110 protein-coding genes, 4 pseudogenes and 2 riboswitches (2 of these 116 running past the window's edge) are annotated in these 110,814 nt (G+C 73.7%); of the genes and pseudogenes, 53 read left to right on the forward strand and 61 right to left on the reverse strand.

The window, feature by feature from the left end:
* Positions 1-409, reverse strand: the 5' portion of a protein-coding gene (locus tag GCE86_RS22850; RefSeq protein ID WP_091263147.1) for a proline dehydrogenase family protein. 512 nt of this gene lie to the left of the window's left edge; 409 of the gene's 921 nt are visible here — the first part of the coding sequence; the start codon lies at positions 407-409; its stop codon lies off the left edge, out of view.
* A 119-nt stretch (positions 410-528) separates the two neighbouring features.
* On the opposite strand from GCE86_RS22850, the gene GCE86_RS22855 reads away from it, so the two are divergent.
* Genes GCE86_RS22855 through GCE86_RS22865 form a run of 3 tightly spaced genes read left to right on the forward strand, consistent with a single transcriptional unit; the run spans position 529 to position 2,564 of the window.
* The gene (locus GCE86_RS22855; RefSeq protein WP_244317042.1) at positions 529-801 is read left to right on the forward strand and encodes a hypothetical protein; all 273 of its coding nucleotides are present in this window, start codon (positions 529-531) and stop codon (positions 799-801) included.
* Between the two features lies 1 nt (position 802).
* Complete coding sequence (locus GCE86_RS22860; protein WP_154228827.1) at positions 803-1,969, forward strand: glutathionylspermidine synthase family protein; 1,167 nt, start codon at positions 803-805, stop codon at positions 1,967-1,969.
* A 19-nt stretch (positions 1,970-1,988) separates the two neighbouring features.
* A complete protein-coding gene (locus GCE86_RS22865) occupies positions 1,989-2,564 on the forward strand; it encodes a CGNR zinc finger domain-containing protein (protein ID WP_154228828.1) in 576 nt (191 codons plus the stop codon).
* Between the two features lie 21 nt (positions 2,565-2,585).
* Here the strand turns inward: GCE86_RS22865 and GCE86_RS22870 are convergent, their stop codons facing one another.
* On the reverse strand, positions 2,586-3,392 hold the full coding sequence (locus GCE86_RS22870; protein WP_208818037.1) for a sugar phosphate isomerase/epimerase family protein: 807 nt from the start codon (positions 3,390-3,392) through the stop codon (positions 2,586-2,588).
* Positions 3,393-3,467: 75 nt separating this feature from the next.
* Complete coding sequence (locus GCE86_RS22875) at positions 3,468-4,412, reverse strand: Ppx/GppA phosphatase family protein (RefSeq protein WP_154228829.1); 945 nt, start codon at positions 4,410-4,412, stop codon at positions 3,468-3,470.
* Between the two features lie 74 nt (positions 4,413-4,486).
* Here GCE86_RS22875 and GCE86_RS22880 point away from each other — a divergent pair, with 74 nt between their 5' ends.
* Positions 4,487-5,296 carry a DUF3109 family protein gene (locus GCE86_RS22880; RefSeq protein WP_154228830.1) on the forward strand — a complete coding sequence of 270 codons (810 nt, stop codon included), beginning with the start codon at positions 4,487-4,489 and terminating at the stop codon, positions 5,294-5,296.
* Here GCE86_RS22880 and rraA read toward each other — a convergent pair.
* The 6 genes from rraA to GCE86_RS22910 are packed head-to-tail and all read right to left on the reverse strand — an operon-like array spanning position 5,293 to position 10,556.
* On the reverse strand, positions 5,293-5,778 hold the full coding sequence (gene rraA / locus GCE86_RS22885; protein WP_154228831.1) for a ribonuclease E activity regulator RraA: 486 nt from the start codon (positions 5,776-5,778) through the stop codon (positions 5,293-5,295). The two genes, GCE86_RS22880 and rraA, sit on opposite strands and share 4 nt — an antisense overlap.
* A 19-nt stretch (positions 5,779-5,797) precedes the next feature.
* Complete coding sequence (locus tag GCE86_RS22890; protein ID WP_204342946.1) at positions 5,798-6,991, reverse strand: MFS transporter; 1,194 nt, start codon at positions 6,989-6,991, stop codon at positions 5,798-5,800.
* Positions 6,992-7,384, reverse strand: a complete 393-nt coding sequence (locus tag GCE86_RS22895) for a universal stress protein (protein ID WP_154228832.1) — start codon at positions 7,382-7,384, stop codon at positions 6,992-6,994.
* Positions 7,381-8,883 (reverse strand): tripartite tricarboxylate transporter permease, encoded by a 1,503-nt coding sequence (locus GCE86_RS22900; RefSeq protein WP_154228833.1) that lies wholly within the window; start codon positions 8,881-8,883, stop codon positions 7,381-7,383. The genes GCE86_RS22895 and GCE86_RS22900 overlap by 4 nt, the downstream gene beginning before the upstream one ends.
* Positions 8,884-9,543, reverse strand: coding sequence for a tripartite tricarboxylate transporter TctB family protein (locus GCE86_RS22905; protein WP_239543157.1), 660 nt, complete (start codon positions 9,541-9,543; stop codon positions 8,884-8,886).
* A gap of 5 nt (positions 9,544-9,548) precedes the next feature.
* Positions 9,549-10,556, reverse strand: coding sequence for a Bug family tripartite tricarboxylate transporter substrate binding protein (locus tag GCE86_RS22910; RefSeq protein ID WP_154228835.1), 1,008 nt, complete (start codon positions 10,554-10,556; stop codon positions 9,549-9,551).
* A 99-nt stretch (positions 10,557-10,655) separates the two neighbouring features.
* Between GCE86_RS22910 and GCE86_RS22915 the strand changes: the two genes are divergently transcribed.
* Together GCE86_RS22915 and GCE86_RS22920 are read left to right on the forward strand one after the other, a co-directional pair.
* Positions 10,656-12,302 (forward strand): sensor histidine kinase, encoded by a 1,647-nt coding sequence (locus GCE86_RS22915; RefSeq protein ID WP_208818038.1) that lies wholly within the window; start codon positions 10,656-10,658, stop codon positions 12,300-12,302.
* Entirely contained in the window at positions 12,299-12,973 is a 675-nt protein-coding gene (locus GCE86_RS22920; protein ID WP_154228837.1) for a response regulator, read from the forward strand. The genes GCE86_RS22915 and GCE86_RS22920 overlap by 4 nt, the downstream gene beginning before the upstream one ends.
* A gap of 74 nt (positions 12,974-13,047) precedes the next feature.
* Here GCE86_RS22920 and GCE86_RS22925 read toward each other — a convergent pair whose 3' ends face one another.
* Complete coding sequence (locus GCE86_RS22925) at positions 13,048-13,620, reverse strand: TetR/AcrR family transcriptional regulator (protein WP_167537064.1); 573 nt, start codon at positions 13,618-13,620, stop codon at positions 13,048-13,050.
* Between the two features lie 146 nt (positions 13,621-13,766).
* Here GCE86_RS22925 and GCE86_RS22930 point away from each other — a divergent pair, with 146 nt between their 5' ends.
* Positions 13,767-14,420 (forward strand): NADPH-dependent F420 reductase, encoded by a 654-nt coding sequence (locus GCE86_RS22930; RefSeq protein ID WP_154228839.1) that lies wholly within the window; start codon positions 13,767-13,769, stop codon positions 14,418-14,420.
* Between the two features lie 131 nt (positions 14,421-14,551).
* Here GCE86_RS22930 and GCE86_RS22935 read toward each other — a convergent pair whose 3' ends face one another.
* The 3 genes from GCE86_RS22935 to GCE86_RS22945 form a co-directional block, all read right to left on the reverse strand.
* Positions 14,552-15,130: a hypothetical protein gene (locus GCE86_RS22935; protein WP_154228840.1), complete on the reverse strand. Its 579-nt coding sequence runs from the start codon at positions 15,128-15,130 to the stop codon at positions 14,552-14,554.
* A gap of 907 nt (positions 15,131-16,037) precedes the next feature.
* Entirely contained in the window at positions 16,038-16,721 is a 684-nt protein-coding gene (locus tag GCE86_RS22940; RefSeq protein WP_091267588.1) for a response regulator transcription factor, read from the reverse strand.
* 23 nt (positions 16,722-16,744) lie between these two features.
* A complete protein-coding gene (locus GCE86_RS22945; RefSeq protein WP_208818039.1) occupies positions 16,745-18,037 on the reverse strand; it encodes a sensor histidine kinase in 1,293 nt (430 codons plus the stop codon).
* A 211-nt stretch (positions 18,038-18,248) separates the two neighbouring features.
* On the opposite strand from GCE86_RS22945, the gene phoU reads away from it, so the two are divergent.
* Positions 18,249-18,893, forward strand: a complete 645-nt coding sequence (phoU, locus tag GCE86_RS22950) for a phosphate signaling complex protein PhoU (protein ID WP_154228841.1) — start codon at positions 18,249-18,251, stop codon at positions 18,891-18,893.
* A 46-nt stretch (positions 18,894-18,939) separates the two neighbouring features.
* Here the strand turns inward: phoU and GCE86_RS22955 are convergent, their stop codons facing one another.
* On the reverse strand, positions 18,940-19,707 hold the full coding sequence (locus GCE86_RS22955; protein ID WP_154228842.1) for a phosphoglyceromutase: 768 nt from the start codon (positions 19,705-19,707) through the stop codon (positions 18,940-18,942).
* A 150-nt stretch (positions 19,708-19,857) separates the two neighbouring features.
* On the opposite strand from GCE86_RS22955, the gene GCE86_RS22960 reads away from it, so the two are divergent.
* Positions 19,858-21,183: an MDR family MFS transporter gene (locus tag GCE86_RS22960; protein ID WP_154228843.1), complete on the forward strand. Its 1,326-nt coding sequence runs from the start codon at positions 19,858-19,860 to the stop codon at positions 21,181-21,183.
* A gap of 105 nt (positions 21,184-21,288) precedes the next feature.
* A complete protein-coding gene (locus GCE86_RS22965) occupies positions 21,289-22,542 on the forward strand; it encodes an MFS transporter (RefSeq protein ID WP_154228844.1) in 1,254 nt (417 codons plus the stop codon).
* Between the two features lie 409 nt (positions 22,543-22,951).
* Here the strand turns inward: GCE86_RS22965 and GCE86_RS22970 are convergent, their stop codons facing one another.
* The 3 genes from GCE86_RS22970 to mshA all read right to left on the reverse strand — a co-directional run bounded on the left by GCE86_RS22970 (position 22,952) and on the right by mshA (position 26,025).
* The gene (locus tag GCE86_RS22970; protein WP_167537065.1) at positions 22,952-23,893 is read right to left on the reverse strand and encodes a hypothetical protein; all 942 of its coding nucleotides are present in this window, start codon (positions 23,891-23,893) and stop codon (positions 22,952-22,954) included.
* Positions 23,894-24,081: 188 nt separating this feature from the next.
* Positions 24,082-24,615: a type III secretion system chaperone family protein gene (locus GCE86_RS22975; RefSeq protein WP_154228846.1), complete on the reverse strand. Its 534-nt coding sequence runs from the start codon at positions 24,613-24,615 to the stop codon at positions 24,082-24,084.
* 48 nt (positions 24,616-24,663) lie between these two features.
* Positions 24,664-26,025, reverse strand: a complete 1,362-nt coding sequence (gene mshA, locus GCE86_RS22980; RefSeq protein WP_154228847.1) for a D-inositol-3-phosphate glycosyltransferase — start codon at positions 26,023-26,025, stop codon at positions 24,664-24,666.
* A 171-nt stretch (positions 26,026-26,196) separates the two neighbouring features.
* On the opposite strand from mshA, the gene GCE86_RS22985 reads away from it, so the two are divergent.
* Positions 26,197-26,958: an SDR family NAD(P)-dependent oxidoreductase gene (locus GCE86_RS22985; protein ID WP_154228848.1), complete on the forward strand. Its 762-nt coding sequence runs from the start codon at positions 26,197-26,199 to the stop codon at positions 26,956-26,958.
* A gap of 61 nt (positions 26,959-27,019) precedes the next feature.
* Positions 27,020-27,802, forward strand: coding sequence for a class I SAM-dependent methyltransferase (locus tag GCE86_RS22990; RefSeq protein ID WP_154228849.1), 783 nt, complete (start codon positions 27,020-27,022; stop codon positions 27,800-27,802).
* A gap of 31 nt (positions 27,803-27,833) precedes the next feature.
* Here GCE86_RS22990 and GCE86_RS22995 read toward each other — a convergent pair whose 3' ends face one another.
* Positions 27,834-28,868 (reverse strand): UDP-N-acetylmuramate dehydrogenase, encoded by a 1,035-nt coding sequence (locus GCE86_RS22995; protein WP_239543399.1) that lies wholly within the window; start codon positions 28,866-28,868, stop codon positions 27,834-27,836.
* A 127-nt stretch (positions 28,869-28,995) separates the two neighbouring features.
* On the opposite strand from GCE86_RS22995, the gene GCE86_RS23000 reads away from it, so the two are divergent.
* From GCE86_RS23000 to GCE86_RS23030, 7 genes are all read left to right on the forward strand, one after another.
* The gene (locus GCE86_RS23000) at positions 28,996-29,751 is read left to right on the forward strand and encodes a maleylpyruvate isomerase family mycothiol-dependent enzyme (RefSeq protein ID WP_154228851.1); all 756 of its coding nucleotides are present in this window, start codon (positions 28,996-28,998) and stop codon (positions 29,749-29,751) included.
* A gap of 206 nt (positions 29,752-29,957) precedes the next feature.
* The gene (locus tag GCE86_RS23005) at positions 29,958-31,268 is read left to right on the forward strand and encodes an ABC transporter substrate-binding protein (protein WP_154228852.1); all 1,311 of its coding nucleotides are present in this window, start codon (positions 29,958-29,960) and stop codon (positions 31,266-31,268) included.
* A gap of 71 nt (positions 31,269-31,339) precedes the next feature.
* Positions 31,340-32,329, forward strand: a complete 990-nt coding sequence (locus tag GCE86_RS23010) for a carbohydrate ABC transporter permease (protein ID WP_154228853.1) — start codon at positions 31,340-31,342, stop codon at positions 32,327-32,329.
* Positions 32,326-33,159, forward strand: coding sequence for a carbohydrate ABC transporter permease (locus tag GCE86_RS23015; RefSeq protein WP_154228854.1), 834 nt, complete (start codon positions 32,326-32,328; stop codon positions 33,157-33,159). Before GCE86_RS23010 ends, GCE86_RS23015 begins: the two co-directional genes overlap by 4 nt.
* Positions 33,160-33,232: 73 nt before the next feature.
* Positions 33,233-34,240 (forward strand): LacI family DNA-binding transcriptional regulator, encoded by a 1,008-nt coding sequence (locus GCE86_RS23020; RefSeq protein ID WP_091267676.1) that lies wholly within the window; start codon positions 33,233-33,235, stop codon positions 34,238-34,240.
* Between the two features lie 89 nt (positions 34,241-34,329).
* Positions 34,330-34,725, forward strand: coding sequence for a RidA family protein (locus GCE86_RS23025; RefSeq protein ID WP_154230635.1), 396 nt, complete (start codon positions 34,330-34,332; stop codon positions 34,723-34,725).
* 41 nt (positions 34,726-34,766) lie between these two features.
* The gene (locus tag GCE86_RS23030; protein WP_154228855.1) at positions 34,767-35,672 is read left to right on the forward strand and encodes a GNAT family N-acetyltransferase; all 906 of its coding nucleotides are present in this window, start codon (positions 34,767-34,769) and stop codon (positions 35,670-35,672) included.
* Between the two features lie 10 nt (positions 35,673-35,682).
* Here the strand turns inward: GCE86_RS23030 and GCE86_RS23035 are convergent, their stop codons facing one another.
* Both GCE86_RS23035 and GCE86_RS23040 read right to left on the reverse strand, forming a co-directional pair.
* A complete protein-coding gene (locus GCE86_RS23035) occupies positions 35,683-36,195 on the reverse strand; it encodes an O-acetyl-ADP-ribose deacetylase (RefSeq protein WP_154228856.1) in 513 nt (170 codons plus the stop codon).
* 1 nt (position 36,196) lies between these two features.
* Entirely contained in the window at positions 36,197-37,048 is an 852-nt protein-coding gene (locus tag GCE86_RS23040) for an EI24 domain-containing protein (RefSeq protein WP_204343219.1), read from the reverse strand.
* Here GCE86_RS23040 and GCE86_RS23045 point away from each other — a divergent pair.
* Positions 37,029-38,042 (forward strand): helix-turn-helix transcriptional regulator, encoded by a 1,014-nt coding sequence (locus tag GCE86_RS23045; RefSeq protein ID WP_154228858.1) that lies wholly within the window; start codon positions 37,029-37,031, stop codon positions 38,040-38,042. The two genes, GCE86_RS23040 and GCE86_RS23045, sit on opposite strands and share 20 nt — an antisense overlap.
* Here GCE86_RS23045 and GCE86_RS23050 read toward each other — a convergent pair.
* Positions 38,033-38,947, reverse strand: coding sequence for an SDR family oxidoreductase (locus GCE86_RS23050; RefSeq protein ID WP_154228859.1), 915 nt, complete (start codon positions 38,945-38,947; stop codon positions 38,033-38,035). The genes GCE86_RS23045 and GCE86_RS23050 overlap by 10 nt on opposite strands.
* 76 nt (positions 38,948-39,023) lie before the next feature.
* On the opposite strand from GCE86_RS23050, the gene GCE86_RS23055 reads away from it, so the two are divergent.
* Positions 39,024-39,695: a nucleotidyltransferase domain-containing protein gene (locus tag GCE86_RS23055; RefSeq protein ID WP_154230636.1), complete on the forward strand. Its 672-nt coding sequence runs from the start codon at positions 39,024-39,026 to the stop codon at positions 39,693-39,695.
* A gap of 34 nt (positions 39,696-39,729) precedes the next feature.
* Here GCE86_RS23055 and GCE86_RS23060 read toward each other — a convergent pair whose 3' ends face one another.
* From GCE86_RS23060 to GCE86_RS23080, 5 genes are all read right to left on the reverse strand, one after another.
* Positions 39,730-40,467, reverse strand: a complete 738-nt coding sequence (locus GCE86_RS23060; protein WP_154228860.1) for an alanyl-tRNA editing protein — start codon at positions 40,465-40,467, stop codon at positions 39,730-39,732.
* An 11-nt stretch (positions 40,468-40,478) separates the two neighbouring features.
* Positions 40,479-41,366 (reverse strand): alpha/beta fold hydrolase, encoded by an 888-nt coding sequence (locus tag GCE86_RS23065; RefSeq protein WP_154228861.1) that lies wholly within the window; start codon positions 41,364-41,366, stop codon positions 40,479-40,481.
* Complete coding sequence (locus GCE86_RS23070) at positions 41,363-41,683, reverse strand: DUF2516 family protein (RefSeq protein ID WP_154228862.1); 321 nt, start codon at positions 41,681-41,683, stop codon at positions 41,363-41,365. Before GCE86_RS23070 ends, GCE86_RS23065 begins: the two co-directional genes overlap by 4 nt.
* Positions 41,684-41,755: 72 nt before the next feature.
* Positions 41,756-42,418: a hypothetical protein gene (locus tag GCE86_RS23075; protein WP_154228863.1), complete on the reverse strand. Its 663-nt coding sequence runs from the start codon at positions 42,416-42,418 to the stop codon at positions 41,756-41,758.
* Positions 42,415-43,080, reverse strand: a complete 666-nt coding sequence (locus tag GCE86_RS23080) for a helix-turn-helix domain-containing protein (RefSeq protein ID WP_154228864.1) — start codon at positions 43,078-43,080, stop codon at positions 42,415-42,417. Before GCE86_RS23080 ends, GCE86_RS23075 begins: the two co-directional genes overlap by 4 nt.
* A gap of 111 nt (positions 43,081-43,191) precedes the next feature.
* Between GCE86_RS23080 and GCE86_RS23085 the strand changes: the two genes are divergently transcribed.
* Positions 43,192-43,989, forward strand: coding sequence for an alpha/beta fold hydrolase (locus GCE86_RS23085; protein WP_154228865.1), 798 nt, complete (start codon positions 43,192-43,194; stop codon positions 43,987-43,989).
* A 100-nt stretch (positions 43,990-44,089) separates the two neighbouring features.
* Here GCE86_RS23085 and GCE86_RS23090 read toward each other — a convergent pair whose 3' ends face one another.
* The 4 genes from GCE86_RS23090 to GCE86_RS23105 form a co-directional block, all read right to left on the reverse strand.
* On the reverse strand, positions 44,090-45,049 hold the full coding sequence (locus GCE86_RS23090; protein WP_154228866.1) for an asparaginase: 960 nt from the start codon (positions 45,047-45,049) through the stop codon (positions 44,090-44,092).
* 94 nt (positions 45,050-45,143) lie between these two features.
* Positions 45,144-45,971 carry a beta-keto acid cleavage family enzyme gene (locus GCE86_RS23095; protein ID WP_154228867.1) on the reverse strand — a complete coding sequence of 276 codons (828 nt, stop codon included), beginning with the start codon at positions 45,969-45,971 and terminating at the stop codon, positions 45,144-45,146.
* Positions 45,972-46,078: 107 nt separating this feature from the next.
* Positions 46,079-47,191, reverse strand: coding sequence for a CAF17-like 4Fe-4S cluster assembly/insertion protein YgfZ (gene ygfZ / locus GCE86_RS23100; RefSeq protein ID WP_154228868.1), 1,113 nt, complete (start codon positions 47,189-47,191; stop codon positions 46,079-46,081).
* On the reverse strand, positions 47,188-47,616 hold the full coding sequence (locus GCE86_RS23105; RefSeq protein WP_154228869.1) for a Fur family transcriptional regulator: 429 nt from the start codon (positions 47,614-47,616) through the stop codon (positions 47,188-47,190). Before GCE86_RS23105 ends, ygfZ begins: the two co-directional genes overlap by 4 nt.
* A gap of 67 nt (positions 47,617-47,683) precedes the next feature.
* On the opposite strand from GCE86_RS23105, the gene GCE86_RS23110 reads away from it, so the two are divergent.
* On the forward strand, positions 47,684-48,532 hold the full coding sequence (locus tag GCE86_RS23110; RefSeq protein ID WP_154228870.1) for an aminotransferase class IV: 849 nt from the start codon (positions 47,684-47,686) through the stop codon (positions 48,530-48,532).
* Positions 48,533-48,606: 74 nt separating this feature from the next.
* Here GCE86_RS23110 and GCE86_RS23115 read toward each other — a convergent pair whose 3' ends face one another.
* Both GCE86_RS23115 and mtfM read right to left on the reverse strand, forming a co-directional pair.
* On the reverse strand, positions 48,607-49,194 hold the full coding sequence (locus GCE86_RS23115) for a heme-binding beta-barrel domain-containing protein (protein WP_154228871.1): 588 nt from the start codon (positions 49,192-49,194) through the stop codon (positions 48,607-48,609).
* Between the two features lie 55 nt (positions 49,195-49,249).
* A complete protein-coding gene (gene mtfM, locus GCE86_RS32410) occupies positions 49,250-49,354 on the reverse strand; it encodes a small membrane protein MtfM (protein ID WP_275587258.1) in 105 nt (34 codons plus the stop codon).
* Positions 49,355-49,366: 12 nt separating this feature from the next.
* Between mtfM and GCE86_RS23120 the strand changes: the two genes are divergently transcribed.
* The 3 genes from GCE86_RS23120 to GCE86_RS23130 all read left to right on the forward strand — a co-directional run bounded on the left by GCE86_RS23120 (position 49,367) and on the right by GCE86_RS23130 (position 52,258).
* A complete protein-coding gene (locus tag GCE86_RS23120) occupies positions 49,367-49,741 on the forward strand; it encodes a DsrE family protein (RefSeq protein WP_154228872.1) in 375 nt (124 codons plus the stop codon).
* A gap of 85 nt (positions 49,742-49,826) precedes the next feature.
* Positions 49,827-50,207, forward strand: coding sequence for an SCP2 sterol-binding domain-containing protein (locus tag GCE86_RS23125; RefSeq protein WP_154228873.1), 381 nt, complete (start codon positions 49,827-49,829; stop codon positions 50,205-50,207).
* On the forward strand, positions 50,204-52,258 hold the full coding sequence (locus tag GCE86_RS23130) for an amylo-alpha-1,6-glucosidase (protein WP_154228874.1): 2,055 nt from the start codon (positions 50,204-50,206) through the stop codon (positions 52,256-52,258). The genes GCE86_RS23125 and GCE86_RS23130 overlap by 4 nt, the downstream gene beginning before the upstream one ends.
* A 9-nt stretch (positions 52,259-52,267) precedes the next feature.
* Here the strand turns inward: GCE86_RS23130 and GCE86_RS23135 are convergent, their stop codons facing one another.
* The 6 genes from GCE86_RS23135 to GCE86_RS23155 all read right to left on the reverse strand — a co-directional run bounded on the left by GCE86_RS23135 (position 52,268) and on the right by GCE86_RS23155 (position 56,670).
* On the reverse strand, positions 52,268-53,119 hold the full coding sequence (locus tag GCE86_RS23135) for a hypothetical protein (protein ID WP_154228875.1): 852 nt from the start codon (positions 53,117-53,119) through the stop codon (positions 52,268-52,270).
* 121 nt (positions 53,120-53,240) lie between these two features.
* Positions 53,241-53,564, reverse strand: a complete 324-nt coding sequence (locus GCE86_RS23140; protein WP_154228876.1) for a DUF1416 domain-containing protein — start codon at positions 53,562-53,564, stop codon at positions 53,241-53,243.
* 5 nt (positions 53,565-53,569) lie between these two features.
* Entirely contained in the window at positions 53,570-54,418 is an 849-nt protein-coding gene (locus GCE86_RS23145; protein WP_154228877.1) for a sulfurtransferase, read from the reverse strand.
* 203 nt (positions 54,419-54,621) lie between these two features.
* Positions 54,622-54,699 (reverse strand): Ms5788A family Cys-rich leader peptide, encoded by a 78-nt coding sequence (locus tag GCE86_RS32510; protein ID WP_311202345.1) that lies wholly within the window; start codon positions 54,697-54,699, stop codon positions 54,622-54,624.
* A gap of 71 nt (positions 54,700-54,770) precedes the next feature.
* Positions 54,771-55,556, reverse strand: coding sequence for an LmeA family phospholipid-binding protein (locus tag GCE86_RS23150; protein WP_154228878.1), 786 nt, complete (start codon positions 55,554-55,556; stop codon positions 54,771-54,773).
* A gap of 70 nt (positions 55,557-55,626) precedes the next feature.
* Positions 55,627-56,670 (reverse strand): hypothetical protein, encoded by a 1,044-nt coding sequence (locus tag GCE86_RS23155; protein WP_154228879.1) that lies wholly within the window; start codon positions 56,668-56,670, stop codon positions 55,627-55,629.
* Positions 56,671-56,918: 248 nt separating this feature from the next.
* Between GCE86_RS23155 and GCE86_RS23160 the strand changes: the two genes are divergently transcribed.
* From GCE86_RS23160 to pstB, 7 genes are all read left to right on the forward strand, one after another.
* Positions 56,919-57,632: a winged helix-turn-helix transcriptional regulator gene (locus GCE86_RS23160; protein WP_091267462.1), complete on the forward strand. Its 714-nt coding sequence runs from the start codon at positions 56,919-56,921 to the stop codon at positions 57,630-57,632.
* Positions 57,633-57,789: 157 nt separating this feature from the next.
* Positions 57,790-58,653: a polysaccharide deacetylase family protein gene (locus tag GCE86_RS23165; protein ID WP_154228880.1), complete on the forward strand. Its 864-nt coding sequence runs from the start codon at positions 57,790-57,792 to the stop codon at positions 58,651-58,653.
* Between the two features lie 66 nt (positions 58,654-58,719).
* Positions 58,720-59,646 carry a mycothiol synthase gene (mshD, locus tag GCE86_RS23170; RefSeq protein ID WP_154228881.1) on the forward strand — a complete coding sequence of 309 codons (927 nt, stop codon included), beginning with the start codon at positions 58,720-58,722 and terminating at the stop codon, positions 59,644-59,646.
* Between the two features lie 301 nt (positions 59,647-59,947).
* Positions 59,948-61,051: a phosphate ABC transporter substrate-binding protein PstS gene (gene pstS, locus GCE86_RS23175; RefSeq protein ID WP_154228882.1), complete on the forward strand. Its 1,104-nt coding sequence runs from the start codon at positions 59,948-59,950 to the stop codon at positions 61,049-61,051.
* A 41-nt stretch (positions 61,052-61,092) separates the two neighbouring features.
* Positions 61,093-62,178, forward strand: coding sequence for a phosphate ABC transporter permease subunit PstC (gene pstC / locus GCE86_RS23180; RefSeq protein WP_154228883.1), 1,086 nt, complete (start codon positions 61,093-61,095; stop codon positions 62,176-62,178).
* Positions 62,175-63,263: a phosphate ABC transporter permease PstA gene (pstA, locus tag GCE86_RS23185; RefSeq protein WP_154228884.1), complete on the forward strand. Its 1,089-nt coding sequence runs from the start codon at positions 62,175-62,177 to the stop codon at positions 63,261-63,263. The genes pstC and pstA overlap by 4 nt, the downstream gene beginning before the upstream one ends.
* Before the next feature lie 20 nt (positions 63,264-63,283).
* On the forward strand, positions 63,284-64,060 hold the full coding sequence (pstB, locus tag GCE86_RS23190; protein ID WP_091267442.1) for a phosphate ABC transporter ATP-binding protein PstB: 777 nt from the start codon (positions 63,284-63,286) through the stop codon (positions 64,058-64,060).
* Positions 64,061-64,131: 71 nt separating this feature from the next.
* On the opposite strand, the gene GCE86_RS23195 is transcribed toward pstB, so the two are convergent.
* Positions 64,132-65,322: an epoxide hydrolase family protein gene (locus tag GCE86_RS23195; protein WP_154228885.1), complete on the reverse strand. Its 1,191-nt coding sequence runs from the start codon at positions 65,320-65,322 to the stop codon at positions 64,132-64,134.
* Between the two features lie 62 nt (positions 65,323-65,384).
* On the opposite strand from GCE86_RS23195, the gene GCE86_RS23200 reads away from it, so the two are divergent.
* Positions 65,385-66,341 carry a helix-turn-helix transcriptional regulator gene (locus GCE86_RS23200; protein WP_154228886.1) on the forward strand — a complete coding sequence of 319 codons (957 nt, stop codon included), beginning with the start codon at positions 65,385-65,387 and terminating at the stop codon, positions 66,339-66,341.
* A 2-nt stretch (positions 66,342-66,343) separates the two neighbouring features.
* Here GCE86_RS23200 and GCE86_RS23205 read toward each other — a convergent pair whose 3' ends face one another.
* Positions 66,344-67,171 carry an NUDIX hydrolase gene (locus GCE86_RS23205; RefSeq protein ID WP_154228887.1) on the reverse strand — a complete coding sequence of 276 codons (828 nt, stop codon included), beginning with the start codon at positions 67,169-67,171 and terminating at the stop codon, positions 66,344-66,346.
* Positions 67,172-67,274: 103 nt separating this feature from the next.
* On the opposite strand from GCE86_RS23205, the gene GCE86_RS23210 reads away from it, so the two are divergent.
* Positions 67,275-67,862: a DinB family protein gene (locus tag GCE86_RS23210; protein ID WP_154228888.1), complete on the forward strand. Its 588-nt coding sequence runs from the start codon at positions 67,275-67,277 to the stop codon at positions 67,860-67,862.
* A gap of 61 nt (positions 67,863-67,923) precedes the next feature.
* Positions 67,924-68,892 (forward strand): Gfo/Idh/MocA family protein, encoded by a 969-nt coding sequence (locus GCE86_RS23215; RefSeq protein ID WP_154228889.1) that lies wholly within the window; start codon positions 67,924-67,926, stop codon positions 68,890-68,892.
* Positions 68,893-68,933: 41 nt separating this feature from the next.
* On the opposite strand, the gene GCE86_RS23220 is transcribed toward GCE86_RS23215, so the two are convergent.
* The 3 genes from GCE86_RS23220 to GCE86_RS23230 form a co-directional block, all read right to left on the reverse strand.
* The gene (locus GCE86_RS23220; RefSeq protein WP_154228890.1) at positions 68,934-69,938 is read right to left on the reverse strand and encodes an inorganic phosphate transporter; all 1,005 of its coding nucleotides are present in this window, start codon (positions 69,936-69,938) and stop codon (positions 68,934-68,936) included.
* 4 nt (positions 69,939-69,942) lie between these two features.
* Complete coding sequence (locus tag GCE86_RS23225; RefSeq protein WP_091267422.1) at positions 69,943-70,569, reverse strand: DUF47 domain-containing protein; 627 nt, start codon at positions 70,567-70,569, stop codon at positions 69,943-69,945.
* A gap of 120 nt (positions 70,570-70,689) precedes the next feature.
* Entirely contained in the window at positions 70,690-71,679 is a 990-nt protein-coding gene (locus GCE86_RS23230; RefSeq protein ID WP_154228891.1) for a PPK2 family polyphosphate kinase, read from the reverse strand.
* Between the two features lie 116 nt (positions 71,680-71,795).
* Here GCE86_RS23230 and sigJ point away from each other — a divergent pair, with 116 nt between their 5' ends.
* On the forward strand, positions 71,796-72,749 hold the full coding sequence (gene sigJ / locus GCE86_RS23235) for an RNA polymerase sigma factor SigJ (protein ID WP_154228892.1): 954 nt from the start codon (positions 71,796-71,798) through the stop codon (positions 72,747-72,749).
* Between the two features lie 7 nt (positions 72,750-72,756).
* On the opposite strand, the gene GCE86_RS23240 is transcribed toward sigJ, so the two are convergent.
* Positions 72,757-73,263, reverse strand: a complete 507-nt coding sequence (locus GCE86_RS23240; protein WP_154228893.1) for a DUF402 domain-containing protein — start codon at positions 73,261-73,263, stop codon at positions 72,757-72,759.
* Positions 73,264-73,387: 124 nt separating this feature from the next.
* Between GCE86_RS23240 and GCE86_RS32640 the strand changes: the two are divergent.
* Together GCE86_RS32640 and GCE86_RS32645 are read left to right on the forward strand one after the other, a co-directional pair.
* Positions 73,388-74,731, forward strand: a pseudogene (locus tag GCE86_RS32640) (ATP-dependent DNA helicase); the annotation flags it as partial.
* A gap of 111 nt (positions 74,732-74,842) precedes the next feature.
* Positions 74,843-75,529 (forward strand): annotated as a pseudogene (locus GCE86_RS32645) (ATP-dependent DNA helicase); the annotation flags it as partial.
* A 52-nt stretch (positions 75,530-75,581) separates the two neighbouring features.
* Here the strand turns inward: GCE86_RS32645 and GCE86_RS23250 are convergent.
* Complete coding sequence (locus tag GCE86_RS23250) at positions 75,582-76,898, reverse strand: AI-2E family transporter (protein ID WP_154228895.1); 1,317 nt, start codon at positions 76,896-76,898, stop codon at positions 75,582-75,584.
* A 124-nt stretch (positions 76,899-77,022) separates the two neighbouring features.
* On the opposite strand from GCE86_RS23250, the gene GCE86_RS23255 reads away from it, so the two are divergent.
* Entirely contained in the window at positions 77,023-77,370 is a 348-nt protein-coding gene (locus GCE86_RS23255) for a GroES family chaperonin (protein ID WP_154228896.1), read from the forward strand.
* Positions 77,371-77,440: 70 nt separating this feature from the next.
* Positions 77,441-77,608 carry a hypothetical protein gene (locus GCE86_RS31705; RefSeq protein ID WP_167364318.1) on the forward strand — a complete coding sequence of 56 codons (168 nt, stop codon included), beginning with the start codon at positions 77,441-77,443 and terminating at the stop codon, positions 77,606-77,608.
* Positions 77,609-77,638: 30 nt separating this feature from the next.
* On the opposite strand, the pseudogene GCE86_RS23260 reads toward GCE86_RS31705, so the two are convergent.
* Positions 77,639-79,112, reverse strand: a pseudogene (locus GCE86_RS23260) (PrsW family intramembrane metalloprotease); the annotation flags it as partial.
* 23 nt (positions 79,113-79,135) lie between these two features.
* Positions 79,136-79,256: riboswitch (SAM riboswitch) on the forward strand.
* 52 nt (positions 79,257-79,308) lie between these two features.
* Here GCE86_RS23260 and GCE86_RS23265 point away from each other — a divergent pair.
* On the forward strand, positions 79,309-80,571 hold the full coding sequence (locus GCE86_RS23265) for an aminotransferase class V-fold PLP-dependent enzyme (protein WP_154228898.1): 1,263 nt from the start codon (positions 79,309-79,311) through the stop codon (positions 80,569-80,571).
* 27 nt (positions 80,572-80,598) lie between these two features.
* Here GCE86_RS23265 and GCE86_RS23270 read toward each other — a convergent pair whose 3' ends face one another.
* Complete coding sequence (locus tag GCE86_RS23270; RefSeq protein WP_244317321.1) at positions 80,599-81,858, reverse strand: FUSC family protein; 1,260 nt, start codon at positions 81,856-81,858, stop codon at positions 80,599-80,601.
* 74 nt (positions 81,859-81,932) lie between these two features.
* Here GCE86_RS23270 and GCE86_RS31710 point away from each other — a divergent pair, with 74 nt between their 5' ends.
* Positions 81,933-82,568 carry an HD domain-containing protein gene (locus GCE86_RS31710; protein ID WP_163636954.1) on the forward strand — a complete coding sequence of 212 codons (636 nt, stop codon included), beginning with the start codon at positions 81,933-81,935 and terminating at the stop codon, positions 82,566-82,568.
* On the opposite strand, the gene GCE86_RS31715 is transcribed toward GCE86_RS31710, so the two are convergent.
* The gene (locus GCE86_RS31715) at positions 82,540-82,920 is read right to left on the reverse strand and encodes a DUF4031 domain-containing protein (protein ID WP_163636952.1); all 381 of its coding nucleotides are present in this window, start codon (positions 82,918-82,920) and stop codon (positions 82,540-82,542) included. The genes GCE86_RS31710 and GCE86_RS31715 overlap by 29 nt on opposite strands.
* Positions 82,921-82,977: 57 nt before the next feature.
* Between GCE86_RS31715 and GCE86_RS23280 the strand changes: the two genes are divergently transcribed.
* Entirely contained in the window at positions 82,978-84,378 is a 1,401-nt protein-coding gene (locus GCE86_RS23280; protein WP_154228900.1) for an FAD-binding oxidoreductase, read from the forward strand.
* A 4-nt stretch (positions 84,379-84,382) separates the two neighbouring features.
* Here the strand turns inward: GCE86_RS23280 and GCE86_RS23285 are convergent, their stop codons facing one another.
* Both GCE86_RS23285 and GCE86_RS23290 read right to left on the reverse strand, forming a co-directional pair.
* Complete coding sequence (locus GCE86_RS23285) at positions 84,383-84,895, reverse strand: hypothetical protein (protein ID WP_154228901.1); 513 nt, start codon at positions 84,893-84,895, stop codon at positions 84,383-84,385.
* A 62-nt stretch (positions 84,896-84,957) separates the two neighbouring features.
* Entirely contained in the window at positions 84,958-86,769 is a 1,812-nt protein-coding gene (locus GCE86_RS23290) for a glycerol-3-phosphate dehydrogenase/oxidase (RefSeq protein ID WP_154230637.1), read from the reverse strand.
* 79 nt (positions 86,770-86,848) lie between these two features.
* Between GCE86_RS23290 and GCE86_RS23295 the strand changes: the two genes are divergently transcribed.
* From GCE86_RS23295 to GCE86_RS23305, 3 genes are all read left to right on the forward strand, one after another.
* Positions 86,849-89,272: a S8 family serine peptidase gene (locus tag GCE86_RS23295; RefSeq protein WP_154228902.1), complete on the forward strand. Its 2,424-nt coding sequence runs from the start codon at positions 86,849-86,851 to the stop codon at positions 89,270-89,272.
* A 43-nt stretch (positions 89,273-89,315) separates the two neighbouring features.
* Positions 89,316-90,245, forward strand: a complete 930-nt coding sequence (locus GCE86_RS23300; protein WP_154228903.1) for a GNAT family N-acetyltransferase — start codon at positions 89,316-89,318, stop codon at positions 90,243-90,245.
* An 84-nt stretch (positions 90,246-90,329) separates the two neighbouring features.
* The gene (locus tag GCE86_RS23305) at positions 90,330-90,572 is read left to right on the forward strand and encodes a hypothetical protein (RefSeq protein WP_154228904.1); all 243 of its coding nucleotides are present in this window, start codon (positions 90,330-90,332) and stop codon (positions 90,570-90,572) included.
* Between the two features lie 82 nt (positions 90,573-90,654).
* Here GCE86_RS23305 and groL read toward each other — a convergent pair whose 3' ends face one another.
* The 3 genes from groL to GCE86_RS23320 form a co-directional block, all read right to left on the reverse strand.
* On the reverse strand, positions 90,655-92,277 hold the full coding sequence (gene groL / locus GCE86_RS23310) for a chaperonin GroEL (protein ID WP_091267381.1): 1,623 nt from the start codon (positions 92,275-92,277) through the stop codon (positions 90,655-90,657).
* Positions 92,278-92,551: 274 nt separating this feature from the next.
* Positions 92,552-93,847: a hypothetical protein gene (locus tag GCE86_RS23315; RefSeq protein ID WP_154228905.1), complete on the reverse strand. Its 1,296-nt coding sequence runs from the start codon at positions 93,845-93,847 to the stop codon at positions 92,552-92,554.
* 118 nt (positions 93,848-93,965) lie between these two features.
* Positions 93,966-94,169 (reverse strand): cold-shock protein, encoded by a 204-nt coding sequence (locus GCE86_RS23320; protein ID WP_067305333.1) that lies wholly within the window; start codon positions 94,167-94,169, stop codon positions 93,966-93,968.
* Between the two features lie 220 nt (positions 94,170-94,389).
* Here GCE86_RS23320 and GCE86_RS23325 point away from each other — a divergent pair, with 220 nt between their 5' ends.
* Positions 94,390-94,908 carry a GNAT family N-acetyltransferase gene (locus GCE86_RS23325; protein WP_154228906.1) on the forward strand — a complete coding sequence of 173 codons (519 nt, stop codon included), beginning with the start codon at positions 94,390-94,392 and terminating at the stop codon, positions 94,906-94,908.
* A 190-nt stretch (positions 94,909-95,098) separates the two neighbouring features.
* Here GCE86_RS23325 and paaN read toward each other — a convergent pair whose 3' ends face one another.
* From paaN to GCE86_RS23345, 4 genes are all read right to left on the reverse strand, one after another.
* Complete coding sequence (paaN, locus tag GCE86_RS23330; protein ID WP_204343217.1) at positions 95,099-96,772, reverse strand: phenylacetic acid degradation protein PaaN; 1,674 nt, start codon at positions 96,770-96,772, stop codon at positions 95,099-95,101.
* Positions 96,773-96,824: 52 nt separating this feature from the next.
* Entirely contained in the window at positions 96,825-97,844 is a 1,020-nt protein-coding gene (locus GCE86_RS23335) for a GNAT family N-acetyltransferase (RefSeq protein ID WP_154228908.1), read from the reverse strand.
* A 296-nt stretch (positions 97,845-98,140) separates the two neighbouring features.
* Positions 98,141-99,430: a threonine synthase gene (gene thrC, locus GCE86_RS23340; RefSeq protein ID WP_154228909.1), complete on the reverse strand. Its 1,290-nt coding sequence runs from the start codon at positions 99,428-99,430 to the stop codon at positions 98,141-98,143.
* Between the two features lie 11 nt (positions 99,431-99,441).
* A riboswitch (SAM riboswitch) is annotated at positions 99,442-99,574 on the reverse strand.
* 81 nt (positions 99,575-99,655) lie between these two features.
* On the reverse strand, positions 99,656-100,621 hold the full coding sequence (locus tag GCE86_RS23345) for a DMT family transporter (RefSeq protein ID WP_154228910.1): 966 nt from the start codon (positions 100,619-100,621) through the stop codon (positions 99,656-99,658).
* A gap of 90 nt (positions 100,622-100,711) precedes the next feature.
* On the opposite strand from GCE86_RS23345, the gene GCE86_RS23350 reads away from it, so the two are divergent.
* A complete protein-coding gene (locus GCE86_RS23350) occupies positions 100,712-101,017 on the forward strand; it encodes an ArsR/SmtB family transcription factor (protein ID WP_154228911.1) in 306 nt (101 codons plus the stop codon).
* Between the two features lie 37 nt (positions 101,018-101,054).
* Positions 101,055-101,693 (forward strand): DUF4232 domain-containing protein, encoded by a 639-nt coding sequence (locus GCE86_RS23355; protein WP_154228912.1) that lies wholly within the window; start codon positions 101,055-101,057, stop codon positions 101,691-101,693.
* 75 nt (positions 101,694-101,768) lie between these two features.
* Here the strand turns inward: GCE86_RS23355 and GCE86_RS23360 are convergent, their stop codons facing one another.
* Positions 101,769-102,110 (reverse strand): winged helix-turn-helix domain-containing protein, encoded by a 342-nt coding sequence (locus tag GCE86_RS23360; RefSeq protein ID WP_425280841.1) that lies wholly within the window; start codon positions 102,108-102,110, stop codon positions 101,769-101,771.
* Here GCE86_RS23360 and GCE86_RS23365 point away from each other — a divergent pair.
* A complete protein-coding gene (locus GCE86_RS23365; RefSeq protein WP_154228914.1) occupies positions 101,992-102,249 on the forward strand; it encodes a hypothetical protein in 258 nt (85 codons plus the stop codon). The two genes, GCE86_RS23360 and GCE86_RS23365, sit on opposite strands and share 119 nt — an antisense overlap.
* A 71-nt stretch (positions 102,250-102,320) precedes the next feature.
* Here GCE86_RS23365 and GCE86_RS23370 read toward each other — a convergent pair.
* The 3 genes and pseudogenes from GCE86_RS23370 to GCE86_RS23380 all read right to left on the reverse strand — a co-directional run bounded on the left by GCE86_RS23370 (position 102,321) and on the right by GCE86_RS23380 (position 106,631).
* Positions 102,321-102,765: pseudogene (locus GCE86_RS23370) on the reverse strand (DoxX family protein).
* A gap of 117 nt (positions 102,766-102,882) precedes the next feature.
* Positions 102,883-103,761, reverse strand: a complete 879-nt coding sequence (locus GCE86_RS23375; protein ID WP_154228916.1) for an ABC transporter permease — start codon at positions 103,759-103,761, stop codon at positions 102,883-102,885.
* On the reverse strand, positions 103,761-106,631 hold the full coding sequence (locus tag GCE86_RS23380; protein WP_154228917.1) for an alpha/beta fold hydrolase: 2,871 nt from the start codon (positions 106,629-106,631) through the stop codon (positions 103,761-103,763). The genes GCE86_RS23375 and GCE86_RS23380 overlap by 1 nt, the downstream gene beginning before the upstream one ends.
* A 377-nt stretch (positions 106,632-107,008) precedes the next feature.
* Between GCE86_RS23380 and GCE86_RS23385 the strand changes: the two genes are divergently transcribed.
* Positions 107,009-108,178: a hypothetical protein gene (locus tag GCE86_RS23385; RefSeq protein ID WP_154228918.1), complete on the forward strand. Its 1,170-nt coding sequence runs from the start codon at positions 107,009-107,011 to the stop codon at positions 108,176-108,178.
* A protein-coding gene (locus tag GCE86_RS23390) for a nitrate- and nitrite sensing domain-containing protein (protein WP_154228919.1) crosses the window boundary here: on the forward strand, positions 108,165-110,814 show its 5' portion. It continues 32 nt past the right edge of the window; 2,650 of the gene's 2,682 nt are visible here — the first part of the coding sequence; the start codon lies at positions 108,165-108,167; its stop codon lies off the right edge, out of view. The genes GCE86_RS23385 and GCE86_RS23390 overlap by 14 nt, the downstream gene beginning before the upstream one ends.

A 110,814-nucleotide genomic window follows, 5' to 3' on the forward strand; every position in this document is an offset into this window, starting at 1 on the left:
TGTGGTCCTCCATGTCCAGGGTGACCGTGGTGCCCGCCGCGTCGGCCGCCGCGCAGATCGCCCGCGCGTTGTCGTAGGCGAGCTGCTCGTCGAACATCTGGCCGAGCGCGGAGAGCTTGACGCTGACCTCGGCGGCCGGGGTGAGCCCGGCGGCGCCCAGCAGCCGCAGCAGCTTGAGGTATTCGTCCCGGGTGGCGTTCGCCTGCTCCGGGGTGACGGTGTCCTCACCGAGGTTGTCGAGGGTGACCGCTTGGCCGTCGGCGACGAGTGCGCGGGTCGCGCGCAGCGCGTCGTCGGTGCCGGCGCCGGCGACGAACCGGCGGACGACGTCCCGGGTGAAGGGGGCCGTCGCGACGAGCCGCTCGACCTGGGATGACCGGGAGGCGGCGAGGATGACGGAACGGAGCATGAGCCGAGCGTAACGCCCGGCGGTGGACCCGCGCCGGGGGGCGGCGGGCAACGTCACGCAGCGTTCCGACGGGCACCGCGGGTCGGCCCCGGCTGGCGGGGATCCGCTACAACGATCATGTGGATCGACACCCCCGACGCCGGCTCCGGTCGGCCACCGTGCAGCTCGGCGCCCTGACCGCCCTGGCCCTCGCCCTGTCCGGCTGCAACAACGGCTACGACGACGATGACGACTGCGCGCTGGGTCCGGCCGGCGGGGGCGGCGACGCGGTCGCCGTGGCCCTGCGCGTCCCCGCGCCGGCCGCCGTCGCCCGGGACACCCCCGCGCCGGTCGCCGCGGCGCTGCCCGAACGCGGCGGCTTCGGCACCCACCTCGCCTCCTGCGGGGGCTGAGGTGCGGCGCGAAACCAGCACGCCGCGTCCCGGCTGGGACGCGACCATCCGGGCCCAGGGCCTGGTGTACGTCGACACCGAGCTGCCCGACGGTGGGGTCATGTCGTACTGGGACGAGACCGCCGCCTACGCCTTCGAGCTGGACGAGGTGCTCCGGCTGGAGGAGGCGACGGAGGAGCTGCACCGGATGTCGGTGGCCGCCGCCGAGCACGTGGTGGCCCGCCGCCGGTACGCCGAGTTCGGCATCCCGCAGTGGGCCGCCGAGGCGGTCGCCCGCTCCCTGCGGGAGTCGCCGCCGACCCTCTACGGCCGCTTCGACCTCTGGTACGACGGCACCTGGCCGCCGAAGCTGCTGGAGTACAACGCCGACACCCCGACGGCGCTGGTCGAGGCGAGCATCGTGCAGTGGTACTGGCTGGAGCACACCCGGCCCGACGCGGACCAGTGGAACAGCCTGCACGAGCGGCTCGTGGGCGCCTGGGCCAAGATCGGCGCCGGGCTGCACGACCCGCGGGTGCACGTGGTCTGGTCCGCGGAGGAGGAGTCGGGCGAGGACCAGATCACTGCCGGCTACCTGGCGGAGACCGCCCGCCAGGCGGGGCTGGACGTCACGCTGCTGCCGATCCAGCGGATCGGCTGGGACGGGCGGCGCTTCGTCGACGCCGACGACCGGCCGGTCACCACCTGCTTCAAGCTCTACCCGTGGGAGTGGATGCTGGCCGAGCCGTACGGGCCGCCGGCGCTGGAGCCGGGCACCCCGACCAGCTGGATCGAGCCGGCCTGGAAGCTGCTGCTGTCGAACAAGGCGCTGCTGGCGGTGCTCTGGGAGCTCTACCCGGACCACGAGTACCTGCTCCCCGCGTACTTGGACTCGCCGCGCGGGATGACCGGGTACGTGGCCAAGCCGCTGCTCGGCCGTGAGGGCGCCTCGGTACGGATCGTCACCGGCGGGACCGAGATCACCAGTCCGGGAAGCTACGGCGACGAGGGATTCTGCTACCAGGAGTTCCGGGCGTTGCCCGAGTTCGCGGGCAACCGGATGGTGCTGGGCAGCTGGATCGTGGACGGGGAGTCGGCGGGCGCGGGCCTCCGGGAGAGCGAGAGCCTCATCACGGACGGTTACGCGCGGTTCCTGCCCCACTACATCGACGCGCCGCGTACCCCGTGAGTCGTCTACCGTTGGGGTCGTGAACTTCGACGCGTACGCCCGGACCGGTGTTGATCTCGTCAACGCCCGCCTGGACGACCTCGACGACCTGCGGGCCCTCTTTCCGGACGACAACGCGTGGATGCGCGACGAGGTCGCCGATCGGGACCTGGCGATCTTCCGGCGGGCGCAGAAGCGCCTGCGCGACGTCTTCGAGTACGGCACCTCGGGCCGGGACGCGGAGGCGGTGACGGAGCTGAACACGCTGCTGGAGGCGTTCCCGGTGCAGCCGCGCATCTCCGGGCACGACTCCTCCGACTGGCACATGCACGTGACCAGCCGGGGCGCCTCGGTCAGCTCGGAATACCTGGCCGGCGCGGTGTGGGGGCTGTCGGTCTGGCTCTGCGAGTACGGCAGCGCCCGGTTCGGGGTCTGCGCCGACGAGCGCTGCGGCAACGTCTACCTGGACACCTCGTCGAACTGCTGCCGGCGGTTCTGCTCGGAGCGCTGCGCCACCCGCTCGCACGTGGCCGCGCACCGGGCCCGCAAGCGGGCCGCCGTGGGCGACCAGGTCACCGTGCCGGCCCAGCCGGAACCCCTCACCCCGGTCAGCTGACCTCCGGCGCCTGTCCCCGCGTCAGGCGTCGACCGGGGAGGGTGCGGTCAGGTTGGCCCGGGCGAACTCGAGGGACTCGCGCAGGTCCGCCTCGCGGACCGCGCGGCTCTTCGCGCCCCGGGTGGTCACCTCGACCGCGACCGAACCGGTGAAGCCCCGGCCGGCCAGCGAGCGCAGCAGCTCCGCGCACGGCTGGCCGCCGCGCCCGGGCACCAGGTGCTCGTCGCGCCCCTCGCCGGTGCCGTCGCCCAGGTGCACGTGGGCCAGCTCGGACCCCATCCGGTCGGCCATGGCCAGGGCGTCGGTGTGCGAGGCCGCGCAATGCGACAGATCCAGCGTGTACGCGGCGTAGCCGGTGTCGGTCGGGTCCCAGCCCGGCACGTACGGCACGAACTGCCGGCCCGCCATCCGCACCGGGTACATGTTCTCCACGGCGAACCGCAGCCCGCCGAAGCGACCGGCGATCTTGTCCAGACCGTCGGCGAAGTTGCGGGCGTAGTCGCGCTGCCAGGTGAACGGCGGGTGCACCACGACGGTGGGCGCCTCCAGCGTCTCGGCCAGCTCGGCGGCCCGGCGCAGCCGCTCCCACGGGTCGGGGCTCCAGACCCGCTGGGTGACCAGCAGGCAGGGCGCGTGCACCGAGAGGACCGGGACGCCGTAGTGGTCGGCGAGACCTCGCAGCGCGCCCGCGTCCTGGCTGACCGGGTCGGTCCAGACCATCACCTCGATGCCGTCGTAGCCGAGCGTCGAGGCCAGCTGGAACGCCGCCGCGGTCCGCTCAGGGAAGACCGAGGACGTGGACAGGAGCACCGGAACGCGGGAAGTCACACCCCTCAGGGTAGCCGTACCCGCCATCGAGCATCGGGACGAGCAGCCGCAAAAGACGTAGAACGGCCGCCGGGATCACATCGGCGCGAGCTGATCCAGGCGGCGCAGGATGACGCCCTCGCGCAGCGCCCAGGGGCAGATGTCGAGGCTGTCCACGTCGAGCCGGCGCAGCACCGCCTCGGCCACCACGGCCCCGGCGAGGAGCTGGTGGGCCCGCTGCGCGCTGACCCCCTCCAGCTCGGGCAGCTGGGCCGGCGGGATGTGCCGGATGAAGCCGAGCACCTGCCGCAGTCCGGTGCGGGTCAGGCTGCGCCGCGCCCACAGCCCCGCGCCGGAGGGTGCCGCGCCGGCCAGCCGGGCCAGCGTCCGGAACGTCTTCGAGGTGGCCACCGGCCGCTCCCAGCCGACCTCGGTGAGCTGCTCGGCCACCGGATCGAGCTGGGCGTCGACGTACTCCCGCAGCTCCTCGACGGCCTCGGCCGAGGGCGGCACGGCGCCGGACGGGTCGACCTTCAGCCGCTCCCGGCTCAGCCGCCCCGCGCCCAGCGGCAGCGAGACCGCCACGTCCGGGCCCTCGTCGATGCCGGCGGCCAGCTCCAGGGAGCCGCCCCCGATGTCCATAACGAGCAGGCGGCCGGCGGACCACCCGAACCAGCGCCGCACCGCCAGGAACGTCATCCGCGCCTCGTCCGCGCCGGAGAGCACCTCCAGGCGTACGCCGGTCTCGTCGCGGACCCGGGCCAGCACCTCGCCGGCGTTGGTGGCGTCGCGGACCGCGCTGGTGGCGAAGGCCAGCAGGTCGTCCGCCTCCAGCCCGTCCGCCGCCGCGCGGGCCATGCTGACGGCCTTGACCAGCCCGTCCGCGCCCACCTCGGTCAGCGCGCCGTCCGGGCCGATCTGCTCGGCCAGCCGGAGCACCACCTTCTCCGAGTGCGCCGGCCACGGGTGGGCGCCGTGATGGGCGTCGACCACCAGCAGGTGCACCGTGTTGGAACCGACGTCGAGGACACCCAGTCGCATGCAGACGACCCTAGGGCCAACACGTTTCGCCGGCTCACCGGCCGGGCGGGGTCACCCCGCGTACGCTGGTCCGGGTGACAGGGCAGATCGAACTTCACGTGCTGGTGGACGACCCCGACGACCCGCGGAGCCGCGAGGTCGGGCTGGACTTCCCGCGGGAGTGGATCGAGTTCGTCGACCCCGCCGACGCCAAGCACGTGGTACGCGCCGACCTGACGTGGCTGCTCTCCCGCTGGACGTGCATCTTCGGCCGGGGCTGCCACGGCATCGTCGCCGGCCGCGCGGCGGACGGGTGCTGCTCGCACGGCGCGTTCTTCACCGACGGCGACGACGAGAAGCGGGTCCGGGCGGCGGTCAAGCGGCTCACCCCGGAGACCTGGCAGCACTTCCGCCGGGGCTTCAAGAACTGGACCGAGAACGACACGATCGACGGGAAGAACCCGGCCCGGCGTACGGCCACCCGCGCCGCCGACGCGCCCTGCGTCTTCCTCAACGACGCCGACTTCCCCGGCGGGGGCGGCTGCGCGCTGCACGCCCAGGCGCTGCGCGACGGGGTGCACCCGCTGGAATACAAGCCGGACGTCTGCTGGCAACTGCCGATCCGCCGCGACCAGGACTGGCACAAGCGGCCGGACAACACCAAGGTGCTGATCTCCACGCTGGCCGAGTTCGACCGGCGGGGCTGGGGCGCGGGCGGTCACGACCTGGACTGGTGGTGCACCTCCTCCACCGACGCGCACGTCGGCGCCGAGCCGATGTACATCTCCTACGGCCCGGAGCTGACCGCCCTCATCGGCGCCCCCGCGTACGCGAAGCTGGCCGAGCTCTGCTCGGCGCGGCTCCGCCAGGGTCAGGTCGCCCCGCACCCGGCCACCGAGGGCTAGTCCCGCCCGGCGACCGGCAGCACGACGACCCCGTCGTCGTCGCTGTGCACCTCCGCCCCGGGCGGGAAGTCGCAGTTGCCGAACGACACCGGCACGTCCCGCTCGCCGGCGCCGGTCTTGGCGCTCTTGCGGGGATTCGTGCCGAGCGCCTTGATGCCGATCGGCAGCGCACCGAGGGCGACGACGTCGCGGACCGCGCCGTTGATCACCACGCCGGCCCAGCCGTTCTCCGCCGCCGTGCCGGCGATGAGGTCACCCATCAGGGCGGTGTGCAGAGAGCCGCCGCCGTCCACCACCAGCACGCGGCCCTCCCCGGGCTCGGTCACGATCGACTTGAGCAGGGCGTTGTCCTGGAAGCAGCGCACCGTGACGGCCGGGCCGGCGAAGGCCCGGACCCCGCCGAACTGGCGCAGCTGGGCGTCGCACGAGCCGAGGGCGTCGCCGTGCCGGTCGTAGAGGTCGGCGGTCGTGGGGGTCTCCATGGTCGTCCTTCTCTCTCACTCAGGGGTTGGGATCCGCGGGCCGGTGCAGGCGGGTGGCGGCGACCGCCGCGCCGGCCAGGCCGGCGGCGGTGCAGCCGAGGACGCCGGCCGCACCGGTGCCGGCGGCGAGCGCGCCGGCCGCGCTGGGGATGAGCACCTGACCGAGCCGGTTGCCGGTGAGCCGCAGCGACATCGCCCGGCCACGCAGCCCCGGCGGAGCCACCTCGGCCAGGAACGACATGGTCAGCGGCTGGCCCGCGCCCAACCCGAGCCCGGCCACCGCGACCACGACCAGCAGGACCGCGAACGGCAGCGGTGGCAGCAGCAGGGCCAGCCCGACGGCGGAGAGCACCACGGTGCCGACCAGCACGAACCGCCGGCCGAGGGCCGCCACCAGCCGGCCGAGCAGCAGCCGGGACGCCATCGAGGCGACCGCCCGGACCCCGAGCAGGGCGCCGATCGAACCCGCGGCGATGCCGCGTTCCGCACCGAGCGCGGGCAGGTAGACCAGGGTGATGTCGACCGCTGCCAGGACGACGCAGCTCACCGTGAGGGCGCGGACCAGGCCGGGCCGGCGGACCAGATCGCCCAGCCCACCGGCGCCGGAACCGCCGGCGGCCCGCCGGTGCTGCCCGGACGGGCGCAGGAACAGCGCGACGACCAGCAGCGGCAGCGCCACCACCGTGGCGCCGAGGAAGATGGCCCGGGTGTCGGGAATCGTGCGGTCCCCGCCGAAGAGCACGATCAGGCCGGGGCCGAGTGCTTGCCCCAGCGAGGCGGCGAAGGTGTAGTAGCCGAACGCGGCGTCGTACCGGTCGGCCGGCGTGCGATTGGCGACCAGCGCCTGCTGGGCGACCACCGCGCAGAGGTGTGCGGTGCCGAGCAGCATGCTGGCCAGGACCAGGCCGACCACCGAGCCGGCGAGCAGCACGAAGCCGAGGCCCGCGGCGACCAGCAGGGCCGACCCGGCGAGCGCGACGCGGCGCTCGCCGAGCCGGTCCACGGCGTGCCCGGAGGGCACGGCCAGCACCAGGGGTACGACGGCGAAGCTGGCTCCGAGCACGCCCAGCCACGCCCCCGGCACGTCCAGCTCCAACGCCCGGTACGCGGACGCCGGCCGGAGCATGAAGGTGACCGCCTGCACCGCGACGGTGTGCGTGAGCAGCAGGCCGGTCTGGGCGCGCCCGGGGACGCCGGAGCCCCCGGGCGCCACTCAGGCGGCCTTCACGGCGAGCACCGGGCAGGGCACCCGGAGCAGGATCTCCTGCGCGGTCGAACCCATGATCAGTTTGCCGACCGGAGTGCGGTGCCGGATGCCGATCACGACCAGCGACACGTCCTCCGTCTCGGCGATCTCGGCGATCTCCTCCGCCGCGTCCCGTCCCCGCATCAGCTGCCGGACGTTGTGCGGCACCCCGGCGGCGACCAGCTCCCGGACCACCCGGTTCAGATCCGGCTCCGGAGCGAGCCGCGGGTCGGCGTACGCGTCGCCGCGCGAGGTGTTCACCACCAGCACCGGCTCGTCGCGGAACCGGGCCTGCTCGATCGCGGCCCGCAGGGCTGCCTCGCCCAGCGGCGAGGGAACGTATCCCACCAGCACCGTCATGCCGTCACCACCCTTCCGCGCAGCGGACGCACCACGAACCGGCCGATCAGCGGCCAGAGGAGCACCACGGCGATCGTGGCGTAGATCAGCCAGGACACCCAGCCGCCGACCAGCCCGTGCAGCTCACCGCCGGAGAGCTGCAACGCGCGCCGGCCCTGCAGCTCGGCACGCGGCCCGAGGATGACGCCGACGATCAGCGGCAGGATCGGCAGCCCGAAGCGGCGCATGCCGAAGCCGAGCAGGCCGAGGGCGAGCAGCAGGTACAGGTCGAACGGCTGCGCGTTGACCGCGTACGCGCCCATGGAGGCGAAGAAGAGGATCCCGGCGTAGAGGTAGGGGCGCGGGATCCGCAGCAGCCGTGCCCAGGCGGGGGCGAGCGGCAGGTTGAGCACCAGCAGCAGCAGGTTGCCCACGAAGAGGCTGGCGATGAGCGTCCAGACCAGGCTGGACTCCCGGGTGAAGAGCAGCGGGCCGGGCTGGATGCCGTACCCCTCGAAGGCCGCCAGCATCACCGCGGCGGTGGCGTTCGTCGGCAGGCCGATCGCCAGCATCGGCACCAGCGTGCCGGCGGCCGAGGCGTTGTTCGCGGCCTCCGGCCCGGCGACGCCCTCGATCGCGCCCCGGCCGAACTCCTCCGGGTGCTTCGTGAGCTTCTTCTCGGTGACGTACGACAGGAAGGTGGGAATCTCCGCCCCGCCGGCCGGCACCGCGCCGAACGGGAACCCGAACGCCGTGCCGCGCAGCCACGGCTTCCAGGACCGCTTCCAGTCCTGCTTCCCCATCCACGGCTGGCCCACCGGGATCACCTCACCGGACTTGCGGCGCAGGTGCGCGGCGATCCAGAGCGCCTCGCCCACGGCGAAGATGCCGACCGCCACCACGACCACGTCGATGCCGTCGGCGAGCTGCGGCAGCCCGAACGTGAGCCGCTGCTGGCCGGACTGGTCGATGCCGATCACGCCGATCACCAGGCCGAGCAGCAGCGAGGCGAAGCCGCGTACCCGGGAGGCGCCGAGCACCGCCGTGACGGACACGAACGCCAGCAGCATCAGCGCGAAGTAGTCGGGTGCGCCGAGGCTGATCGCGAACTGCACCACCGGCGGGGTGACCACCACCAGCAGCACGGTGGCGATGGTCCCGGCGACGAACGAGCCGATCGCGGCGGTGGCCAGGGCCTGGGCGGCCCGGCCCGCCTTCGCCATCTTGTTGCCCTCGATGGCGGTCACCACCGACGACGACTCACCGGGGGTGTTCAGCAGGATCGACGTGGTCGAACCGCCGTACATGCCGCCGTAGAAGATGCCGGCGAACATGATGAACGCCTGGGCCGGCTCCATCCCGTAGGTGACCGGCAGGAGCAGCGCCACGGTCATGGCCGGGCCGATGCCGGGCAGCACGCCCACGGCGGTGCCGATGGTCACCCCGATCAGCGCGAACAGCAGGTTCATCGGGGTCAGCACGTGGGCGAACCCGTCGAGCAGGTTGGCGAAGTTGTCCATCTACAGGATCCCTTGCAGCACGCCGGCGGGCAGGTCGACACCCAGCCCGATGGCGAAGGTGTAGAACGTGATCAACGACAGCGCGACGGCGATCAGCAGGTTGCGTACGTAGTGGCGGTTGCCCAGGGCGTAGGCCGAACCCCAGAAGAGGATCGTCCCGCTGATCACCCAGCCGAGCCGTTCGATGAGCACGGCGTTGACCAGGAACGCGCCGACCAGCAGCAGCACGGTGCGCCAGTCGATCGGAAGGCTCAGGTCGACGTCCTCGCCGGCCTCCGGCTCGCCGCGGCCGCCGCGGGCCACGTCCACCGCGTAGATCACCGCGATGACGAGCAGCAGCACGCCGAGCAGGATCGGCACCGGCTTGGGGCCGATCGGGTCCGCCGTGTTGATCGCGCGCCCGATCCGGGTCGTCGCGTCGAAGATGACGAACCCGCCGACCAGGGCGAGAAACGCCACCACGCCGTACTGCGCCCGGTCGGGCCGCGGGGCCGGCTCCGGTGCGGCGTCCACCGCCGGGCCGGCGGCTGCCGGCTCCTCCGCCGCCGGGACGGGCGGCGGTCCGGCCGTGGCGGCCTCCGGGCCCGGCTGCGCCGGGATCTCCGGTACGACCGGGGGCCGGGGCGGCAGGTCGCCGCCCCGGTCCGGTCGCGTCGTCATGCCGCTCATGCCAACCCGAGCTGCTTGAGCACGTCGGCCACGGCCTTGTCCTGCTCGGTGAGGAAGGTGCCGAACTCGTCGCCGGTGACGAACGCGTCGGTCCAGCCGCGCTTCTTCAGCTCGGCCTTCCACTCCTCCGAGTCGTGCATCTTGGTCAGCACGTCGATCCAGACCTTCTTGTCGGCGTCGCTGATGCCGGGCGGCGCGACGATGCCCCGCCAGTTGGTGAAGACCAGGTCGATGCCGGCGGACTTCAGGGTCGGCACGTCCTTGAGCGCGTCGATGGGCGCCTCGCTGGTCACCGCGAGGACGCGGATCTGGCCGGCCTCGACCTGGTCGAGGAATTCGCCGAACCCGCTGGCGCCGAAGGCCACCTTGCCGCCGAGCACGGCCGGCAGCAGCTCGCCGCCGCCGTCGTACGAGACGAAGTTGACCTGCTTGGGGTCGATGCCGACGGTCTTGGCGAGCTGCATGGGCAGCAGGTGGTCCGGGCCGCCGGGCGACGAGCCGCCGCCGACCGCGATGCCCTTCGGGTTGGCCTTCCACGCCGCGACCAGGTCGTTGATGGTCTTGTACGGGGAGTTCTTCGGCACCACGATGGCGCCGGCCTCCTCGATCATCTTGGCCAGCGGGGTGGTCTGGGTCAGCGTCGCCGCCGACTTGGAGGTGTACGAGGCACCCACCACGCCCAGGCCCATCTGCATGGCCAGCTTGCCGTTGCCCTTCTCGTTCACGGTCCGCTGGAGGCCGACGGTGCCGCCCGCGCCGGGCAGGTTGAACACCTGAACGCCGGTGGCGATCTTGGCGTCCTCCATCACCTTCGCGGCGGTCCGGGCGGTGGTGTCGTATCCGCCGCCGGGGGTGTTCGGCACCATGATCCGCAGTCCGCTGACCGGTTTGCCGTCGTTGCCGGAGCCGCCCTCGTTCTTGTCGGCGGTGGCGCCACAGGCAGCCAGGGCCAGCGCCGTGGCGGCGGCGACCCCCATGACCAGCACGTTTCTCCTAGTTGCCATCTTGTTTCTCTTCCGTTTCGAATGAGTCCAGCGGCAAGATGGTGGCCTCCAACCGGGCAGCTTGTCTGCGTTGTGTCACCAGCGGAAGTTGAGGTCTTTGTGGTCGCGGTCACGTCCCGGCGCCGTACGCTCGCCGGGCAGCTGCTGATCCTCCAGCTCGCGATCATCGTCGTGGTGCTGGTGGCGGTGGCCGCTGTCTCGCTGGCGCAGTCGGCGGCGACCTTCGACCGGGTCGAGGGGCGCCGCGTCGCCGCCCTGGGCGAACGGCTCGGCGGCAGCCCTCTGCTCCGCGACCAGCTCGACCAGCCCGCACCCGGCGAGGCGATCGCCCCGCTGGTGCAGACCATCCCCGACCAGTACGGCGTCACGTCGGTGACCGTCGCGAACGCCCGGGGCCAGGTGGTCGCCTCGACGAACCCGACGCTGGTGGGCAGCCGGATCGGGCTCGGCGACCCCGAGGTGGCGGAGGGCCGGAGCTGGTTCGGCGAGCTGGAGATCGACGGGTCGCGGGAACTGGTGGCCCAGGTGCCGGTGCTGGGCGACGACCCGAAGACGAAGAAGAACCTCGGCCGGTACCTCGGCGTGGTGGTGGTCGGCGAGGCCTCCCCGACCTGGTCGGAGCGGCTCGTCGGTGCGTCGTCGTACCTGCTCACCTACCTGGGCATCGCCTGCGGCCTCGGGGTGGTCGGGTCGTGGCTGCTGGCCCGCCGGATCAAACGGCAGACCCTCGGCTTGGAGCCCCGCGAGATCGCCGGGCTGGCCGAGCACCGCGAGGCGCTGCTGCACGGCATCGCCGAGGGGGTGATCGCGCTGGACCCGCAGCACCGGGTCACCCTGGTCAACGCGGTCGGCCGCCGGCTGCTCGACCTGCCCGAAAACTGCCTCGGGCGCAGTCTCGCCGAGCTGCGGATCAACGGCCGGCTGCGGGACGTGCTGGCGGGCGCGGGCACCGGCCCGGAGGCCCGGGACCAGGTGGTGGTCCGGGGCGGCCGGGTGCTGGTGATGAACCGCATGACGGTCCGCAAGGACGGCCGCCGGCTCGGCTCCGTCACCACGCTGCGGGACCGGACCGAGCTGGCCCGCCTGGAGCAGGAGATCGGCTCGTTCCGCAGCACCACGGAGCTGCTCCGGGCGCAGACCCACGAGTTCGCCAACCAGTTGCACACCATCTCCGGGCTGATCCAGATCGGCGAGCACGACGAGGTGGTCCGGTACGTCGACACGCTGAGCCGGCACCGCGCCTCGCTCGACCTCACGGTGACCAGCCGCATCCACGACACGGCGGTGGCGGCGCTGCTCATGGCCAAGTCGGCGGTGGCCGCCGAGCGCCGCGTGGAGCTGCGGATCTCCGAACGGACCGGGTTGGACCGGCTGCCCCCGGAGGTCGCCGCGGACGTGGCCACCGTGCTCGGCAACCTGCTCGACAACGCGGTCGAGGCGGTGGCCGGCCACCCGTCCGACCGCCCCGCCTGGGTCGAGGCCGAGCTGCGTCAGGACGCCTCCTCCGTGGAGATCGTGGTCCGCGACTCCGGCCCCGGGGTGGCGCCGGAGCTGGCACAGGAGGTCTTCACCCATGGCTTCACCACCAAGGCGGCTGAGGGCGGCGAGCGCGGCATCGGCCTGGCGCTCACCCGGCTGGTCTGCCACCGCCGCGGCGGCGAGGTCGCGGTGACCAACACCGACGAGGGAGCGATGTTCACCGCACGCATGTCGGTGCCGGTGAGCGTGCCGGAGGCGGCGCGATGATCGACGTACTCGTCGTCGACGACGATTTCATGGTGGCTCGGATCCACCGTGGCTTCGTCGAACGGATCAACGGCTTCCGGGTGGTCGGCACCGCCAGCACCGGCGAGGAGGCGGTGGCCGCGGTCGACCGGCTCCGCCCCGACCTGGTCCTGCTCGACCTCTACCTGCCCGACATGTTCGGCCTCGACGTGGTGACCCGGATCCGGGCCGCCCGGCACGACTGCGACGTGCTCGTGATCAGCGCCGCCCGCGAGGCCGAGGCCGTCCGCCGGGCGGTCCGCTACGGCGCGGTCAACTACCTGCTCAAGCCGTTCGGGTTCGACGAGCTGCGCACCCGGTTGGAGCAGTACGCCGCCCGCCGTACCGCGCTGCGTGCGACGGTCGTCGCCGACCAGGCCGACGTCGACCGGGTGCTGTCACAGAGCGGCTCGCCGGCCGCCGCCGCGACCCTGCCGCGGGGTCTCAGCCCGGAGACCGCCGAGCTGATCGAGCGTGCCCTGCGCGAACACGAGGGGACGCTCTCGGCCAGCGAGTGCGCCGACCGCGTCGGCATCTCCCGGGTCAGTGCCCGCCGCTACCTTGAGCACTACGCCGGCAGCGGGCGGGCCGAGGTGACCCTCAAGTACGGCGCGGCCGGCCGCCCCGAGCGCCGCTACTCCTGGCTGGCCTGACGGGGTCCGGATCGACGTCGACCATGCGGGCGGGCCGGCTCAGCCGGCGGCGGCGCCGACCGCGCGGTGCGGCTTCAGCCGGTGGCCGCGTCGACCAGGGCGCGGGCGGTGCGCTTGGCTGCCTCGGCGACCGCCGGGTCGGCGTCCAGCACGCCGCCGGCCAGACCACCGTCGAGCAGCAGGGTGAGCTGGCGGGCCAGCAGCTCGGGATCGGCCGCCCCGGCCCGTCGGGCCAGGTCGGTCACCCAGGCCCGGACCACGTTCTTGTGCTCGACCGTACGGGCGTGGACCGGGCTGCCGGCCGGTGACTCGGCGGCGGTGTTGATGAACGCGCAGCCGTGGTAACCCTCCCGGCGGCACGCCCCGCCGAGGGCGTCGAACATGCCGACGAGCTGCTCGCGGGGCTCGTCCCCAGCGTCCCGGGCGGCAGCCCGCAGCGCGCCGAACCAGGCCTGGTCGACCTTGTCCAGGTACGCCAGCACCAGGTCGTCCTTGCTGGGGAAGTGCTTGTAGAGGGTGGCCTTGGCGACGCCCGACTCGGCGATCACCGTGTCGACCCCGACGCCGCGCGGCCCGTGCGCGTAGAAGAGCCGGAACGCGGTGTCCAGGATGCGTTCCCGAGCGGAGCCGGCGGGGGTACGGGCCATCAGCCCAGCTTACAGACCGGTACGTCTGCCCTGCTGCTCGAGTTCCCCCGACTCCAGGCATCGTAGTAGACAGACCTGTCTGTTAGTCTCGGTCCCACCGAGCGCGTCGCATCGGCGTCGCGCGATCTCCGGAGGACGGACTCGACATGCGCATCGCAGTACTGGGCACCGGCATGGTGGGTCGGGCGATCGCCGCGCGCGCCGCCGAGCTGGGGCACGACGTCACCGTGGGCACTCGCGACGTGACGGTCACCCGAGCGGGCGACTGGGCCGACTGGGCCACCGCCCACCCCGGCGTCGACCTGGCCGCTCACGCCGACGCCACCGCCGACGCCGAGCTGGTGGTGAACGCGACAAGCGGCGACGGCGCCCTCCCCGCGCTGACCGCCGCGGGCGAGGAGAACCTGGCCGGCAAGGTCCTGCTCGACATCGCCAACCCGCTCGACTTCAGCAAGGGCTTCCCGCCCACCCTGTCCGTGCTCAACGACGACTCACTGGGCGAGCGGATCCAGCGGGCGTTCCCGCGTACCCGGGTGGTGAAGGCGCTCAACACCCTCACCGCCGACCTGATGACCCACCCCCGGCAGCTCGCCGACGGGGACCACACCGTCTTCGTCTCCGGCGACGACGCGGAGGCCAAAAAGGTGGTCACGGAACTGCTCACCAGCTTCGGCCACACCGACGTGATCGACCTGGGTGACATCACCACCGCCCGCGGCACCGAGATGCTGCTACCGCTCTGGCTGCGTCTGTACGGCGGGCTCGGCAGCGCCCTGTTCAACATCAAGGTCGTCCGCTGACGCCACGTCCGACGACCCACCCGAGATCTTGGACAGTTTCCGTTCGCCCGGAACGGTAACTGTCCAAGATCCGGAAACGCCGCTGGCCGGCACCCCGTGTTCGGGGGTGCCGGCCAGCGGCGTTAGTTGGGTCAGCTGTTCCAGTGCTGGCCGACGATGTCGGCGGCCTGCTGCTCCCACTGCGCGTACGCGTCCGGGTAGGCCGAGACCTGCACGGTCTGGGCGGCCTCGGTCAGCGGCATGTCCTGCCAGCCGTCGACCTGCTTCAGGCCCTTCTCGAACGCCAGGGTGGCGTACTCGGGGTCGGTGATCTGCTCCGGCGAACCCCAACCACTGGACGGGCGCTGCTGGAACAGGCCCAGCGAGTCGTGGTCATTGGCGTCGCCGAGGTGGCCCAGGTTCTCCAGCTTCGACTCCTGCAGGCTGGTCGCGATCGAGATGACCGCCGCCCGCTCCGGCAGACCGGCCTTCTTCGTCGCCGCGATGATCGCCTTGGCGTTGGCGGTCTGCTCGTCGTTCAGGTCGATCTTCGACTGCGCGCCCTGCACGCCGTGCGGGATCAGCTTGTCACCCTGCACCGCGACCGCAGCCGGCTTGGTGCCCTGCACCGGGGCAGCCTCGGCGTGGGCGGCGACCGGACCGGCGAAGATCCCACCGGTGAAGGCCAGACCAGCAATACCCAGCACGCTCTTACGCAGCATCGTGTTCATGAGGGGTAGCTCCATTCGGGGGTCGGCGCACACCCACACCGACGGGGGTCGGCAAAAAGGGGATGGCGTGCGCAAGCACCGTCAGGCGCTCAAGGAAAGTCTTTGGGGGATCATCCAGCGCGCGGGGCTGAGCCTCTTCGTCGCGCCGGGACCATGTACAACGACCGGCGGCCCACCATCATTCCGGGACCGGCACGCCCACCTCGGCGTGCGGTCCCCAGGGGCCGGCCACCCCCACGTGCGGGGCGCCTTCCTCGGTCGTGCACCGGGTATAACGACCCCCGCCCACCCGCCATTCCGCCGCCAGGGTGCCGCCGGTCACCCACGAAACGGACAGCCCGCCCAGCCTCCGCCGGTCGGTGGAACACCACGGGTGTATCCAGGCGCCGGAGACACCCACCGCGTTCCACTCACCCCCCGAGCCACAGCGCGAAACGGACACCCCACCCCAGCGCGCAACGGTCAGTGGAACGGTTCAGTGGAACGGTATGGAGGTATCCGAGCCCCGGAGACACCCACAGCGCTCCACTCACCGGGCGGGGCGCGCGCGAACCGGACATTCGAGCCAGCCGGGCGCCGACGGCTGGGTGTGCCGGGCGGCTGGTCGGGCGCCGGTAGCCGGGCGGAGCCCGGTGGAGCCGGCCGTCCGCGTACCCCTGGGGGTTGGGCACGACCCGGAAGCCCGGCGGAGGCCGCACCCCCGGCGAGCCGGACACGAGCCGGAAGCCCGGCGAACGCCGCAGCCCCCGAGGGCCGGACACGAGCCGGAAGCCCGGCGAACGCCGCAGCCCCCAGCGAGCCGGACACGAGCCGGAAGCCCGGCGAACGCCGCAGCTCCCGGGCGAGCCGGGCAACGGGCCGCAGGGGGGCGAAGGCCGCAGACGCCCCAGAACAGCCGATCAGCCGGTCACGGCTCGAACTTGTAGCCCAGCCCGCGGACGGTGACGATGTAGCGCGGAGCGGACGGCTCCGGCTCGACCTTGGAGCGCAGCCGCTTGACGTGCACGTCCAGCGTCTTGGTGTCGCCCACGTAGTCGGCGCCCCAGACCCGGTCGATGAGCTGCCCGCGGGTGAGCACCCGGCCGGCGTTGCGCAGCAGCAGTTCCAGCAGCTCGAACTCCTTGAGCGGCAGCTGCACGGCGGCGCCGTCGACGGTCACCACGTGCCGCTCGATGTCCATCCGGACCGGCCCGGCGGCCAGGGTCGGCGCACCCGACTCGGCGGCGTCGGCGCTCTGCCGGCGCAGCACGGCCCGGATCCGGGCGACCAGCTCGCGGGGCGAGTACGGCTTGGTGACGTAGTCGTCGGCCCCGATCTCCAGGCCGACCACCTTGTCGATCTCACTGTCCCGGGCGGTGACCATGATGATCGGCACGTGGGACCGCTGCCGGAGCTGGCGGCAGACCTCGGTGCCCGACATCTCCGGCAGCATCAGGTCGAGCAGCACGATGTCGGCGCCGGTCCGGTCGAACTCGGTGAGGGCGGAGGTACCCGTCGCGGCGACGGAGACCTCGAAGCCCTCCTTGCGGAGCATGTAGGACAGGGCGTCGGAGAACGATTCCTCGTCCTCCACCACCAGTACGCGGCTCAACGGGGTGTTTCCTTTCCTGTCGGTCAGACCTGCCGGAGCTCGGCCGGGCCGGCCTCGATCCCAGCGGAGGAGAGTGTCGCCTCCAGGTCGTCCGGGGGGCGGGCGGGCAGCCGGAGGGTGAACGTCGACCCCCCACCAAGAGTGCTCGACACATCCACCCGGCCGCCATGGTTGCTGGCGATGTGTTTGACGATGGCCAGGCCCAGGCCGGTGCCCCCGGTGGACCGGGAGCGGGCCTGGTCGGCCCGGTAGAACCGCTCGAAGATCCGGTCGACCTCGTTCGGGGCGATGCCGATGCCCTGGTCGGCCACGGCGATCTCGACGTGCTCGTCGGTGGCCCGCGCGGTCACCCGAACCGTGGTGTCCTCGGCCGAGTAGTTGATCGCGTTCTCCACCAGGTTCGCCACGGCGGTGGCGAGCTGGCTGTCGCTACCGTACGCCGTGAGCCCGCGGGCGCCGTCGACGACGATCTCCACGTGCCGGGCGGTGGCCGCCGTGCGGGTCCGGTCGACCACCTCGGCGATCACCCAGTCCAGCGAGACGGGCTCCGGGGCGGGCTGCGGCTCGGCGCCCTGGAGCCGGGTCAGCTCCAGCAACTCCTGCACCAGCCGGCCCAGCCGGGTCGACTCGTGCTGGATGCGCTCGGCGAACCGCCGGGCGGCCACCATGTCCTCGGACAGCTCGGCCGGGCCGTCGCCGGCCGGCTCGGTGGCGTCCACCAGCGCCTCGGCGAGCAGCTGGAGGGCACCGATCGGGGTCTTCAACTCGTGGCTCACGTTGGCCACGAAGTCCCGCCGCACCCGGGCCAGCCGGTGCGACTCGGTGACGTCGGCCGCCTCGATCGAGATGTAGCCGGCGCCCAGCCCCATGGCGCGCAGGTGCACGCCGAGCGGGTTGTCGCCCGCGCTGTCGCGGCCGCGGGGCAGGTCCAGCTCGATCTCGCGCCGCACGCCGGTGCGGCGGACCTGCCCGGCGAGGGTACGGATCAGCGGGTGCGCGGCCATCGAGCCGGGTGTCGCTCCGGTGCGGAGCAGGCCCATCGCCCGGGCGGCCGGGTTCACCAGCACCGGCACGTCGTCCGGGTCGAGCACCACCACGCCGGCGCGCAGCGCGTCGACCGTCTTGCGGCCGAGCCCGGAGAGCCCGCCCTGCTGGTCGTCGGGAATCGCGGGCCTCCCTGAACTGCGACGGGAGGCCTCGCCTCCCGGCGACACCGACCGGCGCCGCCACTGCTGGACGGGTCCGGACAGCAGCAGGCCGGCGACCAGTCCGGTCGCCAGTGCCACGGCCACCACGACCGCCACCGCCCATTCCACCTGGCGATCGTAGGGTCATTGTTAACCCGGCGATCGGGCACAACGGGACGAACCACTCTCACTTCCGGGAATGTTCATCCACGGGCCCCGCGTCGTTCACCCGCGTTCATCTTGACGCCGGTTCCTCGGGCCTACCGTGGGTCGCGCACCTGCTCACGCCGTATGCCGACCGTCCGGTCGGGCCGGCGAACACCGACCCCAGGAAGTGACGATGCGCGACGAGTTCCGGGCCGACCTGCAGATTGTCAGCCAGCTGCTGGTGGACATGGCCGAGGGGGTGCGGGCGGCCATGCGACAGGCCACGAAGGGCCTGCTCACCGCGGACCGCGCCGCGTCCGAGACGGTGATCGCGCGGGACGCCGAGATCGACGACCTGTACCGGCACGTCGAGGAGCGGGTCTGCGACCTGCTGGCCCGGCAGGCGCCGGTCGCCTCCGACCTGCGCGCCATGATCACCGCCCTGCACGTGGCCGCCGACCTGGAGCGCATGGGCGACCTGGCCGAACACGTCGCCAAGACGGCGCTGCGCCGGCACCCCTCGCCGGCGGTGCCGGCCGAGCTGCGTGCGGTCTTCACCGACATGGCCGCCATCGCCGACCGGATGGCCGAGAAGATCGCCTCGGTGCTGGCGAAGCCCGACGCCGACCTCGCCGCCGAGCTGGACCGCGACGACGACACCATGGACGACCTGCACAAGAGCCTCTTCGGCATGCTGCTCGGCGACGACTGGCCGTACGGGGTGGAGACCGCGATCGACGCGACCCTGCTGGGCCGCTTCTACGAGCGCTTCGCCGACCACGCGGTGAACGCCGGCGAGCACGTGGTCTACCTGATCACCGGCACCACATCAGCCTGAGGAAAAACGAAGGGCCCCCTGACGGCAGGGGGCCCTTCGTCGCGTCTCAGCGGCCCTGGTTGGCGACCGCGGCGGCGGCCTCCTTCGCCGCCTCCGGGTCCAGGTAGCTCCCGCCGAGGACCTGCGGGCGCAGGTTCGCGTCCAGGTCGTAGCGCAGCGGGATGCCGGTGGGGATGTTCAGCTTGGCGATCGCCTCGTCGGAGATCTCGTCGAGGTGCTTGACCAGGGCGCGCAGCGAGTTGCCGTGCGCCGCCACCAGCACCGTCCGGCCGGCCAGGATGTCCGGCACGATCGAGTCGTACCAGTAGGGCAGCATCCGCTCGACGACGTCCTTGAGGCACTCCGTGCGCGGCATCAGCTCGGTCGGCAGCAGCGCGTACCGGGGGTCGCCGACCTGCGACCACTCGTCCGCGTCGTCGATGGGCGGCGGCGGCGTGTCGTAGGACCGGCGCCAGAGCATGAACTGCTCCTCGCCGTACTCGTCGAGGGTCTGCTTCTTGTTCTTGCCCTGCAGGGCGCCGTAGTGCCGCTCGTTGAGCCGCCATGACCGGCGCACCGCGATCCAGTGCCGGTCGGCGGCGTTCAGCGCCAGCTCGGCCGTGCGGATCGCGCGGCGCAGCACGCTCGTGTGCACCACGTCGGGCAGCAGGTTGTGCTCGCGGAGCAGCTCACCGCCGCGCCGCGCCTCGGTCTCGCCCTTGGCGGTCAGGTCGACGTCGACCCAGCCGGTGAAGAGGTTCTTGGCGTTCCAGTCGCTCTCGCCGTGCCGCAGCAGGACCAGCGTCCCGATGGTGGGCCCTTCGCTCGCAGTCATGCGGATCATCCTGCCGTACGCCACGGGCGGACACGCGGGGACCGGTCGTGACGACCACCACGTGGAAAAGCTGATGACCGGCGTTCCCGAGCGCGACTAGGTTGTAAGGCGCTGCAGATAGGTCGGTCATTACCAAACGGGGGCGCGGGGATGCGGACGGTGCGGGGCTGGTTCCGGGACACCACAGGCGGGCTACCGAGGACCTTCTGGTACCTCTGGACCGGCACCCTGATCAACCGGCTCGGTTCGTTCGTCCTGGTCTTTCTGGCCATCTACCTCACCCAGGAACGCGACTTCTCCGCCTCGCAGGCCGGCCTGGTCATCGGGCTCTGGGGCGTCGGCGGCGCGGTCGGCACCACGATCGGCGGCACCCTGACCGACCGGTGGGGACGCCGGCCCACCCTGCTCACGGCGCACCTCGGGGCAGCCACCATGATGGTCGCGCTCGGCCTGGCCCGGCCGCTCTGGGCGGTCGCGCTGGGGGCGCTGCTGCTCGGCACCTTCGCCGAGGCCGCCCGGCCCGCGTTCGGCGCGATGATGGTCGACGTGGTGCCGGAGAAGGACCGGCTGCGCGCCTTCTCCCTGAACTACTGGGCCATCAACCTGGGCTTCGCCTGCGCCGCGGTGCTGGCCGGCGTGGCCGCCCAGGCCGGGTACCTGCTGCTCTTCCTGGTCGACGCGGCCACCACGCTGGTCACCGCTCTGATCATCTTCACCCGGGTCGGTGAGACCCGGTCGGCGCACGCCGGTCCGGTGAGCAAGGGCGCGGCGGCCCCGGCGGGCGCCCTGCGGACCATCCTCACCGACCGGGTCTTCCTGGGCTTCGTGGCGCTCAACCTGTTCGGCGCGCTGGTCTTCCTCCAGCACATCTCGATGCTGCCGATCGCCATGGGCGACTCCGGGCTGAGCCCGGCCACCTACGGCTCGGTGATCGCGCTCAACGGGGTGCTCATCGTGGTCGGCCAGCTCTTCGTGCCCAGGCTGATCAAGGGCCGGAGCCGGTCGCACGTGCTGGCGCTCGCCGCGCTGGTGACGGGCGCCGGGTTCGGGCTGACCGCGTTCGCCGACACCGCCTGGCTCTACGGCCTGACCGTGCTGATCTGGACGGTCGGCGAGATGCTCAACTCGCCGTCCAACGCCACCCTCATCGCCGAGCTGTCCCCCGCGGCGCTGCGCGGCCGCTACCAGGGCGCCTTCTCGCTCTCCTGGCAGCTCGCCGGCGCCACCGCGCCGGTCCTGGGCGGCGTGGTCCGGGAGCACTCCGGCAACACCGCGCTGTGGCTCGGCTGCGCCGCGATCGGCGCCGTGATGGCGGTGGCCCACCTGATCTCCGGCCCTGCGCGGGAGCGGCGCGCGGCCCGGCTCCGCACCGCGGGCACCACCGTCACGCCGGTGACCGTGACCCGGACCCCGGCGCCCGAGGCGGCCGAGGCCGCGGCCACGGCACCCGCCGAGCCGGTCCGCGCCGGCTCCTGAGGTACGCCTTCCGGCGGGCGTGACCAGCGCCACCGGGCGAACGCCCGGGCGGGCCACTACGGTCGGCAGGGGCGGATCGGTTAACAAACTTTCCCAGGAGGACGGGTGCGCGGCCTGCGGCGCTGGTGGGACGACACGGCCGGCGGGCTCCCCGCCACCTTCTGGTACCTCTGGTCCGGCCTGCTCATCAACCGGGCCGGCGCGTTCGCCATGCTCTTCCTGTCGCTCTACCTGACCACCGCCCGGGGAGCCTCGCCGTCGCTCGCCGGCCTGGTGGTCGGGGCGTACGGGGCCGGTGGCGCCGCCGGCACGCTGCTCGGCGGGGTGCTGGCCGACCGGTGGGGCCGGCGCTCCACCCTGCTGGCCGCCCACCTGGCCGCGGCCGGGCTCATGGTGGCCCTGGCGTTCAGCCGGCACCTCGCGGTGATCGCCGTGCTGGCCGCGCTGGTCGGGGTGGTCCACTCGATGCCCAGCCCGGCGTTCGTGGCCGCCATCGTGGACGTGGTGCCCGAGGCCCGCCGCTCCCGCGCGTTCAACCTCCAGTTCTGGGCGTTCAACCTGGGCATGGCGGTGGCCTCGCTGCTGGCCGGAGTGCTCGCCGAGGCGAGCTTCCTGGCCCTGTTCCTGGTCGACGCCGGGGCCACCCTGGCGGCGACCGTGGTCATCGCGCTGAAGGTTCCGGAGACCCTGACCCGCCGCCCGGTCACCCTGCGCGCGGTGGCGGGCCGGCGGCCCGGGCTGCACACCGCGCTGACCGACCGCACCTTCCTCACCTTCGTGGGGCTGACCTTCCTGCTGGCCGTGCTCACCATGCAGACCTCGACGATCATGCCGCTCGCCATGCGGGACGACGGCCTGCGCCCCACGGCGTACGGGGTGGTCGTGGCGCTCGGCGGCGCGTTGATCGTGGCCGGTCAGCTCTTCGTGCCCCGCCTCATCGAGCCCTACCGGAAGTCGACCGTCCTGGCGGTCTCCACCGGCCTCATGGCGCTCGGCTTCGCGGCGTTGACCGTCGCCGACGGCCTGCCGCTCTACCTCGGCGCGGCCGTGGTGTGGACGGTCGGACAGATGCTCGCCGCGCCGCCGAACGCGCAGATCAACGCGGATCTCGCCCCGCCCGAGCTGCGCGCCCGTTACCAGTCGGTGTTCTACCTGACCTTCCCGGCGGCGTCGTTCGCGGCGCCGGCCCTGGGCGGGCTCAGCCTCCAGCACCTCGGTGCGCGGCACTGGCTCGTGGTGGGCGCCCTGGGCCTGGTCGCGGCGGCCGGTCACCTGCTGGCCGGGCCGCCCCGGGAGCGCCGGATCGCCGAGTTGCGGGCCGCGGCCGAGCGGGCGGCGACGGTGCCGGCGGGACGCTGAACGATCCGGGAATGTCCCAGCGGGCGCTGAACGGCCCCAGAAACGGCTCGAGCGCCCACCACGACCCCCGTCGTGATGGGCGCTCGCACCGTACGCCCGGCGGCGGCGGGCGACCCTCACCCCCGTAAGCGTCGCCCGCTCGCGCCGCCGGTTCCTCGGATGGCACCGTCCCCCAACGGTGTGATCCACCCGATCCCTCGCGCCTCGCTTGCGCGGATCTGATCGATCCGCCGCTCCCCCGAACGATTCCAAGCGTGGCGCGGTGCAATAAAGTTAGTTCGCCCGGATTCCGGATTCAACCTCGATTGCTGTCTTGCCCGTCACAGCACCCGTGTCGCATATCCGGCTGTCCCTGCTCCGGTCTCTCTCTGGCCAACAAGCGAATCCCCGCCGGCCATTCCCCTAAACCTCAGGCGTCCTCGCGATTCGGGTTCTCGGTACGGAAGAAGTTGCTCTGCCGCCCGTCCCGCATCTGCTCCTGGTAGATCAGGTTGAGGCCGCGCAGGTCGAAGGTCCGGAACCAGTCGTCCCAGCTCACCTCGCGGATCCGGCTGCTCTCCCGGTAGCCGGGGATGTTGAACGTCAGCACCCCGGGCCGGTCACCGCGCTCGGTTCCGGCGATGGTGGCCGGCTTGGCGCCCCGGGCCCGGGCCCAGCGCTGGATGACCTCGTGATTGGTCGTCACCAGGCTGCGCCCCGGACGTTCGGGACGGTCGTCCAGCGACATGATCTGCTGGGACGAACTCACCGAACGGGACGCCGACCGGCCGCTCCGGACCTGGGTGGCCGCCGCGGCCGTACCCCGGGCCGGGGCCGCCTTCGCCCGAGCGGTCGTGGTCTTCTTCGCCGGGGCCGCCTTCGCCCGGGCGGTCGTCGCCTTCTTCGCGGGGGCCGCCTTCGCCCGAGCGGTCGTGGTCTTCTTCGCCGGCGCCGCCTTCGCCCGAGCGGTCGTGGTCTTCTTCGCCGGCGCCGCCTTCGCCCGAGCGGTCGTGGTCTTCTTCGCCGGCGCCGCCCGGGCAGCCGCGGCCTTCTTCGCGGGCGCCGCCTTGGCCCGGGCGCCCGCCGCCTTCTTGGCGGGGGCGGCCTTCGCGCGGGCGCCGGTGGCCTTCGCGGACGGCGCGGCCTTGGCCCGCGACGGTGCGGTACGGCGCGCCGCGGTCGTCTTCTTCGCCGCGGCCGTCTTCTTCGTGGCCGACGGCCGGCCGGCCGGGCCGGTGCTCTTCCGGGCCGCACCGCCCTGTTCGGATCGCAGCTTCCGGACCAGGGTCTTCACCAGGTCCGGCTTGCGCATGGCGGAGAGCCCGGAGACCCCGCGCCGGCGCAGCTGGCCCCGGATGTCGTCGACCTTCATCCGGGAGATCGCGGATTCGGAAATACCCGGCGTGTTCGCCGTCTGGTTGCCGGGCTGGCGTTTGGTCCTCGTCGCAGTCGTGCCGCGACTTGAGCTGTTGCGCTGAGCCATGGGACACGCTCCTCGACAGTCCGTCCTCGGCACGCGGTGGGTCCCAATTCGCCGCACCGCGCGGTGCGGCATACCCCTCAGGACGGGTCCGAACCTCCGGCGGCCGAGCCGGCCGGGGCCGAGGGCTCGAAGAGGTGCGCGAACGCCGCCAAATTGGCCGTCGACTCGCCCCGCTTGACCCGCCACTCCCACTCCCGGCGGATGGCCGTGCCGAAACCGATCTCCAGCATGCTGTCGAAGGACTCGTCGGCGTAGGTCAGGACGGCCCCGAGCAGGCGGTCCAGTTCGTCCTCGTCCACCCCGGTCAGGTTGACGCGCCCGGTCAGGTAGACGTCGCCCACGGCGTCGATGGAGAAGGACACCCCGTACATCCGGGCGTTGCGCTGGAGCAGCCAGGCCCACAGCTCCTCGCGGCGCTCGTCGGGCTGGCGCATCACGAACGCCTCGACCCGCAGGGCGTGCTCGCCGACGATCAGGTTGCAGATCGTCTTGAGCTTGTGGGTGCCCGGCAGGGTGACCGCGTACGACGTCTCGCCGGTGGACTCCCACTCCAGCTCGCGCTCGGCAAAGACGGCCTCGATCAGCGCGGCGACCTCACTCCTGCGGCTCATCGCACCCACTCTACGGCCGCTCGGCGGAGGCCGCCGGACCGGCGACGCTCACCACGAGCATGCGAGGGCGGGGTCACCGAGCCGGCCGGCCAGGCGTACCCGGTGCTCGGCGATCGCCTCGCCGTAGACGGCGAGCAGGCCGGAGACGGTGCGGTGCCAGGAGAAGTCGCGCGCGTGCCGCTCGGCGCCGCGGCCCAGGGCGGCCCGGCGCAGCCGGTCGGGCAGGAGGCGGGCCAGCGTACGGGCCCAGTCGACCGGGTCGTGGCCGTCGATGAGGACCCCGCTGACGCCGTCCCGGACCGCGGTGACCAGCCCGCCCACGGCGGCCGCCAGCACCGGGGTGCCGCACGCCTGGGCCTCCAGCGCGACCAGCCCGAACGACTCGTTGTGCGAGGGCACCGCGACCAGGTCGGCCGCCCGGTACAGGGCGGGCAGGTCGTCGCCGGTCTGCGGCGGCAGGAACCGCACCCGGTCGGCGACGCCGAGCGAGCCGGCCAGCTCCATGAGGGCGGTGGGGCGGTCCAGCCCCGTGCCGCTCGGGCCGCCGCAGATCACCACGGTCACCTCGTCGGCGAGTGCGGGCTCCCGGTCGCGCAGCGCGGCGACCGCCCGGATGAGCACGTCCGGGGCCTTGAGCGGCTGGATCCGGCCGACGAAGGCCACCACGTAGCCGCGGGCCGGCAGGCCGAGGCGGCGGCGGGCCGCCAGCACGGCCGCGTCCCGGTCGCCGCGGGCCGGGCGGAACCGGTCCAGGTCCACGCCGGGCTCCACCACGGCCACCCGGGCGGGTTCGGCGTCGTACCGGTCGACCAGGTCGCGGGCCTCGGCCCGCGTGTTGGCGACCAGCCGGTCGGACTCGGCGACCACCTGCTCCTCGCCGATGACGCGGGCCTTGGGCTCGGGCCGGTCCCCGGCGGCGAGCTGGGCGTTCTTGACCTTGGCCAGGGTGTGTGCGGTGTGCACCAGGGGCACGCCCCAGCGCTCCTTGGCCAGCCAGCCCACCTGGCCGGAGAGCCAGTAGTGCGAGTGGATCAGGTCGTAGTGGCCTGGCGGCCGGGCCGCCTCGGCGCGGAGCACGCCGGCCGTGAAGGCGCAGAGCTGGCCGGGAAGCTCCTCCTTGGTCAGCCCCTCCAGGGGGCCGGCGGTGACGTGCCGGACGCTCACTCCGGGCGCCATCTCGACCACCGGCGGCAGGTCGCCGGAGGTGGCCCGGGTGAAGATCTCCACCTCGACGTCGGCCTCGGCCAGGCGCCGGGCGACCTCCAGGATGTAGACGTTCATGCCGCCGGCGTCGCCCGTGCCGGGCTGGTGCAGCGGCGAGGTGTGCACGGAGAGGGTGGCGATCCGGCGCGGCCGCGGCCACGGCAGGGCACCTCGCTGACGACCGACACCGGTGTGCAACTCCGCCACGTCCGCTCCCTCTGTCACGGTTGATGCCGTCCCGCACCACCGGCGCATCTCGGTCAACCTCCGCGCCGGATGTCATCTTCCCCATCGGGCTTCGGAAATGCGTCCCGGCGGGTCCCGGGCGTGACGGACCTCATCACCGCGAGGAGCGGGGCGGCGGGTGAGAATGACCGGATGACCTCAGTCGCCATCGTCACCGGGGCGTCCAGCGGGATCGGCGCGGCCACGGCCCGCCGGCTGGCCGCCGAGGGTTTCCACGTGCTCGCCGCCGCGCGGCGTACCGACCGGCTGGCCGGCCTCGTCGCCGAGATCGAGGCGGCCGGCGGCGCGGCCACGGCGGTGGAGTGCGACGTCACCGCCGACGAGTCGGTCGCCGGGCTGGCCGCCGCGGCCGCCGCCGCGCCCGGGCCGGTCACCCTGCTGGTCAACAATGCCGGCGGGGCGCGCGGGCTGGACCCGGTGGAGTCCGCCGACGTGGGCGACTGGCAGTGGATGTACGACGTCAACGTGCTCGGCACGCTCCGGGTCACCAAGGCCCTGCTGCCCGCGCTGGAGTCCTCCGGTGCCGGCACCGTCGTCATCATCAGCTCCACCGCCGGGCACGTCGTCTACGAGGGCGGCGGCGGCTACACGGCGGCCAAGCACGCGCAGACCGCGATGGCCGGCACGCTCCGGCTGGAGTTGTGCGGCCGCCCGGTCCGGGTGATCGAGATCGACCCGGGCATGGTCAAGACCGAGGAGTTCGGCCTGGTCCGGTTCGGCGGCGACGCCGACCGGGCCGCGGCGGTCTACGCCGGGGTGGCCGAGCCGCTGGTCGCCGAGGACGTGGCCGACTGCGTCGCCTGGTGCGCCACCCGCCCGCACCACGTCAACATCGACCAGCTCGTGGTCCGCCCGCTGGCCCAGGCCGCCCAGCACAAGGTGCACCGGGCCTAGCGTGAAGCACGAGGAGTGAGCCGATCTTGCGAGCCCCGCAGTCGCGAACGGTAGGGCTCTGATGGCCCGGCCGCTCGGGGTCGTCACCCGGGGCACGACGAATCCGAACCGGCTCCGCCGGGTGGACAACTGGATCGCCGCGACCTGTGGTGACGCCCTGCGCGCCGCCGCCGACCCGCTCGTGGTCGACCTCGGCTACGGCGCCACCCCGGTGACCGCCGTCGAGCTGCGGGCCCGGCTCGCGGCCGCGGTCCGCGCGGACGTCCGGGTCGTCGGGCTGGAGATCGATCCGGTACGCGTGGCCGCCGCCCAGCCGGCCGCCGACCCGCCGGGGCTCACCTTCGCCCGGGGCGGCTTCGAGCTGGCCGGGCTGCGCCCCGCCCTGGTCCGGGCGTTCAACGTGCTGCGCCAGTACGACGAGGGCGAGGTGCCCGGAGCCTGGCGCACGGTCACCGACGGGCTCGCCCCGGGCGGGCTGCTGGTCGAGGGCACGTGCGACGAGCTGGGGCGGCTCGGCGCCTGGGTGCTGCTCGACGCGGCCGGCCCGCGCACGCTGACCCTGGCCGCGAAGCTCACCACGCTGGCGAGCCCGGCCCAGCTCGCCGAGCGGCTGCCCAAGGCGCTCATCCACCGCAACGTCCCCGGCGAACCGATCCACGACCTGATCCAGGCCCTGGAGAGCGCCTGGCAGTCCACGGCCGGCTACGCCCCCTTCGGCCCCCGCGACCGCTGGACGAGAACGATCGCCGCGGTGAAGGCGGCAGGCTGGCCGGTCCAGAACCGCCCAAGCCGCTGGCGCCTGGGCGGACTGACCGTCCCCTGGCCGGCGGTAGCCCCCACCTGACCCTGCCGCCGTCCGCCCGCCGCGGGCGGGGCTAGATTGCGCAGTTGATCAGGACGGGTTCGGGGTGGAGGGCTACTCCGAAGCGGGTTTCCACGCCAGTGCGGATGTCGCGGGCCAAGGTCAGCAGGGCTGCCGTACTTGCGGTGCCGGTCTGGTTCGTCAGGGCCAGCGTGTGCTTCGTGGAGATCGCCACGCCCTCGGGGCCGGTGTGGCCCTTGCCGAAGCCGGCCTTGTCGATCAGCCAGGCGGCGCTCACCTTGACCCGGTCCCCCGGGCACGGCCAGGACGGCGGCTCACCCAGGTCGGCGGCGCGCTCCCGTAGCAGCTCGTAGGCCTCCGGCTCCAGCACCGGGTTGGTGAAGAACGAGCCCACCGACCAGGTGTCCGGGTCCTGCGCGTCGAGCACCATGCCCTTGCCGGCGCGCAGCCGCCGCACGGTGGCCCGGGCCTCCGCCAGCGGCACCCGGTCGCCCACCTCGACGCCGAGCGCCCGGGCCAGCTCGGCGTAGCGCACCGGGCCGGAGAGTGGGGAGCGGGTGAGCCGGAAGTCGACCGAGAGCACCACCCAGCGGTCGCTGTACTTGAAGATGCTGCCCCGGTAGGCGAACCCGCAGTCCGCCGCCGCGATCCGGACAACCTTGCCCTCGGTCCGGTCGTACGCCGCCACGGCGGTGATCGTCTCGGCCACCTCCTGGCCGTACGCGCCGACGTTCTGGATCGGGGTGGCGCCGGCCGAGCCGGGGATGCCGGAGAGGCACTCCAGCCCCGACCAGCCGCGCTCGACGGTGGCGGCGACCAGGTCGTCCCAGGGCTCGCCGGCCTCGACACGTACGGTGACCGTCTCGGCGTCCTCAGCGATCACCTGGAAGCCGCGTGATCGGATGAGCACGACGGTGCCGGGGAAGCCCTGGTCGCCGATCACCACGTTGCTGCCGCCGGCCAGCAGCAGGACGGCCTGCTCCCGGGCCTCCGCGTCCTGGACCTTCCGGACGATCTCGTCGGCGCTGCTGGCGATCTCCAGCCGCCCGGCCGGGCCGCCCAGGCGCAGCGTGGTGTAGCGCGCCAGGGTGGCCGGGTCGATCGGGTCGGCTCCGGTCGTCGGTTCGGCGTAGACGTCTGACACGCCTCTCACCCTAGGCTGAGGGGTAGCCGCGGCACCCACTGGTGGCCCGGTCACCCCCGGGAGGATTGCGATGAGCAGACTGCACGGCACGAAGGACTTCTGGATCGGCGCGTTGCGGACGGAGGGTCCCGCCTTCGCCGCCGCAGTCGCCGAGGCGCCCCCCGAGACACCGGTGCTGTCCTGTCCTGGCTGGACGGTCGCCGACCTCGCCCACCACCTCACCCGGATGTACGTCTGGGCCCGGACGGTGCTGACCGCCGGGACGGCCAGCCGTCCGGAGCGGCACGACCCGGAACCGCCGGCCGGCCGCACCCCGGAGCAGTGGTACCGCCAGGAGTACGAGCGGCTGATGACGCTCTTCGAGGCGCTCGACCCGGAGGCCCCGGCGTGGAACTTCGCCCCGCAGCCGAAGAAGGCGGCCTTCTGGCCGCGCCGGGCGGCGCACGAGACCGCGGTGCACCGCTGGGACGCCCAGCTGGCGATCGGCGCGGGTGAGCCGATCGAGGCCAAGCTGGCGGCCGACGGGGTGAGCGAGGTGCTGGACACCTGGCTGCCGGCGGGCCGGCGGATTCAGCCGGGCCAGTGGCACGGCGTGGTCCAGCTGACCGCCACCGACGCCGCCCAGGAGTGGTACCTGCGGCTGCGCGGCGAGGGCATCGCCCTGCTGGACACCGCGACGATCCTCGATCACGACGAGCACCACGCCCGCGCGCAGGTCACCGGCACCGCCAGCGACCTGCTGCTGGCCGTGATGGGCCGGATCAGCTTCGATGCCCTCGGGGTGGCCGGCGACCGGCGCCTGCTCGACGGGCTGCGGGTGGGCTGACCCCCGGCTGACCCCGCCGGGGGGTCGCGCGGACATCGGGCGGAGAGCGGCGTTTCCCACCCGGAACGCACTCTCCGCCCTTTTCCGGACTCCGTGAGAGCGCTCTCTTGACACGTCACGCGACACCCACCACCCTGTCGTGAGAGCGCTCTCTCAGTACCGGAACCGCCCGCCACCACCCGATACCTAGAGGGGTCAGATAAGAGATGGTCACCTTCACGCGCCGCCGCCTGGCCGCGGTGGCCCTGGTCGCCACCACCGCGCTGCTGGGCGCCACCGCCTGCGGGGGCGGTGACGACGAGGCCGCCGCCGGTGGCCCGGTCACGCTCACCGTCGACGTCTTCGGTCAGTTCGGCTACGAGGAGCTCTACAAGGAGTACATGGCCGGCCACCCCGACGTGAAGATCGTCGAGCGGGGCACCGGCAGCAACCTGGACGAGTACTCGCCGAAACTCACCCAGTGGCTCGCCGCGGGCAAGGGCGCGGGCGACATCGTCGCCATCGAGGAGGGCCTGCTGGTCGAGTACAAGGCCAACCCGCAGAACTTCGTCAACCTGCTCGACCACGGGGCCGCCGACCTGAAGGGCAACTTCCTGGACTGGAAGTGGAACCAGGGGCTCACCGCCGACGGCAAGCAGCTCATCGGTCTCGGCACCGACGTCGGCGGCATGGCCATGTGCTACCGCAAGGACCTGTTCGCCAAGGCCGGGCTGCCCACCGACCGCGAGGCCGTCTCGAAGCTCTGGCCCACCTGGGCGGACTACATCAGGGTGGGCGAGCAGTTCAAGGCGAAGAACACGGGCGCCTCGTTCCTGGACGCGGCGACCAACACGTTCAACACCATCCTGCTCCAGACCGCCGGCAACACCACCGGCTACAGCTACTACGACACGAGCGACAAGCTGGTCGTCGACAGCAACCCGGCCGTGCGGCAGGCGTACGACACCACCATGGACATCATCGACTCCGGCCTGTCCGGCCGGTACGGGTCGTGGTCGGAGGAGTGGGTCTCGGCGTTCAAGCAGTCGAAGTTCGCCACCATCGCCTGCCCGGCCTGGATGACCGGCGTCATCGAGGGCAACGCCGGCGCGGGCGCGAAGGGCAATTGGGACATCGCCCAGGTGCCCGGCAACGGCGGCAACTGGGGTGGCTCCTTCCTGGCCGTGCCGAAGCAGGGCAGGCACCAGGCCGAGGCGATCGAGCTGGCGAAGTTCCTGACCAGCGCCAAGGGTCAGATCGGCGCGTTCAAGGCCAAGGGCCCGCTGCCCTCGTCCCCGCAGGCGCTGGCGGACCCGGCGATCGTCGAGTCGACCAACGCGTACTTCTCGGCGGCGCCGGTCGGAAAGATCTTCGCCGAGGGCGCCAAGAGCCTGAAGCCCGTCTACATGGGCCCGAAGAACCAGGCCGTACGCACCGAGGTGGAGAACGCCGTCCGCACCGTGGAGCTGGGCAAGCGCAGCCCCGAGCAGGGCTGGACCGACGCGGTCGAGAACGCGAAGAAGGCCGCGGCCAAGTAACCCGAGCCAGGCCGTGCGGGCGGTTCCCGGTCGACGGGTGCCGCCCGCACGGCGGAAAGGAGTCCCGGGCCATGGCAGTCCAGCTCGACGCCCGCCCGCCGGTCGCACCGGCACCCGGCACCACCCGCCCCTCCCGGGGCGCCCGGCTCAGCCGGTTCGACACGCGATACTCGCCCTACCTGTACATCGCCCCGTTCTTCCTGCTCTTCGGGGTCTTCGGGGTCTACCCGCTGGCCTACACCTTCTGGGTCTCGCTGCACGACTGGGACCTGCTCGGCGTCGAGCACCCGTACGTCGGGTTCGACAACTACCGCCAGTTGCTGGCCGACCCCGACTTCTGGCACTCGGTGGTCAACACCCTCGGCATCTTCGTCATCTCCACGGTTCCGCAACTGCTGCTCGCGCTCTGGCTGGCCAACCTGCTCAACCGGCAGCTCCGCGCCCGGACCACCTGGCGGATGGCGGTGCTGATCCCCAACGTCACCTCGACCGCCGCCGTGGCGATCGTCTTCGCCGTGCTCTTCGGCCGCGACTTCGGCATGGTCAACTGGCTGCTCGACCACGTCGGCGTCGAGGCCGTCGACTGGAAGGCCAACCGGTTCGCCTCCTGGGTGGCCATCTCCGCCATGGTCGACTGGCGGTGGACCGGCTACAACGCGCTCATCTTCCTGGCCGCCATGCAGGCCATCCCGCGGGACCTCTACGAGTCCGCCGCGATCGACGGCGCGGGCCGGGCCCGGCAGTTCTGGTCGATCACCGTGCCGCTGCTCAAACCGACGATCATCTTCGCGGTCATCATCTCCACCATCGGCGGGCTCCAGCTCTTCACCGAGCCCCGGCTGTTCAACTCGGGCACCAACGCGATCCGCGGCGGACCGCTGCGCGAGTCGCAGACGGTGACCATGTACATGTTCGAGAACGCCTTCGCGCCGCACTACAACTTCGGCTACGGCTCGGCGATCGCCTGGCTGCTCTTCGCCCTCATCGCGGTGGTCGCGGCCGTCAACGTCCTGCTCCTCCGCCGGCTGGGCGGCGGCGCACGCAAGGAGGAGATCCGATGACCCGCCTCTGGTCGGCCGGCCGGCTCACCTACCTGGCGCTGGCCGTCACCGCTCTGATGTCGATCTTCCCGATCTACTGGATGTTCGTGGTGGCCAGCCGGACCAGTGACGCCATGGGGCAGGTCCCGCCCCCGGTCACGCCGGGCGGCAACCTCGGCGCCAACATCGCCCGGCTGTTCGCCAACACCGACGCGTACTTCCTCACCGGTCTGGTCAACTCGGCGATCGTGGCCGGCACCGTCACCGTCTCGGTGGTCTTCTTCTCCACCCTGGCCGGGTTCGCCTTCGCCAAGCTGCGCTTCCGCGGGCGCAACGCGCTGCTGCTGGTCATCGTGGCCACCATGATGGTGCCGACCCAGCTCGGCGTGATCCCGCTCTACCTGCTCATGACGAAACTGAACTGGAACGACCGGCTGCCGGCCGTCATCGTGCCGGCCCTGGTCACCGGTTTCGGCGTGTTCATGATGCGTCAGTACGCCGGCCAGGCGGTCAGCACCGAGCTGATCGAGGCGGCCCGGATGGACGGCTGCAACACCGCGCGGATCTACTGGAACGTGGTGCTGCCCGCGCTGCGCCCGGCCGCCGCCGTGCTGGGCCTGCTCACCTTCATGACCACCTGGAACGACTTCCTGTGGCCGTACGCGGTGCTCAACGATCCGGAGAACCCGACCGTGCAGCTGTCGCTGCGAGCCCTGTCGGACGGCTACTACCAGGACATGTCCCAGGTGTTCACCGGCACGGCGATCGCCACCCTGCCCCTGCTGCTGGTGTTCGTGGCATTCGGCCGCCAGATCATCGGCGGGATCATGGAGGGCGCCGTGAAGGCGTGACGGAGTGGCCGTGCGGGACCTGCGCCGTCATCTCGTATGGTCGTTGCTGGACAACGAGGTGGTGGTGACGGGGATGACGACGGCGCAGCGGCCGACCCTGGAGGCGGTGGCCAGACTGGCCGGGGTCTCCCGGGCGACGGTCTCCCGGGTGGTGAACGGCTCCACCACCGTCGCCGAGCCGATCCAGCAGGCGGTCCGCCGGGCGGTCGAGGAACTGGGGTACGTCCCGAACCTCGCCGCCCGCAGCCTGGTCACCCAGCGCACCGACTCGATCGCGCTGGTCCTGCCCGAGGCCGCCACCCGGGTCTTCTCCGACGACCAGGTCTTTCCGGGGATCATCCGGGGTGCGGCCCAGGAGCTGGAGGCGGCCGACAAGCAGCTCGTGCTCATGCTGGCCGGCTCGCCGGCCGGACACGAGCGGGTCGAGCGCTACACCACCGGGCGGCACGTCGACGGCGTGCTGTTCGCCTCCCTGCACGGCGAGGACCCGCTGCCCGGGCGGCTGGCCCGGCTGGGCATCCCGGTGGTGTGCAGCGGCCGGCCGCTGGACGGCGCCGAGGTGCCGTACGTCGACGTCGACCACGTCGGCGGGGTGGCCGAGGCGGTCCGCCATCTGATCACGAACGGTCGGCGGCGGATCGCCACCATCGCCGGGCCGCAGGACATGGTCGCCGGCATCGAGCGGCTCATCGGCTACCGGGAGACGGTCGCCGCGGCCGGCCTGCCGGAGCTGATCGCGTACGGCGACTTCACCCGGGAGTCCGGCACGGCGGCCATGCGGCAGCTGCTCGCCGCCGACCCGGACCTGGACGCGGTGTTCGCGGCGTCCGACCTGATGGCGCACGCCGCGCTGCGCACGCTGCGCGAGGCCGGCCGGCGGGTGCCGGACGACGTCGCGGTGATCGGGTTCGACGACATCGAGACGGCGGCGTACACCGAGCCACCGCTGACCACCGTGAAGCAGCCGATCGTGGAGCTGGGCCGGGCCATGACCCGGCAGCTGCTCCGGATCGCCGCGGGTGAGCAGGTCGAGCTGGCGCTGCTGCTCCCCACCGAGCTGGTCGTCCGCGACTCGGCCTGAGTCCGCCGCCGTTCCTGGCCGCCGAGATCCGGCGCCGTTAACCCGTCGCGGGCGCGGCGGCCGGGGGCTACGGTCGCCCGGTGACCGGCATCCCGCGCCTGATCCGTGCGCCCCAGCTCTCCGACGTCGCCGAGTACGCCTACGCGGCCGAGGTCACGTCGCCCGCGCGGCTGATCTTCACGGCCGGGGCCTGCCCCCTGGACGCCGACGGGCGGACCGTCGCGCCGGGCGACCCCGCCGGCCAGGCCCGGCAGGTGATGGCCAACCTCGACACCGCGCTGGCCGCCGCCGGCGCCGGGCTCGCCGATGTCGTCCGGACCACGGTCTACGTGGCCAGCAACGACCGCGCGGACCTGGTGGCGGTCTGGGAGGTCGTCCGAGCCGGGTTCGGCGACCACGACCCGCCGAGCACGTTGCTCGGGGTCACCGTGCTCGGCTACCCGGACCAGCTCGTCGAGGTCGAGGCGATCGCCGCGGTCCGGTAAACCCGTCGCCGCCCGACGCGGACAACTCTAGGGTCGGCCGGATGAACGACCACGTGATCCGACCTGCCCGGCCCGAGGACGCCCCCGGTGTGGTGGCGCTGCGCACCACCGTCCACCCGTACCTGGTGCGTGGCGTCGAGTCGACCCGCCACATGATCGCCCAGCCGCCGCCCGAGGAGGACTGGGCGGCCTGGGTGGCGGAGGCGGACGGGCAGGTGGTCGGCTGGGTGTCCGCGTACCGGTACAGCCACACCTCGGCGGCGAATGTCGGCGAGGTGTCGACCCTGCACGTCCATCCGGCGCACCGGCTCCGGGGAGCCGGCACGGCCCTCCTGGACGCCGCGCTCGCCCACCTGCGCCGCATCGGCGTGAAGCGGCTGCTCACCTTGTCGCAGCCCGAGTCACTGCCGTTCGCCCGCCGGCACGGTTTCACGCCGAGCCGCGAGCTGCGCTACTCGGCGCTCGACCTCCGGCCCGCCCCGCCGATGCCCGAGCCGCCGCCCGGCGTGCGGCTGCTCACGGCCACCGAGGTGGACCCGCGCCGGATCCACCGCGTGGACGCCGAGGCGTCGGTGGACGAGCCGGGCGACGTCCCGACCGACGCGCTGGGCTACGACATCTGGCACCACGAGGTGTGGGAGAACGTGGGCCTGGACCGGGAGGCCAGCACGGTGGTCGAGGTGGACGGCGCGCTGGTCGCCGTCAGCCTGGTGAAGCGGGACGGCGACCGGATGTGGTCGGACTTCACCGGGACCGTCCCGGCGCACCGCGGGCGCGGCCTGGCCGGGCTGGCGAAGCGGGCCGCGCTCCACCGGGCCGCAGCGGGCGGGGTACGCACCGCGTACGCCTCGAACGACGAGGCGAACGCGCCGATGCTGGCCGTCAACGCCCGGCTCGGCTACCGGCCGGTGGCCAGCCAGTGGTCCTGCCTGCGCGACCTCACCTGAGGCCGGCGTTTCAGCCCGCGGCGACCCGGACGGCGGTCGCGTAGGTGTCGGCGCCGAAGAGCACCAGCCGCGCCTCGACGACGTACGTCGGGGTGGCCGCGTGCAGCACGGCCAGCGCCTGGGCCACCGCGTCCTCGACCGGCCAGCCGTAGATCCCGGCGGAGATCAGCGGGAAGGCCACGCGCGCCGCGCCCAGCTCGTCGGCGATCCGGAGGCTGGTGGCGTAGCAGTCGCGCAGCAGCACCGACCGGTCCTCGCGCGGGGAGAAGACCGGCCCGACGGTGTGCACCACCCAGCGGGCCGGCAGGTGGCCGCCGGTGGTGGCGACGGCCTGGCCGGTGGGCAGGCCGTCCGGGTAGCGGGAGGCGCGCAGCGCCCGGCACTCCTCCAGGATGGCCGGCCCGCCCTTGCGGTGGATCGCGCCGTCCACGCCCCCGCCGCCGAGCAGCGACGAGTTCGCCGCGTTGACGATCACGTCGACCTGCTGCGTGGTGATGTCCCCCTCGATCAGGACCGTCTCCATGTCACCCCTCCTCGACGACGGACTGCCCGAGCGACCGGCGGGCCAGCAGGGTGGCCCCGGCCACGGCGGCCGGCATGACCAGCACCGCGCCGAGCGGGATCAGGAAGCACAGGAAGACCGCCACCCCGAACCCCAGGGTGGTCGGCCGGTCCGCCTTGAGCAACGACCGCCGCTCCGGCAGTCGCATGCCGCGCCGGTAGAACGGCGCGCCGACCAGTTCCAGGGCGAGGAACCAGCCGCCCACCAGGGCGCCGATCACCGGGACCACCGTCTGCCCGACCAGCGGGATGAAGCCGGCCACGAAGAGGGGTACGCCCACCAGCGCGGAGATGGCCACCAGGCGCAACGAGTCGAGGATGCTGCGCCGCAGCGAGGCCCAGAACGGCACGTCCACGGCACCGGGCGTGCCGCCGAGGCGCTCCTCGACCCGCTCGGAGATCTTCTCGTAGAACGGGTCGCCGACGGCCAGCGTGACCGCCGTGAAGGTGAGCACCCCGAGCAGGCCGGCCAGCCCGACGACCGCAAGTCCCGCCGCGACCCGGATGAGGCTGCGCCACGTCTCCGACCAGTCGTCGGCGAACGGGGTGACCAACGCGGCCAGGTCGTCCACGAAGTACAGCAGGGTGGCGAACAGGGCCACGAAGAGCACGCCGGAGATCAGCGCCGGCACGATCCCGAGCAGCATCAGCCCCGGGCTGCGGACGTAGAGGCCGAGGCCGCGCAGCAGCAGGCCGGCGCCGCCGAGGAAACGGGTGACGGCGCCGGTCACGGGCGCGGCGAGGCGGGGTGCGTCCACGATCAAGGAGCCTAGCGGCGGCGCGCACAATGGGCGGGTGCGCGCGTCCCGGCTCATCTCGCTGGTCCTGCTGCTTCAGGCGCGGGAGACGATGACCGCGGCCGAGCTGGCCCGCGAGCTGGAGGTCTCCGAGCGCACGGTCTACCGGGACGTCCTGGCGCTCTCCGCGGCCGGGGTGCCGGTGTACGCCGACCGCGGCCGGGCCGGTGGCTACCGCCTGCTCGGCGGCTACCGCACCCGGCTCACCGGGCTGACCCGGGACGAGGCGGAGGCGCTCTTCCTGGCCGGCCTGCCCGGCCCGGCCGGGGAGATGGGGCTGGCCGACGCGGTGGCCGGTGCCGAACTGAAGGTGCTCGCCGCGTTGCCGCCGAGCCTGCGGGACGCGCCCGCCCGCACGGGCCAGCGGTTCCATCTGGACGTGCCGGGCTGGTTCCGGGAGTCCGACCCGCCGCCCTGGCTCGCCGAGCTGGCCCGGGCGGTGTGGCGGGACCGGCTGGTCGAGCTGCGCTACCGACGCGGCGACCGGGAGGTGACCCGGACGGTCGCGCCGTACGGGCTGGTGCTCAAGAACGGCGTCTGGTACCTCGTCGGCCGGGTCGGCGACGGGTGGCGGACGTACCGGGTGGACCGGGTGGCCGGCGTCGAGGTGGGCGGGGAGGGCTTCGCGCGGGACGAGGGCTTCGACCTCGGGGCCTACTGGCGGGAGCAGGCGGAGGCCTTCCTGCGGGACCTCCTCCGGGCCGAGGTCACCGTGCGGCTGAGCCCGGCCGGGCTGCGCGCGTTGCGGCATCTCGTCGACGCCCCGTTCGTCCACGCCGAGGCGGTCGCCGCCGCCGAACCGCCCGACGGGCAGGGCCGGGTGGTGCTCCGGCTGCCCGTCGAGTCGGTCGAGGTGGCGTACGCCCAACTGCTGGCGCTGGGTCCCGAGGTGGAGGTGCTCGACCCGCCCGAGCTGCGTGCCCGCTGCGCCGCGGCGGCCCGCCGCGCCGCCGCGCTCTACGCCGGCGACCCGGACGGCGACGCGGCCGCGCCGGACACCGGTCAGCGGTAACCGGTGTCGTCGGCGGGCTTGCCCGGCCGGACCACCTCCTCGTGGTAGCGCGCCCAGTGCGGGCGGGTGCCGTCGAGGTCGGTGAAGCCGTACACCTGGGCCAGACCGCCGCTGTCCACGGACCTGCCGTTCCAGCGGGCCCGGTCGGGGTCGGCGGCCAGGGCGGCGACCGCGCGCCCGACGAAGGCCGGCGTCTCCGACATGACGAAGTGCGGGTCCTTCGCGGCGCCGTCGCGCCAGGTGGCCTCGGTGACGCCGAAGTGCTCCAGCATGGCCTCCGACCGCAGCCAGCCCGGGGTGAGCGCGACCGCCGTCGCGCCGTGCGGCGCGAGTTCGTGCGCCTGGCTGAAGGCCAGCCGGTTCACCGACACCTTGGCCAGGTCGTAGAAGACCGAGAGCCGGTACTCGGTGTCGTTGTACTCCTTGGTGCCGTCGCCGATCTCGACCACCAGGCCGCCGGGGTTGCGGATCAGCAGCGGCAGGGCGAAGTGGCTGGTGATGATGTGCGTGTCGACGGCCAGGCGGAGGGTACGGAAACCGGCGTCGAGGGGCTGTTCCCAGACCGGCTTCTCCCAGGTGATCAGCGGGTCGGCGCCCCAGATGTCGTTGACCAGCACGTCGAGGCGGCCGTGTTCGGCGTCGATCCGCGCGACGAGGCGGCGGACCTGCTCGGGGTCGAGGTGGTCGACGGCGACGGCGATGCCCGTGCCGCCCGCCGCGGTCACCAGCTCGGCGGTCTCCTCGATGGTCTCCGGCCGGCCCATCTCGGAGCGGCGCTCGCGGGTGGAGCGGCCGGTGGCGTAGACGGTGGCCCCGGCGGCGCCGAGCTGGACGGCGATCTGCCGCCCGGCGCCCCGGGTGGCGCCGGCCACGAGCGCGATCTTCCCTGTCAGCGGTGTCGTCATGGGACCACCGTGGCACCGATACCTGACAGCGGAAGTCCGGTTTCCCGGATGATCCGGATCCGCCATCATGGCCGGCATGCACCTGCTGCTCTCCGGGATCGTCGGGTCGGTCGCCTACGGGCTCGCCGGGCCGGACTCGGACGTGGACCGGGTCGGCGTCTTCGCCGCGCCCACGGTCGCCTTCCACGGCCTGCACCCGCCACGGGAGTCCGTGGTCACGACGGATCCCGACGTGACCCTGCACGAGTGCGGGAAGTACGCCCGTCTCGCGCTGAGCGGCAACCCGACCGCCACCGAGCTCATGTGGCTGCCCGAGGAGTGCTACGAGACCCGGACCGAGTTCGGTGAGAGGCTCATCGGCATCCGCGCCGCCTTCCTGAGCGCACCCCGGGTGCGGGACGCCTACCTCGGCTACGCGAGCCAGCAGTTCCGCAAGCTGACCACGCGCGACTCCTCAATGGGTGGCCGGCGGCGGTCGGCCAAGCACGCCCGGCACCTGGCCCGGCTGCTGCACCAGGGCCGGGTGCTCTACGCGACCGGCGTGCTGGAGATCCGCCTGGCCGACCCGGAGTGGTTCCGGGCGTTCGGCGAGCGGGTGGCCGGCGGCGCGCTGGCCGAGGCGGAGGCGCTGGTGGCGGCGGCCGAGCGGGACTTCGACCGGATCCACACGCCGCTGCCGGAGCGCCCGGACGAGGAGACCGTGGAGCGGTGGCTGCTCGACGTCCGGGCGGCACACCTGCCGCGCTGACCGGCGAGCTCAGCCGGCCAGCCGGCCGCGTCGCCTAGTCCGCGAGGCGGACCCGTACCCGGCGGTTGGCGCGGCCCTTGCTCTCCACCTTGACCACCTGGACCTTGCCGATCTGCGCGGTCGAGGCGACGTGCGTGCCGCCGTCGGCCTGCACGTCCAGCCCGACGATGTCGACGATCCGCACCTCCTGCTCGTCCGGCGGGATCAGGTTGGACTGGGTGCGGATGATGTCCGGCAGGGCCAGCGCCTCCGCCCGGGGCAGGACCCGGACGGCCACCGAGCGGTCGGCGGCCACCTCGGCGTTGACCAGGTCCTCGATCCGGGTCTTGAAGTCCGGCGGCACCTCGGGGAGGTTGAAGTCCATCCGGGCCTCGCCGGGTTCCATGTTGCCGCCCGTGACGAGCGCGCCGAAGTCGCGGAAGACCACGCCGCAGAGCACGTGCAGGCCGGAGTGGGTGCGCATCAGCATGGACCGCCGGGTGTCCTCGACCGCGCCGCGGACGGCGGTGCCGACCGGCGGAACGGGGTCACCCTCGGCGGGGATCAACCAGAGGTCGTCGCCCTTGCGGGTGCCCACGATCCGCGTCTGCACCCCCTGCCAGAGCAGCACCCCGTGGTCCGGCGGCTGCCCGCCGCCGCCCGGGTAGAAGGCCGACCGGTCCAGCACGATGCCCTGCTCGGGATCGGCCGCCAGCACCGTGCACTGCCACTCCCGCAGGGTGGGGTCGGCGAGGTCGAGACGGTGGGTGCGGCCGTGGTGTGTGACGCCCATGACCGCCGACGTTACCCGTTGAGGAACGTCGAGATCCGCTCCCGCAGGTCGGCGCGTTCCGTCCAGAGCACACCCGGCCGGTCGTACACGTGCAGGGTCGCCTGGGGAAGCGCGGCGGCCAACTGCTCGGCGACGGCCGCCGGGTGCAGGTCGTCGCCCGCACAGCCGATCACGAGGGCCGGCGCGGTCACCGCGGCGAGCACCCCGGCGTCCCGCAGCGGGGCCTGCTCGGGCAGGGTCGCCAGGCCCGGCGCGAGCCCGTCGCGGAGCAGCTGGTCGAGCCGCTGCCGCAGGTAGGCCCAACCGGCCGGGGTGTTGCGGACCGAGGGCGGCAGCTCCAGCGACACCACGTCGGCCAGCGCGGAGGCGTCCCCGTCGGCCACGGCGTCGAGCAGGTCGGTGAGCCGGGTGCGGGCCACCTCGCCGCGCGGGGTGTCCAGCACGGCCGGCAGGAAGAAGACCAGCTTCTCGAAGCGTTCCGGGCTCTCGACGAGCAGGCGGCAGAGCGCGCCGGCGCCGAGGCTGGCCCCGAAGGCCCGGGTGGCGCCGCCCAGGTCGGCGACGGCCCGAAGGTCACGGGCCAGGTCGAGGTAGCTCCACGGGCCGGGCGGCGAGTCGGAACGGCCGTGCCCGCGGAACTGGAAGAAGAGCCGCCGGCCGGTGACGCCGCTGCCGAAGGGGCGGGTGGTGGCGATGCCGTTGCCCAGCCCGTGCGCGAACACGGTGACCGGGTCACCGGTGCCGGTGACGAGCCGCTCCAGGCGTACGCCGTGCGGGGTGGTGACCAGCTCGGTCTCCGGCTCGGGCAGGGCGGGGCGGCCGGTGCGGGGCGCACCGGGACCGGGACCCCAGGTGCGGGGACCGCCGTCGGGCGGTGGTGGCCAGCGGAAACCTCTCACCAGGAGCCCCGGCCGTCGTGCAGGTCACGGAGCCCGACCCGCACGTCCAACAGGTAGATCAGGGCCGCGGCGATGCCGATCAGCCCGAAGATGCTGATCACGCCGCCGCCGACACCGAGCAGGGTCAGCACCATGCAGACCAGCAGGATGGCGATCCACCCGCCCTTGGGCAGCGTGCCGATCGCGGCGAACGCGTCGGAGCGCTGGGTGATCGCGTGCACCAGCGCCACTCCCTCGATGACCAGGGCGAAGACGAGCAGGATCAGCTCGATCACGTAGCGGACTTCGAACACGAACAGCGGCGCGGCAGTGGCCATGTCGGCAAGCTTATGCCGAGACCCCGGAAACGTCCGACAGGACGGCGTCCGGGGTCTCGGTCCAGGTTCGACTCACTCGGCGGCCGGGCGGGTCCGCTTCGTCGTCTTCGGCAGCTTCGCCGACGGGGTGGCCTTGGCGGCGGTGGCCTTGGTGGCCCGGGTCCGCTTCACGGCGGCGGGCTTGGCCTCGGCGACCTCGGCCACCTCGGCCGGGGTGGGCACCTCGGCCGGCGCGGCCGGGGTGGTGGCCTCGGTCGCCTGGATGTCGGCATTCACCGTGTCGGCGGCCTCCAGCACGCCCGCGCCGACGACCCGCTCACCGCGGGCGACCAGCTCGGCGTACGCGGCCAGGGCGCGCTCCTGCGCGGCCTGCGCACCGGCCAGGACGGCGGCGGCGTTGCGGCCGGCGGCCTCCCGCAGCTTGTCCAGGTTGGCGGCCTCGCGGAGCTTCTCCAGGTTCGCGGCCTCGCGCAGCTTGTCGAGGTCGAGGTCGGCCGAGCCGGCCTTCTCCCGCAGCCCGGTCGCGGTCAGGTTGGCGGTCTTCAGCGTCTCGGTCGCCTTCTGCCGCAGCTCGAAGCCCGTGAGGACGGCCTTGCCACCGAGGTCGGCGACGACGCGGGTGCCGAGGCCACCGACCACCGTGGGCAGCTTGCGCAGCTGCTGGAGGGCGAGCTCGCCCGCGCCGGCGGCGGCGTAGACGGGGGCCGGGATGCGGTTGGTCTTCGGCTGGGTCATGACTGCTCCTCTTCGGCCGCGCCGGCGGCCTTCCGGACCACCCGGCGGGCGGTCTTCTTCTGGGGGACGGCGGTGGTCGGGGCGGGCGCGTGGCCCGCCTCGGTGACGGCGACCGACTCGAGGACCGCCTCGGTCGGGGTGCCGTCCGGTGTCGTGGGGCCGGTCGCGGCCGGCGCGACGGTGGCCGGGGCCTCCGGCGCGGAGGCCGGTTCGGTGGCCCAGACCTCGGGCGCGGTGGCCGGCTCGGCGGGTTCGGCCGGTTCGGTGGCGGCCTGTGCCGTGGCGGTCGCCTCGGCTGCCGTGGCGGTCGCCTCGGCGAGGCGTGCGTTCTCCCGGCGGAACGTCTCGTAGATCTGGGTGAGCGACTGCTTCTGGGCCATGGTCAGCTCGGGGTCGACGGCGATCGCCGCGAGCACGCCCTGCCCCTCCTTGTCGTCCAGCAGCCCGGCCCGCAGGTACATGGCCGGGGTGGAGACACGCAGCGCGCTGGCAAGCTGCTGGAGCACCTCGGCGCTCGGCTTGCGCAGGCCGCGCTCGATCTGGCTCAGGTACGGGTTGCTGACGCCGGCCTGCTCGGCGAGCTGGCGCAGTGAGATCTTCGCGTTGCGGCGCAGGTCGCGAATGAACCCGCCGACGTCGGGAAGGTCCTTGCTGGTGGCCATGACTCCACGCTAGCTCGCGCTGCTAGCTGCTGCAAGCAAAATGCTTGCCGGAGTTAGCGACGTCACGCATAGCCGCTTGCGCGCCTGGTGTCCGGTCCGTACGGTGCCCGCGTGGCCAAGATCGAGGTAAACGGCGCCCAGCTCGCATACGACGAGGCGGGCAGCGGCAGCCCCGTGGTGCTGCTGCACGCCGGCATCGCCGACCGCCGGATGTGGCGGGGACAGGTGCCCGCGCTCGCCGCCCGGCACCGGGTCATCGCCGTCGACCTGCGCGGCTACGGCGACTCCGAGCTGCCACCCGCGCCCTTCGCGCACCACGACGACGTGATCGGGCTGCTCGACGCGCTGGGCGTGCCGCAGGCCGCCCTGGTGGGCTGCTCGTTCGGCGGCAAGGTCGCCGTGGACACCGCGCTGGCGTACCCCGAGCGGGTCGCCGCGCTGGCCCTCTTCGGCGCCCCGGTCTCCGGCAACGAGTGGTCGGAGGAGACCGAGCAGCTCTGGGAGGAACTGGTCGGCGACGTGGACCCGGAGGACTTCGCCGCGACCGCGGCCGGCGAGGTGCGGTTCTGGGTGGTCGGCCCGACCCGCGAGCCGGCCGACGTCGACCCGGAGCTGATCCGGTTCGCCGAGGAGATGGACCGCCGGGCGCTCGCCGCCGAGCAGGCACTCAGCGCGGTGGATGCCGGCGAGCTGGACCCGCCGGCGATCGACCGGCTGGCCGAGCTGCGGATGCCGGTGCTGGCCGGCGCGGGCGCGGACGACCTGGCCGACATCCGCCGCCTGGCCGACCGTATCGCCGCCGAGGCCCCGAAGGGCGTGCGACTGCCGGACGTGCCGGACGCCGCCCACCTGCTGCCCCTGGAGCGCCCGGAACCGGTCAACACCGCGCTGCTGGACTTCCTCCCCTGACCCGCCACCGCGCCCGCGATCTTGCACTTACCGCCCCGACGAAGGGGGCGTTGCTCGCAGACCGCGGGCCGCAAGTGCAAGCTCGCGCGGGGTGACGGTCCTACCAGAGCGGGCGGACCGCGCCCACCGGGAGGCCGCCGCCGAGCAGGGGAATCTCGGCGTACTCGGTCAGCACCGGGGCCTCCACGCCCAGGCGGCGCAGCGCCGAGACCAGCACCGGCATCCGGGCCCGGCCGGCACCGTCGTCGATCTTGAGGGCCACCGCGCCCACGCCCGGCACCGCCGCGGCGATCACGCCCTCCGCGCCGACCTTGGCCAGCAGCCCGGGTACACCGCGCATGAGCCGGGTGTCGTCGGCCTGGGTGCCGCCCACCAGTTCCGGGTACGCGCGCATCGCGTCGGCCACCGTCCGCTCGACGGTGCCCGGCTCGGCGGAGACCAGCCGCAGGAAGGCCCGCGCCAGCCCGGTCAGCGAGACGGCGAGTACGGGGGCGCCGCAGCCGTCCACCCCGACGGCCGCCGCCTTCTCGCCGGTGAACTCCTCGATGGCGGCGGTGAGCCGCTGCTGGAGCGGGTGTTCCGGGCGCCAGTAGCCGTCCAGCGGCCAACCGGCGGCCAGGCAGGTGAGCAGCATGCCGGTGTGCTTGCCGGAGCAGTTCATGAGGATGCGGGACGGGCCGCCCCCGGCGCGCAGCACCGCCTCCCGGGCCGCCTCGCCGACCGGCAGGTCCGGCGGGCAGTGGAGCGCCTCCTCGGCCAGGCCGGCGCCGCGCAGCAGCGCCCGGACCCGCTCGACGTGGAACTCCTCGCCGGCGTGGCTCGCCGAGACCAGCGCCACGTCGGCCGGGTCGGTCAGCGGCAGGCCGGCCCGGAGCATGCCGATGGCCTGCATCGGCTTGTTCGACGACCGGGGGAAGATCGGCGAGGTGGCGTCCCCCGCCCCGGACACCGGCGCGCCGGCGGCGTCGAGCACCGCCACGGACCCCCGGTGGACACCCTCCACGAAGCCGGACCGGACCACCTCGGCGAGCGGCACGCCGCCCTCGTACGTCTTTCCCACGAGGTGGACGGTACCGACGGGCCCAGCGGGCCCGGCACCGGGGTGACCAGGGACGTCGGCCGCCCGCGTACAGGGGCGGTGGGCGGGCCGTCGCTTACAGGCCGAGCAGCGCCCGGGCCTCGGCGGTGGTCAGCGGCGGCCGCTGGGCGAGCTGGGCGAAGCCGACCGCGCGGGCGACCAGTTGCATGTTGGACTCGACCGGGCGGCCCTTGGCGTAGGTGACCGTGTCCTCCATGCCGACCCGCAGGTGACCGCCGGCCGACAACGAGGCCAGCATCACCGGGATGGTGCTGCGGCCGATGCCGGTGGCCGAGAACGTGGTGCCCTCGGGCAGGTCGCGCAGCATCTGCTGGGCGGCCACCAGGGTGGCCGTGGTGCCCGGCATGCCGCCCGGCACGCCCATCACGAAGTCGACGTGCACGTGCCCGCCGTGCGGCAGGCCGTACTTGCCGAGCAGGCGCTGGAGCGCGGTGAGGTGGCCGAGGTCGAAGATCTCGTACTCGGGGACGACGCCCCGCTCCTGCATGCGGGTGTGCAGGTCGACGATGAACTCCCAGCGGTTGAGGAACACGTCGTCGCCGAAGTTGACCGTGCCCATGGTGCAGGAGGCCATGTCCGGGCCGGCGTCGAGCACGGCCAGCCGGTCGGACTCCGGGTCGGTCACCGCGCCGCCGGAGGAGAGCTGCACGATCAGGTCGGTGCTCTGCCGCAGCGCCGCCACGGTCTCCCGCAGCCGGCCCTGGTCGAGGGTGGGCTTCGCCTCGTCGTCACGGATGTGGACGTGGATCACGGCGGCGCCGAGCGCCTCGCACTCCTTGGCGGTCAGCAGCAGCTCGTCGAGGGTCACCGGCAGCGCCGGGACCTCCGCCTTGGCCGATTCCGCGCCGGTGGGGGCAACCGTGATCAACGTCCCTGTGGTCATGCCCGGATCCTAAACCGCCGAGACCCTTCCGGTCGACAACAGAATCGGCCGCGACAACGGCCGGAAGCAGAAGATTTTCCGCCTTCCTGCCGCCGGAGCGGCATCCCTTACGCCGGGTCGATGGCGGCGGCCGTCTCCCCCACCATGAGCCGGGCGTCGTCGGCGACGTTCCGCTTGACCACGGCGAGGGCGATCTGCCCCAGCTCGAAGTGGTGCACCGCGGTGCCGACGAAACCGACGGCCCGGCCGTCGAGCGTCACCGGCGTGCCGGCGGCCGGCGGCTGGTCGGTGGTCACGCCGTCCAGGTGCAGCAGGACGAGGCGACGCGGCGGCTTGCCCAGGTTGTGCACCCGGGCCACCGTCTCCTGGCCGCGGTAGCAGCCCTTGTCCAGGTGCACGGCCGGGCCGATCAGGCCCACCTCGGCGGGGATGGTCCGGTGGTCGGTGTCCACCCCGGCCCGGGCCTGCCGGGCGGCCACGCGCACGGCCTCGTACGCCCACAGCCCGGCCACCGGAACGCCCGCGCCGCGCAGCTCGTCGACCACCTGGGTCATGGCCGGGCGAGGCACCAGCAGGTCGACGCCGAGCGCCACCCGCCGCGCCCAGCCGCCGACGGGCAGCGGCTTCACGTCGTACACGACGGAGGGCCGGGACGGCAGCTCGCCGGAACGGAACCTCGGACCCGGCACCGCGACGACGTCGGGCGCGGCCAGCCCGGTGACCCCGAGGGTGTCGAGCGCGCCGGTGGCCTCCGGCCCGACGAGCGAGAGCAGCGCGTGGTCGGCCGTGACGTCGCGCGGGTCGACCTTGCTGAAGAACCGCATCTTCTCCAGGTAGGACAGGAGGCCCTCGGTCATCCCGGGCTCGGTGTCCAGCCAGGTGGTCTCGCCGTCCTCGGCGACCAGGGCGTGCTGCTCGACGTGCCCGTGCGGGGAGAGCACCAGCAGCTCGGTGCCCTGCCACGGGCGCAGCGCGGCCAGGTGCTGGCTGGTCAGCGTGTGCAGCCACGTCATCCGCTCCTCGCCGGGGACCGCGATCACGCCCCGGTGCGAGCGGTCGACCAGGCCGACGCCGGTGGCCAGGGTGCGCTGCTCGCGCATCGGGTCGCCGTAGTGGGCGGCCACCGGGCCGACCCCGGCCGCCCGGTGGGCCGGCTCGGGCTGCTCCCGGGTCTCCTCGTCGATGGCCTCGGCGGTCACCGCACCTGCGATGTCGATCATTTGCGTTCCCCGTCCTCGCACTTGCCGCAGACGCCGAAGAGCGCCACGTGCCCGATGTCGACCTGGAATCCCCGCTGCGCGGCCAGCTGGTCGGCCAGCGGCCGGAGCAGCTCGGGGTCGATCTCGTCGATCGCGCCGCACTCCCGGCACACGAGGTGGACGTGCTGGTGCTCACCGGCCGCGTGGTAGGTCGGCGAACCGTGCGACAGGTGGGTGTGGGTCACCAGACCGAGGCGTTCCAGCAGCTCCAGCGTGCGGTAGATGGTGGTGATGTTGACGCCGGCGGCCACCTCGCGCACCGCCGTGTGCACCTGCTCCGGCGTGGCGTGCCCCAGATCCAGGACGGCCTGGAGGACCAGCTGCCGCTGCGCCGTCAGCCGCAGCCCACGGGAGCGGAGCAGTTCCGCGAGGGAGGATTCGGACACCGTCCGATCATAGTTCGGCCGCCGCGCCGGTCCGGCCACCGGCGGCGTACGCCACTACGCTGCGCTCGTGGTGGCGACGCGGGTGGCCGTGCCGGGCCGGGGTGTCGTACCGGCCGGTGCCGCGGTGCTGCGCGGCGACGACCGGGGCGTGCTGCACGGCGACGGCCTCTTCGAGACCCTGCACCTGCGCGGCGGGGAGCCCTGGCTGCGCGACGCCCACCTGGCCCGGCTGCGCGCCGGCGCCGCCGCGATCGGGCTGGCCCTGCCGTCCACCGACGTGCTCGTCGAGCTGCTGGACACGGTCCGTGCGGGCTGGCCGCCGGACGTCGAGGGCGCGCTGCGGCTGGTCTGCACCCGGGGACCCGAGGGCGGCGGGCCGCCGACCGTCTACGCCACGCTGGGCGAGGTGCCGTCCGCCGCCCGGCGGGCCCGGCGGGACGGGGTGACGGTCGCCACCCTGCCGCTCGGGGTGGCCGCCCGGTCCCGCCCCGAGCTGGGCTGGCTCCCGGTCGGTGTGAAGTCCACCTCGTACGCGCTGAGCACCGCGGCCCGCCGCTGGGCCGAGCGGGCCGGGGTGGACGACGTGCTCTGGGTCTCCACCGACGGCTACGTGCTGGAGGCGCCCACCGCGAACGTGGTCTGGCTGAGCGGCGGGACCCTGTGCACGGTCCCGGCCGCGGCCACCGGCATCCTCGCCGGCGTCACCGCCGCCTGGCTCCTGGCCCACGCCGCCGAACTGGACCTCACGGCGGACGAACGCCTACCCACCCCGGCCGACCTGCACAAGGCGGACGCCATCTGGCTGACGTCCTCCCTCCGCGGCCTGGCCGAGGTGCGCTCCCTGGACGGACTCCCCCGCCCAGGCTCCCCCCTGACCACCCCCCTCCTCACCCTCCTGGGCTTCGAGGTGCGTTGATCAAGAAGTTTGCGTCTGCCGAGGGCGGACTCCTGACGCAAACTTCTTGATCAACAGGGTCGGGCGGCGCGGGGTCAGCCGGCTACTCGGGTCAGGCGGGCGGACAGGTGGGGGCTCAGGGGGTGGCCCACGGCGGCCATCTCCTGGGCGTAGAGGAGGGCGCCCTCGACGATGCCGAAGAGGCGGGCGCCGGCCGTGACCTCCTTCGCCGTGGCCGTGCGGACCACCGCGTCGGTGGCGAACTCGATCTGCGTGCCCTTGCGCTTGCCGATGTGCAGCTCCATCACGCCAGTGGGCGTGGTCATGAGCGCCTCCAGCTCGTCGGTGACCCGGTCACCGTCCAGGACCGGACGCCACCAGCCCACCTCCCGGCCGGCCGGGCGGACCGGGCGGCTCTGCTCGTCGAGGATCCAGGCGCGGGACTCGTAGAACAGGAACGGCCGGCCGTCGTGGCTGATCCGGATCTCCTGGGCGAAGTCGAAGTCCTCGATGGTGGGGAACCCGCCGCGACCCCGCCCGCGCCACACCCCGATGTACGGCAGCAGGCCGTCCAGGCTCCGGTGCAGCTTCGGGCCGACGCGCAGGTCGTGGCTCTCCTCGTACGGGTACGGGTCGACCGGCGGCGCGTTCAGCCACGGCGGCTGAAGCGGGTTCTCACTCACCGCGCCACCTTCGTTCGCGACTGCGGGGCTCGCAAACCCGGCTCACTCCTCGCGCTCACCATTTTCCTCTCGAGATCCGAACAGCGACGTAGACCAGGCCACCGGCGAGCGCGCCCAGGCCGGCGACGAGCAGGCTGACGAACCCGATCTCGGTAACCATCCCGGCCATCCTATGCTGGGCGGCATGGCCCGCACTCTCGTCGTCAAGGCCACCGCCGGCGCCGACGCCCCGGAGCGTTGCGCGCAGGCCTTCACGGTCGCCGCCACCGCGGCCGCCGCCGGGGTGGACGTGTCGCTCTGGCTCACCGGGGAGTCGACCTGGTTCGCACTGCCCGGGCGCGCGCAGGGCTTCGAACTGCCGCACTCCGCGCCGCTGGCCGAACTGCTGCACGTCATCCTGGCCACCGGCAAGGTGACCGCCTGCACGCAGTGCGCGGCCCGGCGCGACATCGGGACGGACGACGTCATCCCCGGCGTACGGATCGCCGGGGCGGCCGTCTTCGTCGAGGAGGCGATGGCCGAGGGCGCCCAGGCCCTGGTCTACTGACCCCGCCCGCCGGGCGGGAGGTGTCCGTTCCGCGTGGACTGGCGATCCTCGCCCGACATGTCCGGCTGCTGCCTACGATCCTCATGTGGGTGAGGCGATCGAACAGTTCTTCGCGTCTCTGCCGGCGCGTGCCCCGGCGGTGCTGCGCGGTCCGATCCGTGGCCGCCTCCAACTGGACCTGACCACCGAGAACCGCACCCAGCACTGGTTTCTGGCGATGGCGCCCGGGTCGATCCAGGTGAGCCGGGAGCAACTGCCGGCCGACGCCGTCTTCACCGTCAGCGCCGACCTGTTCGAGGGGCTGGTCACCGGCCGGGAGCAGGGCCTTGCGGCGGTGCTGCGCAACGAGGCCACGTTCAGCGGCAACGTGGCGCTGTTCCTGGTGTTCCGCCGCTTCTTTCCCGCTCCGCCCGGCGTCCGGGACCCGCGGGAGACCGCCCGCGAACACGTCCGGCGGTCGGGATGAAGGAACGCGTCAGCATCCTGGACGGCAACACCTTCCTGGTCAGCGACCGGCGCGGCGACATCGAGCCGTCGTTCGACTTCCCCACCGGGCTCTTCTCGTTCGACACGCGATTCATCTCGACCTGGCTGCTCACCCTCAACGGGCAGCGGCTGCACGCGCTCTCCATCGACGACTCGATGTCGTACCGGACCCGGTTCTTCCTGGTCCCCGGTGAGCCGACGCACTACCTGGACGCCAAGGTCTCGGTGATCCGCAGCCGGTCGATCGGCGGCAGCTTCGACGAGGAACTGACCCTGCTCAACCACTCCGGTCAGGAGGTGGAGTTCACCCTCCGGCTGGACATCGGCTCCGACTTCGCCGACCTGTTCGAGATCAAGCACCAGCGGCAGAAGAAGGGGCGGACCACGCCCACGGTCGGCGAGAACCAGCTGCGGCTCATCTACCGGCGGGAGGGGTTCCACCGGGAGGCGGTGGTGGAGAGCAGCGCGCCCGCCGAGGTCGACCGCGAAGGGCTGACCTACCGCCTCCGGGTCGGGCCGCACGGCGAGTGGAGCACCCGGCTGCACGTCGCGACCAGGATCTTCGGGGCCCGGGGGGAGGACGTCCGGGCCACCCTCCCGTTCGGCGGGCAGCGCTCGGTGGCGGAGATCCACGCCGAGCAGAACGAGCTGATCGCGCGGGCCCCGAAGCTGGGCTGCGACTGCCAGCCGCTGGCCGGGGCGTACCGGCGCAGCCTCAACGACCTGGCCGCCCTCCGGTACGAGTCGATCACGCTGGGCGTACGCCTGGTCGCCGCCGGCCTGCCCTGGTTCATGACCCTGTTCGGGCGGGACAGCATCTTCACCTCGCTCCAGGTGCTGCCGTTCCTGCCGGAACTGGTCCAGCCCACCATCGCCATGCTGGCCGCTCTCCAGGGCAGCCGGGTGGACGACTTCCGGGACGAGGAGCCCGGCAAGATCCTGCACGAGCTGCGCTACGGCGAGACCGCGGGCTTCGAGGAGCAGCCGCACTCGCCGTACTACGGCTCTGCCGACACCACGGCGCTCTTCGTGATCCTGCTCGACGAGTACGAGCGGTGGACGGGGGACGCGACGCTGGTCAAGCAGCTGGAACAGCCCACCCGGGCGGCACTGGCCTGGCTCGACACGTACGGGGACCTGCTCGGGACGGGCTACGTCTGGTACATGACCCGCAACCCGGAGACCGGTCTGCAGAACCAGTGCTGGAAGGACTCCTGGGACTCGATCTCGTACTCCGACGGCCGGCTGCCGCGCTTCCCCCGGGCCACCTGCGAACTACAGGGCTACGCGTACGACGCCAAGCTGCGGGGCGCCCGGCTGGCCCGCACCCACTGGAACGACCCCGCGTACGCCGACCGGCTGGAGCGCGAGGCCGCGGAGCTGAAGGAGCGGTTCAACCGCGACTTCTGGATCCCCGGGCGGGACTACTACGCGCTCGCGCTGGACCCGGACGGGCGGCACGTCGACGCACTCTCGTCCAACATCGGCCACCTGCTGTGGAGCGGCATCGTCGACGAGTCCCGCGCGCCCCTCGTCGCGGGGCACCTGCTCGGGCCGCGGCTCTTCTCCGGCTGGGGCGTGCGGACCCTCGCCGACGACCAGGGCCGTTACAACCCGATCGGCTACCACGTCGGCACGGTCTGGCCGTTCGACAACTCGATCATCGCCTGGGGCCTGTGGAAGTACGGCTTCCGGGCGGAGGCCGGGCAGATCTGCGACGCCATGCTGAGCGCGTCCCGCTACTTCGGCGGGCGGCTCCCCGAGGCGTTCGCCGGCTACGAGCGCGATCTCACCGACTATCCCGTCGAGTACCCCACCGCGTGCAGCCCGCAGGCCTGGTCGGCCGGCACCCCACTGCTGCTGCTACGGGTGATGCTCGGCTTGGAGCCGCAGGGCGAGCACCTGATCATCGATCCGGCCGTGCCGGACGGGATGGGCCGGGTGGAGCTGCTGGACATCCCCGGCCGGTGGGGCCGGGTGGACGCCCTGGGACGCAGCCGCGGTCCGCACGACCAGCGTCACGGGCGCTGACCGTCCGCGTCAGGCCGCGCAGGGGGTCGTGACCGCTACCCGGATCCGGTCGTCGACCCGCTCGGCCAGGACGGCCGGGTCGCCGGACCGGGCGTACACGTCGACGGAGTCGCGTACCGCCGGAGCGCCGGCGCCGAACGCGGCCGCGAGCGACGCCGACGCCGCGCCGGCGGTCTCCGCCCGTGCGGACCGGGCGGTGCCGCCGCCCGGGCAGGGCGCCACGAGCACCTGGACCGGCCCGGCCGCGCCGCCCCAGTCGCCCAGGGCCCGGCGGACCGCGGCGGTCTCCTCCGCGGCGTCGGCCGCCGGCGGCCGGTAGCCGGCGCCCTCCGGCCGGCAGCCGGTGCGGGCGGTGAGCAGCACCCGGCCGGGCCCGCCGGCCCGGCCCTCGACCGCGACGAACTCGCCTGCGTCCGCGCGCAGCCGCGGCTCGCCGTCGAACGTCGCGACGCCCGCCCGCCACTCCGCCGGCAGCCGGTCGGCCACCCGCTGGAGCAGCTCGCGCACGTCGTCACCGGCCAGCACGACCTCCACGCCCCGTTCCAGCTCGACGCCGTCGTCCAGCGGGGTGACCCGGCAGCCCCGCTCGATCCGGTCCGGCAGGAGAGCGGGTACGCCGTCCCGCCCGACCACGGCGGTCAGCCGGCCGACGGCCCGGTCCACCACGGGACCGGCCTGTTCCAGCGACCGCTGCTCCTTCACGGTCGGCGGGTCGTGCCGCACCGACCACCAGGTGAGCCCGGCGAGCAGCACGGCCCACGCCGCCGCGGCGGCCACCAGGAAGCGCAGCCGGCGCCGGCCGGGATCCGGCTGGTCGGGACGGGTCGGCGGGGCGTATCCCGCCTGGACGGCACCACTCACCGGGCCATGGTGTCACGCCGCGACGACAGCCCGTTCCGCGCCTCGGCGCGCCGGGCCGACCACGAAACGGCTCGTGGCCCGCCACCCTTGGAAGTGCGGCGGGCCACGATCAGAGCGTGGGTCAGGCGGCGACCGTGACGGTCACCTCGTTGATTCCGCGGGCGGCGGCCACGGCGGTGTCGCCGTTGCCGTGCCGGGAGAGCGCCCGCAGGGTCCAGTTGCCCGGCGCGGCGAAGAACCGGAACTGGCCGGCCGGGGAGGTCACCACCTCGGCGGTGAACTCACCGGTCGAGTCGAGCAGCCGGACGTACGCGCCCGGCACGGCCTCGCCGGACTCGGCCTGCACCAGGCCGGTGATGACGGTCTCCTTCTCCAGGTCCAGGCTGGCCGGGAGAGGGGCGGCCTGGTCCGGCGCAGCGCAGCCGGCGGCGGTGGGAGCAGTCATAAAGATCAGGCCTCCCCGGGCTCGTCGCCGAGCGCGACCGGCACGCCGACCAGCGAGCCGTACTCGGTCCAGGAGCCGTCGTAGTTCTTCACGTTGCGGTGGCCGAGCAGCTCCTGGAGCACGAACCAGGTGTGCGAGGAGCGCTCGCCGATCCGGCAGTAGGCGATGGTCTCCCTGCTGTCGTCCAGCCCGGCGTCGGCGTAGATCCGGCGCAGCTCGTCGTCGGACTTGAACGTGCCGTCCTCGTTGGCGGCCTTGGACCAGGGGACGCTGATCGCGGTCGGCACGTGGCCGGCCCGCTGGGCCTGCTCCTGCGGGAGGTGGGCCGGGGCGAGCAGCCGGCCGGCGTACTCGTCGGGGCTGCGCACGTCGACCAGGTTCTTGGTGCCGATGGCGTCGACCACCTCGTCGCGGAACGCGCGGATCGAGGTGTCCGGCGCCTGCGCGACGTACTGCGTGGCCGGGCGCTCCACCGTGTCGGTGACCAGCGGGCGGGCGTCGAGCTCCCACTTCTTGCGGCCGCCGTCGAGCAGCTTGACGTCCCGGTGGCCGTAGAGCTTGAAGTACCAGTACGCGTACGCGGCGAACCAGTTGTTGTTGCCGCCGTAGAGGATCACGGTGTCGTCGTTGCCGATGCCCCGCGCGGAGAGCAGCGCCGAGAACTGCTCCTGGTTGACGAAGTCCCGGCGCACCGGGTCCTGGAGGTCGGTGCGCCAGTCGAGCTTGACGGCGCCCGCGATGTGGCCGGTGTCGTAGGCCGAGGTGTCCTCGTCGACCTCGACGAAGACGACGCCCGGGGCGTCGATGTTCTTCTCGGCCCACTCGGCCGAGACGAGTGCGGTGTCGCGACTCATCAGATCACTCCCTGTGAGGATGGATGGTGAGCCAGCGCGCGGAGATCGAAGTTGGTGATTGTCGCACCACGCGCGGGACCCAGAGCTAGGAACGGATCACGGGTACGTGCGACGGCGCCGCTGCCGGGCGATCAGGGGAGAACCGGAAGGTACGCGGACCCTGCGTGCCGGTGGCCGCTAGGCGGCCGAGGACAGCCCCGCCGTCAGATGACGGGGCGACACAGGCAGGTGGCCACGCGGCACAGGTCGACCGCGCGCCGTTTGGTGAGGAGGGTCCCCATGGGAAGGCAGACTACCAGCCGGCCCGTCCGGCGCCACCGGGCCGACCAGCATCCGGGACACCGCCCGGGAGTCAGCCGGCGGAGTTGATCGGCACGTTCCGCGCGTCGGCGTCCACGACGAGACCCTCGGGCCTCGGCTCCACCTTGCGCACGTTGAGCTGGAACGGCAGCTGCGGCAGGGGCACGTCGACCGAGATGCCCTTGGCGTAGTTGGCCAGCAGCGTCTTCGCGAGCGGCAGGTTGGGCAGGCCCTCGGCGGTCACGTCGTTGAAGCGCAGGGCCACCTTGCCGTTGGCGACGGTCACGTCGGCGGTGCCGTTGACGGTGAGCTTGGCGCCGAGGATGTCGACCGGCGCGGTGACCGCGAGCTTGCCGTTCCGCTCGCCCAGGGTGAGCCCGGGCCGGTCGAGCAGTTTCGCCAGGCTGTCGTAGGTCACCGTGCCCCGGCCGTCGACGGTCTCGGCCACCACGTCACCCTGGCCGGAGCGGAGGGTGTCCAGCGACGCCTTCACGTTGTGGGCGTCCACGTCCAGCCGGGGGACGTCCACCGCGTCGCCCTGCACGTTGCCGCGCACGTCGGTGAGCACGATCGAGATGCGCTCGTACTTCCCGGCGAGCACCTGGGTGAGGAACGGGAACCCGCCCACCTCGACCTGGGGCGCCGCGGACTGCGCGTCCTGCTTGGCGACCTCCTGCTTCACCTGGTCGGCGATCGCACGCTCCGCGACACCGGCGGCCACCCGGTCGGCGACGACCAGGAGCCCGGCCAGGACCAGCAGCAGGACGACGAAACCGACCAGCACCTTCCGGCCCCGCCGACGGGGTCGGCCCTCGTTCGCCGGGTACGCCTCTGCCACGCCGCCTCCTGCCCTCGCCACCGATCGCGCAACCGTACTTACCCGGAGCGCCGTTTCCCCAACCGTGCGCTCAGAGGAACAGCACGCACATGGCGTACGCGGCCGGCGCGGCGAGCGCGAAGCCGCCCAGCGGCCCCTGCATGTGCCGGGCGACCCACATGGTCGGGGGCTCCCCGGCCATCAGCCGGCCCGCCTCGGCGTACCCCACGGCGAGGTCGGCCAGCACGGCGGTGCCGGCGGTGACCAGGCCGACCAGCGCGGCGCTGGTCGGGGTGAAGCCGACCAGGTAGCTGCCGAGCACGGCGCTGGTCAGGGTGCCGAGCATGGCGCCGGCGACCACGCCGGCGGCGCCCCGGGGCACCTGCGGGGCGAGCCGCGGCCAGGGGGCGACGGCGTCGGTGAGGCGGGCCACCAGCAGGGCCACCCCGGTGGCGGTGAGGCAGACGGTGATCGCCTGGGTGCCCTTCGGGATCCGGCTGAGCACGATCAGCGTGGCGAACGCGACCACCCCGACCACGATCAGCAGGGTGCTGCCGAGCGAGTCGGTCACCCGCACCCGGTCCACCCGGCGGAAGAGCTGGCCGAGCACGCCGAGCACGAAACCGGCGGCCGCCGCGTACCCGAGGGGCGCCAGGCCGGCGATCTCCGACTGTACTGCGGCCGCGTCGGCGATCCCGGCCGCACCGGCGCTGACCAGCGCGACGACCAGCAGCGCCGGCGGGCGCATGGCCATGGTCCAGGCCAGCACGAAGAGCAGCTGGACGCCGAAGATGATGAACGCGAAGGGCAGGCGGTGCCCCGGGCCGGCCGTCTGCGCGCCGAGCACCAGGCCGACGCCGAGCAGCGCGGCGAAGCCCGCGACGGTCAGCGCGAGCGGGCGGCGCACCGGAACCGGGGGCACCTCCTCCTCGGGCGTCTCCTCGGACTCGTCGTCCGGGCGGCGGCCCGGTCCGCCCTTGCGGAGCCGGCGGGGGCCCTTCCGCTCCCGCCCGCCGTCGTCGGCGGGACCGGTGCGCGGGGCCGGCGGATAGCCACGGGCGGGGCCGGCGGGCCCGGGAGGCGCGCCGTCGGACCACGGGTCACGGCCGGTGTCGGGCGAGGTGGAGGGAAACACGCCCCGATCGTGCCAGACCGGGCCGGGCGGGCGGAGTCACGGTTTCGGCAACGTTAAAACCCGAGCCGCGATCGGGGGCAGACCAGACAAACAGGAAATGGTACGGAGGTGACGGCCGGACGATCGGTTACGCTCAAGCCGTTACCCGCCCGTCAGCGACGCCGGGACCCACGCAAGTTCTCAGCGCCACCCTCCGGAGTGCCGCTGGTCGCGCGCGGCCGGAGTGCCGCCGGGACGGAGGTGATCGTGTGGAGCTCCTGCTGCTGGTGACCGCGCGCGCAGGTGAGCCATCGGCAGTGCTGCCGGCACTCGACCTGCTGCCGCATTCGGTCCGCACCGCGCCGCGTGACGTGCGCACGCTGGTCTCCGGCCCGACCCCGGACGCCGTCCTCGTGGACGCCCGCGCCGAGCTGAGCGAGGCACGCGCGACCTGCCGGATGCTGCACGCCACCGGGCTGGGCGTCCCGCTGGTCGCGGTCGTCACCGAGGCCGGCCTCATCGCGCTCAACGCCGACTGGGGCGTGGACGACGTGATCCTGGCCGGCGCGGGTCCCGCCGAGGTGGAGGCCCGGCTGCGGCTCGCGGTCGGCCGGCTGAGCAACGCGACGGCGGGGGCCGGCGGCTCGATCCGGGCCGGCGAGCTGACCATCGACCCGGACACCTACGCGGCCAAGCTGAAGGGCCGCCCGCTCGACCTCACCTACAAGGAGTTCGAGCTGCTGAAGTTCCTCGCGCAGCACCCGGGCCGGGTGTTCACCCGGGACCAGTTGCTCCGCGAGGTCTGGGGCTACGACTACTTCGGCGGCACCCGCACGGTCGACGTGCACGTCCGGCGGCTGCGCGCGAAGCTCGGCTCGGAGTACGAGTCGATGATCGGCACGGTGCGCCAGGTGGGCTACAAGTTCGTGGTGCCGCCGTCGCGCTCCCTGCCGGAGTCGGAGCCCGCCCCGCTGCCCGTCTGACCGGGGCTCTTCCCCACCGTCCCCCATCGGGGATGCTTAGCCCAGTTCGCCCTTTTTGCCCATCCGGTCAGACCTACTCTGACTGCCGGATCTGCCGGGCGAAGGGGGCGACGGTGCGTGCGTTGATCACGGGGGCGACGAACGGTCGGGCCGGCTGATGTCGGCCTCGACGCTCCGCGCGGCCGGGATGGTGACGTTGGTGGTGGCCGCGCTGCTCGGCTCCGCGTACGCGCTCGGGCGCAGCCTCATGCCCGAGCACCCGCCCCGCGGCAACGGCGTGGCGGCCAGCGTCCGTGCACCGCACTACGGGGACCAGCCGCCCAGCACCGAGTTCCCCGGCCCGCCGGGCGGCGGTTACGGCAGCCCTGACGCCAGCCCGAGCGCCCCCGCAGCCAGCCGCCGGGCGGACGACAGCGACGGCCCGTACGGCGCGGAGGTCAGCACCGGCTCGGCACGGATCGCGCTGACCTTCGACGACGGGCCCGACCCACACTGGACCCCGCAGGTGCTCGCCCTGCTCAAGGAGTACGGCGTGAAGGCCACCTTCTGCATCGTCGGCGAGAACGCCGAGGCCCACCCCGACCTGGTCCGGTCGATCGTGGCCGACGGGCACACGCTCTGCAACCACTCCTGGAACCACGACATCACGCTGGGCGACCGCTCCCCGGACGCCGTCCGGGACGACCTGAGCCGCACCAACGACGCGATCCTGGCGGCGGCGCCGGACGCGCGGATCGCCTACTTCCGGCAGCCCGGCGGCGCGTGGACCCATCAGGTGGTGTCGGTCTGCGAGGAGCTGGGCATGACGCCGCTGCACTGGGCGGTCGACCCGACGGACTGGCAGCTGCCCGGCGCCGCCAAGATCACCGAGACGGTGCTGACCGAGACCCGGCCGGGTTCGATCGTGCTCATGCACGACGCGGGCGGCGACCGTTCCGGCACGGTCGAGGCGTTGCAGCACCTCCTCCCCGAACTGCTGCAGCGCTTCCAGCTCGAGGCGCTGCCCACCGGCACCACGTGACCACCGCCACCGCACGGTGCCGGCGTCCGGCATGATCGGCGGCCCGCCGGCCGCTACGGTGGCGGGATGAGCAGCACCACGCCGACCGTCGACCGTGTCGTCCGCGCCGACCGGCTGGCGCCGGTCGAGGTCGCCGAGGTGCTGGCGCTGGCCCGCGTGGCCGGCGACGCGGACGGCGCGGACCCGCTCGACGAGCACGTGCTGCTCCGGCTGCGCGACCCCGAGGCGCCCGCCGTGCACATCACGGCCCGGGCCACCGACGACACCCTGACCGGGTACGCCCACCTCGACACCACCGATCCGGCGAACGGGATCGGGGTGGAGCTGGTGGTGCATCCGGCGTACCGGCGGCGGGGCACCGGCCGGGCACTCGCCCGGGGTGTGCTGGCCGCCGCCGCCGGGCCGCTGCGGGCCTGGGCGCACGGCGACCACCCGTCGGCCGCCGCGCTCGCGGTCGACCTGAGCTTCACCCGCGCCCGGGTGCTCTGGCAGCTGCGCCGCCCGCTCACCGCCGCGCTGCCCGAGCCCGCCCTGCCCGAGGGGGTGCGGCTGCGCGCGTTCCGCCCCGGCGAGGACGACGACGCCTGGCTGGCGGTCAACAACGCCGCCTTCGCCGCGCACCCCGAGCAGGGCCGGTGGACCCCCGCGGACCTGCGGGTGCGGCTCGCCGAGCCGTGGTTCGACCCGGCCGGCTTCCTGCTCGCGGAGGACTCGGCCACCGGCCGGCTGCTCGGCTTCCACTGGACCAAGGTGCACGAGCGGCCGGGCTCGGCCCGGATCGGCGAGGTCTACGTGCTCGGCGTGGACCCGTCCGCGCACCGGGGTGGCCTCGGCCGGGCGCTCACCACGGCCGGGCTGTCCTACCTGCGCGACCGGCGCGGGCTGGACCGGGTGATGCTCTACGTGGACGACTCCAACAGCGCCGCGGTGGCCCTCTACGAGCGGCTCGGCTTCGCCCGCTGGTCGGCGCACGTCAACTACCACCTCGGCTGACCGCCCGCCGCCACCTCGCGGCCCCCGAAGAACGGCGGTCACGGCCGCATCACGCCGTGGACTCGGCCGGATAACGGGTGCCCGGAAAAATCGCACTATTAGCGATAGTGGCTCGCCAGTTCACGAAATGGACAACGCGCCCTCAGGCTACGGCCACCGGGCCGGCCGCGCCTGTTCATCTGCCGTTCACTTCCGACCGGCGAACCGTCTACCTGGCACTTCTACCTTTCCTTTCAGCCGGTCAGCGCCGGCACCCGGGAGACCGGGCGACCTGACAAAGACGTGAAGGGAAACCCCTCAGGTGAAGCTCCAGCGGCACGGCGCCATTGCCTGCCTCGCTCTTACCGCGGTGCTCGGTCTCAGCGCCTGTGGCTCGGACAACAACGAGCCGACCGGCACCTCCGCCTCCGGCTCCGCTGCCGCGGTCGACTGCGGCAAGGGCACGCTGAACGCGCAGGGTTCCTCCGCGCAGAAGAACGCCATGGCCGAGTGGATCAAGGCGTACCAGCAGAAGTGCTCCGGCACCACGATCAACTACGAGCCCACCGGCTCGGGCGCCGGCATCCAGGCCTTCATCGCCGGCACCGCCGACTTCGCCGGCTCCGACTCCGCGCTCAAGCCGGAGGAGCAGCCGCAGGCCGACGCCAAGTGCAGCGGCGGCCAGGCCCTCAACCTGCCGATGGTGATCGGCCCGGTCGCGATCGTCTACAACGTCAACGGCGCGGACAACCTCCAGTTCAGCCCGGCCACCCTGGCGAAGATCTTCGCCGGCAAGGTGACCAAGTGGGACGACCCGGCGATCAAGGGCGACAACCCGGACGCCAAGCTGCCGTCGGCCGCGATCCAGGCGGTGCACCGCTCCGACGAGTCGGGCACCACCGACAACTTCACCAAGTACCTGTCGAAGACCGCGGAGTCCGACTGGACCTTCGGCAACGCCAAGGCCTGGAAGGCCCCGGGCGGCGTCGGTGCGGCGAAGTCCGACGGTGTGGCCAGCAAGGTCAAGGGCACCGAGGGCACCATCAGCTACGTCGAGTGGTCCTACGCCGAGAACTCCGGCCTGAAGATGGCCAAGGTCAAGAACGGCAACGGTGAGTTCGTCGAGCTGACCGGCGACTCGGCCGGCAAGACCATCGCCGGGGCCAAGTTCGAGGGCCAGGGCAACGACCTCAAGATGTCGATCGACTACAACACCAAGGAGGCCGGGGCGTACCCGATCGTCCTGGCGACCTACGAGATCGTCTGCAGCAAGGGCCTCGCCGCCGACAAGCTGCCGCTGGTCAAGGGCCTGCTGAGCCACGCCGCGAGCGCCGAGGGCCAGCAGGAGCTGGTCGAGCTGGGCTACGCCCCGCTGCCCGAGACCGTCCGCACCAAGGTCGAGACCGCGGTCAAGAGCCTCTCCTGACGCACTGACCACACACCTCCTCTACCGAAGCGAGCGAGCAGATGGGTGACACCCCTCACCGCTCGGCGCACGCCGGCACCGGCGGGACCCGCGTGGCCACGAGCCACGAGTGGCCCGCCGGTGCCTCGGCGCGTGTGGCCGAGCCCTCCGGCATCCCTGGCATCCCCGACAACGGCCTGGGTGGCGGCGGTGGGCTGCCCCGGGCCCGGGCCTTCGGCGCGGAACGCGCGTTCCGTGGCCTGACCCTTGCCGCCGGCACCACCGTCCTGGTGGTCATCGCGGCCATCGCGGTCTTCCTGATCGCCAAGGCCGTGCCGGCCCTGCGGGCGAACAGCGAGTCCTTCTGGACCTTCGAGGGCTGGTTCCCGAACGACGACCCGCCGAAGTTCGGCATCGGCGCGCTCGCCTTCGGCACCGTCCTGAGCTCGCTGCTGGCGCTGCTCATGGCGGTGCCCGTGGCGCTGGGCATCGCCCTCTACCTGTCGCACTACGCCCCGCGCCGCCTGGGCAACGCCCTCGGCTTCCTCGTCGACCTGCTGGCCGCCGTGCCCAGCGTGGTCTTCGGTCTCTGGGGCCGGGACTACTTCGCCCAGCCGGTCGCCGACCTGTCGGCCTGGCTGAACAAGTACTTCGGCTGGATCCCGATCTTCGGCGAGGGCCCGTACGGCAGCTCGATCCTGCTCGGCTCGGTGGTGCTGGCGATCATGGTGCTGCCCATCGTCACCTCGCTCTCCCGCGAGGTGTTCCGGCAGACCCCGAACGCCAACGAGGAGGCCGCCCTCGCACTCGGCGCCACCCGCTGGGAGATGGTCCGCACCGCGGTCCTGCCCTACGGCCGGCCGGGCGTCATCGCCGCCGTGATGCTGGGCCTGGGCCGGGCGCTCGGCGAGACCATCGCGCTGGCGCTCACCCTCGGCTCCACGTACGCCATCTCGTTCAACATCCTGCAGAGCGGTGGCAACTCGATCGCCGCGAACATCGCGAACCGGTTCGCCGAGGCGAACGACACCGGCCGGGGCGCCCTGATCGCCTCCGGCCTGGTGCTCTTCGCGATCACGCTGATCGTCAACATCACCGCGCGGGCGATCATCCACCGCCGCCGCGAGTTCACGGAGTCGGCCGCATGACCACCACCGTCACCTCCCACCGCCCGCAGCCGCCGGCCCAGCCGCTCACGCTGCGGGCCCGGCGACTCCCGGCGTACGCCGCGCCGGCCATCGCCGTCGTGGCGCTGCTGGTCTCGGCCGGCATCGTCTACGGCGCCGGCATCGGCGGCCCGGTCCTCGTCGTGGTCGTCGCCGCGCTGCTCTACCTGGTCGGCCTCTACACCGCCGCGAAGGCGGTGGAGGGCCGGCGGGCCGCCCGCAACCGGACCTGGAGCGCGCTCATCCACTCCGCCTTCGTGCTGGCGGTGTTGCCGCTGGCCTCGGTGGTCTGGACCCTGGTGAGCAAGGGCACCGAGCGGCTGGACGGCAACTTCTTCGGCACCTCGATGAACAACATCGGGGCCCGGGACGCCAACGGCGGCGCCTATCACGCCATCATCGGCACCCTGGAGCAGGTCGGCATCGCCACGCTGATCACCGTCCCGCTCGGCCTGCTGTGCGCCATCTACATCGTCGAGTACGGCCGGGGCCGGTTCGCCTTCACCATCCGCTTCTTCGTGGACGTTATGACCGGCATCCCGTCGATCGTCACCGGCCTGTTCGTGCTGGCCTTCTGGGTGCTGGTCGTCTCGCCGTGGTTCAACGACGGCCGGCCGGGCTTCTCCGGCTTCGCCGCCGCGCTGGCCCTGAGCGTGCTCATGCTGCCGACGGTGGTGCGCTCCACCGAGGAGATGCTCCGCCTCGTGCCGGCCCCGCTGCGCGAGGGCGCCTACGCCCTCGGCGTACCGAAGTGGAAGACCATCCTGCGGGTCGTGCTGCCGACCGCGCTGCCCGGCATCGTCACCGGCATCATGCTCGCCATCGCGCGGGCGGCCGGCGAGACGGCGCCGGTGCTGCTCGTCGCCGGCGGCGGCGCCGCGATCAACTTCAACCCGTTCGAGAACAACCAGTCGTCGCTGGCCCTCTTCGTCTACCAGCAGGCCGGCGAGGCCTCGAAGTACTCGCCGGCGCGGGCGTGGACCGCGGCGCTGACCCTGGTCGCCCTCGTCCTCGTCCTGACCGTCGCGGCGAAGTTGCTGGCCCGTCGCAACCGGCTCGGCCGATGAACCCCGGAGGTACCACCACCATGGCCAAGCGCATCGAAGCCACCGACGTCACCGCCTACTACGGCGGGTTCAAGGCGATCGAGAACATCAACCTGACCGTCGAGCCCAAGACGGTCACCGCCCTGATCGGCCCGTCCGGCTGCGGGAAGTCCACCTTCCTGCGGTCGATCAACCGGATGCACGAGGTGCTCCCGGGCGCCCGGGTCGAGGGCAGCCTGACCATCGACAACCAGGACATCTACGACCGCGACGTGGACGTCACCGCGGTCCGCCGGATGATCGGCATGGTCTTCCAGCGGCCGAACCCGTTCCCCACCATGAGCATCTTCGAGAACGTGGTGGCCGGCCTGCGGCTCAACGGCGTCCGGCGCAAGTCGATCCTGGAGGAGGCGGCCGAGAAGGCGCTCCGCTCGGCGAACCTCTGGGACGAGGTGAAGGACCGGCTCGGCAAGCCGGGCGCCGGCCTCTCCGGCGGTCAGCAGCAGCGGCTCTGCATCGCGCGCACCATCGCGGTCGAGCCGCAGGTGGTGCTCATGGACGAGCCCTGCTCGGCGCTGGACCCGATCTCGACGCTGGCCATCGAGGACCTGATGTTCCAGCTCAAGGACAAGTTCACGATCATCATCGTCACGCACAACATGCAGCAGGCCGCCCGGGTGTCCGACCGGACCGCCTTCTTCTCCATCGAGAAGACCGGTGACCCGGGCCGGCTCATCGAGTACGACAACACCCAGAAGATCTTCAGCAACCCGAGCCAGAAGAAGACCGAGGACTACATCACCGGCCGCTTCGGCTGAGCCGCTGACAAGCCCGGTCCGCGGGGGCCCCGGTCGAGCCCGACCGGGGCCCTCGGCGTGTCCGCGCCGGCTCAGCGCAGCGCGGCGAAGAACTGCCGGAGGTCCGCCACGAGCAGGTCGGGCACCTGGTGGGCGGCGAAGTGCCCGCCCCGGTCGTACGTGTGCCAGGACACGATGTTCTTGTGGTCGCGCTCCGCCAGCGTGCGGATCGACTGGAAGTCCCAGGGGAAGTTGGCCAGGCCGAGCGGGACGGTGGTCGGCTCCGGCACCGCCGTGCCCCGGCCGTTGACCTTCTGCGTCGGGTGCACCACCTCGGCGTCCTCGTAGTAGTAGCGGGCCGCCGATGCGGCCGTGTTGGTCAGCCAGTAGATCGTCGTGTTGGTGAGCACGTGGTCGGCGTCGATCTGGTCCCCCATGAGCTGGCCCAGCCAGCCGAGCAGGCCCACCGGCGAGTCGGCCAGCGCGTGCGCGACGTTCTGCGGCTCGGTCGAGTGCAGCTTGTCGTAGGCGCCCCGCCGCTGCACGAACCAGTCGGCGAACGCCACCTTGCCCCGCTCCTCCTCGGTGAGCGCGGCCAGCTCGGCGGGGTCACCGGACGGCAGGGAGAAGACCTGCGTGACGTGCACTCCCAGCACGTGTTCCGGGTCGGCCCGGCCCACCTCTGGGGAGACGAAGGCGCCGAGGTCGTTGCCGGCCGCACCGTACCGCTCGTAGCCGAGGCGGCGCATCAGCTCGGCCCAGGCGCGGGCCACCCGGTGCCGGTTCCAGCCGCGCTCCCGGGTCGGCCCGGAGAAGCCGAACCCCGGCACGGACGGGATGACCAGGTGGAACGCGTCGACCGGGTCGCCGCCGTGCGCCCGCGGGTCGGTCAGCGGCCCGATCACGTCCAGCCACTCCGCCACGGTGCCCGGCCAGCCGTGGGTGAGGATCAGCGGCGTGGCCTCCGGCTCGGGTGAGCGGACGTGCAGGAAGTGCACCCGCTGCCCGTCGATCTCGGTGGTGAACTGCGGGTACGCGTTGAGCCGCGCCTCCCACTCCCGCCAGTCGTAGGTGGTCCGCCAGCGCTCGGCCAGTCGCCGCACCCAGCTCAGCGGGACGCCGTACTCCCAGCCGGGCGGGACCGGACCGGCGGGAGCGGCCGGGTCGGGGTCGGCGGGCAGTTCCTCGGCCCAGCGGGTCCGGGCCAGCCGGTCGGCGAGGTCGTCGAGGTCGGCCTGCGGCACGTCGATGCGGAACGGGACGATCGCGGTGTTGTCAGCCATGCTCCGAGCCTACGAACCGATTAGGAAGGCCTCGTTCCTAATGCGCTGGCAGAATCCGGAGAATGTTGGAGACCTCGGCGCGGCTGCTGCGCCTGCTGTCGCTGTTGCAGACCCCGCGCGACTGGACCGGCGCCGAGCTGGCCGACCGCCTGGCGGTGAGCACCCGCACCGTGCGCAACGACGTGGAGCGGCTGCGGGCGCTGGGCTACCCGGTGCACGGCACGCGGGGCGCGGTCGGCGGCTACCGGCTGGGCGCGGGCGCGGCCCTGCCCCCGCTGCTCCTCGACGACGAGGAGGCGGTGGCGGTGGCGGTCGGGCTGCGCACGGCCGCCGGCGGCAGCGTGGCCGGCATCGAGGAGACCTCGCTGCGGGCGCTGGCCAAGCTGGAGCAGGTGCTCCCCCACCGGCTGCGCCGCCGGGTCACCGCCCTGCACACGCACACCGTCCGGGTCCCGCACGACCAGCCCGGCCCGACCGTGGACGCCGGGACGCTCAGCCTCATCGGGGCCGCCTGCCGCGACCGGGAGCGGCTGCGCTTCGACTACGTCCGGCACGACGGGACCGCCGACCGGCGGGACGTCGAGCCGTACCGGCTGGTCAACTGGGGCCGGCGCTGGTACCTGGTGGCCTTCGACCCGGCCCGGGACGACTGGCGCACCTTCCGGGTGGACCGGATCAGCCCGCGCACGCCGACCGGTCCCCGGTTCGCGGCCCGCGACCTGCCCGGCGACGTGGTGGACCGGGTCCGGCACGGGGTCTCCGCGGCCGCCTGGCGCCACCGGGCCACGGTGCGCGTGCACGCTCCCGCCGAGGTGGTGGCCGAGCGGATCAACGCGGCCGTCGGCACCGTCGAGCCGGCGGGCGAGACGGCCTGCCTCCTGCACACCGGCGCCGACCGGCTGGAGACCATCGCGGTCTGGCTCGGCGTGCTCGATCTCGACTTCACCGTCGAGGACCCGCCCGAACTGGCCGACCTCCTGCGTACCCTCGCGGCCCGCTATCTCCGCGCGGCCGGCTGAGGTCAGGCCAGGCGGAAGCGGGGCTCGTCGGCGTCGGAGAGGTCGAGGTGCGGGGTGACCGGGGTGCCGGGGTCGCGGCCAGCCGCCGCGCGGGCCACACCGGCCAGGTCGCCGGCGGCGGCCACCTCGCCGAGGGTGACCATCGTCGGCGGGAGCATGGTGAGCTCGCCGGCCTCCGCCCGGGCCAGGGCGTCCGCCGGACGCAGCCACAGCGTGTGGTCGGCCTCGCCGGAGACGTCCCGGGTCCGCTGTCCCTCTGGCAGCAGGGCCACGAAGAAGTACGTGTCGAAGCGGCGCGGCTCGAACTCGGGGGTGATCCACCGGCTCCACGGCAGTAGCAGGTCGGACCGCAGGGTGAGGCCCTTCCCGGCCAGCAGGTCGGCGAAGCCGGTCCGCCGGTCCACCAGGCCCTGCCGGGCCGCCTCCCAGTCGTCCCCGCTCACGTCGCCCACCACGGTCCCCGCGTCCGGGCCGGCCAGCAGCACGCCCGCCTCCTCGAAGACCTCGCGGGCGGCGGCACAGACCACCGCCTGCGCCGCCGCCGGGTCGAGGCGGAGCCGCTCGCCCCAGTCCGCCGGCGCCGGGCCGGCCCAGTCCAGGTGGGCCTGCGAGTCGGAACGGTCCACGCCGCCGCCGGGGAAGGCGTACATCCCGCCGAAGGTCATGGCGGCCACCCGGCGGATCAGGTACACCTCGAAGTCGGCGCCGGCCGGCCGGAGCAGCAGCACGGTGGCGGCGACCCGGGGCACGGCCGGCACACCGCCCTCGGCGCGGAACCGGCGGGCGTGCTCCACGAGGGCGGGCGGCGCCGCGAAGCCGTCGATCGTCATGCCCCGAGCCTAGTTCCCGACCAATGGATCATGCGCTCGGCAGCGGGACGGCGGTACGGGCCGGGGCTGCGCTCGGCGCCGGTGCGTGGCAGGGTCGGGGCCCATGATCGATGAGTTCGCGAAGGAGTACCTGCACCACGACCTGCGCACGCTGCGCGCGACGGTGCTCTGGAAGCTCGACGGCCTGTCCGAGTACGACGTACGCCGCCCCCTGACCGCCACGGGAACCAACCTTCTCGGCCTGGTCAAGCACCTGTCGATCATGGAATCCAGGTACTTCGGCGAGGTCTTCGGCCGGCCGTCCCCCGAGCCCCTGCCCCGGTGGGACGCCGACGACGACGGCACCGACATGTGGGCGAGCGAGCACGAGACGCGCGCGGAGATCGTCGACCGCTACCGGCGGGCGTGGGAGCACTCGGACGCGACGATCGACGCCCTCGCCGTCGACTCGCCCGGCCATGTGCCCTGGTGGCCGCGCCCGGACGTGAAGCTGTTCAACATCCTGGTCCACGTGCTCACCGAGACCAGCCGGCATGCCGGCCACGCCGACATCCTGCGCGAACAGCTCGACGGCTCCACCGGAGCCCTGGCCGAGTACGCGCACCTGGAACCCGACCCGGCGACCCGGGAGGCGCGGCGGGCGACGATCGAGCGGGCCGCCCGAGCAGCCGCCGCCGGCGCACCGCGCTGAGCCTTCCCGACGGGTGGATCTCCGGCCCGCCCATTCGGCGTGCCGGGATAGCGTGCCGGGCATGACGCGTTGGGGAATCCTGGCCACCGGAAACATCGCCGCTCGCTTCGCCGAGGACCTGCGGCTGGCGCCGGGAGCCGAGCTGGTGGCGGTCGGTTCGCGTACCCGGGAGAGCGCCGACCTGTTCGCGCGGCGGCACGACATCCCCCGGGCGTACGCCTCCTGGGCGGAACTGGCCGCGGACCCGGACGTGGACGTCATCTACGTCGCCACCCCGCACGCCGCGCACCACGAGGCGGCCCTCACCTGCCTGGCCGGCGACAAGGCCGTACTGGTGGAGAAGCCCTGCACGCTCGACCTGCCCACCACCACGGAGCTGGTCGAGACGGCCCGCGCACGCGGCCTCTTCCTCATGGAGGCCATGTGGATGCGATGTAATCCGCTGATCCTGCGGGTGCTGGAGCTGATCCGGGACGGCGCCATCGGCGAGGTGACCCACATCCGGGCGGACTTCGGCGCGGCCGGCCCGTTCCCGCCGGAGCACCGGATGCGCGCCCGGACGCTGGGCGGCGGCGCACTGCTCGACCTCGGCGTCTACCCGCTGAGCCTGGCCCACCTCGTGCTCGGCACGCCGCAGCACGTCCAGGCCTGGGCGAAGCTGGGCCCGGAGAAGGTGGACGAGAACACCGGCATGGTCCTCGGCTGGGACTCGGGGGCCGTGGCGACGCTGAGCTGCGGGATGGTCGGCGCCACCGCGATCACCGCGTCGATCACCGGCACGACAGGACGGATGGACCTGCCGGAGCCGTTCTACCGGCCGGGCGCGGCGGTGCTGCACCGGGCCGGCGCGGAACCGGAGACCATCCCGGCCGACCTGACCGGCGGCGGCTACCAGCACGAGGCCATCGAGGTGCAGCGCTGCCTGGCGGCGGGGCTGATCGAGAGCCCGCTGGTGCCGCACGACACCACCCTCGAACTGATGGGTCTGGTCGACGACATCAAGGCCCGGATCGGCGTCTCCTACGCGTGAGGGTCCCCCGCCACGGCGGGGGACCCCTCGACGTCGGGCGCTCAGAAGAGCGGGCGGACCAGCAGGTACGCCAGGCAGGCGATCGCCGCGGCGGCCGGGAAGGTGATGATCCAGGCGATCACGATGTTGCCGGCCACGTTCCAGCGGACCGCGGAGAGCCGCTTGGTCGCGCCGACACCCATGATCGCCGAGGTGATCGTGTGGGTGGTGGAGATCGGGGCCTTCAGCACCAGGGCGTTGAAGTAGAGCACGGCGCTGGCCACGGTCTCGGCCGCGAAGCCCTCCGGCGGGCCCAGGTCGATGATCTTCCGGCCCAGCGTCCGGATGATCCGCCAGCCGCCCGCGTAGGTGCCGGCCGCCAGCATTGCCGCCGACGTCCAGAACACCCAGCCGGGGATGTGCGTCTTGGAATCCTGGAAGCCGCCGGTGTAGAGGGCCAGCACGATGATGCCCATGGTCTTGGCGGCGTCCTGCATACCGTGGCCGACGGACATGGCGGCCGCCGAGGCGGTCTGTGCCCAGCGGAAGCCGCGGTTGAGCTTGCCGGGCTGGCCCTTCCGGAACAGCCACAGGATCGCCAGCATCACCAGGAAGCCGAGCACGAGGCCGACCACCGGCGAGAGCACCATCGGGATGATGACCTTCTCGAGGATGTTGCCCCACTGCACGACGCCGTCGTTGGCGAACAGGGTCGCGCCGACCAGGCCGCCGAAGAGGGCGTGCGAGGACGACGACGGGAGGCCGAAGTACCAGGTGATCAGGTTCCAGGCGATCGCGCCGAGCACCCCGGCGAAGACCACCCCCAGGCTCTCGATCCCGGTGGGCAGGGTGACCAGCCCGTCGCCGACCGTCTTGGCCACCCCGGCGCCGAAGTGCGCGCCGACGAAGTTGCCGACGGCGGCCAGCGCGAGGGCGACCCGGGGTGTCAGCGCCCGGGTGGACACGCTGGTGGCGATCGCGTTGGCCGCGTCATGGAAGCCGTTCGTGTAGTCGAACGCCATGGCGACCACGATCACCGCCAGCACGGCGATGAGTTCGGGACTCACAGGATCAGGACTCCTTGACCGCGATGGTCTCGACGGTGTTGGCCACGTGCTCGAAGGCGTCGCAGGCGGCCTCCAGCTCGTCGGCCACCTCCTTCATCTTCAGCACCGTGAGCGCGTCGTACTCACCGCTGAAGAGGCGGACCAGCAGCATCCGGTAGGCCTGGTCACCGTCGTTCTCGAGGCGGTTGCACTCGATCCAGTAGTCCTCGAGATCCTTCATCGACTTCAGCCGGGGCATGGCCTCGGCGGTCAGCTTGGCCTGCTGGTCGAGGACGTTCACCAGCTCGTGCATCTCGCGCGGCAGCGACGGCAGCTTGGTGAGGCCGTAGAGGTAGAGCAGGTTGCCGACCGCCTCCAGGTGGTCCATCACGTCGTCGAGCAGCGAGCCCAGACGGTAGATGTCCTCCCGGTCGAACGGGGTGATGAAGGTAGAGTTGATCTTCTTGTAGAGCTCGTGGGTGATCTGGTCGCTGTCGTGCTCGACCTCGGTGAGCCGCTCGCTCACCGACTGGACCTCGACACCCGGCAGAGCCAGCTCGTTGAGCAGCTCGGTTCCCTTCACCAGGTTCTGCGCGGCCCTGGTGAAGAGCTCGTAGAAGGCGCCCTCGGTGGGGCGGAAGGAAAACTTCACAGCACGGACCTCGTCGTGTCGGTGGAAGGGTGGCCGTCGCCCCGGAAGGCGTCTGCTCTGCGCATGCTAGGTACCCCGTGGAACCGGGCTACGCCCGGCCCACCCCTGGTCAGGCCCGATTCACCGCTCGTTCACCTGTTGTTCACCTTGCCCCGTGCCACCCTCGCTCCGCAGCCGGTCCCGCTCCCGCGCGAGGTCGAAATCGGCAGGCGGATACCCCAGATCCAACCCGTCGAACGTCTCCCTGAGCAGGTGCGCCACCGCCCAGTCGCGGTACCACTTCCGGTCCGCCGGCACCACGAACCAGGGCGCGTCGTCCGGGCCGCACCGCGCGATCGCCTCGGCGTACGCCGCCCGGTAATCGTCCCACCGGGCCCGGGTGTCCAGATCGCTCGGGTTGTACTTCCAGTACTTCGTGGGATCGGTGAGCCGCTCCATCAGCCGCTCGCCCTGCTCCTCCCGCGAGATGTGCAGCATGACCTTCACCACGGTGACCGCGTTGTCGGCCAGTTCCCGCTCGAAGTCGTTGATCAGGTCGTAGCGGCCCCGCCAGGTCGCCTCGTCGACCAGGCCCTCGACCCGGGCGATCAGCACGTCCTCGTAGTGCGAGCGGTTGAAGACGCCCACGTAGCCGGGCGGCGGGAGGGCCCGGCGGATGCGCCACAGGAAGTCGTGCCGCCGCTCCTCCGCCGTGGGCGGGCCGAACGAGCGGATGTGCAGCCCGAGCGGGTTCATGGCGCCGGCCACCCGCTTGACCGTGCCGTCCTTGCCGCCGCAGTCCATGGCCTGGAGCACCAGCAGCACCCGGCGCGGGCGTCCGCCGGCCAGGTGGGCGCCGGCCTGGGTCGGGGCACTCGTCGCGCTGCCCGGACCGGCGGCGCCCTTCGCGGAGGCGTACAGCATCTCCTGCTGCCGGCCGAGCTCCGCGCCGAGCAGCTCGACCTGCCCGCGCGCCCACTCCTTGCGCGCCTTGCCGCGCCCGGCCGCCGCGGGCAGCCCCGGCGTCGACCGGGGGTCGATCGCCGCCAGGTCCACCGGGCCCGGGCCGGCCCGGAGCAGTTCCCGCATCGCCCCGCCCTCGGGCCGCACCACCTCGTCGCCACCGCTCATCCCTCGATCCTCACCCACCTCGCCCGCACCCGCCTCCCGAGCGATGTCACATCCGGGGGCGGCGGCGCATCCAGGGGTACGGGGAGAATGGGAACTCCGGGCGGGAGGAGCGCGACGTGCACGAGCGGGCGGCGGAGTTCGAGGCGGAACGCGGGCACCTGCTGGCGGTGGCGCAGCGGATGCTGGGCAGCCGCAGCGAGGCGGAGGACGCGGTCCAGGAGACCTGGCTGCGGTACGCGGGCGCGCTCGGCGACCCGGCCGCCCGCGAGAAGATCCGGGACCTGCGCGGCTGGCTCACCACCACCTGCTCACGGATCTGCCTGGACGTGCTCCGCTCCGCCCGGGTGCGCCGCGAGGCGTACCCCGGTCAGTGGCTGCCGGAGCCGGTGGTGAGCCCGGTGCCGGCCGCGGACGGGTTCGCCCCCGACCCGGCCGAGCGGGTGGTCCGCACCGACCAGCTCGGCACCGCCCTGCTGGTGGTGCTGGAGCGGCTGACCCCCGAGCAGCGGGTGGCGTTCGTGCTGCACGACGTCTTCGCCGTGCCGTTCGCCACGGTCGCCGAGGTGCTGGGCACCACTCCGGCGGCGGCCCGGCAGCTGGCCTCCCGGGGCCGTCGCGCGGTCACCGCTCCCGACGTCCCGCGGCACACCGCCGACCTGGCCGAGCAGCACAAGGTGCTCGCCGCGTTCCTGGCGGCGGTCGAGTCCGGCGAGCTGGACCGGCTGGCCGAGGTGCTGGCCCCCGACGTGGTGGTGATCGGCGACAGCGGCGGGCACTTCCCGGCCGCCCGCAAGCCGGTGGTCGGCGCCGAGCTGGCGGGCCGCTTCCTCCTCGGCCTCTTCGGCCAGGCCGCCCGCTGGGGCGGCCCCCTGCACGCCCGGCCGGTGCTGGTCGACGGCACGCTGGGCTGGCAGGCGGAGACGGTCTACCGGGACGGCCGGCCGCTGCGGATGGTCACCTCGTTCGCCGTGCACGACGGGCGGATCACCGCCGTGTTCAACCAGCTCAACCCCGAGAAGGTGGAGCACCTGAGCGGGGTCGAGGAAGGCGGTTGGCCGCCGCGCTACTGAGGCCGGCTCAGACCACCAGGGAGAGCCACTTCCGGTACGACGTGGCGAACGGCTCGGTGCCGTCACCGAGCGCGCCGAGCAGCCAGCGGCCCGCCGCCTCGGCCTCGGCCACCACGTCGTCCGGGTAGCCCCAGCGGGCCCGGTGCTCGGCGAACTCGTCCTCGTCGCGCAGCTCGACGAGGCCGGTCTCCCGCCGGCGCACCACGTCCAGGTCGAGGTCGATGAGGTGGACGGTCTCCTCGCCCTCCCAGCGGGCCGGGGTGGCGATGTCGCAGTAGACCTCGCTGGTGCGTGGGGGCGGGTTGAACATGCCGGTCCACCAGCCGTGGTGGGGCACCAGCAGGACGAACGGAATCTGCTCCACGGAGGGCCGGCCGTGGTAGACCGACTCGGTGCCGGCCGGCACGCCCAGCCAGACGCCGAGGTCGTCCTCGGCGAGCCGGCGCGCCGGGTAGTCGCGGTGTGCGCTGCCGTCGTACTTGCGGTAGATCACGCGGACCACGTCGCTCGGCATGACTGGCACCCTAACCGATTCCGGCCACGCGACGCGATCGGCAGGTAACCGGACGCGACGCGGCCGCCACGCCACGCGCCGGAGCCGCCCGCCCCCTGTCGGCAGGGGCGGGTACGGTCGCACGGTGACCGCGCCCCGCACCGCCACCGGCCCCGTCCCGAAGAAGCGCCGGGGCGGTCGGCCCGGTGGCGGCGAGCTGCTGGCGGCGGCGGTCGGCAAGGTCCCGGGGGGCGCCGCCCGGCCCGGCCAGCAGCAGATGGCCGAGGCGATCGAGCGCAGCATCGGCTCCGGCGAGCACCTGCTGGTGCAGGCCGGCACGGGCACCGGCAAGTCGCTGGCCTACCTGGCCCCGGCGCTGACCGTGGACGGCCCCGTGGTGGTCTCCACCGCCACCCTGGCGCTCCAGTCCCAGCTGGTCGACCACGACCTGCCCCGGCTGGCCGACGCGGTCGAGCCGGTGCTCGGCCGCCGCCCCACCTTCGCGGTGCTGAAGGGGCGCCACCACTACCTGTGCCTGGCGCGGCTGGACAGCTCGGTCGAGGAGGAGCCGGAGGACACGCTCTTCGACGCGCCGCGCCCGAGCGGCGGCGGCACGAAGTGGCTCGGTGAGGCGGGCCGGCTGGGCAAGCAGATGCAGCGGCTGCGCGACTGGGCCGAGGAGACCGCCACCGGCGACCGGGACGAGCTGGACCCGGGCGTCGACGACCAGGTGTGGCGGAGCGTGTCGATGCCGGCCCGGGAGTGCGTGGGCGCCACCCGCTGCCCGTTCGGCCAGGAGTGCTTCGCGGAGGCGTCCCGGGCCCGGGCCCGCGAGGCGGACATCGTGGTCACCAACCACAGCCTGCTCGCCGTCGACATGCTCGCCGGGCGGCACATCGTCCCGCCGCACAAGCTGCTCGTGGTCGACGAGGCGCACGAGCTGGCCGACCGGGTCTCCTCGGCGGCGCAGGCCGAACTCGAACCCCAGCTCATCGACCGGTCCGCCCGCCGGGCCCGGCCGCTGCTGCGCCCCGACGTGGCCGAACGGCTCACCGAGGCCGGCGACGCGCTCGCCGTGGGGCTGGCCGAGGCACCGGCCGGGCGGCTCACCAACGGCCTGCCGCCCGCGCTGCGCGAGGCGTGCACCCTGCTCGACGCGGCCACCCGGGCGGCGCTCGAGGCGATCGGCGACATCAAGGCCGACGACCCGGACCCGGTGCGCAAGCAGCAGGCCAAGGCCGTGCTGGACGAGCTGTCCACCACCGCGCAGCGGCTGCTGGAGGAGGCCGACCACGACGTGGCCTGGGTGGAGAAGCCGGAGAACGGCAGCCGCCGCGCGCTGGTCGTGGCGCCGCTGTCGGTCGCCGGCACCCTCGCCACCCACCTCTACGACGAGCGCACCGTGGTCGCCACCTCGGCCACCCTGGCGCTGGGCGGCCGGTTCGACACGGTGGCCCGGGCGCTGGGCCTGGACGCGCCGCCGCCCGCCCCGCCGTCCCCCGCCGCCGCCGCGCTGGCCACCGCCGCCGCCGCCGGCCGCGGCGGCACCGCTCCCCCGGTGGCGAGCGCCGACGGCAGCCGCGCGGCGATCGGCACCGTCCCGGCGACCGAGGGGCCCGGCTGGACGTCGCTCGACGTCGGCTCGCCCTTCGACTACGCCCGGCAGGGCATCCTGTACGTCGCCGCGCACCTGCCCCGGCCCAGCGTCTCCGGGCTGCCCGAGGCGGCCGGCGAGGAGCTGCTGGCGCTGGTCGGGGCGCTCGGTGGGCGTACCCTCGGGCTCTTCTCCTCCCGCCGGGCCGCGCAGCAGGCGGCGGAGCTGCTCCGGGCGCGCACCGACCTGCCGGTGCTGCTCCAGGGCGAGGAGGCGCTGCCGCTGCTGGTCCGCCGGTTCCGCGAGGAGCGGGAGAGCTGCCTGTTCGGGGTGATGTCGCTCTGGCAGGGGGTGGACGTGCCGGGCGACTCCTGCCAGCTCGTGGTGATCGACCGGCTGCCCTTCCCGCGGCCGGACGAGCCGCTCGCGGCGGCCCGGGCGGCGGCCGTCGACGCCGGGGGCGGCTCCGGCTTCGCGGCGGTGAGCGTGCCCATCGCGGCGGTCCGGCTGGCCCAGGGCGTCGGCCGGCTGATCCGGGCCACCGGCGACCGGGGCGTGGTGGCGGTGCTCGACTCCCGGCTGGAGACCGCCCGGGGCTACGGCCCGTTCCTGCGCCGCTCGCTGCCCCCGTTCTGGTACACCACCCGCCCGGACGTGGCCCGGGGCGCGCTGGAACGGCTCCGGAAGAGCTGACGCCCGCGCCTCCCCAGGCAGGGGCGACGCGGGCGTCCGAGGCTGGGCCGGGTCAGGGCGCCTGGGAGGCGACCACCACGGCGTCCGGCGGGGTGTCCGGCACGGTCCGCGCGGCGAGCCGACGGATGGCGGTGTTGAGCACGGCGATCAGCGGCACCGCGACCAGCGCGCCGGCGATGCCGGCCAGCACCACCCCGGCGGCGATGCCGATGATCACGGCGAGCGGGTGGATGGCCACCGCCCGGCCCATGATCAGGGGCTGGAGCACGTGCCCCTCGACCTGCTGCACGCCGATGACCACGCCCAGGATGATCAGCGCGGTCACCGGGCCGCTGTCGACCAGCGCCACCAGCACGGCCACCACGCCGGACAGGAAGGCGCCGACGATCGGGATGAACGCGCCCAGGAAGACCAGCGCGGCCAGCGGGAACGCGAACGGGATGTCGAAGATGACCAGGAAGATGCCGATGCCCACGGCGTCGATGAAGGCGACCAGCACAGTGGCCCGCACGTAGGCGCCGAGCGTCGCCCAGGAGGCCCGGCCGGCGTCGTCCACCTTCCAGCGGGCCTTGACCGGCAGCAGCCGGACCAGGAACCGCCAGATGTTGCTGCCGTCCCGGAGGAAGAAGAAGGTCGCGAAGAGCACCAGGACCGTGCCGGTGAGCACCTCGGCCAGAGTGGCCGCCGTGTTGAGCGCCCCGCTGGTGAACTTCTCGGTGTTGCCGTTGATCCAGCTCTGCGCCTCGTCGATGTAGCGGTTGAGCTGGCCGTCGGAGAGGTGCAACGGACCGGTCTTGAGCCAGTCCTGGATCTGCCGGACGCCCTGCGACGACTTCTCGCTCAGCTCCGGCACGCCCTGGATGAACTCGTTCACCACGAGGGTCAGGGTGCCGATCACGGCGGCCAGGCCGCCGACCAGCACCACGCCGGTGGCCAGCGAGCGGGGCAGGCGGGCCCTGAGCAGCCAGCCGACCGCCGGGGCGAGCAGCGCGGAGAGCAGCAGCGCGACCGCCAGCGGAATGATCACGATGCGGATCGTGCCGACGATCTTGAGCAGCGACCAGGTCACGATGCCGATGACGATGAGCCGCCAGCACCAGGCCGCGGCGAGCCGCAGCGCGTGCGGCACCTCCCCGTCGTCCTGGCTGTTCGTCGAGGCGAACACGGGGGCGGAGGGCTCCGCGCCCACCACGGTCGCCGTCGGGGGCGCCGCCGGGCCGGGCGAGGAGGGCGAGGCCACGCGCTCGTCCGGATCGGCCGGCCGACGGGCCCGCGCCGACTCGCGGCCGGACTCGTACGCGCGGCGGAGCCGTCCGCGCATCCGCTCGAAGCGGCTCAAGCGCACCTCCCGCAACTTCGATCCGCCCATGCAACAGGGTGGACAGGATACGTCCGTCCGCCCCACCCTAGGGCGACTCCGCCACACATTGCCCCCCTGCCGCCCCGCCCAACCACGCCGGGATCGACCGGTGGGCACGCGGTAGCGTCTTCGCGTGACCGCCGACCAGAACCTCGACACCGGGCTGCCGATCCGCCTGCTGCACGACCGTGTGCTCGTGCGTACCGAGAACGGCGAGGGGGAACGCCGCTCCACCGCCGGCATCGTGATCCCGGCCACCGCGGCGGTCGGCAAGCGGCTGGCCTGGGCCACCGCCGTGGGCGTCGGCCCGCACGTCCGCTCCATCGTCTCCGGGGACCGGGTGCTCTTCGACCCGGACGACCGCTCCGAGGTCGAACTGCACGGCCGCGCGTACGTGCTGCTCCGCGAGCGGGACGTGCACGCCGTGGCGGCGGAGCGGGTGGACACCGGGTCGACCGGCTCGACCGGCCTCTACCTCTAGGCACGGCGCCGCCGTTTGCGCCGCTGCCCGGCGGGAAGCCCCAGGCACGACCGCGCCCTGGGGAGGGATCATGCCGGTAGTCGTGAAGAAGATCCTCGCCTGGGGATTCCTCGCGTTCCTGATCTACTTCATGGCCTTCCGGCCGGACGGCGCGGCCCAGCTGTTCAAGGGGATCGGGGTGGCCCTGATGGCCATCGCCCAGGGCCTCGGTGACTTCCTCACCGGCCTCATGAGCTGACCCGCCCCCGGGAGCCGCGTCAGGCCGGCGGCCAGGGGGCGCTGGAGCGGGCGCCGTGCCAGCCGGACGGGCCGTAGCCGGGCGGGAAAGCCGGCGGTGGCGGCGGAGCCAGCACCACGGGGATCGGCACCACCGGCTCGTCCGGGGCCTCGACCGCGCGCCGCGACCCGTCCGGGAAGCGCAGGAGGTAGCGCTGCCCGTCCCAGACCCCGACCGGCGCCTGCGGGTCCCGGCCCACGAAGAACGACCGGTACGCCCCGATCGCGTCGAGCAGTTCCCGCTCCTCCCGCGCCGTCCGGTCCCGCTCGGCGGGCTTGCCGTCCAGCCCTCGGCGCATCCCGTCGCGCAGCAGCGCCAGCCGGGTGGCGGCGAACTGGTAACCGCGCATCGCCTTCACCCCGCCGTCGCCGGCCACCCGCCGGGCCCAGGTGCGGGCGGCGTGCCGCCGGCCGAGGCTGCCCAGCGCGGCCACCTCGGGCGGGGTGAGCCAGCCCGCCCGCACGTAGTCCGGCAGGGTGCGCTCGGTGAGCCGCCCCTCCCAGGCGCGCAGCCAGACGGCCAGCCCCACCGTGCCGAAGAAGATCGGCACCATCACGCCGATGTAGCCGTAGAGCGCGATCAGCGGCTGGCCCGTGGCGGCGGCCAGCGAGGGCAGCAGGTTCCACGTGCCATGCAGCATCATGGCCAGCAGCAGGCCGGCGATCGGGGCGAGGATGCGCACCCGCCGGTCGGCGGTCCGCGCGGCGACGCCCAGACCCACACCCGTCATCGAGGTGAAGAGCGGGTGGGCGAAGCCGAACAGCAGGATCCGCACGATGAAGATCGCGATCACCTGGCGGGCGCCGGTGGCCGGGCCGTACTCCTCGACGCCAGTGCGGTAGCCGTAGCCGCCCAGGTAGAGGATGTTCTCCACCATGGCGAAGCCGACCGCGGAGAGCCCGCAGTAGACCAGGCCGTCGGTGACCCCGGAGAACTCCCGGCGGCGGAAGATCAGCAGCAGGAGCGGGCCGGCCGCCTTGGTCAGCTCCTCGATGAACGGGGCGACCAGCACGGCGGTCAGCGCCGAGGGCAGCCCCCAGTCCTCGAACAGCCGGGCGCCGGTCTCGTTGACCAGCAGCGAGATGGCGGTGGAGACGAACGCGCCCCAGGCGAAGCAGAAGATCAGATACTTCAGCGGCTCGGGCTCGTAGCGGTCGAGCCAGAGGAAGCAGGACACCAGCACCGGCACCGGCAGGATCGCCGCGATCACGCCCACCAGCAGCGCCTCGGCACCCAGGCTCTCGCCCAGGGTGAAGACCATGAAGACCGCGCCGGCGGCGATCAGCAGCACCACACCGGCCAGCGCCAGGAACCGCCGCCAGCCGATCCGGCGCAGTGGCATCCGGGGGGCCGGCGACCCGGGCGGAACGGCGGGCGCGGTCGGCGGCGGCGGCAGGGCTCCGCCGGGCGGGGTGACGGCCATGCGGTCAGCGTAGTCACCCGCGACCCACTGGTCCGGTCGCATCGCGGCCGCTATGCTCCCGAACAGGTCACGAGTGCCAGCGCGAAGCCCCGGCTTGCTGGCCGGCAACCCTCGTCGAGTTCGCGGTGGGGTGCCCCGGGTGATGACCGGGCCCAGCCCGAACCGCGTGCTGGGCAAGCGCGGACCCCGTTCCCGGTGCCCACCCACCCGGGGTCCCCTGGACCCGGGAGGCTCCGGCATGACCGTCACCCTCGTACCCGCACTGCCCACGCTCGCCACCCCGAGCCGGCCCGACCCGCTCGGCGTGCTCGGCGTACCGGGAGAGATCAACCTGGATTACGCGGCCAGCGCGCCGTGCGCGCGGGCCGCGGCCGACGCGGTGACCGAGCTGCTGCCCTGGTACGCGAGCGTGCACCGGGGCGCCGGAGCGCTGTCGCGGCGCTGCACGCTGGCGTACGAGCGGGCCCGGCAGACGGTGGCGGACTTCCTCGGCGCCCGCCCCGACGATCACGTGATCTTCACCCGGAACACCACCGACGCCGTGAACCTGCTGGCCCGGTCGTTGCCGGCCGGCACCACGGTGGTCACCTTCGCCGGTGAGCACCACGCGAACCTGCTTCCCTGGCCGCGCGGCTCGGTGCGGCTCCCGGTACCCGACGGCCCGGGCGGCGCGGTCCGCTCCCTCGACGCCGCCCTGGGCGAGTTGTCCCGCGACGCCCGGCCGGGGCTGCCCGTGCTGGTCGCGGTGACCGGCGCCAGCAACGTGACCGGGGAGCGCTGGCCGGTGGCCGAGCTGGCCCGGGTGGCACGCCGGCACGGCGCCCGGATCCTGGTCGACGCCGCGCAGCTCGCCCCGCACGCCCCGGTGGACCTGGCCGCGCTGGACGTCGACTACCTGGCGCTCTCCGGCCACAAGCTGTACGCGCCGTTCGGCGCGGGCGTGCTGGTCGGGCGGGCCGACTGGCTGGACGCGGCCCCGCCGTACCTGGCCGGGGGCGGGGCCACCAGCCACGTCGGGGCGGGCACCCACGAGGTGCGCTGGGCCACCGGCCCGGCCCGGCACGAGGCGGGCACCCCGAACCTGCTCGGCGCCGTGGCGCTGGCGGCGGTCTGCGCGGCGCTGGCGGCCGCGGACCGGGACGCGTTGCACGCCCGCGAGCAGGCGCTGCTGGCCCGGCTCCGGGCGGGTCTGGCCGCGCTGCCGCACGTGGTGGAGCTGCACACCTTCGGGCCGGACGCACCCCGCGTGGGCATCGTGAGCTTCGTGGTGGCGGGCCGGGACTCCGCCGAGGTGGCCGCCCACCTGGCGACCGCGCACCGGATCGGCGTCCGGGACGGGCTGTTCTGCGCCCACCCGCTCGCCCGCCGCCTGCTCACCGAGGCGGCGACCCGCAGCGGCCGCCGCGACCTGCCCCCGACCGCCCTGCGCGCCAGCCTCGGCCTGGGCACCACCGAGTCCGACGTCGACGCCCTCCTGACCGCCCTGTCCACCCTCCCCTGACGGCCCGCCCGCCCCCGCCGCGCCGGGTCAGCCGACCGGGGGGGCTGTGGGGGGTTTGGGGGCCGGGTTCTGTTCGGTGGTCTCGCCGGAGCGCTGCTCCCGGTCGCCGAACGACTGGCGCACCAGTCGGTTCGCCTCCTCCTGGTCGATGCCGGAGGCCACCAGGAGGTCGCTCGCCGTGGTGCGCACCTGGGCGATCACCACGCTGCCGGAGAAGCCCACCCCCTCGGCGTACGCCCGGCCGGCCTCGCTGACCGCCCGCAGCGACCGCTCCCGGGCCTTCTCCGGCTCCTCCCCGACGGCGAACTCGTGCCGCAGCAGGCGCACCGACTCGGCCAGGTGGCCGATCGAGTCGGGCATCGGATCCGGTACGGGTTCCTCGTCCTCGATCATGGTGACGGAGCGGCGGATCAGGGTGCCGCTGTTCCGCATCGCCCGGTCGATCGGATCCGCCGCCTCGGCGTAGTGGGTCAGCTCGTCCCGCCGGTGCCAGCGGGCCGGCGAGATGGTGATGGTCTCCTTGGCGCCCTCGATGGCCTCGGAGAGCGCGGCCAGCTCGTCCTTGTTCTCCCGGAGCCGGAACAGCGCCTGCTGGGCCGTGCCCCGGTCCCTGCTGCGCAACGCCTCCGCGCAGATGTCGAGCTGCCCGGCGAGCAGGTCCAGCGCCGGCCGGGCCGCCCGGTTGATCACGCGGAGCGGGTTGAGCGGCAGCAGGATGGCGGTGACCAGCAGGGCGATGCCGCCGCCGAGGAACGCGTCCACGAACCGGGGTATCTCCAGGTTCTGCGTCGACGGGCTGAGCGTCACGATCAGCACGGCGGTGGCCGCCGCCTGGATCACGATGGCGACGCTCGCCCCGGCGAAGACGGTCAGCAGGATGGCCGCGGTGACCACCAGGCCGAGCTGCCAGGCGCCGGTGCCCAGCAAGTAGATCAGCAGGTCGCCGACGGCGACCCCGACCGCGACACCGATGATCAGCTCGACGGTCCGGCGGAACCGCTGGCCCACCGAGGCGGCCAGGGTGCCGACCGCCGAGATGGGCGCGAACACCGGCTGCGGGTTCTTCAGCAGCCGGTGGGAGATCAGGTAGGCCAGCCCGGCCGCGAGGCCCGCCTGGACCGCCAGGCCGGTGGCCGTGCGCACCCGGTGCAGCCGGTCGTGCAGGGTGGCCTTGCTCCGGTGCCGGAGCTGCTCCATCGCCTCCGAGATCCGCGCCTCGTCGAGGTCGACCAGTCCCTCGCGCAACGCCTTACGTCGTAAGAACGGCGGTCGTCGGTCCCGGGCCACGGCCATGGCCGGGACTACCCGAACCGCCCCCGGTGAATCCTGCGAATCGGCCGCGGTGGTGCAGACTGCACCGGGTGGACGAGCTGATCCAACGGTGGCGGGACACGGCACGGGCGGCGGGTGCGACCGACCCGGCCGGTGTCGAGCGGGCCGGGGCGCGGCTGCTGGCCGGCTGGCGGGAGCCGCACCGGCACTACCACACGGTGACCCACCTGCAGGCGGTGCTCGACGTGGTCGACACGTACGCCGGGTCGGCCCGCCGCCCCGACCTGGTCCGGCTGGCGGCGTGGTGCCACGACGCGGTCTACGACCCCCGGGCCGGCGGCGACGCCAACGAGCGGGCCAGCGCCGAGCTGGCCGGGGACCTGCTCGCCGCCGCCGGCGTGCCGGCGGACGCGGTGACCGGGGTACGCCGGCTGGTGCTGCTCACCGCCGGCCACGCGGTCGGGCCGGACGACCCGGACGGCGTGCTGCTCTGCGACGCCGACCTGGCGGTCCTGGCCGCGCCGTCGGCCGACTACGACCGCTACGCCGCCGCCGTCCGCCGCGAGTACGCCCACGTGCCCGATCCGGACTTCCGCGCCGGCCGGGCCGCCGTGCTGACCGCCCTGCTGGCCCTGCCCGCGCTCTACCGGCTGCCCGAACCGCACGCCCGATGGGAGCCCCGCGCCCGCGCCAACCTCACCCGGGAACTCGCGACCCTGGCCTGAGCCCGGCGTCCCCCGGCCGGGCCGGAACGATCCCCGCGTCCCCCGGCCGGGCCGGAACGATCCCGGCGTCCGTCGGCCGGGCCGGAGCGGGGACGGAGCGGGGCTTGGGGCGGCGCAGGTCGGCGGCGCGCAGGAGGCGGACGATCTCGCGGGAGGAGACGGGCCGGGCGCCCAGCCACACGGCCATCGGGACGCGTTCGGCCGGGACGTCGTAGTGATCCCGGTCGAAGCCGCGCCGGGGCAGGCCCAGCGCCTCGGCGAAGGCGTGCAGCTCGGCGTACGAGACATCGCTCACGAGGTGCGACCAGAGCCGCCCCCGCGAGGGCACCGAGGGCGGGTCCACGTAGAGCATGGCGACCAACGGTACGCCGGTTGGTCATCCCCGCCGGCACGACCTAGCCTTCCCGGCATGGCCGCCCATCCCCTCCTCGACGACCTGCGGACCGCGCTCGGCGAGGCCGCCGTGCTGACCGACCCCGACCTGCTGCGCCTGCACGAGCGGGACGAGGCCGACCTCTGCGCGGCGGGCAGCCCGCTCGTGGTGGTCCGCCCGCGCACCACCGAGGAGGTCGTGGCGGTGGTCCGCGCGGCCGGCCGGCACGGCGTACCCGTGGTGCCGCAGGGGGCGCGGACCGGGCTGGCCGGCGCGGCGAACGCGGTCGACGGCGCGGTGCTGGTGAGCACCGTGGCGATGGACCGGATCCTGGAGGTCGATCCGGTCAGCCGGATCGCCGTGGTGCAGCCCGGCGTGGTCAACGCGGCGCTGGCCGGGGCGGTCCGCGCGCACGGCCTCTGGTACCCGCCCGACCCCGGCTCCTGGGAGTCGTCCACCATCGGCGGCAACGTGGCCACCAACGCGGGCGGCATGTGCTGCGTGAAGTACGGCGTGACCACCGAGTACGTGCTCGGGCTGGAGGTGGTGCTCGCCTCCGGCGAGGTGCTGCGCACCGGCCGGCGGACCGCCAAGGGCGTCGCCGGCTACGACCTGACCCGGCTCTTCGTCGGCTCGGAGGGCACGCTCGGGGTGATCACCGAGGTGACCGTGGCGCTGCGCCCGGCGCCCGAGGAGTCGCTGACCCTGGTCGCCGTCTTCCCCACCACGGCGGCGGCCGGCACGGCGGTGGCCGGGATCGCCGAGCGCGGGCTCATCCCCAGCCTGCTGGAACTGCTGGATCAGACCCACCTGCGGGCCATCGAGGCGTACCGGCCGATGGGGCTGCGCACCGACGCGCAGGCGCTGCTGCTGGCGGCCGTGGACACCGGCTCGCGGGCGGCGGACGACCTGGCCCGGCTGGCCGAGGTGTGCACGGCGGCCGGGGCCGACGAGGTCTACGCGGCCACCGACGCGGAGGAGGCGGCCGCCCTGCTCCAGGCCCGGCGGCTCGCCCACCCGGCCATGGAGAAGTTCGCCGCCGACGCCTTCCCCGGGGGCAACGGCGGCCTGGTCATCGACGACGTGGCGGTGCCGCGGGGCGCGCTGGCGGCGCTGTTGGACGGGGTGGCCCGGATCGCCGAGGAGTGCGCCGTGCCGATCGGCGTCGTGGGGCACGCCGGCGACGGCAACATGCACCCGAACATCGTGGTCGACCGGGCCGACCCGGCCGGCCTGGCCCGCGGACGGCGGGCGTTCGACGAGATCATGCGGCTCGGGCTGGAACTCGGCGGCACCTGCACGGGCGAGCACGGGGTCGGCCTGCTGAAGCGGGACTGGCTGGCCCGCGAGATCGGCCCGGTAGGCGTGCGGGTGCACCAGGCGATCAAGGCGGCGCTGGACCCCGCGGGGCTGTTCAACCCCGGCAAGGTGCTCTGACGCCTCAGGTCGTCTTGTCCTCGGCCGGGGTGGCCTGCGTGATCAGCAGCAGGACCTGGTACGCCACCGGCGGCTTGGGCTCGCCCGGGCAGTCCTGGATGGTGATGGTCAGCCCCGGCGGGATCAGCAGCGTCGAGGTGAGCGCGTCGATGCAGCCCTGCTTGTACTGCCGCGCCTGGTCGGTCTCGTTCGCCAGGGCCGGGTCGGCGAGCATCCCCTGCAACCGCTGCGTCTGTTCCGGGGTGAGCGCACCCGTGGAGTCGACCCCGTCGCCCGCGCAGTCGCGGCACTGCCACCGCCCCGTCGGCTCCACCTCGAGCGTGCGCGGCGGCCCGGCCGGACCGAGTTGCTGGACCAGGGAGACACGCCGCCCGGCCGGCGTCGGGGCGGCGGCGTGCGCGCCGTCCGATGTGGTGGCGCCCTCGGCCCGGCCGAAGAGTGAGCAGCCGGTCAGGGCGGTCGCCAGCAGGACGCCGACGGACAGCGCGGGGACGCACGACCAGGATGGGCGAACCACGCGGGGAAACCTACACTTCCGTAGGTAGGGCCGGAACCCTCCGGAACGACGTTACCGGCCGGTCACCGGGAAGGGGACGCCACGCTGTCGCCGTCGGCGCCCCGGTCCGCCGCGAAGCCCCGCACGTCCGGAGCGCCCAGCCGGGCCGCGTCGGCCGCCACGTCATCCGGCATCAGCTGCGACTGCCGCTCGGCCTCCACCCGGGCCCGGTAGTGGGCCACCTCCCGGGCGCGGGTCGCCTCGTCCCAGCCGAGCACCGCACCCATCAGCTCCGCGGCGTGCTCCGCCGACTCCAGGCCGCGGTGGCTGGTCTCGATGGAGATCCGGGTACGCCGGGTCAGCACGTCCTCCAGGTGCAGTGCCCCCTCGGCCCGGGCCGCGTAGGCCACCTCGGCGGCCAGGTACTCCGGCGCGCCGGCCAGCGGGGAGCCGAGCAGCGGATCGGCGTCGACCAGGGCCAGCAGGTCCAGGGTGAGCGTGCCGTAGCGCTCCAGCAGGTGCTCGACCACCCCGACCGGCACCCCGTGCCGGCGGGCCAGGTCGGCCCGGTCGCGCCACATGGCCGCGTAGCCGTCGGCGCCGAGCAGCGGCAGGTCGGCGGTGCGCGACGGCCGGGTCCAGCCGAGCCGGTGCACGGCCCGGTCGACCACGTCGGAGGCCATCACCCGGTAGGTCGTGTACTTGCCGCCGGCCACCAGCAGCAGCCCGAGCATCGGCTCGATGACCGCGTGCTCCCGGGAGAGCTTGGAGGTGGAGTCCGCCTCGCCGGCCAGCAGCGGGCGCAGCCCGGCGTAGACGCCCTCGATGTCGTCGGTGGTGAGCGGGCGGTCCAGCACCGCGTTCACCTGCTCCAGCAGGTAGTCGATGTCCTTGGCGGTGGCCGCCGGGTGGGACCGGTCGAGCCGCCAGTCGGTGTCGGTGGTGCCGATGATCCAGTGGCCGCCCCACGGGATGACGAACAGCACGCTCGTGGCGGTGCGCAGGATGAGCCCGGCCTCGCCGGTGATCGCCGAGCGGGGCACCACCAGGTGCACGCCCTTGGAGGCCCGGACCCGGAAGCCGGGGCGCAGCCCCACGTCGTTGAGCATCCGGGACATGTCGTCGCTCCACACGCCGGTCGCGGCGATGACGGTGCGGGCACGTACCTCGAACTCGGCGTCCGGCGAGCCGGCGGGCGCCTCCAGGTCGCGCACCCGGACCCCGGTGACCTCCCGGGCCTGCCGGGTCAGCCCGACCGCCCGGGCGCTGGTCACCACGGTCGCGCCGAGGCTGGCCGCGGTCCGGGCCAGGGTCACCACGAGGCGGGCGTCGTCGACCTGGCCGTCGTAGTAGCGGATCGCCCCGGCCAGCTTGTCCGGCCGCAGGCTCGGGAAGATCCGGTGGGCGCCCTCCCGGGTCAGGTGCCGGTGCAGCGGCATGCCGCGCCCGCCGCCGAACACCCCGGCGAAGACGTCGTAGGCGGCCACGCCGGCGCCGTAGTAGGAGCGCCGGAAGAACCGGCGGGGCAGGTCGCGCACCCCGCCCTCGGCGGGGAGCGGCACCAGGATCGGCACCGGGCGCACCAGGTGCGGGGCCAGCCGCGTGGCGAGCAGCCCGCGCTCGGTCAGCGCCTCGTGGACCAGGTGGAACTCCAGCTGTTCGAGGTAGCGCAGGCCGCCGTGGATCAGCTTGCTGGACCGGCTGGAGGTGCCGGCGGCGTAATCGCGCGCCTCCACCAGCGCCACCTTCAGGCCGCGTGACGCGGCGTCGAGCGCGGCGCCCGCCCCGGTCACGCCACCGCCGATGACCAGCACGTCGAACCGCTCGGCGCGGAGTCGGCGCAGGTCGTCGGCGCGGCGCTCGGCGGAGAGCTGACCGGCCTCGGATCGGGACACGTTGGGGTCGCGCACCCGTCCACCGTAACCGTCGCCCGCCGCCCGCGGCACGCACCCGTCGGGCCGTACGGTGAGGGCCATGCAGGCCGGCCCGCCCACCGCACCCGTACCCCCGTTTCCTCCCGCTCGCCCGGACACCGGGCCGTGGCCGGTGGTAGCCGCGGTGGTGACCGGCCTCTGGGCCGTGCTGGTCGCGGTGCCGGGCCAGCTCGTCGGCTGGGTGGTCGACCAGCTCGTGCTGGTCGCCGGCCTGGACCGCTCGCTCGCCGTGTGGCCGGTGGTGGCGCTGGTCACCGTGCTGCTGGTGGGCGCGCCCACGCTGGCGCTCGCGCTGCTCCCCCGCTCCCCCGCGATCCGGGCGACCGGCCGCGCGTGGCTGGCGGCAACCCTGGCGCTCGGCGCGCTGACCCTGTTGCGGGCGCTGCCGCCGGTGCACCACGAGGCGTACCTGGCCGCGCTGGCCGCGACCGCCGCGCTGCTCGCCCTGGTCCTCGCTCGGCTGATCCGCCGCCGGTCCACCCCTCCGGCGTCCGCCGGTGCGCGCGGGCGGTTCGGGCCGCTGACGCTGCTGGCGGCGGCGGCCGGGCTGGCGTCGCTGCTGCCCTGGGTGTGGGTGGGCGCGCTGGGCGGCGCGCTGGAGACGCTGCTCGCCGCGCTCGCCGCCGCCGCGCTCGGCGCGCTCGCCGGGGTGCTCCTCGGCCCCGCGTTCTGGGCCGCGTTCGCCGTCGGCGCCCCGCCGCGGCCGGCCCGGCTCGTGCTGGTGGGCGGGCTGGTCGCCGGGGTGAGCCTGGCGCTGCTGGGCGCCGGGGCCGGCCAGTCCGGGGCGCAGCTGCCGGCGCTGTTCCTGCTGCCGCCGCTCGGCTTCGTGCTGGGCGCGCTGGAGGCGGCGGCCCGGCACGCCGGTCGGCCGGCCGGACGGCGGCCGGCGCGCTGGCTGGTCGGCCTCGCGCTGCTCGGGCCGCTGGCGTTCGCCGACCCGGAGGAGGTCACCGTCCTGCTGGCCACGACCCGCGACGTCCCGTTCTGGGTCGCGGTCGCGACCGGCGCCGCGTTCGCCGTCGCGGTCCTGCTCGCCGTCGGGTACGGGGTGCTGCTCGCCCGGCCCCGTGCCCGCGCGCCCCGGCGCGGCCTCGCCGGACTGGTCGCCGCGGCCCTGCTCGCCGCCGTGGTGGTGGTGTACGCGGTCCCCGGCCAGCCCGGCCTGCACGGGGAACGCCTGCTCGTGGTGCTCCGCGAGCAGGCGGACCTGACCGGCATCCCCGCGGGGGCGCCCGGTCGGGCGGGCCGGGACGCGCGGGCGGCCGAGGTCTACCGGCGGCTCGTGGCCACGGCCGGGCGCACCCAGGGCGACCTGCGCCGGGAGCTGACCCGGCTGCGCCTGCACCCGACGCCGTACTACCTGGTCAACGCCATCGAGACGGACGGCGGGCCGGCGGTCCGGGCGTGGCTCGCCGGCCGGCCGGAGGTGGCCCGGGTGCTGGTCAGCCAGCGGCTGCGGCCGCTGCCCGCGGCTGCGCCCCCGACCCGGGGCACCGTGCCGGCGCCGACCGGTCCGGCCTGGAACGTCTCGCTGATCGGCGCGGACCGGGTCTGGTCGGAGCTGGGCGTGACCGGCGCCGGCGTGGTGGTGGGCAGCTCGGACTCCGGTGTGGACGGCCGGCACCCGGCCCTGGCCGCCGGCTTCCGCGGTGGCGACGACTCCTGGTACGACCCCTGGGAGCACCGCCCGACGCCGGCCGACCGGGGCGGCCACGGGACGCACACGGTGGGCAGCGCGGTGGGCCGGAACGGGATCGGGGTGGCCCCCGGGGCGAGCTGGGTCGGCTGCGTGAACCTGGACCGCAACCTGGGCAGCCCGGCGCGCTACCTGGACTGCCTGCAGTTCATGCTGGCCCCGTTCCCGCCGGGCGGGGACCCGCTCACCGACGGACGGCCGCAGCGGGCGCCGGACGTGCTGACCAACTCGTGGGGCTGCCCGCCCGTGGAGGGCTGCGACGCGGGGGCGCTGCGGCCGGCGACCGCCGCGCTGGCCGCGGCCGGCATCCTCGTGGTGGCCGCCGCCGGCAACACCGGCCCGTACTGCGGCTCCATCGCGGACCCGCCGGCGCCGTACCCGGACGTGCTCACGGTCGGTGCGGTCGACCGGGCCCGCCGGCTCACCCGGTTCTCCAGCCGGGGGCCGGCGGCCGGTGGCGCCGCCAAGCCGGACCTCGTGGCGCCGGGCGCCGCGGTGCCGTCGGCGTACCCGGGGGGTGGTTACGCCACGCTGGACGGCACCTCGATGGCGACCCCGCAGGTGGCCGGCGTGGTGGCGCTCATGTGGTCGGCCAACCCGGCGCTGGTCGGCGACCTGGACCGGACCCGGCGGATCCTGGCCGAGACGGCCACGCCGGCCGTGGTGCCTGCCGACGCGCCCTGCGGCGGCACCCGGAACCTGGTGGGCGCGGGGCTGGTCGACGCGTACGCGGCGGTCCGTGCCGCGCGGGCCGCGGACCTCGGTTAACAACCCTGTCCATTGGTCGACCGATGGCCTAGGGTCGGCGTCCATGGACGTGGAGATCATCGAGCTGGGTCCGGACCGCCTGCCCGAGGTCGTCGACCTCTGCCGGCGCGCCCTGGACCTGCCGGAGGACGCCGCCGAGGCGCCGGCGATCGTGGCCACCCTCGCCGACCGGGCGGCGGCCGACCGGCCGGTGCTGCGGCTCGGCGCGGTTCGCGGCGGCGGGCTGGTCGGGGTGCTGGTCGGCTCGCTGTCCGCGCGGGACCCGCGGCTCGGTCACGTCGACCTGGTGGCGGTGGCTCCGGAGGAGCGCCGTCAGGGGGTCGGCGGCTCGCTGCTGGCCGAGGCCGAGGCCCGGCTCGCCGCGCTCGGCGCGGACGAGCTGCTGCTGGCCGGGAACGCGCCGCACTACGCCTGGCCGGGAATCGACGTGCGCTACACCCCGGCGGTCTGCGCCGCGCTGCGGCTCGGCTACCGGCAGGACCGGACGGCCTGGAACATGACCGCCGACCTCGGCGAGGGCTCGCCGGCCCTGCGCTCCACGGAGGTTGCCGAGCAGCGGCTGGCCGGCCGGGGCGTCACGGTACGCCGGGCCGAACCGGCGGACCTGCCGGCGCTGGCCGAGTTCGCGCGGACCACGTTCGGCGGCGCCTGGGACGGTGAACTGGCCGGCTCGGTCGGGCGGCCGGACGCGGGCGCGCACCTGGCCGAGCGGGACGGCGAGGTCCTGGGCTTCGCCGCGTACGGGTCGTCGCGGCCGAGCTGGTTCGGGCCCATGGGGACCGCCCCGGCGGCCGAGGGCTCGGGCATCGGCGGGGTGCTGCTCCGGCGCTGCCTGCGCGACCAGGCGTCGGCCGGGATCGGGACGGCGCAGATCGGCTGGGTGGGCCCCGTGCCGTTCTACTCGGGTGCGGCGGGCGCGCGGATCGAGCGCGTGTTCTTCCTGTACCGGAAGGCGCTGAACGGACAGAAGTAACTAAAGTTACATAGACGGCAATAACGCCGTTCGGCCTCCCCGGCATCGACGGGCCCCTACGGTCAGGGGTTAGAGGAGGCGGGCATGACCACGGACGACGAACGGACCGACGACCAGCCGGCGAGCTGGCGACCGGTCGGCGAGCTTCCCGGCCAGTTGCCGTTCGACCGGCTCGACTTCGGCGACGCCGAGCAGCTCGCGGAGATGACCGGAGCCGACGGGCCGCCCACCGAGGAACCACTGCAACCGGTGGACGAACCGATCCGGCTCACGCCGCCCTACGACCGGGCGCACAAGCGACGCAACCAACGCCGACTGCCGACCTGAGACATACGGGCCTGAGACATACGGAAGGGGGCGGACCGCTGACGCGGCCCGCCCCCTTTCGGCGTGCTGGGTGAAGCTGGACTCAGAAGTCCATCTCCCCGCCACCCGGGCCAGCCGGGGCGGCCGGGGTCTTCTCCGGCTTGTCCGCCACGACGGCCTCGGTGGTGAGGAACAGCGCGGCGATCGAGGCGGCGTTCTGCAGGGCGGAACGCGTCACCTTGGCCGGGTCGATGATGCCCGCGGCCAGCAGGTCCACGTACTCGCCGGTCGCGGCGTTGAGGCCGTGACCCGGGTCGAGGTTGCGGACCCGCTCGACGACGACGCCACCCTCGAGGCCGGCGTTGACGGCGATCTGCCGCAGCGGGGCGTCCAGCGCGATCTTGACGATCTGCGCGCCGGTCGCCTCGTCGCCGGCCAGGTCCAGCTTGTCGAAGGCGGTCTTGCCGGCCTGCACCAGCGCGACGCCACCACCCGGGACGATGCCCTCCTCGACGGCGGCCTTCGCGTTGCGGACGGCGTCCTCGATGCGGTGCTTGCGCTCCTTCAGCTCGACCTCGGTGGCCGCGCCGACCTTGATCACCGCAACACCGCCGGCCAGCTTGGCCAGGCGCTCCTGCAGCTTCTCGCGGTCGTAGTCGGAGTCGCTCTTCTCGATCTCGGCCCGGATCTGGTTGACCCGGCCCTGGATCTGCTCGGCGTCGCCGGCACCGTCGACGATGGTGGTCTCGTCCTTGGTCACCACGACCTTGCGGGCGCGGCCCAGCATGTCGAGGCTGACGGCGTCGAGCTTGAGGCCGACCTCCTCGCTGATGACCTGACCACCGGTGAGGATGGCGATGTCGGCCAGCATGGCCTTGCGGCGGTCACCGAAGCCCGGCGCCTTGACGGCGACCGACTTGAAGGTGCCGCGGACCTTGTTGACCACCAGGGTCGCCAGGGCCTCACCCTCGATGTCCTCAGAGATGATCAGCAGCGGCTTGCCCGACTGCATGACCTTCTCGAGGATCGGGAGCAGGTCCTTCACCGACGAGATCTTGCTGTTGACGATCAGGAGGTACGGGTCGTCGAAGACGGCCTCCATACGCTCCGGGTCGGTCATGAAGTAGGCGGAGATGTAGCCCTTGTCGAAGCGCATGCCCTCGGTGAGCTCGAGCTCGAGGCCGAAGGTGTTGCTCTCCTCGACGGTGATGACGCCTTCCTTGCCGACCTTGTCCATCGCCTCGGCGATGATCTCGCCGACGCTGGGGTCGGCGGCGGAGATGGAGGCGGTGGAGGCGATCTGCTCCTTGGTCTCCACGTCCTTGGCGAGCTTCAGCAGCTCCTCCGAGACGTTGGCCACGGCGGCCTCGATGCCCCGCTTCAGGGCCATCGGGTTGGCGCCGGCGGCCACGTTGCGCAGACCCTCACGAACCAGGGCCTGGGCCAGGACGGTCGCCGTCGTCGTGCCGTCACCGGCCACGTCGTCGGTCTTCTTCGCGACCTCCTTGACCAGCTCGGCGCCGATCTTCTCGTAGGGGTCCTCGAGCTCGATCTCCTTGGCGATGCTCACACCATCGTTGGTGATGGTGGGGGCACCCCACTTCTTCTCGAGCACGACGTTGCGGCCCTTGGGGCCGAGGGTCACCTTCACGGCGTCGGCGAGCTGGTTCATGCCCCGCTCGAGGCCGCGGCGCGCCTCTTCGTCGAACGCGATCATCTTGGCCATACGGCGTTGTCCTCCTGGACACTCACGGGCCACCCGAGGGTTCCCCGGATGGGCCGTCTGGTGTACGCACCTTGGGGACGTCGCCACCTGGCGACGACGACGTCTCCTCGGTCGGGCCGGACAGCCCGCGACGACCGGCCCCGTGCCGCTCCGGCGCCATCCGGCACCGCCGCGACCGTTGCCCTACCGTCCCGACCATTGGCACTCACCGTACGCGAGTGCCAATGACTTGTTTAGCACTCTCCCTAGCCGAGTGCAAGCACGCTGCCCTCGCTCAGCCGAGTTCCGCGGCCAGCCGGGCGGCGTTCACCGGGCCTTCGTGAGCCCGCTGTTCGGCGTACGTGGCGACCAGCCCGACGAGCTGCGCCAGATAGGCCGGGGTGGTCAGCACCGCACCCGCCACGGCCAGCGTCGCGGCGCCCGCCGCGGTGCCCGGGGCGGCCATCGGGTCCGCCCCGAAGACGAGCTGGTTGATCAACCCGACCATCCCGTCCAGCACCGCCGCGACGATCAGCACGCAGATGACCAGCGCCACCCGGCCCAGCACCAGGCCGAACCGCTGGTGGAACATCCGCCAGGCGCGGCCGATCGGCTCCTGCCGCTCGAACAGGTAGATCGGGCCGAACAGGGCGAACGCGAAGGCCGCGTAGAGGCCGGGCAGCAGGCAGAGGCAGGCGCCGACCGTGATGAGCAGCGAGGCCACGATGGTCCAGCCCCAGAGGCCGAGGGCGCGGCGCAGACCGTAGCGGAGCGCCGCGCCGACCCCCACCGGCTCACCGGCCGCCTGGCGGGCGACCACCCAGGTGCCGGCGGCCCAGCCGGTGCTCTGCAGCGGGCCGAAGATCAGCGCGGCCAGCAGCACCGCGCCGTAGAAGGCGAAGATGTGCTCGAAATAGCCGTCGGGCAGCACCGGAGCGCCGTCCGGGCCGGTGACCGGCTGATCCGTCGGGGCGAGGGCGAGGGAGATGACCGCGATCGCCGCCGCCGGGACGGTCTGGGTCAGCAGCATGATCGGTAGGAGCTGCCGCCAGCCGCGCCGCAACGCGCCACCGCACCGGCCGAACCACCCGCCGATGCCGGCGTGCGGCGGGGTGACCAGCGGGTCCTGCGGGTCCAGGCCGGGGTGCCAGCCGGGCATCGGGTAGCCGGGATAGGCCCCGCCGGGCATCGGGTAGGGGTAGGCCGCGCCGGGCATCGGCGTCGTCGGCCAGGACCAGCCCTGCGGCGGCCCGGCCGGATCCACCGGATACGGCCCCCAGGGTTGACCCGGGGCTCCGGGCTGGCCGGTGGCTCCGGGCTGGCCGGGCACGGGCGGCCCGGCCGGTTCCGTCGGATACGGCCCCCACGGCTGGCCGGCGGCTCCGGGCTGGCTGGGCGGGGCGAAACCGCCGGGGCCGACCGGCGGGCCGGGCACCGCGGGCGGGCCGGGTTGCGCCGGTACGACGGTGTCACCGGCGGCGGGCGGCCGGACCGCCTGGGCCGGGCTGACGGGCCGGGTCGGGTCGGCCGGGGCACCGGGCGACGCCGGGGGCACCGGCTCGGCGGAACCCGACGGGGGCAGGTCGGACATGAACCCTCCTCAGCGGCGATGGCTGGAACGGCTCATGATCTTCCACGGCGCGGGCCTGCGCCGCAGCCCCCTGGTCGGGGTGACGTGGCCGCCGATCGGGCGGCGGCCACGAGAAGGATCAGGCGATGACGCGGACCCGCTCGGCCTGCGGGCCCTTCTGGCCCTGGGCGATCTCGAACTCGACCCGCTGGCCGTCGTCCAACGCCTTGTAGCCGTCCATCTCGATCGCGGAGAAGTGGACGAAGACGTCCTGCCCGCCGTCGACGGCGATGAAGCCGTAGCCCTTTTCCGAGTTGAACCACTTCACGGTGCCCTGTGCCACGGTGCACTTCCTCACTCTGCGCGGCGTTCCACAACCCCGGGAGCCGGCGGACCGGCACCGGGCAGCCACCGGTTCAGCGATCGGCAACGCTGAATCGAGTGACCGAAATCGCACGCTACACGAGGCGTGACGACGGCGCACGACCACAAATCGGGCATATTCCGGGTGTGGACCCGCCCCGGCCGGCCGCGGACACCGGCCCTTCCGGTATGCATGCGACATGACCAGCGCGCCCACCACGACCACCGCCGTCCGCCGGATCCGCCCGGCAGACGCCGCCCGGATGCGGGCGCTCCGGCTGGAGATGCTGGCCGACTCGCCGCTGGCGTTCCTGGAGACCGTGGCCGAGGCCGCCGCCCGTCCGCACGCCGAGTACGCGGCCCGGATCGCCGCCGTCTCCCGGGGCGAGCAGACCGCCCAGTTCGTCGCCGACCCGGGCGGTCGCCTGGTCGGCCACGCCGGCGGCACGGTCGCCCCGGAGGAGCCGGGGTTGACCTTGATCTACGCCGTCTACGTGACGCCCGCCTGGCGGGGCAGCGGGCTGCTCGGCGCGCTGGTGGACGAGGTGGCCGCCTGGTCCCGGGCGTGCGGCCGGCCCGACCTCATGCTGGAGGTGGTGGTCGGCAACGACCGCGCCTACCGGGCGTACGAGAAGCTGGGCTTCGTCGACACCGGCGTGCGCGTCCCGCACCCGAGAATCCCCGCCCTGAACGAACTCCAGATGCGCCGCCCCGCCTGACCCGACGAGCAGAACCCCGCCGACCAGGAACCCTCCGCGAGGCAGCACCCCCAAGATCACCAATTCCTGGCCGAACGCGGAGACCACAATGACCAGGTCGGGTTTCCGGGGCAGGCCGCCTCGCGGAGGGATCAAGCCTGACCGCCCGGAGCGAGGCGGTCTGCCCCGGAAACCCCAATCGCAACCACGATCAGACGTGCCGCCGACTCTGCACGATCCGGAACCGGTTAACCACGTACGCCCCGTCCGTCAGCGCCGAGTTCGCCGCCGCGTTCGCCCCCGAGCCGTGGAAGTCGGAGAACGCCGCCGACTGGTTGACGAACACCCCGCCGGTCAGGTTGCAGGACAGGTGCACGCCGGCGTCGATGGCCGCCGCCTCGGCCGCGTCCAGCACCGCCTCGTCGGTCGAGTAGACGCCCGCGGTCAGGGCACCCTTCTCGCCGACGGTCGAGCGGAGGATCTCCAGGCTGTGCGCGGTCGAGTCGGTCGCGATGGCGAACGAGATCGGGCCGAACCACTCGCGGGAGTAGGTCGTGGTGTCGGCCGCGTCGAGCTTCACCACGGTGGGCGTCCGGACCACGGCGTCCGGGAAGGACGGGTGCTCGACGGTCCGCGACTCCAGCACCGGCTCGCCGACCTTGGTGACCTCCTCCAGCCGCTCCAGCACACCGTCGTTGACGATCGCGCCGGTGAGCTCGACACCCCGGGCCGGGTCGGCGGTGAGCTTGGCGACCGCACCGGCGATACCGGCGGCCACCTCGTCGAAGCTCCTGTGTCCCTGGTCCGTCTCGATGCCGTCCCGCGGGATCAGCAGGTTCTGGGAGGTGGTGCACATCTGGCCGCTGTACAGCGTCAGCGTGAAGCCCAGGTTGCGGCACATCCCGGCGAAGTCGTCGGTGGAGTCGATCACCACCGTGTTCAGGCCGGCCTTCTCCGTGTAGACGGCGGCCTGCCGGGCGTTGGCCTCCAGCCAGTCGCCGTACTCGGTGGAGCCGGTGAAGTCGACGATCTTGACGGCCGGGTGCAGGGCCAGCGTCGAGGCGAGCTTCTCGCCGGCCGCCTCGGGGGCGAGCTGCACGAGGTTCGGGTCGAAGCCGGCCTCGGCGAGCACCTGGCGGGCGTACTTCACGGTGATGGCGAGCGGCAGCACCGCGCGCGGGTGCGGCTTGACGACCACCGGGTTGCCGGTGGCCAGCGAGGCGAAGAGGCCGGGGTACGAGTTCCAGGTCGGGAAGGTGTTGCAGCCGATCACCAGCGCCACGCCGCGGGGCACCACGTGGAAGGTCTTGGTCATCCGCAGCGGGTCACCCTTGCCGGCGGCCTTCTCCCAGCCGGCGGTGCCCGGGTGGCGGGTCATCTCGGCGTACGCGTAGGCGACCGCCTCCAGCGCCCGGTCCAGCGCGTGCGCGCCGCCGGCCTGGAAGGCCATCACGAAGGCCTGGCCGCTGGTGAACTGCACCGCGTTGGCCAGCTCGAACACGTTCCTGTGCAGCCGGTCGAGGATCTCCAGGCAGACGCCCGCCCGGGCCTGCGGGCCGGCGTCGCGCCAGGCCGGCAGGGCGGCGGTGGCGGCGGCCACGAGCTGGTCGGCGGTGGCGTGCGGATAGCGCACGTCGAGCGCCACGCCGAACGGGCTGACCTCGGTGGCGACCATGCCGCCGTCACCCGGCTGGTCGAGCGGGAAGTCGCCGCCCAGGTACGCCTCGAAGGCGGCCTTGCCGTCGGCGGCGGCGGTCTCGCCGTAGACCCGGGGGCTGGGCGACTCCGGATAGGCGGACCAGTACCCGCGCTCCGTGATCGCGGTCAGCGCCCGGTTGAGGGTCTCGGCGTGCCTGTCGTACAGGGGGTGCGGGGTCTCCGTCATGCCCGCCATCATGCAACAGTCAGGCACCAGATCAGTAGTGGCCTGTCACAAGTCAGATCGTCAACTGCCAGTCGGTCGAGCCGGCCGCCGGGCGAAAGCCGAGTTGTTCGTTGATCGCGATCATGTGGCTGTTCGCAGCCGCGTTGAACGTGTCGACCACGCGCAGCTCCGGCTCGTGCGCGAGGACGTGCTCCAGATTCTCGATCTTGGTGAGCAGCCCGAGCCGGTGCCCGCGGTGGCCGGGGTCGACGATCGTGGTCTGCTGCCAGGCGTGCCAGGTGGTGTTGGCGGCCAGGCTGACCATGCTCCAGGCGACGAGCCGGCCGGACGCCTCGTGCACGGCGCCGGCGCTGTACCGGCGGATCCCGCGCGCGTCGAGCGCCCGCTCCGTGCCACGGATCCGTTCGGCGTCGACCTTCTCCTGCTCCCATCCGAGGTCACCGAGGGGTGCGTCGACCAGCAGCCGCCCCTCCAGGTAGGCGACGTCGGCGACGTACTCCTCGGGGGCGCGCTGCCCCCAGCGGACGGTGCGGTAGCCGGCGGCGGCCGTGCGGGCCTCGGCGAGCAGGCCGGCCAGGCGCGGCCGGTCGAGGGCGGTGACGTCCAGCCGGCGGCGGACGTCGGCGAGCGCCGGCTTCGCGCCGACGGCCGCGGCGAAGGCGGCACCGGGCAACTCCCGGCCCTCCTCGCCGGGGAGGGCGGTGACGGTCGCCCCGACCAGCCGCTTGCCGCCGCGCTCGCGCAGCAGCCGCAGCCCGTGCTCGTGCAGGGCCCGCCCCACCCCGCGCCGGCGGTACGCGGGGTCCACCACCAGTTCGACGCTGGCGTTCTCGGTGTTGTCCAGGGTGTGCAGGTGCAGCCGGGCCCAGCCGGCGGGCACCCCGTCGAGGCGGGCCACCCACCAGAGGGTGTCGACGCCCGGCATCGGGTGGCGCAACGGCGCTTCGAACCGTCGCCGGCACAGCGGCGGGAGGTCCGGTTCGTCCACGGCCTGGGCCGAAACCGCCGTCCGGTACACCGCGTCGAGGGTCGCCTGGTCGGCCGGGTCGAGGGGTGCCACGGAGATGCCCATGCCCCCGAGCGTGACCCACCGCACAGCGAAGGGGCCAGCGGTTTTCCACTGGCCCCTTCGGACGTTGGTCGGGAGGGACGTCCGCACAACGCCTCCGGCGTTGGGTCGCAAGAACTTGAAAAGTCTCCGGCGGATGCCCTCCCGCACGGAGCATCTTGCGCCGTCCAATTCCTGCCGTCAAGTCCTTGACGGCGCGTTTTCCACACTCACAGCGAAAAGCCAGTTACCCAACGGATCACCCCAATCCCCCGGTCGGGCGATCCGCCCCTCCCCCGCCCGGACGAGCCGGGACGGAGTCAGGACAGGAGGCCGGCGTCGCGGGCGGCGCGGAGGCTGGGACGGATGCGGTGGGTGGGCCCGACCTCCGGGGCGACCGCGTCGAGGGTCTTGAGACCCTCGCCGGTGTTGAACACGACCGTCTCGGCCGCCGGGTCGAGCCGGCCGGACTCCACGAGCTTGCGCAGCACCGCCACGGTGACGCCGCCGGCCGTCTCGGCGAAGACCCCGGTGGTGCGGGCGAGCAGCCGGATGCCGGCGCGGATCTCGTCGTCGTCGGCGTACTCCATCCAGCCGCCCGTGCGGCGCACCGCCTCCAGCGCGTAGAGGCCGGCGGCCGGGTCGCCGATGTTCAGCGACTTGGCGATGCCGGTCGGCTTCACCGGGACGATGGTGTCGGTGCCGCCGTGCAGCGCCGTGGCGATCGGGTTGCAGCCGGCGGACTGCGCGCCGAACACCTTCCAGCCGCCGGCCGGCGCCTCGACCAGCCCGATCTCGACCAGCTCGGCGAACGCCTTGTCGATCTTCGTGAGCAGCTCGCCGCTGGCCATCGGGATGACCACCTGCGCCGGGATGCGCCAGCCGAGCTGCTCGGCGACCTCGTAGCCGAGGGTCTTCGAACCCTCCGCGTAGTAGGGCCGCACGTTCACGTTGACGAACGCGGTGTCCTCGAACTCGTCGGTCTCCACCAGCTCGCCGCAGAGCCGGTTCACGTCGTCGTACGAGCCGTCGATGGCGACCAGGTCGCCGCCGTAGACGGCGGTGGTCACCACCTTGCCCTGCTCCAGGTCGCTCGGGATGAAGACCACCGACGGCACCCCGGCCCGGGCCGCGTGGGCGGCCACCGAGTTGGCCAGGTTGCCGGTGGACGCGCAGGCGTAGCGGGTGAAGCCGAGCGCCCGGGCCGCGGTCAGCGCCACCGAGACGACCCGGTCCTTGAACGAGTGGGTCGGGTTGCCGCTGTCGTCCTTGACCCAGAGCGGGGCGGTGATCCCGAGCTCGGCGGCGAGGTGCGGGGCGGCGACCAGCCGGGTCAGCCCCGGGTCCAGGGTGACCCGGGTGGCCGGGTCCTGACCGGCGGGGAGCAGGGCGGCGTAGCGCCAGAGGTTGTCCGGGCCGGCCTCGATCTGCTCGCGGGTGACGGCGGCCAGTGCGGCGGTGTCGTAGTCGACCTCCAGCGGGCCGAAGCACTCGTAACAGGCGTGCTGGGCGGCCAGCGGGTAGCGCGCCGAGCAGGCGCGACAGACCAGGGCGCGGGCCGGGCTGAGGGTGGTGTCGATGCCGGAGGTCGCGGGGATCGTCGACGTCATGTCGAGGGTTCCTCTCATCTTTCCCCGCATCGCCGGGTGCGGCGGGGACGGAATTGGCACCTGCCCGCCGTCGCTCGTCGTCGAGCGCGCGGGTGGTTGCCGGGGCGTCATCGGGCCGTATCCCTCAGCCCCTCTGGATGAGGTATGCAGTTGTGCTGCCGAGTCTATGCGCGCCCTGCGCTGCTGCCGAGCCGGGTTCCCACGGTGTGAGCCCCCGGCCCCGGGTCAGCGCGCGACGACCGCGACCGGCTCGATCACCGCGGGGTGGTCGGTCACCGCGACCACCGCCGGGGCGGCGGGCGCCTTCCGGGTACGGGTGACGAGGTTCGCGGCCACCAGGGCGGCCACGGTCAGCCCGGCGCCGACCAGCTCCACCGCGCCCGGCCGGTAGCCGCGCAGGAGCTGGACCGCGAACGTGGTCACCGGCACCAGGTTCATGAACAGCGCGGCGTCGGCGGGCCCGAGCCGGCGCACGCCGGTGTTCCAGGCCAGGCCCGCGACGACAGCGGCGATCAGCACCGCGTACGCGAGCTGGGGCGAGACCTCGACGAGATCGGCGGCGGCCGGCGCGTGCTGGAGCCCGGTGAGGTCGGCGACCGCGCTGACGGCGAACAGGGCGAGCGCGCCGGCGACGGAGGTCAGGGTGGTGTAGCGCAGCGGCGACCAGTCGGGGAACCGGCTCGCCCCGTGGGTGTAGAACGCCCAGCCGAGCACCGCGCCGACCATGAGCAGCCCGCCCAGGCCGAACTCGCCCAGCCCGTCGAGCCGGCCGCGGGTGATCACCAGGCCGACGCCGACGAGCGCGACCAGGGAGAGGCCGAGCAGCGCGGGCCGGGGCCGTACGCCATCCCGCGCCCAGCGAACCAGTTGGGTGACCACCGGCACGGTGGCGGCGAACAGGGCGATCTGCTGCGGCGCGGCCATCCCGAGCGCGAGGTTGGTGAGGGTGTTGAAGCCGGCGAAGCCGAGCGCGCCGAGCAGCAGCACCTCGGTCCCGCGCCGCGCCGTGCCCAGGGCGGCCACCCCTTCCCGGGCCAGGAGCAGGGCCACCAGCACGGCGGTGGCGAGCACGTACCGGGCGGTGGTCAGGTTGAGCGCGTCCACCCGTCCGAGCGCGCTGGCCAGCACGGGGAACATGACGCCCCAGCTGAGCGCGGCGAAGAGCGGGAAGGCGGCGGAACGGGAACGCATCGCGGCTCCAATGTTCGAGTATCGTCGAACCAACGGAGCCGACTCTAGGAGGTTGTTCGACGGATGTCGAACATGGGTTACGCTGGTCACATGGAGCTGCACGAACCCGAACTGCGCGACGTCCCGGTCACCGCCGTGCTGGCCGCCCTGGCCGACGACGTCCGGCTGCAGATCGTGCGCGCCCTCGCCGAGGGCGGCGAGTACGCGTGCGGCACGTTCGAGTTCGGGGTCTCCAAGGCGACCCGCAGCCACCACCTGAAGGTGCTGCGCGAGGCCGGCCTCACCCGGACCCGGGTGGCCGGCACGAGCCGCTACGTGCGGCTGCGCCGCGACGAGCTGCAACGCCTCTACCCGGGGCTGCTCGACGCGGTCCTCGCCGCACCCGCCCGCGCCTGACCGCCGCCAGGGCCTCCGCAACTGACATGATCGTCGGGTGAAGACGGCGGCGGCACGGATCGGAGCCCTGGCGGGCGTGGCCCTGCTCGCCGCCTGCACACCAACGCCGACGCCCCGTCCCGTCTCCGCACCGGCCCCGCCCACCCCGGCGCCCAGCACGTCACCGCCCCCGCCCGCCTGCTCGCCGGAGGGGATCCGCATCACCGAGCTCGGAGTGAGCGCCGCCATGGGCCTGCGGGCCATGGGGCTGGAACTGGTCAACTGCGGTGACCGCCCGTACGAGCTGCGCGGTTACCCGGCGCCCCGCCTCCGGGACGCCGACCGGGACCCGCTGAAGGTGACGATCATCCCGGGCGCCCGGCCGATCACGTCCGGCTTCGACCAGCCGCCCACCCGGATCGTCCTGCGCCCCGGTGAGCGGGCCAGCGCCGCGCTGCTCTGGCGCAACCTGGTCACCGACGCCACGGTGGTGGCGAGCAACGGGGCCTATCTCGACGTCGCCCCGCTGCCGGGCCGGCCGGCGTACCCGGTAGAGCTGGACGGGCCGATCGACCTCGGCAACACCGGCCGCCTCGGGGTGAGCGCCTGGAAGCGCTACAACGGCCCGTCGGCGACGCAACCGCCGGCCCCGAGCGGCCCACCCTCCACGGCACCGACCCCCGACAGCCGCCTCTGAGGGTCACCCCGGTTGAGATCTTGGTAGGAAACGGCCCTCAGAGGGGCCTTTTCGTACCAAGATCTTCCGCGGCCATCAGTGCGATGGGTGCGAGCCCTGGTCGCGGACATAGACACCTCGGCCCTGGTGCCCCTCCACGAGCCCCTCCGCTCGGAGGATCAACATGGCCGAGCGGATCACCTGGGTCGAGACTCCGTACTGGGCGCAGAGCTCGGAGATCGACGGCAGCTTGTCGCCCGGTTTCAACTCTCCCGTACGGATCTGCGTGTGACCCGCTGCGTCCACCTCCGGCCGGCCGATGAACCCGATGAACGCAGCCCGCTGGATCGTCCACCTGCCGACGACCCTGACCAGCCTCGACGACGTACGCACCCTTGCCACGTCACTGCGCATCTCGCTCGGCCACGTCAGCGCCATCGACTTCGGCGAAACGACACTCAGCGAAGAGGACCGGCAGTTCGTGCGTACCCGGGTCTGGTGCGACGCCCGGCTGCCGGGCGTCGGCCGCTGCGACCTGCCGAACGATCACGTGGTTCCGTGCCGCTCAGCGGGATGACGCCGTCAGATCTTGGTAGCAAACGGCCCCCCGAGGGGCCACTTCCTACCAAGATCTCGGGGAACAGTCGGTCAGGCCGGGACCGAGGGACGGGCGACGGTCTCGGTGGCGACTCCGCGGCGGCGGGAGAGCAACGCGTCCAGGGCCCAGTTTGCCCGGGCCGAGCACCGCCACGAGCAGGAACGACCAGCAGAAGAGCGCCGCCAGCTCGCCGCCGTTGTGCAGCGGCAGCGGGTGGTCCGGCTGGTGCACCACGAAGTACGCGTACGCCATCGAGCCGGAGGCGAGCAGGGCGGCGGGCCGGGTGAGCAGGCCGACGAGCACCAGCCCGCCACAGACGAGCTGGATGAGAGCGGCCCACCACCCTGGCCACTCGGCGAAGGGGAGCGCCTGCCCGGTCATCGGGTTGCCGCCGAGGATGCCGAAGAGTGAGGCCGCGCCGTGGCAGAGGAAAAGCACGCCGGTGACCATGCGGAAGAGGGACAGGACGGGGCCGTTCAGCCGTGCAGGAACCATCGTGACCTCCTGAAACGTGACGGACGTAGTCCCAGGATGGCCGACGACTTTATCGAAGTTAATAAATTCTTTGTTAACGGGACGCCCGCGTGGGAACGCTCCCAACATGTGAGCCCCTCAGCTTGTTACGTCCTTCCGGGTGAACCGCCAGTAGGCCAGACCCCAGAACACGGTGGCGTAGGCGATCGCCGAGATGGCGCCGCGCACCACGTCGTCGGTCTGCACCGGCGTGGAGAGCAGCCCCAGCCAGGCGCTGCTGAAGTGGGTGGGCAGAAACGCCCGCAGGCCACCCAGCGCGGTGATCTGGTCGAGGATGCTCGAGAGGATCCAGAGCAGCACCGCGCCGCCGACCGCGCCGAGCGCGGCGTCCGTGGTCACCGAGAGCAGGAACGCCAGCCCGGCCACCACCAGCAGGACGATCGCCAGGTAGCCGAGCACGGCGAGCAGCCGGACCAGGCCCTCGGCCGGGGCCAGCTCGGCGGCGACCTGGCTGCGCAACGGCGACCAGCCGTACCGGAGGGTGCCGGCGAGCAGGGCGGTGCCCGCGAGCAGCACCAGCGCGAGCGCCGAGTAGGCGAGCGCGACCACCAGCTTCACCGTGAGCAGCCGGGCCCGGGGCACCGGTACGGCCAGGAGGTACCGCAGGCTGCCCCAGCTCGCCTCGCTGGCCACCGTGTCGCCGCAGAACAGCGCCACCACCACGACCAGCAGGAAGGACGACGACACGAAGATCGAGAAGAGGGTGAAGTTCAGCCCACCCGAGGTGGCGAGGTCGACCAGGCTGGAGAACTCGTTGCGGCCGTTCCGGTCGTCGTTGCCGGAGTCGAACTGGAACGCGATCAGGATGATTAGCGGCAGCAGCACCATGAACCCCAGCGCGAGCTGGGTACGCCGGCGCGACGCCTGCCGCCGGAACTCGGCCCGGAACGGCAGGGTGGCCGACGGCCGGTAGCCGGCGGCGGCCCCGATCGGTCCGACAGTGGAGGGCTGTGCCATCACCGGTCCCCGCTTCCCCGAGAGTTCTCGCCCACCAGGGCGAGGAACGCGTCCTCCAGGCGGCGCCGGGGCACCACCCGGTCCACCCCGATGCCGGCCCGGACCAGCTCGGCCACCACCTCGCTGCGGGCGGTGCCGTTGGTGTCCACCACCAGCCCGCCGTCGCCGTCGGGCAGCACCCGTACGCCCGCCAGCCGGTCGAGCACGTCGCGCGCCGCGTCCGGGTCGCTCACCTCGAACAGCACGCTCGGCGACTCGCCGACGATCTCCTCGACCGGGCCGGACGCGACGATCCGCCCCTTGTTCACCACCACGGCGTGCGTGCAGGTCTGCTCCACCTCGGCCAGCAGGTGGCTGGAGACCAGCACCGCCCGCCCGTCGGTGGCGTAACGCTGGAGCACGCGGCGCATCTCGGCGATCTGCGGCGGGTCGAGCCCGTCCGTCGGCTCGTCGAGCACCAGCAGTTCGGGCAGACCCAGCATGGCCTGCGCGATGGCCAGCCGCTGGCGCATGCCGTGGCTGTAGTTCTTCGTCCGCCGGTGCACCGAGTCGCCCAGCCCGGCGATCTCCAGCGCCTCGTCGAAGTGCGCGTCCGCCCAGGGCCGCCCGGTCGCCCGCCAGTACGCCCGCAGGTTCGCAAGGCCCGACAGGTGCGGCAGGAAGCCGGGCCCCTCGACCAGCGCGCCGATCCGGGAGAGCACCGGCGAGCCGGGCACCAGCCGGTGCCCGAAGACGTAGATCTCGCCGGCGGTGGGCTGGGTCAGCCCCATGAGCACCCGCAGCGTGGTGGTCTTGCCGGCGCCGTTCGGCCCGAGCAGGCCGACCACCTGGCCGGGGTGCACCTCGAAGTCCACGTCGGAGACGGCCACGAAGCCGTCCGCGTACTCCTTGCGCAGGTTGCGGACGGCGAGCGGCACGCCCGCGTACGCCGGGTGCACGGAGCTGTCCTGGCGGCGGTGCCGGCGGCGGGCGACCAGGACGACCACGACGAGCCCCACCGCGATCGCGGCGAGCAGGCCGGCCAGCACCCAGCGCCAGACCGTGGCGGTGGTGGGGATGGGCGTGGCGTCGACCGTCGGCAGCACCAGCGGGCCGGCACCGAGCGCCACGGTGTGCACGGCGGGCTCGGCCGGCGTGGCGTACGCCTGGTCGGAGGTCGCCACCACGATCCGCAGCCGGTGCCCGGCCTCGATCCGGCGGACGATCGCCGGCAGGGTGACGGTGACCGGTTGTGCCGCCTCGACGGTCTGCGGCAGGCCGGTCAGCCGGACCGGCGCGACCAGGCCGTCCGGCAGCGTGGCCGCGCCCTGCGGGTCGACGTCGTAGAGCTTCACGAACAGCACTGCCGCGCCGGTCGCGGAGGCGGCCCGGATCCGCACGGTCGGCGCGCCGACCACGTCGACCGGGTCGGTCAGCGGCGCGGACTCGAAGCGGGCGTGCTGGCCGGGGATGTCGCCGGCCACCCCGTCCAGCAGCGAGCCGAGCGCCCCGGCGAACGGCACCGACGAGATCGCCGCCGGGTTGCCGTTGGGCGGGTTGGCGATCGCCTGGTCCGGCCCGGCCAGCGTCACCTCGCGGCGGCCCTGCCCGGTCACGCCCGGATAGTCGGCCGTGCGGAAGCCGGTGGCCACCAGGCCCCGGTCGAGCGCGTCGAACCCGGCGATCCGGGAGAAGGTGAAGCTGTCGCCGGGCGCCGCCCCCTCGCCCTTGACGTAGTGGTCGAGCCACTGCGCGGTCAGGAACTTCACCCGGTCGGAGTCCGAGGTCGGTCCGGCGCCGCCGTCGTGGCCGCCGGTGAACCAGGCGACCCGCACCGGGGTGCCGGCGGCGGCGATGCCCCGGGCGTTGGCGTCCGCCTCGGTGAGCGGGAACAGCGTGTCCGCCTCGCCCTGCACCAGCAGGGTGGGCGCCGTGATCCGGTCGAGCACCCCGGCCGGCGAGGAGCGGCGCAGCAGGTCGACCGCCGGGCCGTCGGCCCGCCCGGTGGTGGCGATCCGCAGGTACGCGGCGCAGACGTCGGCGGCGAACCGGCCGCAGGACGGGTCGGCGGGGCCGGCCGGGCCGCGACCCGGGCCGGTGCCCGGCCCGCCAGCGGGCTGCGGGCTGGGCGCGCCGGCCGAGGCCGGGGCGCCCTCCGGCTGGGCAGCGGTCGTGCCGGAGAGCCCGGCCGGGCCGGAGCCGGCGTTGCCGCCGCCGCCGAAGAAGATGCCCGCCCAGCCCTTCTTGAACACGCCCTCGGTGGGCGCCTTGCCGGTGTTCTCGGGCAGGAAGGCGCGGGACAGGTCGTTCCAGGTGATCATCGGGACGATCGCGTCGACCCGGCGGTCCTGCGCGGCCAGCAGCAGGGCCAGGCCGCCGCCGTACGAGCCGCCGACCACGCCGACCCGCGGGTCGCCGGCCGCGTCGAGGCGGATGTCCGGGCGGGCGGCGAGCCGGTCGAGCAGGCGCTGGGCGTCCCGCACCTCGTAGTCGGGGCTGTCCAGGTGGATCTCGCCGCCGCTGCGGCCGAAGCCGCGCGCGGTCCAGGTCAGCACCGCGTATCCCCGGGCCGCCAGGTCCTCCGCGTCGGGCTGGACCGACTCCTTGGTGCCGCCGAACCCGTGCGCCAGCAGCACCGCCGGAACGCGGTGCCGCGCCGAGGCGTCGCCGGGCACGTAGAGCGTGGTGTCCAGGTCGACCGGCTGGTCGCCGGAGGGTCCGGACCGGACGGTCACCACGGCCGACTCGGTGCGGAAGTCGGCGCGGTCCGGGCGGGCCGCCCAGACCAGGGCGGCGGCGACCAGGACGACCACCACCACCGCGGCGACGAGCCGGCGAGGGCGGCCGGCCAGGGCGCGCCGGATCCGCGCGACGGGCAGCGGTGATCTCATGCGGCACACGGTACGGGCCGCCGGCTGAGCATTCCCTGAGATCCGCCGTACGTCCGTCCGGTTGCGCCGTTCGTTGTCCGGGTCCCGTCGACCGCGGAAGGTCCAGAGCGTCCCAGCGGGATGAGTTCGGATTCCGTGAAATCACATCTACGAGCGCAAATGCCGCCGATGCCACCTTCTCTCCGCCCATATCGGACGCTCCGTAGGCCCAAGGTCAACCGGATGTGATGTGACTCGAAGTGACGCGAAGCCGACTCGGCGACCACGGTCCCACCCGCACCCGCTTCGACTACTTTTCCGGTCCGGTGCACGGGACTGCGGAAACGGCGACCTCCCGGCTCCGGACCATCCCCCGCCGTCGCCGGAGGAGACCGACCATGACCGTCCCCGCGCCGCGGGTCCGCCGACGGCCCTCCGTACCGGGCCGTGCCCTGCCCCTGCTGCTGGTGCTGGCGCTGCTGGCCCCGCTGGGGCTGCTCTTCGCCCAGACCGACGGGCACACCGGCGACGACCACGACCTGGCCGCCCGGGAACGGCTCGGCGTCCGCTACCTGCGCGCGCTCGGGCCGGTCACCGACGCGCTGACCGACGCGCAGACCACGGCGGTCGCCGGCCGGCCGGTCTCCCGGGCGGCGCTCACCGCCGCCATCGAGCAGGCGGCGCAGGTGGACAGCGCGATCGGCGACAGGCTCCGCACCCGGGAACGCTGGGCCGGGGTACGCGCCAAGCTGGAGGCGCTGCCGGAGCGCGGGCTCACCGACCCGGAGGCGGCCTTCCAGGCGTACGGCGAGGTGACCGACCTGCTGCTGGCGCTGCACCGGAAGGTCCGCGAGGCGTCCGGCCTGGTCCGCGACCCGCGCTCCGACTCGTTCTTCGTGCAGGACGCCATCGGCGCGGACCTGCCCGCGGCCATGGTCGCCGCCGGCCGCCTCGCCGACCTGGCCACCCTCGCGCCGAACCGGCCGGCCAAGGACCGCCCGAGGACCGTCGCGGAGCTGGCCGAACTCCGGGTCGCCGCGCTCGGGCCGGCCACCGACCTGGTGGACGACCTGCGGGCGGCCGTGGACAGCTCGGAGAGCACCGACCTCGGCCCGACCGTGCTCACCCCGCTGGACACCTACCAGCGCTCGGTGGAGGCGCTGGCCGCGTTCTCGGCGCCCGCCGGGGCGGCCGGTCCCGACCCGGTCCAGCTCGGCGCCGCGCGGCGCGGCGCGCAGTCGGCCGCCGGCGAGCTCCGGCGGGTGATCCTCGACCAGCTCGACGCGCTGCTGGCGGATCGGCTCGACGGGCTCGACCGGGACCGCTGGCTGGCCCAGGGCGCCGTCGCCCTGGCCGGTGTGCTGCTCGCCGTGCTGGCGGGGGTGCTGCTCAGCGCGCTGCGGCGCGCCCGCCGCCGGGCCGCCGAGGCCGACCGCGAGCCCGCCGAGGCCGGCCCGGCCCCGGCGCCGGCCCACCCGGACTCCCCCGGCTACGGCGAACTCCTGGCGGTCGGCGGCGGGCGGGCCGGCGACACCGAGCGGTGGGGGCCGTTCGATGCTGCTCGGTAGGCTCCGGATCCGGGGCCGGCTCGCCCTGCTGGTGATCATCCCGCTGCTCAGCATGGTCGGGCTGGCCGTGCCGGTCGTCCTCGACCGGGTCGCCGCCGCGCAGCGGGCCGCCGACACCGCCGACACCGTCCGGGTGTCCAGCCGCATCGGCACCCTCGTGCAGGACCTCCAGCAGGAACGGCTGCTGTCGGTGGGCTACCTGCTGGGCCGCGTGACGCGCACCGAGCTGATCCAGAAGTCGGCCACCGTGGACGACCGGGTCGCCGACCTGCGGGCCGAGTCGCTGCCGGCGCCGGTCCGGACGGCCCTCGACGGGGTGCGCACCCTGGGCGACCTGCGGACCGCCGTGCTCGCCGGCAAGGCCACGCCGGACGACATCATGGGCGCCTTCCGCACCGTCGACATGGCGCTCATCGAGTCGCTCCGGCTGCCGTTCCAGGTCGACACCGGCACCTCGGCCGGGCGGCAGGTGCTGGCGCTGGACGCACTGCTCCGCGCCGACGAGGGGCTGGGCGCCTGCGCCACGCTGATCGTGCTGGTCAAGACGACGGGCGATCCGCGGGTGGCCGGCTCGTACATCGCCTGCATGGCCGGCCTCGAGGTGGACAACCAGCGGTTCCGCAGCCTCATCACGCCGGAGCAGTACCGGCTGGCCATGCTGGACGACGCGGCGGTCGCCGCGCGGACCAGCCCCACCTTCCTCGTCGACAGCGTCAAGGACCCGGTGGCGGCGATCGCGGCCGTGCCGATCGACGCGCTGTTCCCCTCGGTCCGCTCGATGATCACCCTCGGCCAGTTCGTGGAGAAGAAGATCGTCGCCGACGTCATCGCCGAGACCCGGAACGAGCAGCGGGACGCGCTCGCCGCCGCCTGGCTGGTCAGCGCGGCGGCCGTCCTGATCCTGCTCACCGTGGTGCTGCTCGGCATGGCGGTGGCCCGGACCGTGGCCCGGCCGCTGACCCGGCTCACCCGCTCCGCGGACCGGGTCGCCCGGGTCGCCGAGGCGGAGCTGACCCGGGTGGTCGACGACGAGGCCGAGGCCGTCGCGCCGGTCCGCCTCGACCCGATCGACGTGCGGGCCCGGGACGAGATCGGCGACCTGGCCCGCGCGTTCGAGCGGGTGCAGCGCACCGCCGCGCGGCTGGTCGAGCGGCAGGTGGCCGGCCGGCGCAACGTGGCGCAGATGTTCGGCCACGTCGGCCGGCGTACGCAGAACCTGGTCGGCCGCCAGATCGCCCTCATCGACCGGCTGGAGCGGCAGGAGACCGACCCCGGGCGGCTGGAGCACCTGTACCGCCTCGACCACATCTCCAGCCGGCTGCGCCGGAACGCCGGCAGTCTCGTGGTGCTGTCCGGCGCGACCGGGTCGGACGGTCACGTCGCGCCGGTGCCGCTGGGCGACCTGGTCCGGCTCGCGCTCGGCGAGATCGAGGACTACACCCGGGTGGACGTGCAGGTCCCGTCCGGCGTGTCGGCGGGGCCCGCGACCGCCGGCGATCTGGTGCTCGCGCTGGCCGAGCTCATGGAGAACGCCACCGCCTTCTCCCCGCCGCACACCCGTGTGCTGGTGGTCGGCGAGCAGACCGATCGCGGCGCCCGGCTCACGGTGGTCGACCGGGGCATCGGCATGACCGAGGAGCGCCTCGCCGCGGAGAACGCCCGGCTCACCCGCCCGGAGCGGCTCGACCTGGCCCCGACCGAGGTGCTCGGGCTCTTCGTCGTGGGCCGGCTGGCCCGGCGGCACGGCTGGAGCGTCCGGCTGGCCGCGACCGCCGGCGGCGGGGTGACCGCCCACCTGGACATCCCCGCGGCCCTGCTGGTGGTCCGGCGTCCGGAGCGGGCCGGCGCGACCGTGGCGCGGGCCTCCGTGCCGGCCCGGGAGCGCCGGGCGCTGCCCGAGCCCGCCCGGCTCCCGGCCGCCGGCGAACCGGCCGTCTTCGACGCGGCGCTGCTGAGCCGGGCCACCCGCAGCCTGGCGGCCGGGGAGACCTGGAACGCCTTCGGCAGCCCGGCCGTCGAACCCGGGACGGCCGCCGACGGGCCGCCGCGCGCCTGGCCACCCACCGAGGCGCCCGTGACCCCGGCACCGGCCGTCCCCCGTCCTGGCACCGACCCGCCGACCCCGGTCGTCGGCCCGGCACCGGCCGCTCCCCCGGCCGCCGGGCCGGCGACCGGCCTCCCGCCGGCCGGCCCGGCCCCCGCACCCCTGCCCGCGGGACCGGCCGTCCCGTCGCCGTCCCCCGGCCTCGCGGGACCGGCCCTCGCGCCGCCGTTCCCCGTGCCGGCCGCGGCCGGGCCGCTGATCCGGCAGCGGGTGCCCGGGGCGAGCCTGCCGCCCGCCGCGCCGCAGGCCGGCGGGCCGGTGACCGCCGGCAGCGCCGACGCGGCCATGGTCCGGGCACTGGTCGAGGCGTTCCAGGACGGGGTACGCCGGGCCGAGGACGACGCCGCACCGGCCGTGCCCACCCCCGGCCGGCCCCGGCTCAGCCGGCGCGTGCCCGGGGCGAACCTGGCCGTGTCCGCGGCACGGGCCACCCCGCCGGCCGACCCGGAGCCCGGCGACCCGGCCGAGGTCCGCGACCTCATCACGGAGTTCGAGGCGGGCGTCGCCCGTGCTCTGCGCGAAGTCAGTCCAG

Origin of the sequence: Micromonospora terminaliae, assembly GCF_009671205.1 — a bacterium.
GTDB classification, from domain to species: Bacteria; Actinomycetota; Actinomycetes; order Mycobacteriales; family Micromonosporaceae; genus Micromonospora; species Micromonospora terminaliae.

Coding starts and splice junctions, on each gene's coding strand:
- GCE86_RS22875 (WP_154228829.1), bottom strand. CDS start 4,412: ATGCGACTGGGTGTCCTCGACGTCGGTTCCAACACGGTGCACCTGCTG.
- rraA (WP_154228831.1), bottom strand. CDS start 5,778: ATGGAGACCCCCACGACCGCCGACCTCTACGACCGGCACGGCGACGCC.
- GCE86_RS22895 (WP_154228832.1), bottom strand. CDS start 7,384: ATGACGGTGCTGGTGGGATACGTTCCCTCGCCGCTGGGCGAGGCAGCC.
- GCE86_RS22900 (WP_154228833.1), bottom strand. CDS start 8,883: ATGGACAACTTCGCCAACCTGCTCGACGGGTTCGCCCACGTGCTGACC.
- GCE86_RS22905 (WP_239543157.1), bottom strand. CDS start 9,543: ATGACGACGCGACCGGACCGGGGCGGCGACCTGCCGCCCCGGCCCCCG.
- GCE86_RS22910 (WP_154228835.1), bottom strand. CDS start 10,556: ATGGCAACTAGGAGAAACGTGCTGGTCATGGGGGTCGCCGCCGCCACG.
- GCE86_RS22920 (WP_154228837.1), top strand. CDS start 12,299: ATGATCGACGTACTCGTCGTCGACGACGATTTCATGGTGGCTCGGATC.
- GCE86_RS22925 (WP_167537064.1), bottom strand. CDS start 13,620: ATGGCCCGTACCCCCGCCGGCTCCGCTCGGGAACGCATCCTGGACACC.
- GCE86_RS22930 (WP_154228839.1), top strand. CDS start 13,767: ATGCGCATCGCAGTACTGGGCACCGGCATGGTGGGTCGGGCGATCGCC.
- GCE86_RS22935 (WP_154228840.1), bottom strand. CDS start 15,130: ATGAACACGATGCTGCGTAAGAGCGTGCTGGGTATTGCTGGTCTGGCC.
- phoU (WP_154228841.1), top strand. CDS start 18,249: ATGCGCGACGAGTTCCGGGCCGACCTGCAGATTGTCAGCCAGCTGCTG.
- GCE86_RS22955 (WP_154228842.1), bottom strand. CDS start 19,707: ATGACTGCGAGCGAAGGGCCCACCATCGGGACGCTGGTCCTGCTGCGG.
- GCE86_RS22960 (WP_154228843.1), top strand. CDS start 19,858: ATGCGGACGGTGCGGGGCTGGTTCCGGGACACCACAGGCGGGCTACCG.
- GCE86_RS22970 (WP_167537065.1), bottom strand. CDS start 23,893: ATGAAGGTCGACGACATCCGGGGCCAGCTGCGCCGGCGCGGGGTCTCC.
- GCE86_RS22975 (WP_154228846.1), bottom strand. CDS start 24,615: ATGAGCCGCAGGAGTGAGGTCGCCGCGCTGATCGAGGCCGTCTTTGCC.
- GCE86_RS22985 (WP_154228848.1), top strand. CDS start 26,197: ATGACCTCAGTCGCCATCGTCACCGGGGCGTCCAGCGGGATCGGCGCG.
- GCE86_RS22990 (WP_154228849.1), top strand. CDS start 27,020: ATGGCCCGGCCGCTCGGGGTCGTCACCCGGGGCACGACGAATCCGAAC.
- GCE86_RS23000 (WP_154228851.1), top strand. CDS start 28,996: ATGAGCAGACTGCACGGCACGAAGGACTTCTGGATCGGCGCGTTGCGG.
- GCE86_RS23005 (WP_154228852.1), top strand. CDS start 29,958: ATGGTCACCTTCACGCGCCGCCGCCTGGCCGCGGTGGCCCTGGTCGCC.
- GCE86_RS23010 (WP_154228853.1), top strand. CDS start 31,340: ATGGCAGTCCAGCTCGACGCCCGCCCGCCGGTCGCACCGGCACCCGGC.
- GCE86_RS23015 (WP_154228854.1), top strand. CDS start 32,326: ATGACCCGCCTCTGGTCGGCCGGCCGGCTCACCTACCTGGCGCTGGCC.
- GCE86_RS23020 (WP_091267676.1), top strand. CDS start 33,233: ATGACGACGGCGCAGCGGCCGACCCTGGAGGCGGTGGCCAGACTGGCC.
- GCE86_RS23030 (WP_154228855.1), top strand. CDS start 34,767: ATGAACGACCACGTGATCCGACCTGCCCGGCCCGAGGACGCCCCCGGT.
- GCE86_RS23035 (WP_154228856.1), bottom strand. CDS start 36,195: ATGGAGACGGTCCTGATCGAGGGGGACATCACCACGCAGCAGGTCGAC.
- GCE86_RS23040 (WP_204343219.1), bottom strand. CDS start 37,048: ATGAGCCGGGACGCGCGCACCCGCCCATTGTGCGCGCCGCCGCTAGGC.
- GCE86_RS23050 (WP_154228859.1), bottom strand. CDS start 38,947: ATGACGACACCGCTGACAGGGAAGATCGCGCTCGTGGCCGGCGCCACC.
- GCE86_RS23055 (WP_154230636.1), top strand. CDS start 39,024: ATGCACCTGCTGCTCTCCGGGATCGTCGGGTCGGTCGCCTACGGGCTC.
- GCE86_RS23060 (WP_154228860.1), bottom strand. CDS start 40,467: ATGGGCGTCACACACCACGGCCGCACCCACCGTCTCGACCTCGCCGAC.
- GCE86_RS23070 (WP_154228862.1), bottom strand. CDS start 41,683: ATGGCCACTGCCGCGCCGCTGTTCGTGTTCGAAGTCCGCTACGTGATC.
- GCE86_RS23075 (WP_154228863.1), bottom strand. CDS start 42,418: ATGACCCAGCCGAAGACCAACCGCATCCCGGCCCCCGTCTACGCCGCC.
- GCE86_RS23080 (WP_154228864.1), bottom strand. CDS start 43,080: ATGGCCACCAGCAAGGACCTTCCCGACGTCGGCGGGTTCATTCGCGAC.
- GCE86_RS23095 (WP_154228867.1), bottom strand. CDS start 45,971: ATGACCACAGGGACGTTGATCACGGTTGCCCCCACCGGCGCGGAATCG.
- ygfZ (WP_154228868.1), bottom strand. CDS start 47,191: ATGATCGACATCGCAGGTGCGGTGACCGCCGAGGCCATCGACGAGGAG.
- mtfM (WP_275587258.1), bottom strand. CDS start 49,354: ATGGTTACCGAGATCGGGTTCGTCAGCCTGCTCGTCGCCGGCCTGGGC.
- GCE86_RS23120 (WP_154228872.1), top strand. CDS start 49,367: ATGCTGGGCGGCATGGCCCGCACTCTCGTCGTCAAGGCCACCGCCGGC.
- GCE86_RS23130 (WP_154228874.1), top strand. CDS start 50,204: ATGAAGGAACGCGTCAGCATCCTGGACGGCAACACCTTCCTGGTCAGC.
- GCE86_RS23140 (WP_154228876.1), bottom strand. CDS start 53,564: ATGACTGCTCCCACCGCCGCCGGCTGCGCTGCGCCGGACCAGGCCGCC.
- GCE86_RS23145 (WP_154228877.1), bottom strand. CDS start 54,418: ATGAGTCGCGACACCGCACTCGTCTCGGCCGAGTGGGCCGAGAAGAAC.
- GCE86_RS32510 (WP_311202345.1), bottom strand. CDS start 54,699: ATGGGGACCCTCCTCACCAAACGGCGCGCGGTCGACCTGTGCCGCGTG.
- GCE86_RS23165 (WP_154228880.1), top strand. CDS start 57,790: ATGTCGGCCTCGACGCTCCGCGCGGCCGGGATGGTGACGTTGGTGGTG.
- mshD (WP_154228881.1), top strand. CDS start 58,720: ATGAGCAGCACCACGCCGACCGTCGACCGTGTCGTCCGCGCCGACCGG.
- pstC (WP_154228883.1), top strand. CDS start 61,093: ATGGGTGACACCCCTCACCGCTCGGCGCACGCCGGCACCGGCGGGACC.
- pstA (WP_154228884.1), top strand. CDS start 62,175: ATGACCACCACCGTCACCTCCCACCGCCCGCAGCCGCCGGCCCAGCCG.
- pstB (WP_091267442.1), top strand. CDS start 63,284: ATGGCCAAGCGCATCGAAGCCACCGACGTCACCGCCTACTACGGCGGG.
- GCE86_RS23195 (WP_154228885.1), bottom strand. CDS start 65,322: ATGGCTGACAACACCGCGATCGTCCCGTTCCGCATCGACGTGCCGCAG.
- GCE86_RS23200 (WP_154228886.1), top strand. CDS start 65,385: ATGTTGGAGACCTCGGCGCGGCTGCTGCGCCTGCTGTCGCTGTTGCAG.
- GCE86_RS23205 (WP_154228887.1), bottom strand. CDS start 67,171: ATGACGATCGACGGCTTCGCGGCGCCGCCCGCCCTCGTGGAGCACGCC.
- GCE86_RS23210 (WP_154228888.1), top strand. CDS start 67,275: ATGATCGATGAGTTCGCGAAGGAGTACCTGCACCACGACCTGCGCACG.
- GCE86_RS23215 (WP_154228889.1), top strand. CDS start 67,924: ATGACGCGTTGGGGAATCCTGGCCACCGGAAACATCGCCGCTCGCTTC.
- GCE86_RS23230 (WP_154228891.1), bottom strand. CDS start 71,679: ATGAGCGGTGGCGACGAGGTGGTGCGGCCCGAGGGCGGGGCGATGCGG.
- GCE86_RS23240 (WP_154228893.1), bottom strand. CDS start 73,263: ATGCCGAGCGACGTGGTCCGCGTGATCTACCGCAAGTACGACGGCAGC.
- GCE86_RS23250 (WP_154228895.1), bottom strand. CDS start 76,898: ATGGGCGGATCGAAGTTGCGGGAGGTGCGCTTGAGCCGCTTCGAGCGG.
- GCE86_RS31705 (WP_167364318.1), top strand. CDS start 77,441: ATGCCGGTAGTCGTGAAGAAGATCCTCGCCTGGGGATTCCTCGCGTTC.
- GCE86_RS23265 (WP_154228898.1), top strand. CDS start 79,309: ATGACCGTCACCCTCGTACCCGCACTGCCCACGCTCGCCACCCCGAGC.
- GCE86_RS31715 (WP_163636952.1), bottom strand. CDS start 82,920: ATGCTCTACGTGGACCCGCCCTCGGTGCCCTCGCGGGGGCGGCTCTGG.
- GCE86_RS23280 (WP_154228900.1), top strand. CDS start 82,978: ATGGCCGCCCATCCCCTCCTCGACGACCTGCGGACCGCGCTCGGCGAG.
- GCE86_RS23295 (WP_154228902.1), top strand. CDS start 86,849: ATGCAGGCCGGCCCGCCCACCGCACCCGTACCCCCGTTTCCTCCCGCT.
- GCE86_RS23300 (WP_154228903.1), top strand. CDS start 89,316: ATGGACGTGGAGATCATCGAGCTGGGTCCGGACCGCCTGCCCGAGGTC.
- GCE86_RS23305 (WP_154228904.1), top strand. CDS start 90,330: ATGACCACGGACGACGAACGGACCGACGACCAGCCGGCGAGCTGGCGA.
- groL (WP_091267381.1), bottom strand. CDS start 92,277: ATGGCCAAGATGATCGCGTTCGACGAAGAGGCGCGCCGCGGCCTCGAG.
- GCE86_RS23315 (WP_154228905.1), bottom strand. CDS start 93,847: ATGTCCGACCTGCCCCCGTCGGGTTCCGCCGAGCCGGTGCCCCCGGCG.
- GCE86_RS23325 (WP_154228906.1), top strand. CDS start 94,390: ATGACCAGCGCGCCCACCACGACCACCGCCGTCCGCCGGATCCGCCCG.
- paaN (WP_204343217.1), bottom strand. CDS start 96,772: ATGACGGAGACCCCGCACCCCCTGTACGACAGGCACGCCGAGACCCTC.
- GCE86_RS23335 (WP_154228908.1), bottom strand. CDS start 97,844: ATGGGCATCTCCGTGGCACCCCTCGACCCGGCCGACCAGGCGACCCTC.
- thrC (WP_154228909.1), bottom strand. CDS start 99,430: ATGACGTCGACGATCCCCGCGACCTCCGGCATCGACACCACCCTCAGC.
- GCE86_RS23345 (WP_154228910.1), bottom strand. CDS start 100,621: ATGCGTTCCCGTTCCGCCGCCTTCCCGCTCTTCGCCGCGCTCAGCTGG.
- GCE86_RS23350 (WP_154228911.1), top strand. CDS start 100,712: ATGGAGCTGCACGAACCCGAACTGCGCGACGTCCCGGTCACCGCCGTG.
- GCE86_RS23365 (WP_154228914.1), top strand. CDS start 101,992: ATGAACCCGATGAACGCAGCCCGCTGGATCGTCCACCTGCCGACGACC.
- GCE86_RS23360 (WP_425280841.1), bottom strand. CDS start 102,110: ATGGCGCTGACGTGGCCGAGCGAGATGCGCAGTGACGTGGCAAGGGTG.
- GCE86_RS23375 (WP_154228916.1), bottom strand. CDS start 103,761: ATGGCACAGCCCTCCACTGTCGGACCGATCGGGGCCGCCGCCGGCTAC.
- GCE86_RS23380 (WP_154228917.1), bottom strand. CDS start 106,631: ATGAGATCACCGCTGCCCGTCGCGCGGATCCGGCGCGCCCTGGCCGGC.
- GCE86_RS23385 (WP_154228918.1), top strand. CDS start 107,009: ATGACCGTCCCCGCGCCGCGGGTCCGCCGACGGCCCTCCGTACCGGGC.